Origin of the sequence: Paracoccus sediminis (assembly GCF_900188295.1) — a bacterium.
GTDB lineage: Bacteria > Pseudomonadota > Alphaproteobacteria > Rhodobacterales > Rhodobacteraceae > Paracoccus > Paracoccus sediminis.
On the sequence record NZ_FZNM01000004.1, the window covers coordinates 1 to 113296 of the forward strand.

A 113296-nucleotide genomic window follows, 5' to 3' on the forward strand; every position below is an offset into this window, starting at 1 on the left:
CCCCCTCCGCTCTCCGCGTCGGGGAAGGGTCACATGGGTCAAATCTCAATGGAAATTATGAGCCTGCCTGGGTCACTTCTGGGTGGAAATCAACAGTCACCTCTCCGGGTGCGTCGATCAGGCCAAGGATCGAGAACCCTGTAACGCTCTTTCCCGACCCGCTTTCGCCCACAAGACCCATGATCCGGCCGGGCTGCACGGCGAAGCTGACATCGTTGACCGCCGTGACATGGCCTGCCCTGGTCTCGAACCGCGTGGTCAGTCCCTTGACGTCGAGTGCTGCGGTCATCTGCTGTTCCTCGGGTCGATCACGGTCCTGACCTGATCGCCGACCAAGTTGATTGCCACGACCGTAATCATCAAAAAGACGCCGGGATAGATGGACAGCCATGAGCGACCGGCATGAATATACTTGAAGCCGTTGGAGATCAGCGATCCCAGCGACGGTTCGGTCAGCGGCAGGCCCACACCCAGAAAGGACAGCGTCGCCTCCAGCGAAATGGCGCTGGCAACCTGCACGGTGGCCACGACGATCAGCGGTGGCAGGACATTGGGCAGCAGATGCTTGAACAGGATCCGCCGGGTCGGCAGCGGGGTCGACCGGGCGGCCTCGATATAGTCCTTGCGGCGCTCGACGGACGCGGCGCCATGGGTCGTGCGGGCGAAGTAGGCGTATTGCGCCACCACCAAGGCCAGGATGATCTGCGGCACACCCTGCCCCAGAACGGCGGCCATCACCAATGCCAGCAGGATGGCGGGCATGGACAGCTGCAAATCCACGATCCGCATCAGCAACGCCTCGATCCGGCCGCCGAAATACGCGGCCGTCAGGCCGATGCTGATTCCCAGGGTCAGTGCCAGCACCCCGGCCGATATCCCGATCAGAAAACTGGTGCGCAGCCCGTAAAGGATCGCGGACAGCATGTCGCGGCCGGCATTGTCCGTGCCCAGCAGATGCACATAGCCGCCTGATCCCGTCTGGCCAGGTTGCAGAAAAGCATCCGCCCAATCCAGCTGCCCCAGATCATAGGGATCCTGCGGCACCAGCCAAGGTGCCCCGAAGGATGCAACGAGCAACGTCACGATCACTGCCAGCGCGCCGACCGCCACCCACGATCGGCGAAAGTCGGACCAGAAATTGCGCAATCGCATCACCCGCGTCTCGACCGGGGCTGCGGAAGGGACGGCCAGAACGTTTCCGAATGGGCCATCACGAGCTTCCCTTCAGACGGACGCGGGGATCAAGCCGCGCATAGATCAGGTCGACGACCAGGTTGATCATCACGAACAGCAGCACCACCATCACCAGATAGGACACCATCACCGGCCGGTCCAATTGCAGGATGCTGTCGATAATCAGCTTGCCTACGCCCGGCCAGTTGAAGACCGTCTCGGTGACCACGGCAAAGGCCAGGGTCGAGCCCAGCTCTAGCCCGAATACGGTAACCAATGGGATGGAGGTGTTGCGCATGATGTGACCGAACACGATCTGCCGGTCCGGCAGGCCCTGTGCGCGGGCAAAGCGGACGTAGTCCGTGCCCATCGCCTCGACCATACCCGCACGGGTCAGTCGGATCATCAGGCCCATCTTGAACAGCGACAAATTGATCGCCGGCATGATTACATGGGCCCAGCCATTCGCAGTCGCCAGAGAGGTCTTGAACCACAGGACCTGCCCGACCTCTCCGCGACCGCCCGATGGCAGCCAGCCCAGGTTGACGGCGAACCCCATGATCAGCAGCATGCCGATCCAGAATGTCGGGACGGAAAAGCCCAGAACTGACAATGCCATGATGAGCTTGGCGGGGATGCCGTTCGGACGGTAGCCCGCATACATGCCGGCAGGGACACCGATCACCGTGGCGATGCCCACTGAGACCAGCACCAGTTCCAGCGTCGCGGGCAGACGCGAGAAGACAAGCGACGTGACCGGGATGTTGTAGACCATGGACCGGCCCAGATCACCTTGGAACACGTTGCCGACGAAAATGAAATACTGTTGCCACAGGGGCTGGTCGAACCCGTATTGCCGGATCAGGTTCTCGCGGATTTCTTGGCTGGCGCCGGGGTCGATCATCACGTCGATCGGGTTGCCGATTGCGTAGACGCCGACGAAGACGATGACCGACATGACGAACACGACCATCATCGCCTGTATCAGTCGACCGACAAGATAGCCAAACATCACAATCCCCCGTTTCTTCCTGTCCGATGTCGCCCGGCAGCGGGGCGTCGGCGGCGCGCCCCTGAACGGGACGCGCCACGCGGTTGTCAGATCACTCTTTCGGGGTAATCGCGTAGGCGCGGGTTTCCTGGTCGACGCGGGGGGTGAAATCAATCATGCCGGCCTTCGACGCCCACACGCTCTGCAGGATGACAGTCGGGATCAGGGCGCGATCCTCCATCGCGATCTCGGACGCCTGCTCATAGAGTTCACGACGCGCGTCCGTATCCAGGGTCTGGCTGCCCTCGCTGAAGATGCGGTCGAATTCAGGGTTCGAATAACCCGAGCGGTTGAAGTTTCCAAAGCCCTTCTCGGCGTCCTGCGTATGGACCAGCGCGCCGTAGGTATAGGCCGCCTCACCGGTCAGCGTGCCCCAGGCGGACATGGTCATCGTGTATTCCTCGCGCTGCGCCGCAGGGAAAAACACCGTGCCGTTCAGAGCTTGTGCGTTCACCGTCAGGCCAAGGCGCGACCACATCTGGGCCAGTGCCTCGCAGACCACCGCGTCGCCGGGAACACGATTGTTCGTGCAGGTAAAGTCGATCTCGAACCCGTCGGGATAACCCGCCTCGGACAGCAGCGCCTTGGCCTGATCGATGTCATAAGCCGGTGCCGGGATATCCGACGAATAGCCGAAGAACCCTTCGGGCATCAGCTGGTTCGCGGGCGTGCCCAGCCCCTCCAGCACCACGTTGACCAGAACATCGCGGTTGATCGCCAGGTCCAGCGCCTTGCGGACCCGCACGTCCTGCAACGGGTTGCCGTCGATTTCCTCCCCGTTGATCTTGATCGGCTGGGGCTCCTCGTCCTTTACCGATGGTGCGATGTTCAGGATATAGATCGAATCCGACACGAACGTATCCAGGCTGCTGTCGGCCTGCATCGACAGGTAGTCCGTGGCGGGCACATAGTTAATCATGTCGACCTGTCCCGATTTCAGGGCCGCAACGCGGGCGGCATCATCGGGAATCTCGCGCCGCGTCACAGTCTGCCAGGCCGGGGCATCGCCCCAATAGTCGTCGTTGCGCTCGACCACCAGGTCGCCCTTGGGTTGCCAGCTGACGAACTTGTAGGGGCCGGTGCCGATGGCCTTCTCGCCGGAATTGAATTCCTCGTTCCCGGCTTCCATCCCGGTTTCCGACGGAACGACAAACAGGCGCGTGAAGTCGTTCGGCAGCGACGGCGCCATGCCATTGGTGGTGATGCGCAGCGTATAGTCGTCCACGATTTCGACCGACGCGACATATTTGGTGTAGAGCGTCATGGGCATCGGGCCCGTGACTGCGGGAATGCGCTCGATCGAGAACTTGACGTCCTCGGCGGTAAAGGGGGTGCCGTCATGGAATGTCACGCCCTCGCGCAGCTTGAACTCCCATGTGGTGTCGTCAATCGGCGTCCAGCTTACGGCGAGGCCCGGCCGCAGCTGCAGCGTCTCATCAGCATCGACCAGCGTATCAAAGATGTGACGCAGCGCCTCGGCCTGACTGCCCAGGGTGGACCAGTGTGGGTCGATTGAATCCGGTCCCGCGCGCAGACCGATCGTCAGGTCCTGCGCCATGACCGCCGGCGCGGCAGCTAGCAAGGCGATGAAAGCGATTCCCGAGCAAAGAGCATTTTTAGCCATTTCTGAACCTCACCTGTTATGATTGACTGTAACACTAGAGGGCGTTTTTTTTGCGCGTCAAGAAATTTCCGCAACGAAAGGCTTTCTGCCTCGCTGCCTGCGAGATACATGGCCATGAATATTGGTCTTATTGGTGCAAAAATTACCCTTGAGCGACCAACTGTTATCATTCAATGATACGGTATGAATTCAGTTCCCGCCCCTGACTTGGACGCCGCCCTGCTGCGGATCGCCCATGCCATCGACCCGGCCTCATCGGTCCCGGTCTCCGTGCAGCTGCGCGGGGCGCTGGAATATGGGATCGCCGCGGGGGACATCCCGTCCGGCAGCCGCCTGCCTTCGGTCCGAAAGCTTGCGGCGACATTGGGGCTGTCGCCCGTCACCGTCAGCAACGTCTTCGCGTCCCTGCAGGAACGCGGTCAGATCGAGGGACGGATCGGATCAGGCACCTTCGTCACCGATCGCGGCATCCCCTGCGCCGGGCGCTCGCGGCAGATGGCCGCGCTTGAACGTCAGATCGCTGCACTGGTGGCCGCCGGGCGGGAACTGGGGCTGACAGCGCAGGATATCGCCTTTCGCGTGACGATGGCAGCGTCCGCGCCGCCGCGATCCCTGCGCGTCGTGGTGTTGGGGACATTCAGCGACGCGACCGCGGCCTATGCCCGCGATCTCGCGCCGTATCTGTCGCCCGACGATATCGTCATAGCCTGGACCATCGACCAGCGGGACGACCTGCCTGCCCGCGTCGACTTGGTCGTCTCACCGCGGACCCTTGCGACACAGGCGGCCGAGTTGTTTCCAGGTATCCCGCAGGTCAGCATGATCCTGATCCCGAACGAAGCTACGCGCGTGGCCCTTGCCGGCATCCGCCCCGATGCGCGCGTGTTGCTGGTCTCGTATTTCGATGACTTCCTCAGCGTGCTCAAGGCCGGGGTCGCCCGGTTTGCACCGCATCTGGCTCGCGTGACGGCCGTCGCACGCGCGGCCGACGACCTGGACCGCCTGCTGGCGGACTGTGACGTGCTGATCCACGCGACGGGGGCGGACTATCTGGGATCCCGCCTTGGCGCTCAACAGACGGCCATCGAATATCGCCACACCCCCGACAGCCACGCCGTGCAGACTCAGCTCTTGCCGGCGCTGGACGCCCTCCGCACGGCCGGCGCCATCAAAGGAGAGACGCCATGAAAATTTCCGAAAGCTCTTGGCTCGACATCGAGGCCTATCTGCAAAAGGACGACCGCTGCATCCTGCCCCTGGGCAGCACCGAACAACACGCCCATCTGAGCCTGTCGGTGGACTCGATCCTGTCGGAAAAGATCGCCACCGATGCGGCCGCGCCCCTTGGCATCCCGGTCTTCCCGGCGGTTCCCTATGGGCTGACGCCCTACTTCATGGCCTTTCCCGGCACGGTTTCCCTGAAGCTGTCGACCTATGCGGCGCTGGTGCGCGACATCCTGGACAGCCTCTATGACACCGGGTTCCGGCGCGTGCTGATCGTCAACGGGCATGGCGGCAACAGTCCGGTCCAGCCGGTCTGCGCCGAATGGATGCAGACCCGTCCCGGCGCGCGGTGTCGGTTCCACGACTGGTGGCGGGCGCCGCGCACATGGGCCGCGGTGCAGGCCGTCGATCCGGTGGCGTCGCACGCATCCTGGATGGAGAACTTTCCCTGGACCCGGCTGCCGGGACGCCCAGTGCCGCCAGAGCAGAAACCCTATGTCGATTTCGACCGCTTGCGCGATCGGAACGCGCAGGGCGTGCGCGACCTGATCGGAGACGGCAATTACGGCGGTCACTACCAGAAGCCAGACGACCAGATGGACGGCATCTGGCAGATCGCCGTCGCGGAAACCCGCGCCCTGATCGAAGGCGATTGGGCATGACCGCAGGGGAACCTATCCTGATCTGGGGCGCAGGGGCCATCGGCGGCATTCTGGGCGCCTATGCCGCCCGCGCCGGCCACCCTGTGCAGATGGTCGACATCGAGGCCGACCATGTTGAGGCGATGCGCCGCGACGGTTTGCGTATCGAAGGACCCGTCGAGGAGTTCGTTCAGATCCTGCCGGCCGAAACCCCTGCCACGCTGACCGGCACCTATCGCCGTGTGATCCTGGCCGTGAAGGCGCATCATACGCGTCAGGCAATGCAGATGCTGATACCGCACCTTGCGCTGGACGGCTTTGTCGTGTCGGCACAGAACGGCCTTAACGAGCGCGCAATCGCGGACATGATCGGCGCGGACCGCACGGTCGGCTGCTTTGTCAACTTTGGCGCAGACTGGCTGGAGCCGGGCCGCATCCTTTACGGCAACCGAGCCGCGGTCGCCTTGGGCGAACTGGACAACCGCGTCAGCCCGCGGGTGCGCGAAATGCATGCCCTGTTCGCATTGGTCGAACCCGAGGCGGTCGTGACCGACAACATCTGGGGCTATTTGTGGGGCAAAATGGGCTACGGCTCGCTGCTGTTCGCGACCGCACTGACACCGGAATCGATGTCCGACGCGATGGACCCGGCCCCGTGGCGCCCGGTCTACGCGGCCTTGGGCCATGAAGTCATGCGCCTGGCCAAGGCCGAGGGGGTAACGCCCCTGGGCTTCAACGGCTTCGACCCGGATGCATTCCTCGACCGCGACACAGCCCGGATGGATGCCTCCATCGACGCCATGGTGGCACATAACCGCAAGACGGCGAAAACCCATTCCGGCATCTACCGCGACCTGGCCGTCCGCAAGCGCAAGACCGAGGTCGATGCGCAGGTCGGCGTCCTGATCGAGATCGGTCGCGGACACGGCATACCGACCCCCGCCCTGTCGGAGATGTGCGACCTGATCCACGGCATCGAGAACGGAACCCATACGCAATCGACCGCGCTTCTGGACCGGATGGTGGCGACATGCAGCTGACCCTGGCAGGACAGGTCTTTGCCGTCACAGGGGCGGCCCAGGGCATCGGCGCGGCGATCGTGCGGACGCTTGCGGGATCCGGCGCGACCGTGGCTGCCATGGACATCGATGATGCCGGACTGTATCCGCTCGCCGGTCTGCCTGGCGTCAGCTGTCACGCGGGTGATCTCGGGCGGCAGGAGGGCGCCCGCGCGCTTTGCGAAACGGTTCTGGATCGGCACGGTCGGGTCGACGGGCTGATCGCCGCCGCCGGCGGTGTCCGGGGCCAGGTCGGCCGGCCCCTGGATCACGTGGACGAAGCCGACTGGCGGGCCATCTTCGCGGCCAATGTCGACGCGGTGATGTGGTGCGCGCAGGCACTGACCCCCGGAATGAGGGCTGCGGGTTCCGGCCGGATCGTGACGATCTCGTCCGGCGCGGGGCTGAAGCCCAGCCTGACGGGCATTCAGGCCTATACCGCCGCAAAGCACGCCCTTGTCGGGCTGACGAAGCAACTCGCGCTGGAACTGGGACCGTCCGGCATCACCGTGAATTCGGTCGCGCCGGGATTCATTCTGTCCAACCCCTCGACCGAAAGGCAGTGGCAGGCCTTTGGCCCAGACCGGCAGAAGCGCATCATCGACAGTATCCACCTGCGCCGCTTGGGGCAGGCCGACGACATCGCCAACGCGGTCGTGTTCCTGTGCTCGCGGCAGGCGGACTGGATCACCGGGCAAATCCTGCAAGTGGACGGGGGGCACGGGTGATGGACCCGCACGAATGGCCCGAAGACGTCTGGCGCGGCAAGGTCGGCGCGGTGCGCGCGGGGCGCAGCCTGCTGCCCCAACGATGGCCGGGAGGCGCCCGCTGTGCCGTGGCGCTGTCCTTTGACAGCGACCACGAGACGAACGAATTGCGCGACGGCGGCAATTCCGTGGCCCGCCTCAGCTGGGGCGAGTTCGGTGCGCGGCGCGGCATTCCCCGCATTCGGCAGGTGCTGGACGGCCACGGTGCCAAGGCAACTTTCTTTGTCCCGGCGGTTGCGGCGCTGCTGCATCCGGATGAACAGCGCGCCCTTGCGCAGGATGGGCACGAGATCGGCCTGCACGGCTGGATCCACGAACTGAACACCACGCTGGACGCCGCGACCGAGCGCGATCTGATGATGCGCGCTGCCGACACGCTGGAACGTGTCAGCGGCCAGCGCCCCGTCGGCATGCGGACGCCGTCCTGGGATTACAGTCCCACGACCCTGTCGATCGCACGAGAGATGGGGCTGCTCTATGACAGCTCGCTGTTCTCGGACGACGACCCTTACGAGATCCTGCAGGATGGCCAAGCCACCGGTCTGGTCGAACTGCCGGTCGAATGGCTCCGCGACGATGCGGTTTACTTTATGATGAACCGGTTCGGGGCACAGCGGCCCTATACGCCGCCCGCGGATGTGCTGGACATCTTCCTGCGAGAGTTCGAGGGCGCCTATTCCGAAAGCGGGCTGTTCCTGCTGACCATGCACCCGCATGTCATCGGATATCGCAGCCGCATCTTCATCCTTGAACAGCTTCTGGAACGCATTGTCGCCAAGGGTGACTGCTGGATCGCCACCCATGCCGAAATCGCAGCCTACTGCGCGGAACAGGCCGGACTGAGAGAAGGAGCCTCCTAGTGATCACATTTTCACTCGCAGTGCATGGCGGGGCCGGCACGATCCTGCGCCACACCATGACCGACGATCTGGAGGCTCGCTATCACGCCGGTCTGCGCGGCGCGTTGCAGGCGGGGCACGATGTCCTGGCGCAGGCCGGCAGTGCGATGGACGCCGTCACGGCCGCCGTCTGCGTGCTGGAGGACGAACCGCTGTTCAACGCGGGCCGGGGCGCGGTCTTTACTTCGGACGGCCGGCAGGAGATGGACGCCGCAGTCATGGACGGCGCCACGCGCAAGGCAGGCGCCGTCGCGGGCGTCATGGGACCGCGCAATCCGATCCTGGCCGCGCGGGCGGTGATGGAGCGGACCGATCATGTGCTGCTGATCGGCCCCAACGCCTTGCAGGTTGCACGCGATGCCGGCCTGCCGTTCGAGGATGCCCCCTATTTCTTCACCCGGCAGCGTTGGGACGCCCTGCAGGCGACGTTGCAGATGCGCCGCGACGGCATCGACGATACCGACCCTGCCCGCCGCCACGGGACCGTGGGTGCCGTGGCACGCGATGCGCACGGCAACTTGGCCGCAGCCACCTCGACCGGCGGCATGACGGCCAAATCGCCCGGACGCGTCGGCGATACCCCTGTCATTGGCGCGGGCACCTATGCGGACAACGAAACCTGCGCGGTATCCGGCACCGGGCATGGCGAGATCTTCATTCGCTGGCATGCCGCGGCCGAGATTGCAGCCCGAATGCGCCATGCGGGGCAGACGCTGGCGGACGCGGCAGACCATGTGGTCATGGAAGACCTTGGATCGAATGACGGATCCGGAGGCGTCATCGCCGTCGACGCTCACGGGAACCTGTCCCTGCCCTTCAACTGCGAAGGAATGTATAGAGGCACCGTCACCCAGGAGTCCGACTTCAGGACGTATATCTACCGCTGAAAGTTGTATTCAATTCAGAAGATCCGCCACCTCGCGTGGCCATGGACTGCTTTGGGCGGGAAGCCGACTTGAGGCGTTGCGGCACAGCAGCCGCAGCATCCAAGCATTGCGGTCATTCGGACTCAACGCAGGAACCTGGTGCCAGACGCTTGGCAGGGGGCGAGGAGGGATTCGAGTTCCGCAAACACCATCACCCCGGACGTATAGATGCCGGTCGATCCGAAGCTGACTGCCAGCCCGCTGGCGTCGCAATCCAGCACCGAAACATGGCCGCCAGCTTGGACGCTGATGCCGTCGCCCAGTGGCCCGCCGCCTGTGAGAAGATGCGAGGGACAGGAAGGCACAGCAGCCTCAAGGCGATACTGCCAGAGAAAACTTTCTTTCTTCTCTCAGGCTTGAAAGGTTTGTCGACGTGATGCTGTCGGCCATCAAGAACTGTGGTGAAGGGCATCTGCTGACGTTGGCCACAGAAAAGGCGAAGCACTGCCCAACGGCCCGTTCGACGCGCGCTGCCTGGGCTTGCCCGAGAAGGCGGCCGTCCTCGACCAGGCGCTCCTTTCAGGCATCGTTTACTCTCCAACACCTGCCTGAACGGCCGAGGATCCGCGCCGGGATAGCCACAGCGAAAACCCCAGGAAGGCAATCGTGACGCCGTAGATTGCCAGCGCAATGGGACTTTGGAACAGCACCAGGAAATCGCCCCCTGAGATCGACAAGGCGCGGCGCAGATTGTTCTCCATGTCCATTCCCAGAAGGAGGCCCAGAACCACAGGGACCAGCGAAAAATCCAGCTTCCGCAAAACAAATCCCAGAACTCCGAATCCTACCATGACCATAAGGTCGAAGGCTGCATGGGTGATGGCGTAGACGCCCAGATAGCTTATCGCGACGATCAGCGGCATCAGGCCCCAGGCGGGCAACCCAAGCACGCGGGTAAAGATTCCGATCAAGGGCAGGTTCAGGATCAGCAGAACAAAATTGGCCAGATAAAGCGCGGCGACTAGGCCCCAAACCAGATCGGGGCTTCGCTCGAATAGCAGGGGTCCGGGCTGGATATTGAGAGAGATCAGCATCGCCAGCATGACCGCGGTTGTCCCCGACCCTGGCACCCCAAGCGTGAGCATCGGGATAAGCGCCCCACCGCTGGCGGCATTGTTGCCCGCCTCGGGCGCTGCGACGCCGCGGGGATCGCCGGTGCCGAAGGTGCCTTTGTCGCTCAGGCGCTTTTCGAAGCTGTAGGCCATGACCGCACCCAACGACGCGCCCGCCCCAGGCAGGATTCCTGCGACAAAACCGATCACCGAGCCACGAAGCGAGGCGCCGAGTCCTTCCTTCACGCGCGACAGGCGGGGAAATACCCTGCCCGGCGGCACCAGCTTGCCCTCCTGCACCTTCTGTTCGAGGAAAAACAAGATTTCGGAAATCGCGAACAGCCCGACCAGTGCAACTATGGGGTCGAAACCGTCATAAAGGTTGAAGCTGCCAAAGGTATAGCGTGCCACGCCTGTCGAAGGATCAAGGCCGACCGTTCCCAGCATCAATCCCAACAACGCCGCCAACAGCGTTTTCCGAGGATCGGTGCCGGAAATCCCGCCAATTGTTGCAAAGGCCATTACGTAAAGCGCAAAGTAATCCGCAGGACCGAAATAGATCGCCGCGTTGGCCAGCAGGGGCGCGAACAGGGTCAATCCCAGGGTGGCCAACGTCGCGCCGATGAATGATGCCACGCCCGAGATTGCCAGCGCATCCGCTGCCTGCCCTTTTCGCGCCATGGGATAGCCATCAAGGGTGGTCATGATGGCCGGTTCGTCACCGGGGATGTTAAGCAGGATGGATGAGATCCGACCGCCATACATGCAGCCGTAGTAAACGGCCGAAAGCAGGATCATCGAAGACGTGGGATTCAGTCCGAAGGCGAAGGTCAGGGGGATCAGGATGGCTACGCCGTTGACCGGCCCAAGGCCGGGCAGGGCGCCGATCAGCGTGCCCGCAAAACAGCCCGCAACGATCAGCGCAAGATTGATCGGAAGGGCGGCAACGGCAAAGCCGTCCCAGAGCGAGGCAAGAATATCCATGTCAGCCAAACCAAGTCCCGACCATCGGCAGGGGCAGGCCCATCAGCCGGTCGAACAAAAGATAAAGTCCCGGCGCGGCGATACCGGCCGTGAGGAATCCACGTGCCGGCGGCGCGCCCATAAGCAGCCCCAGTCCCAGGATCGCGGCAAACGTGGAGGGCACGAAGCCCAAAGGCTCCAGCAGCAGCGCATAACCCAAAAGCAGGCCAAGCGCCGCAGCCTGCCGCAGCAAGCCGGCCGGACCCGCCCAATCCGCACTGTGGCGCGGCCAGATCGTCAAGGCCAGCCCCAGAAGGACTGCCGGAATGCCGATCACGCGCGGAAAGATCGCAGGCCCCAGTGGATCGCCAAAACTCGCGGTATATCCTGTAGACAGCCAGAGATATCCGGCTGCCAGCAGGAAAAAGCAGATACCGGCCAGCCGGTCGGTCACTGAATGACCCCGATCTGGCGCGAGATCTCGGCCATCTGCTGTTCTTGTTCGGCTACATAGGCGGCAAACTCATCGCCGCCGCGCCAGACCGGCTCCAGTCCGCTGGCCTTGGCCGCTTCGTGCCATTCGGGGGAATCGTACAGCGTCTTCAGCTTGTCCACCCATTCCGCATAGTCTTCGTCGCTCACCTTGCCGCCGGTGTAAAAGCCGCGCCAGTTATAGCCGGTGACGTCATAGCCCTGCGACTTGGCCGTCGGCAGATCCGGAAAGGCGGAAATCGGTTCATCCGCCAACACTGCCAGAATGCGGATGTCGCCGGATTCGACAAATCCCTTGATCTCGCCCAGGTCGGTGGAAACGACACCCACCTGGCCGCCCATCATCTGTGTGACGGCGGGGCTGCCCCCGTCGAACTGAACCCAGCGGATCTTGTCAATGGCATCGACCCCCGCCGCCTGGGCCAGCAGCAACAGCCGGATATGATCCCAGCCACCCGCACCGGAGGATCCGGACGTGACAACCGACGTCGGGTCTTCCTTCAGCTTGGCCAGCAAGTCGTCCAATGACTGCATGTCGCTGTCCTTCGCGACGGCGATCACACCCACGTCGGCGCCCAGCATGGCCAGCCAGCGCATCTGGTCGATGCCGCCCGGATATTTGCCCTGCGCAATCTGCGTGATGCCGACGGTCGAGGTCGCCACCAGCACGTCGCCATCGTCGGCGCGCTTGCCGGCCACATTGGCATAGGCCACCGCACCGACGCCGCCCGGCATGTTCGTCACCTGAACATTGCCCTCGACCAGCCCTTCCTCCGCCAGCAGGCGACCGACTTCGCGGCAGGTAAAGTCCCATCCACCGCCGGGATCGGCGGGGGCGATGCATTCCGCTGCCAGCGCCGGAGTTCCAACCATGACTGCCAAAGTCACGCCTGCGGCACGCAAGCCATTCAGTGTCCAGATCATCCGTTCCTCCCTAGATGATGGTCGTTCTCATTCTCCGACGACGCCCCGCCGTCCCATGAAGCGCCGTGCGCTGTTAATCGCTTTCCGAACGTCCTGGCGCACCGCTGCGGAATGGGCAAGAACCGCGCAAGCCGCGCCGGTCTCGTCCTTGGCGCAGATGAGATCCAAGATTTCGCTGTGTTCGCGATGCGTGGTGGCCCGCCCTTCTTCCGAGGCGAACGACAGCCAGCGCGCGCGCACCGTACGAAGGGTCACATCCTGCATTGCCGCCGTCAGGCAGCGGTTGCGAGACAGCGCGGCACAGCGCACATGGAAATCCAGACCCAAGTCCAGCCATCGTTCGGGTGTGAATTCCTGATGTCCCAAGGTGATGCTGCGCCGGATCGCATCGGTTTCAGCGTCCGTGGCCAACCGCGCCGCCAGCCTGACAGCCGCCGGTTCGACAATGTCGCGGAAGGCGAAGACCTCCTCGATCTCCTCCATGTCGAAGGGGGCTACTGCGTAGCCGCGTCCCTCGCGGATCACCAATCCATCGCGGACAAGATGAAACAGGGCTTCCCGGATCGGGGTCCGGGACATCTTGAACTGTGCTTCCAGCGAACGTTCGCTGATCGGTTCGCCCGGAACAAGTTCCAGCGACAAAATCGAAAACCGCAGCCGGGACAGAAGATCTGTTCCTTCCTGTTGCTGCTGAGCAGTTGCGATGGCCGTCATTGACGCCTCCCTTGTCGGTGGTATACCAACCTGGCATCCAAAAGAGAAGCTGTTTGTTTCCAGAGGGGGGAGGACATCATGGGCACCTTGGTTCCGGGGATACCGGGTTTTCCCGACCGCGCCGTCATCACCGAAGTCGGCCCCCGCGACGGCTTGCAGTCCGAGCCCGTCTTTGTTTCCACGCCTGAAAAGATCGCGCTGATCCAGTCGCTCTTGGATGCGGGCTTGCGTCATTTCGAGGTCACTTCCTTTGTTTCGCCGCGGGCGGTTCCGCAAATGCGCGACGCGGCCGAAGTCTTGTCCGCCTTCCGCGACCGCAAGGACGCGCATTTGACGGCGCTGGTGCCGAACATGCGCGGGGCCGAGGCCGCAATCGAAGCAGGTGTTGACGCGATGGTGCTGTTCGCCTCTGCATCGGAAAGCCACAACCTGAAGAACGTGAACCGCAGCCGCGCCCAGTCGCTCAGGGGCTTTGCCGACATCGCCAAACTGGCCGAAGGCACGGGCGTCAAGCTGCAAGGCGCCATCGCAACTGCCTTCGGCTGTCCGTTCGAAGGCGAGGTCGATGTTCAGGCGGTGGTTGATCTGGCCTGCGCCTATGTCGACCTGGGAATGGACTATATTACCCTTGGCGATACCACCGGCATGGCGACGCCCGCGCTGGTGATCCAACGTGTGCAGGCATTGAGGCATCTGCGAGGCGAGGCCGCGCTGGCGCTGCATTTCCACAATACCCGCGGCGTCGGCCTGGCTTGCGTCTATGCGGGCCTCAGCCAAGGGGTCACGCATTACGAATCCAGTATCGGTGGCCTTGGCGGCTGCCCCTTCGTGCCGCGGGCTACGGGCAACGTCGCGACCGAGGATCTGGTCTATCTGATGGAGGAAAGCGGCGTCTCGACAGGCGCCAGCCTAGACTTGCTGATCGAGGCCGCCAAACTGGCGGAACGGGTTGTTGGCCGAGAATTGCCGGGCCAGGTGATGAAGGCCGGGCCGCGCCTGGCAGCCGCTTCCATGGACAGCGTAAGGACCGCCAATGGCTGAAACATCAGACGGTCCCTTGGCGGGGCTTCGCGTCATCGATCTGACCCGAGTGCTGTCGGGACCGTTCTGCACCATGATCCTTGGCGACCTGGGGGCGGATGTCGTCAAGATCGAGCCGCCGAAGGGTGATCCCGTGCGCGTCCAGGGCACGATGACCGAAGGGCATTCGGGATATTTTGCAGGATTCAACCGCAACAAGCGCTCGGTCGTTCTGGACCTGTATACCGACGATGGCAAAGCCGTGTTGCGCCGCTTGCTGGCCGATGCTGATGTGCTGGTCGAGAATTTCCGGCCTGGCACCTTGGACAAGCTTGGCCTGGGCGAGGCAGCATTGGAAGAACTGAACCCGCGCCTGATCGTCGCCAGCATCAATGGCTATGGCAGTGTCGGTCCCTATGTCGACCGTCCAGCCTTCGACTTCATCGCGCAGGCGATGAGCGGCTTTATGGGGGTCAATGGCGAACCGGACGGCCCACCGATGCGCGCCGCCGCCCCGGTGAGCGATCTGGTCGCCGGGGTCTATGCGGCACTGGGGATCCTTGCAGCCGTGCTGGGACGCGAGAAGACAGGCAAAGGCCAGACGGTCGAGGTCGCGATGGTCAACGGATTGATAAGCCTGATGGCCTATCTCTCGTCCGAATATTTTGCAACGGACACGGTTCCCGAAAGGACCGGCAACGACCATCCGCTCGTCTATCCCTATGGGTTGTTCCTGTGTTCGGACGGGCAGATCGCGGTGGCCAATTCGCACGATCAGATCCTGCGTCGCTTCCTGGATACATTGGACCTCGGCTGGATCATGTCGGATCCGCGGTATGACAGCAATCCCAAGCGCATGGCCGCTCGGGAGGAACTGCGCGAGACGATCAACGGCCGCATGGCCGGCCAGAGCCAGCAGCACTGGCTCGACGTCCTGAACGCAGCCGGCGTTCCTTGCGGCGTCGTCCAGGACCTGCATCAGGTCTTCACCGATCCTCAGGTCATGGCGCAGCAAATGGTCATCAAGGTGCCTTTCCAGGAAGGACCCTTCATCAGAACGGTTGGTTTCCCGATCAAGCTGGGAGGAACGCCGTGCACCGTTAATCGGCCTGTGCCGCGGCTTGGTGGCGGAACCCGCGAAGTGTTGAGGGAAATCGGATTGTCGGACAATGAGATTGCAGACTTGATCGGTCGAAATGTCGCCGCCGGTTGATCCGATCCCTATGCCGACCTCTCACACAGACCATTCTCATGATCTGAAAGCCTTGCGCAGGATGCGTCATCCGCATGGCGCGGCAATGTCGCCGGGCGTCTGCTTGGGCGGTTGAGATGGACGACTGACAAGCCGATGTCGCCTGAGGTTTCCTGGGCGTGCCAAATCTCAAAAGGACAGGAACGGGATCGGCAGAAACAGCTGGCACGCCGCCCGTGGAACCCTTTGGAGCGCAACCGCAAGCTTTTGACGCGAATCCCGATCTTTGTGCGGGAGCATGAAGGTGCGGGGAACGTCACTGTTTCTGCGACGGCGTAATTCCGTGCATCACCTGCCGCGGACCAAAAGGGCAGTTCGTGCGGGCTGATCCTCAACAAGTCCAAGGCGTTCCTTGGTGGCAGCGGGCGGGCCAAGGCCTTTATCGCGCTGGCCCATGTCAGGCTGTCAATCAGGTCGCACATGCGGCGCTGGATATCCTCGATCAACACAAAGTCTGGCCGGATTCTTGACTGGCGAATTGCCACGCGCTTACTTGCCGCACTGCGAAAGACAAGACAGGGGGACACAGATGGAACAAAGGTGGCTTGGTCCACACAGCGTCGGCGCCATCGGCTTTGGCGCGATGAGCTTTGGCGGAATGTTCGGCGCCACGGATGAGGCAACCTCTTTAAGGTGCCTTGACGCCGCGGTGGACGCGGGCGTCAGCCATATCGACACCGCCAACATCTACGGCATGGGCAGGTCGGAAGATATCATCGGCAACTGGGGACGCCACGATGTGCATCTTGCCACGAAGTGCGGCATCGTCAACGGAACGCCTCGGGCCGTGCGCAATGACGAAGCCTATATCCGCCAATGCCTGGAGGAGTCGCTTCGACGACTGCGTCGTGAGCATGTAGAGCTTTATTACATCCACCGCCGTCAACCTGAAATTCCCGTAGAAGATGTGGCGGGAACGATGGCAAAGCTTGTTCAGGAGGGAAAGATTGGCGGATATGGCCTCTCCGAAGTCGCGCCCTCGACCGTGCACCGGGCCCATGCCGAACATCCGCTGACCGCTGTGCAGAATGAATTCTCGCTCTGGACACGCTTGCCTCAGCTTGGCCTGATCCAGGCCTGCAAAGAGCTTGGAATTGCATTTGTGGCTTTTTCCCCGCTTGGGCGAGGGATGTTCGGGCGCACGCCCTTGGTGCGCGACTTTCGCGCTGGCATCGACTTCCGGGACACCAATCCGCGGTTCCTTGAGCCGAATTTTTCCGCCAATCTTGCTGCCATTGCCCCGTTCCGCGCCCTCTGTGCCGCGCGCGGGTGGACGGTGCCTGGTGCGGCGCTTGGCTGGGTTCTGGCCCAGGGGGACCATATCGTGCCCATTCCGGGCACGCGGACGGCAGAGCACCTATACGACTGGCGCGTTCCAGAACTCGGGGCGACCGACCTTGCGGAAATAGATGCCGTCCTTCCGCCCGGATTCGCGCACGGCGATCGATATGGGGACCACCAAATGGCATTCATCGAACGTTATTGCTGATCCCAGATCGTTCTTTTCATGGCGAATGAGGCTTTCGATGCCGTGCCGCCTTCTTCCCAGGCGAAGGCTGGCCCTGACACACGTCGTCCCTGCAAGGGCGGACGTGACGTGGGCCAACTACTCCCATACCAACCTCGGCAAGACGGGAAACCAAGCCTGCTCCACAAGCCGGGGATGGATTTCGTCGATCATCGGGGCGCGCAAGGATCGATGCTTCGATGCTATTCGGCACGTCCGGCGAACTGGCCCAGATTCCGGATCCATAGATCTTCAGAACGGAAACAGGACGGTGGCCCGAGGGCGACTGCGGAGGAGAAAGAATCTGGGCATTGGCCGTAGCAGGTGGCGACGCGCCTCCAATCCTTCAGCCGACCGAACACGATCTGCCGCCCAATTGCTGCTTCACAGGTTGCGCATGTCTGTCCGCTGGCGCTAGTTTCTTTCGATCCGAGGGAGGGACTTGAGACATGAAGCATTTTGTTGCCGCCGCTTTGCTTGGCTCGCTGTTTGCCGCGCCTGTTGCCGCGCAGGAAATCAAGATCGGCTATGCGCTGGCCGAGGACAGTCATTATGGCGCGGGGGCCAGGGCTTTCGAAGAGTCGCTGAAGGCCAGTCTGGGGGACCAATTCAGCTTTCGTCATTTTCCATCCTCGGGCCTCGGAGGCGAGCGCGAGGTTCTGGAAGGGCTGCAACTCGGGACGGTCGAGATGACCATTGCCTCGGACGGCACCCTGTGGAACTTCGTTCCCGAAGTCGGCGTTCTGGGCATCCCGTTCCTGCTCCGCGACAAGGAACATGCCCGCGCCGTTCTGGATGGCGAAATTGGCGACGAGATGCTTGCCAAGTTCGATGATGCGGGTCTGCACGCACTGGCATGGGGAGAGCAGGGTTTCCGCCATATCACCAGCAACCGTGGTCCCATTGAGACCCCAGCCGATCTTGCGGGCCTCAAGATCCGCACCATGGAAAACCCGGTTCACATCGAGGCGTTCCGTGCCCTTGGCGCAGCCCCCACGCCCATGGCATGGCCCGAGGTGATCGGCGCCCTGCAGCAAGGGGCGATCGACGGTCAGGAAAACCCGCTTTCCGTAATCGTCTCGGCCAAGCTGAACGAGGTGCAGAAGAACCTGACGCTGGACGGGCATGTCTATTCCTCGACGATCATCCTCGTCTCGCCGTCGCTCTGGGGTACGCTTGACGATGAGCAGAAGGCCGCCTTCGAAAAAGCCGCCGACGACGCCGTCGTCGCCATGCGTGCCTATGTGGACGAGGTGGATGCATCGGGTGTGGCCCAGTTGCAGCAAGCCGGCATGACGGTGAACGAGTTGACGCCCGAACAGAAAGCCGCCTTCCGCGATGCCTTGGCCGAACCTTACAAGTCCTATGAAGCGCAGTTCGGCAAGGATCTGATGGACCGGATTCAGGCGGTCGAGTAATCCGGTGCGCCGTCTTGAAAACGCCTTCGTGACGCTGAACGGCATCGTGCTGGTGCTTGGGCTGATGGTAATGTCGGTCATTCTCGGGTGGAATGTCCTTGGCCGCTATCTCACGGGCAATTCGCTGACCTGGGCAGACGAGGTGGCGCGCTATTCGATGATCTGGCTGACCTTTCTCGGCAGCGGGCTGGCGCTGCGCGAGGGCGCGCATGCCGCCATCACCAATGCACAGGACGCGATGCCGGGTCCGTTGCAGCACGCGTTGCGCGTCCTGATCCTGCTGGCGCTGCTGGGCTTCTTTGCGTTCATGGTATGGGTCGGCATCGACTATATGAACCGGATGGCCGTCCAGCGGTCGGCCGCCTTGCGTGTTCCGATGAAATGGGTCTACGCGGCAATGCCGGCGGGCTTTGCCCTGATGATCGTTCATCTGGCATTGATGGCGCCGCGCTATCTGCGGGCGGGCCTGCAACATTCGGAAGAGACCGCCCTTGGCTGAGATCATGATCGCCGCCTTCCTGATCCTGATGATTATGGGGGTTCCCGTCGCATTCAGCCTCGCCATGGCGGCCTTTGCGGCGGTGGCGATTGATGGACGCTATCCGATGGTTGTGGTGGTGAAGGAAATGTTCACCGGCCTTGACAGCTTTCCGCTTCTGGCGGTGCCGTTTTTCATCCTTGCGGCCGAAATCATGTCCACGGGCGCCATATCGCGCATGTTGCTGCGGTTCGCGTCGCAATTTGTAGGCCATCTGCGGGGTGGGCTGGGCTATGCAAACGTGCTGACGGGAACCCTTTTTGCCGGAATCTCGGGTTCGGCCCTAGCGTCGGCCGCGGGGCCGGGGGCGATGATGGCCCGGATGATGGAGCGGAGCGGCTATTCCAAGGCCTATGCCGGCGCGCTGACGATCTCGGTTTCGGTCGTGGACCCGATCATACCGCCGTCGATTACGATGATTATCTATGCGCTACAGGATCGTAACGTATCGGTGGGCTCACTGTTCATGGCGGGCGTGCTGCCGGGCTTGCTGATCTCGGGCCTCGTCGCCGGGGTGAACTGGTGGATCAGTCGCAAGCGCGACTATCGCAGCCAAGAGGCCCGGCCGTCGGCATCGGAAATGCTGCGCAACACGATCGCCGCATTGCCGGCGCTGCTGCTGATCGTCGCGATCGTCGGGGGCATCCGCGGCGGTATCTGCACTCCGACCGAGGCGTCGGTGGTGGCAGTCTTTTATGCCATCATCGCCAGCGCGGTTATCTATCGCGGCTTTACCCTTACCGATCTGTGGGGGGCTTTCCTGCGTTCGGCGATCATGTCGGTCGCCGTGCTGATGATCTTGGCCTCGGCCCGCGCCTTTGCGTGGGTGCTGATTATCGAGGGGGTTCCGCAAGCCATGGCCGATGCCGTGATTGCGATGGACCTGTCGCCTGTCGCCTTTCTTCTGATGGTCAATGTTCTGCTGCTGTTCTTTGGCATGTTCATGGATCCGCTGCCGGGTGTCATGATCCTGGTTCCGATCCTGGCACCCATTGCCCATGGCCTCGGCATCGCGCCGGATCAATTCGCCATTATCGTCATCGTCAACTTGACGTTCGGCCTCATGACCCCGCCGGTGGGCGGGCTGATATTTGTCGTCGCTTCGGCCACCAAGCAAAAGCCGTCGGCGCTGGTGCGAGAGTTGCCGCCCTTTTTCCTTGCGGCGATTGCGTCGCTGCTGATCCTGACCTTTGTGCCCGCTTTGTCGACCTGGCTGCCCATGGTCAGCGGCTTTGGCCGCTGAGATGTGACAAGGAGACAGGATTTTCCTCTGCCGGCATCCGCTTGGCGCCATACTGTTTCCGGCTTGACGTCACCGTCCCAAGCTTTGGCGTTCCACATCATGCGCAACGAACTGGCCGCGGCCGAGGAACCCCGGTCGGAATGGCGCCTGTTCCGGCTGGGGATTTCTTGCGCGAGCCGAAGGCGTTCGAACTGCACCCGCCGCTGGACGCGCATGTCGCGCCGACCGCGACGACGTTTCAGGCAACTTTCCCTGAGGCTCAGTCGAACAGCCGCTCTGGCTGTTCGTGCCACGGCAGGGCCGCAACGTCGGTCAGTTTCAGCAGGGTCACGGCGGGCACCTCGCGCTTGTGGATCTGGCGCTTGAAAACATCCGGCGCAAGATAGGGCTGCGACCGAAAATCCGTCCCGCCCTGTGTCCGGGCATACGCGATCCATTCCAGGGAATTGGCGGCGCGATAAATCCTTCTTGGCATCCAACCATATATTTTTCATGGAGAAACAATTGAAAATTTTCATATTTTCTTGTTCTTTTTTACTGTGTTCCCTGAAAAAGAATTATTGCCAAATCCTTTACCGAGGTTTCTAATTCCTGAACACACGACCGAGGGGACCATGCTCATGTCACACAGCCCTGCCTACAAGCAGTTGCTGACCTTGATCGGCGCGCGAAGCCAGCAATGGCTGCGATTCCAGATTGAACAGTTCCCGACCGAAGCCCGGCTGGATCACGATCATCTGGACAATCTGGCCGAAATTGCAGTTGCTGCATATATTTGTACCGGACTGCGCGGAACCGCCGCGCCGGTTGAAAGCTTTCTTCGCGGACATTTTACACCGGATTTCGTCGGCATATTCCTGTCGTCACTTGGGCGGGGCAGGGCGCGGACCAGTCGGGGCACCGCCATGTTCAGAATTCTGACGCCGGAAGACCGGGCAGGCATCGAATTGTGGCAGCCCTTGTCCCTGGCGGATCGCCTGGCATTGTCCGACCGCCTGGACGCGCCCCTTCTGGCCGAGGCGCAGGCTTTTCTGAAAGCACCTGTTCCCGAAGAACAGCTGACCGAGGGGGTAATCGACACATATGCGCGGGTTCTGGCCCTGTGTTATCGGTTCGGTGCGGAACGGCCGCGTTTTGCCGATTCCCGCACCTATGGCGATGCCTATGCCAACTGCCTGCGCTTTGCGGATTGGGCACAACGCAAGGGCCGGCTGACGCCCTTGGCGCAATTGTGCTTCTGTCTTCGCCTGATCGACCCGGATCATGACGTGTCGCCGATGCTGGCCGATATCGTGGCCAGCCAGCGGCCCGACGGATCGTTTCCCGTCCAGGTGGGCTTTGGAACCGGCGATCAGGATCGAGAGGCACTGGCCCCCACTCTGGCTGCCTTGGTGGCTGTGCACATGGCCGTGTACCGCCAGTGGCGCCGTCCCCAGCCCACCTTGCCCCTGGCGGCCTAGAACAGCCCGTCGATCTGTCCTCTGTCGTTCAATCCAATGGTTCGGGCTGCCGGATGGCGGGGCAAGCCGGGCATGGTCATCACCTGTCCGCAGATCGCCACCACAAAGCCCGCACCGGCGTTCAGACGGACCTCTCGCACCGGGATGACGTGGCCTTCGGGCGCGCCGCGCAGGGCGGGATCGGTTGAAAAGGAATATTGCGTCTTGGCGATACAGATCGGCAAATGGCCATGGCCCTCCTCCTCCCACTGATCCAGCTGGGCGCGAACACCGGGCAGGGCCTCGACATGCGCGGCCCGATGGATGCGGGTGCAGATCGTTTCGATCTTTTGCCAAAGCGGCATGGAATTAGGATAAAGCGTGTGGAAATCCCTGTCGCCCTGCTGCACCAGATCGACCACCTTGTGCGCCAGATCCTCGGCCCCGGCGCCGCCTTGCGCCCAATGACGGCACAGGATCGCCTCGGTTCCATGACGATGACAGTAATCCTTCAGCGCCGCGATCTCGGCCGGGGTGTCGCCGTCGAAGTGATTTGCGGCAACCACCAGAGGCAGGCCGAAGCCCCGCAAGTTCTCGATATGGCGGCCCAGGTTCGCGCAGCCCCGCGTGACCGCTGCGACATTTTCCGTGCCAAGGTCGTTTCTGGCCACGCCGCCGTTCATCTTGAGGGCGCGGATGGTGGCAACCAGAACCACGGCGGCAGGCGACAGGCCCGCCAGACGGCATTTGATATCCAGGAACTTCTCGGCCCCCAGGTCGGCGCCGAAACCGGCCTCGGTCACGACGTATTCGGACAGGCGCAACGCCGTGTCGGTGGCGATCACGCTGTTGCAGCCATGGGCGATGTTGGCAAAGGGACCGCCATGGACCAGGGCGGGATTGTTTTCCAGGGTCTGCACCAGGTTCGGCTGCAAGGCGTCGCGCAACAGAACGGTCATCGCGCCATCGGCTTGCAGGTCGCGCGCCGTGACGGGGCGGCGGTCGCGGGTATAGGCCACGACGATCCGGCCCAGACGTGCGTGCAGGTCGTCCAGGTCGCGGGCGAGACAGAGGATCGCCATCACCTCGGACGCGACGGTGATGTCGAAGCCGGTCTGCCGCGCAAAGCCGTTGGACACACCGCCCAGCCCCACCACGATATCGCGCAAGGCGCGGTCGTTCATGTCCATCACACGGCGCCAGGTGATCCGGCGGGTGTCGATGTCCAGGTCGTTGCCCCAATAGAGGTGGTTGTCGATCATCGCGGCCAGCAGGTTGTGGGCCGCCGTGATGGCATGGAAATCGCCGGTGAAGTGGAGGTTCATCTCCTCCATCGGGACGATCTGGGCATGGCCACCGCCGGCCGCGCCGCCCTTCATCCCGAAGTTCGGGCCGAGACTGGCTTCGCGGATGCAGATCGTGGCGCGCTTGCCGATGCGGTTCAGCGCGTCGCCCAGGCCGACGGTGGTGGTCGTCTTTCCTTCGCCCGCGGGGGTGGGGTTGATGGCCGTCACCAGGACCAGATGACCGCGCGGACGGTCGGCCAGCCGGGCGATGGTATCGTGCGCGATCTTGGCCTTGTCGTGGCCGTATCGCAGGATGTCGTCTTCCGCCAGGCCCAGCCGCGCGGCAATGCGGGCGATGGGCAGCTTGTGGGCGGCGCGGGCGATCTGAAGGTCGGTCGTCATGCCGACCGGGATGACGCGGCAGGCGGGGGCTGTCAACATCGCCCGAACAGGGGCCGGACCAAAGGGTCAGTCGTTGCGCGCCAGTTCGGCGCGGATTGCGACACGCAGGTCGGGCAACAGATCCGTCTCGAACCACGGATGGCGGCGCAGCCACCCCGTGTTGCGCCATGACGGATGGGGCAGGGGAAAGACCGACGGCGCGTGATCCCGCCAGGCCGCGACGGCGCCCGTGACATCGCGCAGGCCCAGATGCCACCGGATCGCATGGCCGCCGACCAGCAGCGTCAGCCGGGGCCGCAGCCGATCCATCACCTGCGTCCGCCATGTCTTTGCGCACAACGGCGGCGGCGGCAGGTCTGACCCTCGCGCGTCATACCCCGGAAAGCAGAATGCCATCGGCACGATGGCAATGCGGTCCTGATCGTAGAACAGGTTTTCCGTAACCCCCATCCAGTCGCGCAGCCGGTCCCCGGACCGATCGGTGAACGGCCGCCCGCTGAGATGCACCCGCATTCCCGGTGCCTGACCCACGATCAGGATGCGCGCGGCGGACCGGAACCACACCACGGGCCGGGGATCGTGGGCGGTGGCGGTGGCAGCAAATCGGGACGCGCACAGCCGACAGGCGGCGATGGAATTTTCCAGATGGGACATAAGGAACAGATAGTGAAAATCCACGCCATTTGAAGGGTGACAAACGCCTGTTCGAGAGGCATCAAGAAAGGCGAAAACTGGACACGCCACTCGCCTTATCCTAGTGTCGGGATCGCCGCGCGGTGGGGCGAGGGCTGCGTGGCGGCAGGGATGGCGGATGCTGGAATTCGACAACGTCTCGAAGTCGTTCTGGACGGGAACGCGCCGCAAGGTGATCTTGGACGGGGCGTCCTTTCGGGTCGAGCTTGGCAACTCGCTGGGCATCCTTGCGCCGAACGGCACCGGCAAGACGACGCTGGTCAACATGATGTGCGGGTTGGAAAAACCTGACGAGGGGACGATCCGCCGCACCTGCCGCATTTCCTTTCCGCTAGGCTTCATGGGCGGCGTGGTCGGCAAGCATTCGGGAAACGAAAACGCGCGCTATATTGCGCGGATTTACGGGCTGGATCCCGATTATGTGTCGGCCTTCACGCGCTGGCTGACGGATATCGACGAATATTTCGACATGCCGGTCGGCACCTATTCGGCCGGGATGCGCCAGCGCTTCACCTTTTCACTGTTGCTGGCGCTGGAATTCGACATCTATCTGATCGACGAGGGGATGCCGCAGACCACCGACGTCGAATTCAACCGCAAGGCGGGCGCGGTGCTGTACGACCGTCTGAAGACTGCGACCGTGGTGATCGTGTCCCACCAGCCCGCCACCATTGAAAAATTCTGCCGATCCGCCGCCATCCTGCGGGACGGGCGGCTGTACTCCTTCGAATCCCTTGCCGAGGCGAAACAGTATTATGACTATACCGCCTAAGGTCCGCCGCTATCATGCCTCGGCCTCCGAATCCGTGCGCCCAGATGCCCCGCCCCCGGCGGGCCAGGCCATGTCGGACATTCGGATCTCGGTCCGCAGGAAGAACGCGGGCACTGATGCCACGCCGCAGGACAGCGAACGCGACCGCCTGATGCGCACCGATCCCATCGACGACGGGCTGCTGTCCCACGTCGGACCCCCCGGCGCGCTGGCCACGGGGTCCGATGACGATCTGGATGCGCAGCTTGACCGGGTGCGCAAGGAAAACCTGTCCGAACGCCAGCTGCGGATCGCGCGCCGCATCGCCAGCCTGCACCGGATCGAGGTGGCAACCGACGAGGAAGCCGTTCTTCGCCTGCGCCAGCGCGGCATCGATCCGTCGCATCGCGTGGCGCTGGGGCAGATCCTGTCCAGCGAAGGCAGTCGCGCCCAGGCCCGGTCGGCCGTCAACACGCCCGCGGTCCCCATGCGCAAGCCGCCGTCCCCGCCCGCCAGGCCGGGAAACGACGCCGGTCCCAAGCGGCCCGATCTGCCCTCGCGCGAGGCGCTGACCGAGGAAAAGCGCGCCGCCGAGATTTTCCGCATCCAGCGCGACATCGCCCGGCGTCGGCGTCGGCGGATGGCCATGCTGGCGCTGCGGCTGCTGGCGCTGGTGATCCTGCCGACGGTTCTGGCGGGCTGGTATTATTTCCGCGTCGCCACGCCGCTGTATGCGACCGTCTCGCAATTTCGGATCCAGTCGGCCGAAGGTCAGGGCGGCGCGGGGGCCGAGGGCCTTGGCGGGCTGCTGTCGGGGTCGCAACTTGCCACCAACACCGATTCGGTCGCGGTGCAGAGCTATCTGACCTCTCGGGATGCCATGCTGCGGCTGGATGCCGACAAGGGGTTCAAGGCGGCGTTCCAGAATCCCGGCATCGATCCGGTCAAGCGCCTGGCCCCCGATGCCACCAACGAGGCTGCGTTCGAACTGTACATGGATTCGGTCAAGATCGGCTACGACCCGACCGAGGGGATGATCGACATGGAGGTGATCGCCCCCGATCCGCAGCAAAGCCATGATTTTTCGGTCGCGCTGATCGACTATGCCGAAGAACAGGTGGACCAGATGACCTCGCGTCTGCGCGACGACCAGATGGAAGGGGCCATTGCCATCTATCAGGACGCCGAATCCAAGGTGCTGGCCGCCCAGCGCCGCGTCCAGGAATTGCAGCAGACGCTGGGGGTTCTTGACCCGGTCGCCGAAGGCACGGTGGTGATGAACCAGATCGCCGCGCTGGAAACGCAACTGGCGACCAAGCGGCTGGAGCTGGGCCAGGTGCTGTCCAACAGCCGGCCGTTGCAAAGCCGCGTCGGCGCACTGCGCGGCGACATCGCCCGGCTCGAGGAGATGATCGGCCAGACCCGTCTGCAACTGACCCAAGGCGGCGGCGACCGCAATTCGCTGGCGCTGATTTCCGGCGAACTGCGGATCGCGGAAAGCGACCTTCTGACCCGGCAGGAACTGCTGGCCACCGCCGCAGCCCAGATGGAAGGCGCGCGGATCGAGGCCAACAAGCAGGTCCGGTATCTGTCCCTGTCCGTCGCCCCCGTGCCCCCGGACGAGGCAACCTATCCCAGGGCGTTCCAGAATACGCTGGTGGCCTTTCTGATCTTTTCGGGTATCTATCTGATGCTGTCGCTGACAGCCTCGATCCTTCGCGAACAGGTATCCACATGAACCCTGCCAAGCACATCCACATCCGTGATCTTTCCTGCGGCAACGACCTGCCCCTGGTGGTGATCGCGGGTCCCTGCCAGCTGGAAACGCTGGATCATGCGCTGATGGTGGGCGAACGAATGGCCGATGCCTGCGCGCGCGCCGGGGCCGGGTTCGTCTTCAAGGCCAGCTATGACAAGGCCAACCGCACCTCGCTGCAAGGGCGCCGGGGCATCGGGATCGAGGAGGGGCTGGATATCCTGGCAACCGTCCGCGACCGCCTTGGGTGTCCGGTGCTGACCGATGTGCACGACGCGGAACAGGCGGTCCGTGCGGCCCAGACCGTGGACGTGATCCAGATACCGGCCTTTCTGTCGCGCCAGACGGATCTGCTGCTGGCGGCGGGCAGGACGGGCGCCGTGGTCAATGTCAAGAAAGGTCAGTTCCTGGCGCCATGGGACATGGAAAACGTGGCCGACAAGGTTGCCTCGACGGGCAACGGCAACATCCTGTTGACGGAACGGGGGGTCAGTTTCGGCTATAACACCCTGGTGGCCGATATGCGTTCGCTGCCGATCATGGCGCGCACGGGCTATCCGGTCATCATGGACGCGACCCATTCGGTGCAGCAGCCCGGCGGGCAGGGCGGATCGTCGGGCGGACAACGCGAATTCGCGCCGGTGATGGCGCGGGCCGCCGTGGCCACCGGGGTGGCCGGCGTGTTCATCGAAACGCACGAGGATCCCGACAACGCTCCGTCGGATGGACCGAACATGATCCCGCTGGACCGGATGCCTGCCCTGGTCGCGTCGCTGATGTCCTTTGACCGCCTGGCCAAGGCCGATCCGGTAATGGGCTAGCCCGCGCGGCCCGCGGCATCGGCGGATGCCCAGGCCCACTGGAAATTATACCCCCCCAGCCAGCCCGTGACGTCGACGCATTCGCCGATGAAGTACAGCCCTGGCACCTTGCGTGCCTGCATCGTGCGCGCATCCAGATCGCGCGTGTCGACGCCGCCCACCGTCACCTCGGCCGTGCGATAGCCTTCGGTTCCCACAAGACGGACCTGCCAGCGGTTCACCCGCGCGCCGACCGCCTCCAGCCGGGCATTGGACTGATCTGCCAGCCGGGCCTGTGTCAACCCGGCCTGATCGCAGATCGCCGCAGCCAAACGATCCGGCAGAATCCGGCCGAGGGCCGAGGCAAGGGTCGCGCCTCCTGCGCCGGACCGCGTGGCCTTCAGATCCCCCGCCACGTCCCTGTCGGGCGCCAGGTCGATCAGCAGGGTTTCCCCCGGCCGCCAGAAGCTGGAGATTTGCAGGATCACCGGCCCGCTGAGGCCGCGATGGGTGAAAAGCAGCGCGTCGCGAAAGCGTGCGCCGCCGTGGCGGATCTCGGCCTCCACGGAAACCCCGGCCAAGGGGCGGCACAGGACCAGCTCCTGTTCCGCAAAAGTCAGGGGAACCAGACCGGCACGGGGTTCCACCAGCCGCAGTCCGAATTGTTCGGCGATGTCATAGGCAATTCCGGTCGCACCCATTTTCGGGATCGACTTTCCCCCGGTCGCGACGATCAGCCGCGCGGCGCGGATCGGGCCGGAAGACGTGTCGGCGACAAACCCCGTCCCATCATGGCGGATGCCGTTCAGCGTCGTTTGCATCCTCAGATCGGCACCCTTCATCCGATCCAGCAGCATCCGCGTGATCTGCGTGGCCTTGCCGTCGCAGAACAGTTGCCCCTGTGTCTTCTCGTGCCAGGCGATCCCGGCACGGTCCACCAGCCCCACGAAGTCCTCCGGGGTGCAACGGGCCAAGGCACTGGCCGCAAAGCGCGGATTCCCCGACAGAAACCGATCCGGCGCCGTGGCAAGATTGGTGAAATTGCACCGGCCACCGCCAGATATGCGGATTTTTTCCCCCGGATCGCGCGCATGATCCAGCACCGCCACGCGCCGTCCCTGCCGCAGGGCGGAACCCGCGCAAAACAATCCCGCCGCCCCGGCGCCTACGATCAAGACATCCAGCTGTTCCATCGGGGCGGCATAATGCGTCGCCTTCCGAGGCACAAGTTTTGCGATTTTTCGGCTTGCGCGCCCCTGCGGCCTTGGCTATTCACCCCCACACAGTTGGGGCGTGGCCAAGTGGTAAGGCATCGGTTTTTGGTACCGTGTACCGTAGGTTCGAATCCTACCGCCCCAGCCAACATATCCAGACTCTTGAAAGCGTTGTCTGAAGGTACCGCGAGGCAGTCATAAAGGCTCATGTCCTCCATGACTGTCGCGTTACATTATACCAAAAACGCCGGTTTTTTTTGACGCGCTATATCTGCCCTGAGAGACCGGTTCCGGGCCTCCCGACGCAGGGGCCAGTGCTCAGCCCCTCCCGCATAACCCTCGAATACAACGGAAAAATCCGGCCGCAGCCGGATCGGGAGAACGCTTTCGCAAGGGCAAGTGGCGGAGAGGGTGGGATTCGAACCCACGGAACCCGTGAAGGCTCAACGGTTTTCGAGACCGCCGCATTCGACCACTCTGCCACCTCTCCGCGCGTCGTGGTGAGGCGGGGATTTAGATTGGCAGGGGTTGAAGCGCAAGGGGTTTTGTCGAAAAAAGCGAAGGGATCAGGAAAGGATGCCGGATGCTGCGGTTGCTGACGCTTTGCCTGCTGGTGGCCCTGTCCGGGCCGGGTCACGCGCAACCGCGCCTGCCGGTTCAGACCGACCAGCAGATCACCGACAGGGTCTGGACGATCATGCAGTTGAACCGGCTTGTCCCGATCCTGCAGGACGAGGCCATGGCCGAGGGGCGGGAGTTGGCCGCCACGATGTTCCCGCGCGGCGGCACGGGGCTGTGGCTGGATCGGGTGCGCGCCTTGCACCATCCTGACCGCATCAAGGGATTGTTCCTGCGCGGCGCGTCGGATGCCCTGAGCGCCGCGGGTCCGGCCGATGTTCAGGCGGGTCTGGCGTTTTACCTGACCGGTCTTGGACAGCGGATCCTGATGCTGGAAGGAAAGGCCCGCGCGGCGATGCTGGATGAGAGGGTCGAGGCGACCGCCCGTGCCTCTTATGCCAGGGCGGTCCGGCTGTCCCATCCGCGCGCGGCCCGGATCGCCCGTCTGATCGACACCGCCGACCTGATCGGTCCGAACGTGGCGGGCGGTCTGAATGCCTCGATCGCGTTCTCGAAGGGATTCGAGGCCGGGGGCGGTTTTCCGATGCCGATGTCGGAAACCCAGATCATCCGGGATGCCTGGGCGCAGGAACCCGAATTGCGGGCCGATACCGAGGCGTGGATCGGCGCCTATCTGTACCTTGCCTATGCCTCGCTGACGGATGCGCAGTTGGACCTGTACATCCGGTTCGCGGCATCCGATGGCGGGCGGGCCTTGTCGCAAGTGATGTTCGCGGGCTTCGACGCGGCATTCGGGCAAACAGCCTATGACCTGGGACTGGCGGCAGCGGCCGAATTGCGGGGACGGGAACTGTGACGGACGCCGTGATCGTGGTGGGAGTCCTGGCCGATCCCCGGATGATGGCCGCCTTGGGCCTGACCGGAACGCCCGTGGCCTTGCGCGGCAGGCTGACGGGTGGCGCGCGGGCCGGGATCGATCGCGACGGCTGGCCCCGTCTGGCAGGGGGGCCGGGAACGGTGGCGGCAATGCGGGTGGCGCCCAACGCCGGTCTTGCGCGCTATGCCGCCGTCATGGGGCTGGTGGCGCACGACCGTCCCGACGGGCCGGTGCTTGGGGTCGGGGACGGTTGTGCCGATGGCGAGCCTCAGGCCGATCTGGCGGCGGCGATCGCGCGCCGGATCCTGATGGCGCCCCATGACCGCCCTGCGGATCGGGTTGCCCGGCGATTGCCGATGATCGGCGTCTGGGCCGCCAGCGAACTGCGGGGCGCGCCGGGACCGGCATCGGGGGGCGATCTGGTGTCCCGGCGTGGACCGGCGGATGTCCAGATCCTGCGGCGCGACGAAACCTTTGCGGGATATTTTTCGGTCGAGGTCTGCGAGTTGCGCCACCGCACCCACGCGGGCGGCATGACCCCGCCCGTTCGGCGCGAAGGGTTCGTATCGGGCGATGCGGTCGTGGTGCTGCCCTGGGATCCGGTCCGCGACCGCGTTCTGCTGATCGAACAGTTCCGGCTGGCGCCGCTGTTGCGCCGCGACCCGCAGCCCTGGCTGCTGGAAACCGTGGCGGGCCGTGTCGATGCCGGGGAAACGGTCGAGGATGCCGCCCGCCGAGAAGCGCGCGAGGAAGCGGACCTGGCCGTCACCCGCCTGTTTCCCGCGATCCACAACTATCCCAGCCCCGGCGCGTTTGCCGAATACCTGTATACCTATGTGGGCATCGCCGATCTGCCTGACGGGATCGAGGGCGTGCATGGCCTGGAAAGCGAATCCGAGGATATCCGCGGTCATCTGCTGGCCCGCGCCGACCTGACCGGGATGGCCATGGCGGGCCAGTTGACGAACGGCCCGCTGGCCATGATCGCGTTGTGGCTGGAACTGCGGCACAGGGCGATCCGGGTGGAACTGGGGCTTGGCTGACCGGGCGCGGGCTTGTGCCCCGGCGGGCGTCCTGTGTAGGTAGCGGGGAACTTGATCCAGACCGAAAGGTTGCCCCAGATGCGCATCTGTTCCGACTTGGCCGACATGATCGGCAACACGCCCTTGATCCGCCTGCGCCAGGCCAGCGAGGCGACGGGATGCACCATCCTGGGCAAGGCCGAATTCATGAACCCCGGCCAGTCGGTCAAGGACCGCGCGGCGCTGTATATCATTCGCGACGCGGTGGCGCGCGGCGAACTGCGCCCCGGCGGCACGATCGTCGAAGGCACGGCGGGCAATACCGGCATCGGGCTGGCCCTGGTGGGGGCGTCCATGGGGTTCCGTTCGGTGATCGTGATTCCGGAAACCCAAAGCCAGGAAAAGAAGGACATGCTGCGGTTGGCCGGCGCCCATCTGGTCGAGGTTCCGGCCGCCCCCTACAAGAATCCCAACAACTATGTCCGCTATTCGGGCCGCCTAGCCGAGGCTTTGGCGCGCATGGAACCCAACGGCGCCATCTGGGCCAACCAGTTCGACAACACCGCCAATCGGCGCGCCCATCTGGAAACCACCGGCCCCGAGATCTGGGACCAGACGGGCGGCATGGTGGACGGGTTCGTCTGCGCGGTGGGATCGGGTGGCACCTTGGCGGGGGTCGCGATGGCTCTGCAACCCAAGGGCGTGAAGATCGGGCTGGCGGATCCCGAAGGTGCCGCGCTGCATTCGTTCTATACCACCGGCGAATTCGACAGCCCTGGCAGTTCGATCACCGAAGGCATCGGGCAGGGCCGCATCACCGCGAATCTGGAAGGATTTTCGCCCGATTTCAGCTGGCGCATCCCGGACGATGAAGCATTGCCCGTGGTCTTCGGCTTGCTGGAACACGAAGGGCTGTGCCTGGGGGGGTCGTCCGGCATCAACGTCGCGGGCGCCATCCGCATGGCCCGCGAAATGGGTCCGGGCCATACCATCGTCACGATCCTGTGCGATTATGGCAACCGCTATCAGACCAAGCTGTTCAACCCGGACTTCCTGCGCGCCAAGGGCCTGCCCGTGCCCGGCTGGCTGACCCATGCAGCGCCGGACATTCCCGAAGTCTTTGAAGGCTGATTCATGATCCGCGCGTTCCTGGCTGTCGTTCTGACAGTGCTTTCCCTTGCCCTGTCGCCTGTCCTTGCGCAGGATATGGCGTCGCCTGACTATGGCCGGTGGGAACAGGCCGCCACCCAGGCCGAACAGCTGGCAGGCAGCGGGGAAACCGCCACGGCCCAGCTGGAGGCGATCCGGGCCGACATCGTGGAATGGCGCCGCCAATTCGATGCGGCGCAGGGCGTCAACGGCGACCGCATCGCCACGCTGGAATCGCAGATCGCGGCCCTTGGGCCTGCCCCGGCCGAAGGCGAAACCGAAGCCGAGGATATCGCCGCCCGCCGCGCCGACCTGCAACGGCAATTGTCCGAATCCCTGGCCCCCCGTCTGACCGCCGTCGAGGCGTTCAGCCGCGCGGACGCGATCATCCGCCAGATCGACACGGCCCTGGGCGCGCGGGCGGCCAGCCAGATGGCGCAGCAGTCGCCGTCGCCCCTGCTGCCGGGAAACTGGATACTGGCGCTGTCCGAAACCCGGCAGCTGGTGGACGGCATCCTGTCCAATACCCGACAGCGCATCTCTGAACGCGCCACCTGGCCCGAATTGCGCCCCCGACTGCCCTATGTGCTGGGCTATCTGGCTGCGGCGATCCTGCTGCTGACGCTGGGCCGGCGTTGGGTGGAAAACCTGCCGAGCCGGATTTCCGCGCGCACCAGCGACTATTCCCGCGCCGCCGTGACCTTCGTGGTGTCGCTGTTGCAGATCGCCTTGCCGATGGCGGGCATCTTTCTGCTTGTCAACGCCCTGACCGCGACCGAGATCTTCGGCCCCTGGACACGACCCTTTCTCGAGGCGCTGCCCGGCGCGGGGGTGATCCTGTTCGGGGGCGCCTGGCTGGCGCGGCAACTGTTTCCGCGCCAGTCCATCGCCTATGACACGCTGAACATGCGTCCCGAGGACCGGCAGAATGCCCGCTGGCTGACCGATGCCCTGGCCGCCGTCTTCGCGGTCCACTATGTCGCGTCCCAGGCCTTTCTGCCGCTGTCGGGCCTGGTCGAGGGCAGCAGCCGGTTGCGGCGCATTCCGCTGGATTTCGCCGAAGGCGCGGCCTCGGTTTACAACCTGGTCCTGATCGCGCTTGCCGCGGCCCTGCTGTTCAAGCTGGGCAACATCCTGCGCCGCCTGAAACCCGCCGACCGCGGCAGCACCGCCTATCGCCATCGGGTGCTGGCCTTTGCAGGAATGCTGACCCGGATCGTCAGCATCCTGGCCGTCGCGCTGACGGCGGCCGGTTTCGTCAATCTGGGCAATCTGGCGACATGGCCCTGGTTGCAGACGCTGGGGATGCTGGGCCTGCTGGTGCTGTTGCAGGACTTCATCGCCGATGTGTTCAACCTGCTGAAACGCGGTCAGGAAGGCGCGCGCGAAGGGCTGGCGCCATTGTTGATCGGCTTTGCGCTGATCGTGCTGTCCGTGCCGGTCTTTCTGCTGATCTGGGGCGTTTCGGTCAATGAACTGGCCGAATACTGGGTCAGCTTCCGCCAAGGCGTGACCTTGGGCGGGGTGCGCCTGTCGCCGGGCGCGGTCTTGATGTTCATCGTGGTCTTTGCCATCGGCTATTCGATCACGCGCGGCATTCAGGGGGCGATGCGCACCTCGGTGCTGCCCAAGACCAGGCTGGACGCGGGCGGGCAGAACGCGGTCGTGTCGGGCATCGGCTATGTCGGGATCGTGCTGGCGGCGATGCTGGCGATCTCCTCGGCCGGGATCGACTTGTCGTCCTTTGCCATTGTCGCGGGCGCGCTGTCGGTGGGCATCGGTTTCGGCTTGCAGAACATCGTGTCGAACTTTGTGTCGGGGATCATCCTGCTGATCGAACGTCCGGTCAGCGTCGGCGACTGGATCAGCGCGGGCGGCCAGCAAGGCATCGTCAAGCGCATCTCGGTCCGGTCCACCCAGGTCGAGACATTCGATAAACAGCAGGTGATCGTTCCGAACACCGACCTGATAAGCCAGCCGGTGACGAACTGGACCCGGCAAAGCAAGACGGGGCGCATCATCATTCCGATCGGGGTCAGCTATGGCGCCGATACCCGCAAGGTGGCCCGCATCCTGACGGAGATCATCGAGGACCAGCCCCTTGTCACCATCGATCCCGCGCCTGCGGTGCTGTTCCGGGGCATCACGGTCGATGCGCTGAACTTTGAAATCCGGGCCGTCATCTCGGATGTCGGATCGGGGCTGTCCGTCACGTCGGAAGTCTACCACCAGATCGTCGAACGGTTCATTCGGGAAGGGATCGGGATGCCCTTCACCACCCGCGACATCTGGAAGGACGGCAAGGATCTGCCCCCCGCCGACATCCAGGGCGGCGATCCCGTCCCGCCGCCCCCGGTGCAGAACCCGCAGCGCGAACTGCCGGACGACGGCGACCGATGACGCCTAGCGGCTGGTCGTGTCCGTATCGGCCAGCCCTTCGCGCGACAGCAGGATCGCCACGGGGCGCAGCCAGGGGATATGCCAGCAGACGATCATCACCGCCACCATGATCGGCACGGCCAGGAACGCCCCGGCAATGCCCCAGATCGCGCCCCAGAAGGCCAGCGACAGGATGATGCCGAAGCTGGACAGTTGCAGCGTCTGGCCGGTCAGCATCGGATCCAGGATGTTGCCGACCACGAAATGAACGGCCAGGCACGCTATGCCCACGACGATGGTGACGGTCGGGTCGCCGGTCAGCACAAAGGCCAGGGCCACCGTGATCCCCCAGGCGATGACGGATCCGATGTTGGGGATGAAGTTCAGCACGAACGTCAGCCATGCCACGGCCCCCGCCAGTTCCAGGCGCCCCAGGGCGAAGATCAGCCACACCGCCATGGCCGTCAGGGCGCTGACAAAGGTTTTGACGACCAGATAGCGGTTAACCCGCCGCATGATCGACGCCATGATCTGCCGGATCCGCGCCGCCTGCGCCGGATCTCCGGTCAGCCGTTCCACCTTGACCGGCAGCCAGGTGCGTTCGGCGAACATGAAGCCCACGAACAGGATTATCAGCAGGCTGCCCGACAGCAGCCCCGATGCCTGGCCCACCAGCGATCGCAGCCAGCCGGTGATGTTGAATTCGGTCAGTGCGGCCAGCAGCCGGGTCTGCGCCTCGGGGCCGAACCGTTCGATCAGCGCGGTCAGGGCGATCTGGACGCTTTCGGTATAGGCGATGGCCCGGCCCACGACTTCGTTGATCTGGGACATCACCGTCGTGGACAGCCAGATCAGCCCCAGCGTTATCCCGATCAGCGCCAGCGTGGTGGCCAGCCAGTTCGGCACCCGCAACCGCATGGAAATGGCATTGATCGCGTCCGAGGTCAGCGAAAACAGGATGATGGCGATGGCCAGGCAGATCAGCACGAACCGTGCCTGGAACAGCAGGAACAGGATCAACGCGAAGGCGATGACGCCCAGGAACCCGGTCTGGAGCCTTTGGCGCAGCACGTCGTCGCTGGATGGGGTCAAGCTATCCCTCGTGTGGAAAAAGGCCCGGACCGAGAGGGTCCGGGCCTGGATGGTCAGCTTTCGGCCGCATCGTCGGGTTCGCCGCCTTCGGCGATCCGCGCGACCGAGACGACTTCTTCCCCGCTCGCGGTGTTGAAGACCCGCACGCCCCCCGCGCTGCGCGACCGGAAGCTGATGCCGTCCACGGGTACGCGGATCGACTGGCCGGTAGAGGTCGCCAGCATGATCTGGTCGTCCATCTCGACCGGGAAGCTGGCCACGAGATCGCCGCCGCGCATCGCCCGGTCCATCGCCATCACGCCCTGGCCGCCGCGTCCGCGGACCGGATAATCATGACTGGAACTGATCTTGCCCGCGCCCTTGGTGGTGATGGTCAGGATCAGATCCTCGGCCGCCGACATTTCGGCATAGCGATCCTGGGTGACGCTGCCTTCGGCCACGGCTTCCTCGTCCTCGTCGGCCTCGGCCCCGTCATCCAGGGCGCCGGCCACCGCGCGGCGCATCTTCAGATAGGCGGCGCGTTCGGCCGGATCGGCCTCGAAATGGCGAATGACGGCCATGCTGACCACGCTATCGCCATCGGCCAGACGGATGCCCCGGACGCCGGTCGAATCGCGGCCCTTGAAGACGCGCACGGCGGTCGTGGGGAACCGGATCGCGCGGCCCTGCGCCGTGACCAGCATCACGTCGTCGTCCACCGTCGCCATGCGCACGCCGATCAGGCTGACGCCATCGGGCAGCTTCATGGCGATCTTGCCGTTGGTCCGCACGCTGGTAAAGTCGGACAAGGCGTTGCGCCGCACATCCCCGTCCGATGTCGCGAAGACCGCCTGATAGTTCTCCCATTCCGCCTCGGGCGCATCGACGGGCATCAGGGCGGCGATGGACACGCCCGGCTCGATCGGCAGGATGTTGACGATGGCCTTGCCCTTGGCCGTGCGCCCGCCCAGCGGCAGGCGCCAGGTCTTCAGGCGGTAAACCATGCCGTCGGTGGTAAAGAACAGCAGTTCGGTGTGGGTGTTGGCGACGAACAGCGTGGTGACGACATCGTCTTCCTTGGTGGCCATCCCCGACAGGCCCTTGCCGCCGCGCCGCTGGCTGCGGAATTCGGCCAGGGCCGTACGCTTGATGTATCCGCCCGAGGTGATGGTGACGACCATGTCCTCGCGCTCGATCAGATCCTCGTCCTCCATGTCGCCGGACCATTCGGTGATCTCGGTCCGGCGGGGGACGGCGAACAGGTCGCGCACTTCGCGCAGTTCGTCACTGATGATGGCCATGATGCGTTCGCGCGACCCCAGGATCGCCAGGTAATCGCGGATCGCGTCGGCCAGCTGCTGCAATTCGCTGGTGACTTCCTGCACCCCCAACTGGGTCAGGCGTTGCAGCCGCAGATCCAGGATGGCGCGGGCCTGGGTTTCCGACAGGTTGTAGGTGCCGTCGTCGTTCACCGGATGCATCGGGTCGTCGATCAGGCGCAGGTATTCAAGAATATCATGCGCGGGCCAGCGGCGTTCCATCAGGCGCTCGCGCGCCTCGGCGGCGTCGGCGGACGATCGGATCGTCGCCACGACCTCATCGACATTGCTGACGGCCACGGCCAGACCGCACAGGACATGGCTGCGCTCGCGGGCGCGGCGCAGTTCGTATGCGGTGCGCCGGGCGACGACATCTTCGCGGAAGCTGATGAAATAGGTCAGAAAGTCGCGCAGCGTCAATTGCTCGGGCCGGCCGCCGTTCAGCGCCAGCATGTTGCAGCCGAAACTGGTTTGCAGCGACGTGAAGCGGAACAACTGGTTCAGCACCACGTCGGGCGTCGCGTCGCGTTTCAGTTCCACCACCACGCGCACGCCCTGGCGGTCGGATTCGTCCTGGACGGAGGCGATGCCTTCCACCCGCTTTTCCTTGGCCAGTTCGGCGATGCGTTCGATCAGGCTGGCCTTGTTGACCTGATAGGGGATTTCGTCAACGACGATGGCGAAACGGTCCTTGCGCGGTTCCTCGATATGGGTCTTGGCGCGGATCAGGACGCTGCCGCGCCCTTCCAGATAGGCCTTCCGCGCGCCGGATCGGCCCAGGATCAGCGCCCCGGTCGGAAAGTCGGGACCGGGGATGATTTCCAGCAGCCGTTCGGTCGGCAGGTCCGGGTTGTCGATCAGTTCCAGCGTGGCGTCGATCACCTCGCCCAGGTTGTGGGGGGGGATGTTGGTGGCCATGCCGACGGCGATGCCGCCCGCGCCGTTGACCAGCATGTTGGGAAAGCGCGCGGGCAGGACGGTCGGTTCGCGGTCCTTGCCGTCATAATTGTCCTGGAAATCGACCGTGTCCTTGTCGATATCCATCAGCAGGAAATTGGCCGGCTTGTCCATGCGCACCTCGGTATATCGCATGGCGGCGGGGGGATCGCCGTCCATCGACCCAAAGTTGCCCTGGCCGTCCAGAAGCGGCAGAGACATGGAAAAATCCTGCGCCATGCGGACCAGGGCGTCATAAATCGCCGCATCGCCGTGGGGGTGATACTTGCCCATCACGTCGCCCACCGGGCGCGCCGACTTGCGATAGGCCTTGTCCGGCGTGTTGCCGGATTCGTCCATCGCGTAGAGGATGCGGCGATGCACCGGCTTCAGCCCGTCGCGCAGATCCGGGATTGCCCGGCTGACGATCACCGACATGGCATAGTCCAGATAGGACGTCCGCATCTCGGCGCTGATGTCGATGACGGGGCCGTCGTGGTGCATCACCTGACGGGCATGGGCGCCGTTCTCATCGCCCGCCTCGGGGGTTTCGGGCAGGTCGTCGTCAGGGGTGTCGGCCACGGAATTTCCTCAACATCTTGTCGAGTTTTATATAGGCGACATGGTCCCAGGGGGCAATGTTCGACTGGCCCCTCAGGCGGCCCCTGACCCCCGCGACGGGCGTTTTGCAGCGATTCCCCAGACGACTGCCAGTCCCGCCGACAGCACCGCGTTCCAGGCCGCCATCGACAGGCCCAGAAAGCGCCAGGCGACCTCGTCGCAGCGGACCACGGGGGCGGATTGCAGCCGCTCCATCAAATCGGCGGGGGCCATGCTGGCCAGGTTTCCGACCGTGCCCGAACATTGCGTCGGCCCGGCCCACAGCGACAGTTCGACCCCGGTGTGATAGATCGCAAGGCCCATCGCGATCCCCGCCGCCATCATGCCCAGCACCGCCAGGACACGCACCCGGCCGGTCAGCCAGATCAGCGCGGCCACGACAACCGCCGCGACATGGGGCCAGCGTTGCAGAATGCACAATTCGCACGGGGCATAGCCCGCCGCCTGAAAACCCAACGCGGCGATCAGCAGCGCCGCCGATCCGGTCCCGGCCAGCAGGGAAAGTTGTCGTCCGTTCATGATGCCCCCAGATGTTCGTCCGGCCCGTGGATCGTCCCGCCCGTCATCCGCGTCAAGCGCCTTGCGATCTGGTCGCGCCCCTGTGATCGTCGCGTCTGAGCGTTCGGCCGGGGAACCGGCGGGATGTGCCGGTGTTTCGGTCATGACGGCCCATGGCGCAGCCGGGGCGAAGGAGGATCACAGGTCATGCAATGGCGGGGACGGCGCGGCAGCAGCAACATCGAGGATCGGCGCGGCATGGGCGCGGCCGGGGCAGGGGGCGTGGGCGTGGTCGGGATGCTGGCGATCCTTGCCGTGGGCTATTTCTTCGGGATCGACATAACGCCGATCGTCCAGGGTCTTGACCAGGGCCAGGGCCAGGTTCAGCAAGGCCGTCCCCTGACCGAGGATGACCGGCAATGGGGCGAATTCGTCTCGGTCGTGGTGGCCGATACCGAAGAAGTCTGGGGACCGACCCTGCCGCAACAGGCCGGAATGAATTATGCCGAACCCACGCTGGTCCTGTTCACCGGCGCGGTGCAATCGGCCTGCGGCGGCGCTTCGGCCGCCATGGGTCCGTTCTATTGCCCCGGCGACCGGAAGATTTATCTGGATACCGACTTTTTCGACATGATGGCGAGCCGCATGGGGGCGGGCGGCGACTTTGCTTATGCCTATGTGATCGCGCACGAGGTCGGGCATCATGTCCAGAACCTGACCGGAACGCTGGGCAAGGTGAACAGTCTGCGCGGCCAGGTCAGCGAAAGCGATTCCAACCGGATTTCCGTCCTGACCGAACTTCAGGCCGATTGCTATGCCGGCATCTGGGCGCGCCAAGCGCAAGATCGTTTTGGCACGTTAGAGGAGGGGGACTTGCAGGAAGCCATGGGTGCGGCCCAGGCCGTGGGCGACGACGTAATCCAATCCAACGCGGGCCGGACACCTGTTCCAGACAGTTTTACGCATGGAACCGCCGCGCAACGTCAGGAATGGTTGATGCGCGGCTTTGATTCGGGCGACATGGCCCGGTGTGACACGTTCGCCGAGGCAGGGTTATAGGCCCTGGGCAGGAGGAATGATATGCTGACGACGATTTTTTCGATCCTGATGATCGGTCTTGGCACGGCGGCGCTGACCCGGCCACCGCAGCCGGTTCCGGCGCGCAGTCGCCGTTGATCGTCTATCGCGATGCGCGGGGCGCGCGGTCTTCATTCAGGCGCGCCCAGTCGGGCCAAAGCTCCAGTCTCTCAAGGCCCGCGATGACAAAGCCCACCGCGATGATGGCCACGATCATCTTGACTGTTCTGGCACGTGGCGGATTTCGCGCCCATTTCGATGCCCGAAGCAGCCAGATCAGATTGTTCACGGCAACCGGCTCCTGCTAGGGAATGAGGCGATCGGGCCGAATGCCGGATCGCATGACACGTCTGACGCCGAGAGAGCCCATTGCCCCATCATCAGGATTCCCGCACCCTTCCCTACAGCGCCCGGCAGATGTTCGATCTTGTGGCGGATGTCGAGAGCTATCCACAGTTCCTGCCCTGGAACAGCGCCGCACGGATCCGCTCGCGCGAGGAACGGCCCGACGGGGCCGAGGAGATCGCCGCCGACCTCGTCATCAGCTTCAAGGTGTTCCGCGAACGGTTCGGCAGCAGGGTCGTGCTGTGGCCGCAGGCCCAGCCCCTGCGGATCGACACCGAATACCTGGATGGCCCGTTCAAGCACATGCGCAGCGGCTGGACCTTTGCCGACCGTCCCCAGGGCGGATGCCACGTCGAATTCTTCGTGGATTTCGAATTCAAGAACCTGATCCTGCAAAAGCTGATTGGCGTGGTGTTCCACGAGGCCATGCTGCGGATCGTGCGGGCGTTCGAAGCGCGGGCCAAGGTGCTGTATGGGGCTGGATAGACGAAAACCGGTCGTCCGGCGGGACGCCGATTTCCAAATTCGTGGCATGGCGATTGGGCCATCGGTTTCGATGGCCCCGCGTCCGCTGTCAGCTCAGCGCGGCCTTCAAGGCTTCGGCCCGGTCGGTCTTTTCCCAGCTGAACGCCGTCCCCCGGTTCAACTGATAGGGCTGCCGTCCGAAATGGCCATAGCTGGCGGTCGGGCGATAGATCGGATGCAGCAGGTCCAGGTCGCGGATGATCGCGAAGGGGCGCAGGTCGAACACCTCTCGGACGGCGGCCACGATCTTGTCGTGGGGCACGGTTTCTGTCCCGAAGGTGTTGAGCGAGATCGACGTGGGCTGCGCCTCACCGATGGCATAGCTTACCTGGATCTCGCAACGGCTGGACAGGCCCGCCGCCACGATGTTCTTGGCGACCCAGCGGCCCGCATAGGCCGCCGAACGATCCACCTTGGAGGGATCCTTGCCGGAAAAGGCGCCCCCGCCGTGCCGGGCCATGCCGCCATAGCTGTCCACGATGATCTTGCGCCCGGTCAGGCCGCAATCGCCGACAGGGCCGCCGATGACGAACTTGCCGGTCGGATTGATGAAATATTTGGTCGCGTCCGACAACCATTCGGCGGGCAGGACCGGCTTGATGATCTCCTCGATCACCGCCTCGCGCAGGTCGGACAGGCTGATTTCCGGGTTGTGCTGCGTGGACAGGACCACCGCATCGATGCCTTCGGGCCGCCCGTCCGCGCCATAGCGCAGCGTCACCTGCGATTTCGCATCCGGGCGCAGCCATTTCAGCGTGCCGTCGCGGCGGATCGCGGCCTGCCGTTCGACCAGCCGATGCGCATAGGTGATCGGCGCGGGCATCAGAACGTCGGTTTCGTCCGACGCATAGCCAAACATCAGGCCCTGGTCGCCCGCGCCCTGGTCTTCCAGGGTTTCGCGGTCAACGCCCTGGTTGATCTCGGGCGATTGCTTGCCGATGATGTTGATGACCGAACAGGTCGCGCCGTCAAAGCCCACATTGGACGACGTGTAGCCGATGTCGTTGATGACGCCGCGCACGATGCTTTCCAGATCGACCCATGCGCTTGTCGTGATCTCGCCCGAGATGATGGCGACGCCGGTTTTCACCATCGTCTCGCACGCCACGCGGGCGCGCGGATCCTCGGCCAGGATGGCGTCGAGGATGGCATCGGAAATCTGGTCGGCGATCTTGTCGGGATGGCCCTCGGACACGGATTCCGAGGTGAACAGCGAATATTCCATGGATCAATACCGATAATGATCTGATTTGAAGGGGCCTTGGGGCGCCACGCCGATATAGTCGGCCTGTTCGGGCGACAATTGGGTCAGCTTGGCCCCCACCTTGTCCAGATGCAGCCGCGCGACTTTCTCATCAAGCGCCTTGGGCAGGATATAGACGCCGGGCGCATAGTCGCCGCCTTTGGTCCACAATTCGATCTGGGCCAGCACCTGATTGGTGAAGCTGGCCGACATCACAAAGGACGGATGGCCCGTGGCATTGCCCAGGTTCAGCAGGCGTCCCTGGGACAGCAGGATGATTCGATTGCCCGATGGCATCTCGATCAGGTCCACCTGGTCCTTGACGTTCGTCCATTTGTGGTTCTTGAGCGCCGCAACCTGGATTTCGTTGTCGAAATGGCCGATGTTCCCGACGATGGCCATGTCCTTCATCGCACGCATATGCTCGATGCGGATGATGTCGCGGTTGCCGGTGGTGGTGATGAAGATGTCGGCGCTGTCGGCCACATCTTCCAGCAATACGACCTCGAACCCGTCCATGGCGGCTTGCAGGGCGCAGATCGGATCGACCTCGGTGACTTTCACGCGCGCGCCGGCGCCGCGCAGCGACGCGGCCGATCCCTTGCCCACGTCGCCGTATCCGCAGACGACGGCGACCTTGCCCGCCATCATCGTGTCGGTGGCGCGGCGGATGCCGTCGACCAGCGATTCCTTGCAGCCATACTTGTTGTCAAACTTGGATTTCGTCACGCTGTCGTTGACGTTGATCGCGGGAAAGGGCAGGAGGCCGCGCTTGTGCAGGTCATACAGGCGGTGGACGCCGGTGGTGGTTTCCTCGGACACGCCCTTGATCGCGTCCCGCTGACGGGCGAACCAGCCCGGCGTCCCGGCGATCCTCTTGCGGATCTGGGCGAACAGGGCTTCCTCCTCCTCGCTGGTGGGCACGTCGATCAGGCCGGTCTCGCCCGCCTCGACCCGCGCGCCCAGCAGGACATACATGGTGGCGTCGCCGCCGTCGTCCAGGATCATGTTGGCCGTGCCGTCGGCAAAGCCGAAGATCCGGTCCGTATAAGCCCAGTATTCCTCCAGCGACTCGCCCTTGATGGCAAAGACCGGAACGCCCGCGGCGGCGATGGCGGCGGCGGCGTGGTCCTGGGTCGAATAGATGTTGCACGACGCCCAGCGAACCTCGGCCCCCAGGGCCACAAGGGTTTCGATCAGCACGGCGGTCTGCACCGTCATGTGCAGGCTGCCCGCGATCCGCGCGCCCGTCAGCGGCTTTTGCGCGCCGTATTCCGCGCGCAAGGCCATCAGGCCGGGCATTTCCGTTTCGGCGATGTCCAGTTCCTTGCGGCCGAAATCGGCCAGCGCGATGTCGCGGATGATATGATCGGTCACGGCGGTTCGTCTTTCGTCGGTCATGATGCGAACCCGATAGCCCATGCGTGTTTGGATCGAAAGCGAAAAGTCCGGTGGAAACCGGCTGTCGCAACGGGGCCATGCGGCTGCGGCGGAACCCCAGATCCGCCGCAGCCCGGAAGGCGACAGTGCGCTGTCGGCCTTCCGTCCTGCATGACAAGCCGTCGCTGCCGGATGGGTGCCGGCCCTTCCGTCAAACGACAGGTTGTCAGAACGATCTGAAAATTCGATTAATTCGGCACAGGGAAAAAATCCGGCCCGTCACGGTTTCTGAACGATGACCGTGCAGGCGGCAACCGTGAACGGCGTCCTTATCGATCCCCGCAATGTATCGGACGCTTTGCGGCGGCCCGCGCGATGCGCTTGACGAAATCCGTCATCGCGATCTCGGCCGCCTCCAGGGGCGGGCGGGACGGCAGCAATTCCTCCATCCGGCCATCCACGACCATTCGCGCCAGGCCATAGGCAAAGGTCCGCGACGACAGCACGATCATCGGAACATCCTCGTTTTCGCGCAGGCGGCCCGCATCGCGGGCGCGTTCCAGCATCCGCGTCATCAGATCGACCATGGAGTCCAGATAGCGCCGCAGCTGGGGTACTTGCATCGCGTTCAGCGACGGGTGAGAGGTAATCAGGTGGAACTGGACCCGATGGTCCGCCGCCCAGTGGACATAAGCGTTGCCAAGCGCCAGGAACTGGGCGACCGCGTCGTCGGGATTGATCTTGACGATGGCCTTGGTGCAGGAATCCATCAGACGCACCAAGGCCTGTTCGGCCACGGCGATCAACAGGCTCTTGTCGTCGGGAAAGATGCGGGCAAGGTCGGCCACCGGCACGCCGATGCGTTGCGCGACGGTTTCCAGATCCGGTTCGCGCCGGCCCAGATCGACGATCATCTCGATCGTCGCCACAACGGCCTGACCGTGAATTCCTAGCCCCCTCATCACATCGTCATGCTTGCTCATGTCGAAATCCATGCCTGCCGGGTTCATGGTCGGACAAGCGAGGCGACGGAGCGCCAACCGCTTCCACCATGGACCGAACCGATCCCCGGTCTTCCACTTCCCTCATGGACGAAAGCACACAAGGCCGGTGGCCGCGAGAGCGGCGGCATCATCGGACAACCTTGGACCATGCGCATCCGCCGACGCTTTCGGCTAGTTTCCCGATACAACCCTAACACGCCGGCCGGTCGCTGCGAACCCCGCCAAATCGACATGTTGACCCAATGTCAGCCGGAATCACCCCTCGGCTCGGGCCTGGCGCTTGCGTTCATGGGGATCCAGGTAACGCTTGCGCAGGCGGATGTTCTTGGGCGTCACCTCGACCAGTTCGTCGTCGTTGACATAGGCGATGGCTTCTTCCAGCGACATGCGGACCGGGGGCGTCAGGCGCACGGCCTCGTCGGTGCCGGACGCGCGCACGTTGGTCAGCTTCTTGCCCTTCAGCGGGTTCACTTCCAGATCGTTGTCGCGCGAGTGTTCGCCGATAATCATGCCGGTATAAAGCTGTTCCTGCGCGCCGATGAACATCTTGCCCCGGTCTTCCAGGTTCCATAGGGCATAGGCCACCGACACCCCGTCCTCCATGGAAATCAGGACACCCTGGCGGCGGCCCTGGATCGCGCCCTTGTAGGGCGCCCAGCCGTGGAAGATGCGGTTCAGCACGCCGTTGCCGCGCGTGTCGGTCATGAATTCGCCATGGTATCCGATCAGTCCGCGCGACGGCACATGGGCCACGATCCGGGTCTTGCCGACGCCCGCCGGGCGCATGTCGACCATGTCGCCCTTGCGTTCGCCGGTCAGCTTCTCGATCACCACGCCGGTATAGTCGTCGTCCACATCGATGATGACTTCCTCGATGGGTTCAAGACGCTGGCCGTCCTCGTCCCGGAAGATCACGCGGGGACGGCTGATGGACAGTTCGAACCCCTCGCGGCGCATGTTCTCGATCAGGACGCCCATCTGCAATTCGCCGCGCCCGGACACGACAAAGGCGTCGCCGCCCGGCGTATCCTCGACCTTGATGGCCACGTTCACCTCGGCCTCGCGCATCAGGCGTTCGCGGATCACGCGGGACTGGACCTTCTTGCCGTCCTGGCCGGCCAGAGGGCTGTCGTTGATACCAAAGGTCACGCTGATGGTGGGCGGGTCGATCGGCTGGGCGGGCAGGGCCGTGTCCACCTCCGACGCGGCGATGGTGTCGGCGACGGTCGCCTTGGACATGCCGGCCAGGGTCACGATGTCGCCGGCTTGCGCCTCGTCGATGGTGGTCTGGGTCAGGCCGCGGAAGGCCAGGATCTTGCTGATGCGGAACTGTTCGATCCGTTCGCCGTCGCGCGACAGCGCCTTCACGGTGTCGCCCGCCTTGGCGCGCCCGGCCTCGACCCGGCCGGTCAGCAGGCGGCCCAGGAACGGATCGGCAGACAGCGTGGTGGCCAGCATCTGGAACGGTTCACCGGCACGGGCGATCTGCTTGGGCGGCTGCACATGCGACAGGATCAGGTCGAACAGGGCCGACATGTCCTTGCGCGGGCCGTCCAGCGTCGCGTCGGCCCAGCCGCCGATGCCGCTTGCATAGACATGGGGAAAATCCAGCTGTTCGTCGCTGGCGCCCAGATTGGCGAACAGGTCGAACACATCGTTCAGCGCGTTGTCGGGTTCGGCGGCGGGCTTGTCCACCTTGTTCAGCACCACGATGGGACGCAGGCCTAGGGCAAGCGCCTTCGAGGTCACGAATTTCGTCTGCGGCATCGGGCCTTCGGCGGCATCGACCAGCAGGCAGACGCCATCGACCATGGACAGGATGCGTTCCACCTCGCCGCCGAAATCGGCGTGGCCGGGCGTATCCACAATGTTGATGCGGGTGCCCTTCCATTCGACGCTGGTCGCCTTGGCCAGGATGGTGATGCCGCGCTCGCGTTCGATGTCGTTGCTGTCCATGGCGCGTTCGGCGACCGCCTGGTTTTCACGGAACGCCCCGGACTGGCGCAACAACTGGTCAACCAGCGTCGTCTTGCCGTGGTCAACGTGAGCGATGATGGCGATGTTGCGGATATCCATGAACGACCCTTTTCAATTCGCGGTCGCCCTATCGAAAAGTCGCCCGAAAGGCCAGATGAAATCGCGGATGACTGAGGGGCTGGCAAGCAAGGAAAAACCCGCCACGACGGGGCGGCGGGTTTCCGGGGTCTGTCGTCAGGCTTGCGAACGGCGCCTCAGCGGTCGCGGATGCCCCGATGCAGACCGGCCCACACGCGCCCTTCGTCCCGATCACGGCCCCCGCGAATGGCGGCAAGGAAGGCGACCGCACCGGCGATCAGCGTCGACGCGGCCAGGAAGAACGCCGACCAGACGGCGGCCCGGCGCGCCGTTTCCGCAGCGTCCACCGCAGCCTGACGCGCCTGTTCCAGCTGCTGCTCGGCCTCCTGTTGCAGGCGCTCTGCCTCGGTCCTTGCGTTGGTCACGGCTTCCTCGGCCTGGGCGCGGACATCGGCCAGGCGTTGTTCGGCTTCGTCGCGCAGGGTCTGCACCTCGGTCACGGCCTGATCGACGCGGGCTTCGACTTCGGGCTGGGTCAACTGGGTTCGGGCGGCCACGGCGCGGACCAGATAGTCGCGGTCCTCTTGCGCCAATTCGCCGGTCCGCATGACCGACCCGACGATGCTTGCGATCTCGTCGCGGATCGCCTCGTCCGAATAGTTGGCGGGCGCCGTGTCGTCGGCACGCAGCAGACGGTTCGAGATATAGTCCAGCGGGTTCTGGACCAACCCATCGGGCAGCATGTCCTGCATGGTATCGCCACCGGCGGCTTCGCCCGCGCCCTGAACGACACCGCCCGCAGCCTGTCCGACGCCGCTGATCGCGCCGCCGGCTACCTGGCCCGCGCCGCTGACCACGCCACCGGCCAGTTGTCCCGCGCCTTGCAGCGCGCCCCCGACCGCCGATCCGCCCGCCTCGACCACAGTACCCGCGGCCGATCCGACGGCGCGGACGCCCCCGGACACAAGGCCAAGGGTCAGCAGCGCCCCGACCAGCGTGCCGATGGCCCACACGGTCAATCCATGCGCGCCGTCGCGCGCCTTGGTTTCATCGGCGCCGATCCCCTGGACGGGGGTGCGCATCCGCCCGGCGATATAACCGCCCAGGGCATAGGAACCCAGCGTGGACAGAAAGGCGAAGAAGCCCACCAGAATCATGGCAAAGGTGCCAAGCCCTTCGCCGGGCTCGGCGGATACCGATCCCAGTCCGATCGCCGCCGTGAAGCCCGTGAAGACGACCATCGCGGCCGCGGCCACCGCCGCGCCGGACAGGATCGCCGGCCAGTCCATGATGCTGCGGGGCGGTTGCGCGTCAGGTGAAACGTTCATTGGATCTATCCTTGCAGGGGCCATTGCTCAGCGAAGGCCAAGGAAGGACAGGATGAACAGGACGACGACGACCAGTCCGACGATATAGATGATCGAGTTCATGGGGGCTATCTCCGCTGATGAAGGCGCGTCGCGCGCGCATTTTTCCAAATCGCTTCACCATGATAACGCGACCGTGTAAACGCCGGTTCCCCGGTCGCGGGCCAATCGTCAGCCGGACCCCCCCGGCAGCCAGCCCAGCCCCTGGGCTGTCAGTCCCAGGGGGTTGTATTCCGCGCTGACCCAGCCGCGATAACCCGATTGGTCAAGGGCAGCGAAAAACGCCGGATAGTCGATCATCCCGCCCGCCGGTTCGTGGCGGCCCGGCACCCCGGCGATCTGGACATGGCGGGTGATCCCGGCATGGCGGCGCCACGCGGCCATGGCATCGCCGGTGATGAGGTGGGCGTGATAGGCGTCGAACTGCAAACCGATGTTCGGCACGCCGATCTGCGCGATCAGGTCGGCGGCAAGATCGAAGTCGTCCAGGAAATAGCCGGGCTGGTCGGCGGGGTTCAGCGGCTCGATCGTCAGGCTGACATGAGGCGCGCGGGCGGCGGCCCAAGACAGGTTCGCGACAAAGGTCGCCCGCGCCTCGGACCCCTGGGCATAGCCCGCCATGACGTGAATGTGCCGGGTCCGCAACGCGCCCGCAAAGCGAAGGGCGCGGTCGAAATCGCTGCGGAACCGTTCCTCGAGGCCCGGCTCGGCGGCGAATCCGCGCGGCCCGCCCGCCCAGTTCGGCGGCGGCGTGTTCATCAGCACGAAATCCAGCCCGGCCGCGACGGCGGCGCGAGACAGGTCGCGGGCAGGGATGTCATAGGGAAACAGGATCTCGACGCCCTGAAACCCCGCATCCGCCGCGGCGGCGAATCGGTCCAGCATGGGCATTTCGGTGAACAGCATCGTCAGGTTGGCGGCAAAACGGGGCATCAAGGCTCCAACGGGAAAAAAACGCCGCCGGATCGGATGCCGCTGCGGCCTTCCTCGTCGCTGGCGGCGGCGGCAAGCCGGTAAAAGGTCTTTCGGTCGATCAGCGCCTCCAGCCCCGCGCGGACATGGACATAGGGGCGCGGTTCATCCGCCGTGCCGCGCAGGATGATGGGATTTTCCGATCCCGCCGTCACCCGGTCACCGACATTCGTGGCAAAGGAAATGCTGTCCGGCCGGATGTCGGCGTCGACGGCGACAAAAGGTGCATCGACCACGCGGATGCCCACCTTTTCAACCGGCGTGACCAGAAAGAACGCGTCCCCTTCGCGCTTCAGGATGGTGGAAAACAGACGCACCATCGCGGGCCTGCCGATGGGCGTCCCGTTATAGAACCATGTGCCGTCCGCGCGAATTTCCATGTCAAGATCGCCGCAAAAGGGCGGGTTCCACAGATGCACCGGCGGCAGTCCGCCCCTGGCATCCGTTCCCGCCTTGCTTGCGGCGGCGGCAAGGCCTTCGGCGCTCACGCCTTTGTCACCGCGATCTGCCATTCCCTGCTGTCGCCTTTCGCATATCCTCTTATGGTTCGATGTAAAGCAGCACGGGGGCGTTGTCATGGCTTCGGATGATATTCTGGTGGGGCAGGTCGAACAGCTTGGGCGTGTCCTTGCCGATGCCCGCGCCAGCATCGCCCGCCGCTTTGTGGGCCAGCATCAGGTGGTCGAACAGGTGCTGGCGGCGATCCTGTCGGGCGGGCACGCGCTGCTGGTGGGCCAGCCGGGCCTGGGCAAGACGATGCTGGTGGATACCTTGTCCGCCGTCCTGGGCCTGGACAGCCAGCGGATCCAGTTCACCCCCGACCTGATGCCCGCCGACATCCTGGGGTCCGAGGTTCTGGACGTGCTGCCCGACGGATCGCGCGCGTTCCGGTTCATCGAAGGCCCGGTCTTCACCCAGCTTCTGATGGCGGACGAGATCAACCGCGCGTCCCCCCGCACACAGTCGGCCCTGTTGCAGGCCATGCAGGAACACGAGGTCACGATCAGCGGCCAGCATCGCCCGTTGGGCCGTCCGTTCCATGTTCTTGCCACGCAGAACCCGATCGAGCAGGAAGGCACCTATCCCTTGCCCGAGGCGCAGCTGGACCGTTTCCTGTTGCAGATCGACGTGGGTTATCCGACCCGCGACACCGAACGCGACATCCTGCTGGCCACCACGGGGGTCGAGGATGTGCGCGCCCATGCGGCCTTCGACGCGGGCGGTCTGATCGCCGCGCAGCGCCTGATCCGCCAGATGCCGGTGGGAGAGGCGGTGGTGGAAACGATCCTGGATGTGGTCCGCGCCTGCCGTCCGGGCACGCCGGAACAGGCAGGCTTCGTGGGCGATGCCCTGGTCTGGGGGCCTGGACCGCGCGCCGCCCAGGCGCTGATGCTGGTGACGCGGGCGCGCGCCGTGTTGCACGGCCGTTTCGCCCCCACGCTGGAGGATGTGGAGGCGATGGCGGCCCCTGTCCTGCGGCACCGGATGGCCCTGTCCTTTGCGGCCCGCGCGCGGGGCGACACGGTGGACGGCGTGGTCGCGCGCCTTCTGGACGACCGTTTCCGCGCCAGCAAGGCGGCATGAGGTTGTCTTGACCCAAAGCCCCGCCGATCTTCGTGCACAGGCGCAATCGGCCAGCGCGCATCTGCCCGCGCTGATCCTGTCGGCCGAACGGCTGGCGGCGATGGTGGCGCCGGGCGCCCATGGCCTGCGCCGCGCCGGTCCGGGAGAGGATTTCTGGCAATACCGTCCCGCCAGCCAGGGTGACAGCGCGCGGTTGATAGACTGGCGCCGGTCGGCCCGGTCGGACGCCGAATTCGTGCGCGATCGCGAATCGCAGACGGCGCAAGCGGTGGGCCTGTGGATCTCGGCCGGGCAGGGGATGGGCTATGCGGGCGCATCGGACCGCCCCAGCAAGCGCGACCGGGCGCATCTGCTGGCCCTGGCGTTGGCGATGGTGCTGCTGCGGGGGGGCGAAAAAGTGGGCCTGCTGGGCCAGCCCGCGCGGGCGGGCCGGGTGCAGGCCGACCGGCTGGCCGAACGGATCGCGGCGATCACGGCCCGCGACGGCGATGGCGACGCCCCCGCGCCCGATCAGCTGCGTCCCAACCAGCGGCTGGTGATCCTGTCGGATTTCCTGGACGATCCGGCCTGGGTCGATGCGCTGCTGGCGCGGGCGGCGGGCATGGGCGTGACCGGCGTGCTGATGCAGGTGCTGGACCCCGACGAGGAAACCTTTCCCTATGCCGGTGCCGTGCTGTTCCGGTCCCTGTCGGGTGTCATCCGCCATGACAGCCGCGACGCGGGGGGCCTGCGCGACGCCTATCTGGCGCGGCTGGCCGACCGGCGCGACTGGCTGCGCCGCCGGGCGACGGGGGCGGGCTGGCATTTCGGGCATCACACCACCGATCATCCGCCCGCTGTCGCGTTAAGCTGGCTTTATCAGGTGCTTGCCGGCTGATGCTGATGCTTGGTCCCATAGGCTTCGCGGCGCCCTGGGTGCTGACGGCGCTGATCGCGCTGCCTGTCCTGTGGATTCTGCTGCGCGCCCTGCCGCCCGCGCCACGCCAGGTGGCCTTTCCAGGCGTTGCGCTGTTGCGGGGCTTGCTGGACAAGGTTCCGGTCGCCCGGCGCACGCCCTGGTGGCTGCTGCTGCTGCGGCTGGCCGCTGTCGCCGCGCTGATCCTGGCTTTTGCCGGTCCGAGCTGGAAACCCGTCGTGCCTGTCGGACAAGGTGGTCCGCTGCTGGTGGTGCTGGACGCGGGCTGGGCCGCCGCCCCGGACTGGCCCGCCCGCCTGACGCGGGCGGAAGCCGCGCTGGGCAACGCCGCCGCCCAGGGGCGCCCCGCCGCGCTGCTGCTGGCTGACGGTCGCGCTGCGCCGGGCGCGCTGCCCTTTGCCCCCGCCGATACGCTGCTGGCGGGGTTGCGGGCCGCGCAGCCGATGCCCTGGGCCACGGGCCTGCCCGCCAATCCCCAGGCCGCGCTGGCGAATGTCCCGGAAGGGGCGCTGGAAACCCTGTGGATCAGCGACGGGCTGGACCATCCCAACCGCGGCGCCTGGCTGGAGGCGCTGACGCGGCGCGGCGCGGTTACGGTGGTGCCCCCCGCGCGCGCCGTCCGGTCGCTGTCGCTGCACGCGGGCGACACGCCTTCCCTGACGCTGGCGGCGACCGACGAGACCGCGCCCGCCATCCTGGCCATCGGTCCCGATCCCCAGGGCGTGGAACGCGAACTGGCCCGCCTGACCGCTGGCGATGCCGCCGTCGCCGACGGCACCTGGACGCGCCCCGCCGCCATCGACCTGCCGCCCGAACTGCGCAACCGCATCACCCGCTTCCAGGTCGAGGGCGAGGCCCACGCCGGGGCTGTCGTTCTGACCGATGACCGGGTGAAGCGCCGCAAGGTCGGACTTGTCGGAGACGCCGACCGCCAGGCCGAGGGGCAGGAGCTTTTGTCCCAGCTGCATTACCTGCGCCGCGCGCTGAACCCGACCGCCGACGTGGTCGAAGGCGGGCTTGGCGACGTGCTGGACACCGCGCCGGACGTGATCGTGCTGGCCGATCAGGTCGATCTGGCGGAATCGGCGGAACTGGCCGGATGGGTGGAGGAAGGCGGGCTGCTGATCCGCTTTGCCGGGCCGCGCATGGCCGCGTTCGAGGATTTGCAGAACGAACCGCTGATCCCCGTGCCGCTGCGGCAGGGGGGCCGCGACATCGGCGGCGCGCTGTCCTGGGGCGATCCCCGCACCATTCTGCCCTTTGCGGCAGAGGGTGTCTTTGCCGGTCTGATCCCGCCCGAGGACGTGACGATCCGCGCGCAACTGATGGCCCAGCCTGCGCCCGATCTGGCCGACAGGACGCTGGCCGCGCTGTCGGACAACACGCCGCTGGTCACGCGTTCGCGGCAAGGCCAGGGACAGATCGTCCTGTTCCACGTCACTGCCAATGCCGAATGGTCGAACCTGCCGATTTCGGGGCTGTTCGTGGACATGCTGAACCGGCTGGTCCAGACCGCCCGCGTCGCGCCTGCCGACGAGGTGTCCGAGGACCGGGATCAGCCCTTCTGGACCCCGGAAACCGTATTGGACGGTTTCGGCCGCGCACAGCCCGCCGAAGGGATGGCGCCCGTTCCCGCCGCCGATCTTGCGCGCGGCACCGGGCCGAACCGTCCGGCGGGCATCTATGCCGCGGGCGAGCGGCGGACGGCATTGAACGCCGGCGGCCCGATGGTCCGGGCCGATTGGCCCGGCGCGACCGTCGAGGCGGTGGGCACCACCGGGGGCCGCGACCTGACGGGCATCCTGCTGGCGCTTGCCGCGCTGATCCTGGCGGCGGATGCGCTGGGATCCGCGCTGCTGGCGCGGGGAGGGCGGGTCGCGGCGGCGGTTCTGCTGGCCCTGCTGATCCAGCCCGCGCCGCCCTTGATGGCCCAGGATCCGAATCCCGAACTGGCCCGCGCCGCGAACGAGGTCGCCCTGGCCTATGTCGTGACCGGCGACGAACGGGTGGACGACGCGTCGCGCGAAGGTCTGCGAGGCCTGTCCGTCGTGCTGCGGCAGCGCACCTCGGTCGAGCCGGGGGAACCCGTCGCCATCGACCTGGACCGTGACGACCTGTCGGTGCTGACCTTTCTGTACTGGCCCATCACCGACACCCAGGCGGCCCCGTCACCCCAGGCTTATGTGCGGCTGAACCATTTCATGCGGTCGGGGGGCATGATCCTGTTCGACACGCGCGACGGCGATGTGGCGGGCGTCGGCGGGCCGGACATGTCGCAGGCCTTGCAAGCCCTGGCCGCGCCGCTGGAGATCCCGCCCCTGTCGCCTATTCCCGCCGATCATGTCCTGACTCGCAGCTTTTATCTGCTGTCCGACTTTCCGGGCCGCTGGCAGGGCAACCCCGTCTGGCTGGAGGCCCCGCCCGCAGGCGCCGAAACGGCCGAGGGGATGCCCTTTCGCCAGCTGAACGACGGCGTCAGCCCGGTAGTGATCGGCGGCAATTCCTGGGCCGAGGCCTGGGCCGTGGACGACAACGGCTATGCCGCCTATCCCATCGGCCGGGGATGGGAAGGTGAGCAGCAGCGCGAGATGGCCTTTCGATTTGGCGTGAACCTGGTCATGTATGTCCTGACGGGCAACTATAAATCCGATCAGGTGCATGTCCCCGCCCTGCTGGACCGGATGCGGACCGAGGAGACGCTTGGCCCATGATCTCGACCGCGACCCAGCTTCGCTTCGATCCCCTGCTGCCCTGGTGGGTCATCGCCGGGTTGGCCGTGCTGGCGCTGCTGGTGGCGGGGTTCGCGCTGTGGCGCGGGCTGCGGGGCTGGGCATGGCGCGGCCTTGCCGGTCTGGCCACCGCCCTGGCCCTGGCCGGTCCCGCGTTGGAGATCGGCAGCCGCACGGGCCTGTCGGACATCGTGATCCTGATCGACGACCGTTCCGCCAGCCAAGACCTGCCGGAACGCACCGCCCAGGCGGATGCCGCCGTCGATGCCATGTCCCGCCGGATCGCCGCGTTGCCGAATACGGAACTGCGCCGCGTGACGGTAGGCGATAACGATGACGGCACGCTTTTGGCGACCGAACTGGCCCGCGCCATCGCCGCCGAACCCGACACCCGGCTGGCAGGCGTCATTGCCGTCACCGACGGGCGCCTGCACGATCCGGCCATGCTGCCCGCGGACGTGCCCGCGCCTGTCCATGTTCTCTTGACGGGCCGGCCCCAGGATTGGGACCGCCGCCTGGTGATCGAGGAAGCCCCGGCCTTCGGCCTGATCGACCAACAGGTGATGATCCGCCTGCGCATCGAGGATCAGGGCGCCGTGCCGCCTGCCGCGCAGGCCGGGCCGGTCAACCTGCGCCTGTCCATCGACGGAGAGAACGAGCAGGTGATGGCCGTGCCCGTGGACCAGACGATCACCCTGCCGCTGACGCTGGATCACGCAGGCCAGAATGTCGTGCAGATCAGCTTCGACGCGCCCGAAGGCGGCGAGTTGACCGACCGCAACAACAGCGCCGCGATCAGCATCAACGGCGTGCGCGACCGGCTGCGCGTCCTGCTGGTGTCGGGCGAACCCCATGCGGGCGAACGGACCTGGCGCAATCTGCTGAAATCGGACGCGGCGGTCGACCTGATCCATTTCACCATTCTGCGCCCGCCCGACAAATCCGACGGCGTGCCGGTCAACGAACTGTCGCTGATCGCCTTTCCGACCCAGGAACTGTTCATGGAGCGGATCGAGGATTTCGACCTTATCATCTTCGACCGCTATAGCGTGCGGGGGATCCTGCCGCCCGATTATTACGCCAACATCGCCCGCTACGTCGAAAACGGCGGGGCGGTCCTGGTTTCCGCAGGGCCGGAGATGGCCGGAGTGGAAAGCCTGTATCTGTCGCCGCTGGGACAGATCCTGCCCGCCCGCCCGACCGGACAGGTGCTCGAAGCACCTTTCCGTCCGCGCCTGACGGAGGACGGGCGCCGCCATCCTGTCACCGCCGGCTTGCCGGGGGCCGAGGGTCGGGACGGAAATCCGGCCTGGGGCCGCTGGCTGCGCATGGCGACGGTGACGCCGGATGCGGATGCCCAGGTGGCGATGACCGGCATCGAGGACCAGCCCCTGCTGATCCTGGACCGGGTGGGCCAGGGACGGGTCGCGCTGCTCACCTCGGACCAGGTGTGGCTGTGGGGGCGCGGCTTCGAGGGCGGCGGTCCGCAACTGGAGTTGCTGCGCCGCATCGCCCATTGGTCCATGAAGGAACCCGAACTGGAGGAGGAGGCGCTGCTGGCCGACGTCTCGGGCGATCTGGCCGTCCGGTTCACCCGCCGCACCATGGCCGACGGCGCCGGGCCGCTGGTGGTGATGCGCCCTGACGGCGGGACCGAGGAGGTTGCCCTGACCCCTGCCGGGCCGGGCCGGTTCGTCGCCGACTGGACGGCGCCGGAGCCGGGTCTCTATCGGCTGCAAGACGGCGACCTGCGCCGGGTTCTGGCGCTTGGCCCCGCCGCGCCGCGCGAATTCGAACAGACCGTCGCCAGCCCTGCCGCCCTGGTGCCGCTGGCGGACGCGACGGGCGGCGGGATCGTCAACCTGTCGGACGGGGTGCCCGACCTGCGCACCGTGGCGCCGGGCCGCTCGGCGCATGGCAGCGCCGCCCTGGGCGACTGGATCGCGGTGATGCCCCGCGATGCGGCGTCCGTTACCGGGCTGGAACGCAGGCCTTTGCTGCCGGGCTGGGCCTGGCTGGCCTTGGTCGCGGGCCTGATCCTGACGGGCTGGCTGCGCGAAGGCCGCCCCGGCAAGGCCGCGCCCATGGCGCCCGGTGTCGCTGGCTGACCGCTTGCCAACCGTCATGCACGTTGCTAACCCGGAAAAAACGTCCCGAAGGAACGCTTATGGCTGATGAAACGCGCGCCCCCGCCCCATATGCCGTGGCTGACCTGTCGCTGATAAAGCGCATCATCCCGCACCGCTATCCCTTTCTGTTCATCGACAGGGTGCGCGACATCGTCCCCCACGAAGGCGGGGTCGGCGTCAAGATGGTCACCTGCAACGAACCGCATTTCCAGGGCCATTTCCCCGACGAGCCCGTGATGCCCGGCGTCACCATCGTCGAGGCGATGGCCCAGACCGCTGCCGTGATCGTCGGGATCAGCATGAACATCATCGACAAACCGCTGGCGACCTATTTCATGGGCATCGACAAGTGCAAGTTCCGCCGCATGGTCGTGCCCGGCGACGTGCTGGAACTGCATTGCAAAGCCTTGCGCGGCGGCGGCAGGATCTGGAAGTTCGAGGGCCGTGCCCTGGTCGACGGACAGCTTTGCGCCTCGGCCGAATTCACGGCAATGATGGCGCTCAAGGCCGATGGCTGACGCCCGCATACACCCCAGCGCGGTGATCGAGGACGGCGCCCAAATCGGCGCGGACGTCCGCATCGGACCGTTCTGCGTGGTCGGCCCCAGGGTCCGGCTGGCCGACGGGGTGGAGTTGAAATCCCACGTCGCCGTTGCCGGGGATACCAGCATCGGCGCCGGCACGGTCGTCTTTCCCTTTGCCTCGATCGGAGAGGTGCCGCAGGATCTGAAGTTCCGGGGCGAGGATGTGAGGCTGGATATCGGCGCGCGCAACCGCATCCGGGAATACGTCACTATGAACCCCGGCACGCAGGGGGGCGGTGGTGTGACCCGCGTGGGCGATGACGGGCTGTTCATGGCGGGCTGCCATGTGGGCCACGACTGCCAGCTTGGCGACCGGGTGATCCTGGTCAACAATGCCTCGCTGGCCGGGCATTGCCATCTGGACGACGACGTGATCGTCGGGGGCCTGTCCGGCGTGCATCAGTGGGTGCGCATCGGGCGCGGCGCGATGATCGGCGCGGTGACGATGGTGACGGCCGACGTGATTCCCTATGGGCTGGTCCAGGGGCCGCGCGGACATCTGGACGGGTTGAACCTGGTCGGGCTGAAGCGCCGGGGCGCCAGCCGCGCCGATATCCACGAATTGCGCGCCATGCTGGACAGCCTGGGCGCGGGCAGTTTCCGCGACACCGCCCGCCATCTGGCCGAAGGCGAGGCGGGGCCGATGGCCCGCGACGTGCTGAGCTTCATCCTGGGGCCGTCCGACCGCAGCTTCCTGACCCCGAAACCCGCATGAGCCGAACCGCCGTCATCGCAGGGCAAGGTGCCCTGGCCCCCGCCGTCATCGCCGCCTTGGATGCGCCGCTGGTCTATTCCCTTGACGGCTTCGCGCCCGAGGGGGTGGATGCGCAGCCTTTCCGGCTGGAACGGCTGGTGCCCTTTCTGGACAGCCTGCTGGATCAGGACGTGTCGCGCGTGGTCTTTGCAGGCGCAATCCGCCGCCCGCGCCTGGACCCGGACCTGTTCGACGCCCGCACGGCGCAACTGGTGCCGCGCATCATGATGGCGATGCAGTCGGGCGACGACGGTGCGCTGCGCGCGGTGCTGGACGTGTTTCAGGAACACGGGCTGGCCATCGCCTCGGTCGCCGAGGTGGCATCCGACCTGATCCCCGGCGAAGGCGTGCTGGCAGGCGAACCCTCGGCCGCCGACCGGCGCGACGCAGAGCGCGCGGCGCTGATCCTGGCCGCCATGGGTCCGCTGGATATCGGGCAGGGGGCCGTCGTCGCCCAAGGGCAATGCCTTGCCATCGAAACCCTGCCCGGTACGGCGGCAATGCTGGATTTCGCGGCCTGTCATGCCGCGCTTCGGCCCAACCCGAACGGCGCCAAGGGGGTTTTCGTCAAGGCGCCCAAGCCCGGCCAGGACATGCGCATCGATCTTCCGACGCTTGGCCCCGACACCGTGACCCAGGCCGCCGCTGCCGGGCTGGCGGGCATCGCCTGGCAGGCGGGCGGGGTGATCCTGCTGGATCGGGACCATGCGATCCGCAGCGCGGAATCGGCGGGGCTGTTCCTGTGGGCCATGCCGCCATCGTGACGTGACCTTCCCAGCCGGGTGAAACACATGAAGTTCTTCCTGATCGCGGGCGAACCTTCGGGCGACCAGTTGGGGGCCGCGCTGATGGCGGGCCTGCGCAGGCTTGCGCCCGACGCCGAACTTGTGGGCATTGGCGGGGATGCGATGGCCGCGCAAGGTCTGGACAGCCTGTTTCCCATGGGGGAACTGAGCCTGATGGGCATTTGGGAGGTTCTGCCCAAATACCGCCACCTGCAACGCCGCATTGCCCAGACGGCAGACAGGATCGCCGCCGAACGCCCCGATGCCCTTATCACCATCGACAGCCCGGATTTCTGCCTGCGCGTGGCCCGCGCGGCACGGGACAGGCGGCCCGACCTGCGCACGGTCCACTATGTCGCGCCGTCCGTCTGGGCATGGCGGGCGGGGCGGGCGCTGAAGATGGCGCAGGTCATCGATCACGTGCTGGCGATCCTGCCGTTCGAACCGCCCCTGATGCGAACGGCGGGAATGACCTGCGATTTCGTGGGCCATCCCGCCGCCGCCGCCGCCGTGGCCGGTCCCGACGACGCCGCGCTGTTCCGGGCCGGTCACGGAATTGCGCCCGAAGCGCCGCTGGTCCTGTGCCTGCCCGGCTCGCGCCGGGGCGAGGTCGATCGCCTGCTGCCCCGTTTCGGCGAGACGCTGAGGGATCTTCGCCGCCACGTTCCCGAAGTTCAGGTTGTCTTGCCGACCGTGCAGGGGGTGGCCGACCTGGCCCGGCACCTGACGGCCGAGTGGTCGTCGCGCCCCCTGGTGATCGAGGATCCGGCACAGAAATGCGCGGCCTTTGCGGCGGCCGATCTGGCCTTGGCGGCTTCGGGAACGGTCAGCCTGGATCTGGCGGCGAACCGGGTGCCGATGGTGATCGGCTATGACATGGCGCCGATCAGCCGGATGCTGATCGGAATGCTGCTGAAGACCGACACCGTGACGCTGGTCAATTTGGTCAGCGACACCCGCACTGTCCCCGAATTCCTGGGCCGCGACTGCCGGCCCGCGCCGATGGCGCAGGCCTTGTTGCGATTGCTGGACGATCCCGCCGCGCGGGCCGCCCAGTTGGACGCGATGGACCTGACCATGGACCGGCTGGGCAAGGGGGGCGAGGCGCCGGGCCTGCGCGCGGCCCGGTCCGTTTTGCGGGCCGTTACAGGACCGCGGTGACGATCACCTCGACCTTGTAATCCGGGGTGGCCAGCTTCGCCTCGCCCGTGGCGCGCGCCGGGGTGTGGCCCTGGGGCGCCCACTGATCCCAGACGGCGTTCATTTCGGCGAAATCGGCCATGTCGGCCAGCCAGATCTGGGCCGACACGATTCGGGTCTTGTCGGTGCCCGCGGCGGCCAGCAGGCGGTCCACCTGTTCCAGCACCACGCGGGTCTGGTCGGCTACGGACGCGCCGGGTTCACCCACCTGTCCCGCCAGCCACACGATTCCGTTGGCGACGACCGCCTGGCTCATGCGCGGGCCGGTTTCGATCCGCTTGATATCGCTCATGTTCATGCTCCTTGAATGAGACGCCAGAAAAAGATCGCGGTCATGCCGAAGCCGATCACGGCGATCAGCAGCCGCAGGACATGGCGTGGGATCCGCCGCGCGACGGGCGGTCCGGCATAGCCCCCCGCGATCGTACCCAGGGCCATGATCGCCGCCGGTCCCCAGGCCACGGTGCCCCCCGCGGCGAAGACGGCGAAGGCGATGACCGACAGCGCAAAGCTCAGCCAGCATTTCAGGCCGTTCATCTCGTGCAGGTCGGTCATGCCCCACATCGCAAAGACCGCCAGCAGCACGATGCCCAACCCGCCGTTGAAATAGCCGCCGTAGACCGCCACCGGCAGCAGGATGCCCAGGCCAAAGGGCATGACCACCGATCGCCAGCGCGACGCCACGCGCCGTACGTCGTCGGCACGATAGAACACCAGGGTAGCGACCAGCAGCAGGAACGGCACAAGCGCGGAAAACGCCTTGTTCGAACTGACCAGCAAAAGGCCGCTGCCCACCGCCCCGCCGATCATCGTCCAGACCGTCAGACGGGCCAGGGGCGCGTCGTGGATGCGGCGGATGTCGTCGCGAAACCCGATGGCCGACGACAGGTAACCCGGCAACGCGGCAACCGTGCTGGTCGCGTTGGCCGCGACCGGGGGAATGCCGATGAAGACAAGCGCCGGAAAGGTGATGAAGGTGCCGCCGCCGGCGACCGCGTTCAGCATCCCCCCCAGCAGCCCGGCGATGAACAGCAGGGCAATATCCAGCATCGGCAGCCTTTGAACGGGTCAGGGGGCCTGACGGTGGGGCGGCGTGAACGGCCGCGGGAATCGGGTCGGTCGCGACGCTAGCCGCCGCGCAAGGGGCATTCAAGGCCGGACCCCATGGCGCCGCATGCCTGCGGTTGCATCACGACTGCCGATTTTACGGGCGGTGGCATCCGGCGCATGGAAGCGACCTTTGGGGGCGAAGAAATGTCGCAAACGGTGTTGCGCTTGTGCCGACGCGGCGCTTAACGTGCGAATGCGCTGAACAACCAGAACCAGAACAGGGAGAGCGCCTTTTGCTGGACAACCACCCGGGCGATGCTTTCGTCTCATTCGAACATGTTCAAAAAAGCTATGACGGTCAGACTCTTGTCGTCAAGGATTTGAACCTGTCCATCGGCAAGGGCGAATTCCTGACGATGCTTGGACCGTCCGGTTCGGGCAAGACCACCTGCCTGATGATGCTGGCCGGGTTCGAGACCGCGACTCATGGCGAAATCCGGCTGGGCGGACGGCCCATCAACCAGGTTCCGCCCCACAAGCGCGGCATCGGGATGGTGTTTCAGAACTATGCGCTGTTTCCCCACATGACCGTGGGCGAAAACCTGTCCTTTCCGCTGGAAGTCCGGGGCATGGCCAAGTCCGAGCGTGAAAGCCGTGTGGCCCGCGCGCTGGACATGGTGCAGATGGGCAAGTTCATCAACCGCCGTCCTGCCCAACTGTCGGGCGGCCAGCAGCAGCGCATCGCCCTGTCGCGCGCCCTTGTCTTCGACCCCGAACTGGTGCTGATGGACGAACCCCTGGGCGCGTTGGACAAACAACTGCGCGAACACATGCAGTTCGAGATCAAGCACCTGCATGAACGCCTTGGAATCACGGTGGTTTATGTCACCCATGACCAGGGCGAGGCCCTGACGATGTCCGACCGCGTGGCCGTTTTCAACGACGGCCGGATCCAGCAGCTTGCCGCGCCCGCCGATCTGTACGAACGCCCCGAAAACAGCTTCGTGGCCCAGTTCATCGGCGAAAACAACAAGTTGCCCGGCACGATCGAGGAACTGTCGGGGGATCATTCGCTTGTGCGGCTTGCGACGGGGGAACTGATCGATGCGACCCCTGTCAACGTCACGCAAAAGGGCCAGCAGACGCTGGTGTCGATCCGCCCCGAGCGGGTCGAGTTCAAGCCCGAGATGATGCCGCCGAACGCGCACATGATCGACGCCTCGGTCATCGACGTCGTCTACATGGGCGACATCCTGCGCGCGCGGCTGAAGGTGGCGGGCAGCGACGATTTCGTGATGAAGATGCGCAACACCATCGGCCAGACAAGGCTGGCGCCCGGCCAGCAGATCAAGATCGGCTGGCATCCCGCCGATGCCCGCGCGCTGGACCCGGTCTGACGGACCCGCGCCGCGTCCGCGTCTGCGGGCCACCAATGACGGCAAATGTCGCATATCCTTGCAGTTGGAGTGATAGATGAAGAAGACGCTCGCCCTTTCCACCGCGCTTGGCCTGATCGCCCTTCCCGCGCTGGCCGACGTGAACCTGTTGTCCTGGGGTGGGGCCTATGGCAACAGCCACCTGGAAGCCTATGCCAAGCCCTTCGAGGCCGAGACGGGCATCAAGGTGACGATGGCCGACGCCGACAACCCGGCCACGCCCATCAAGGCCATGGTCGAGGCCGGAAACGTCACCACCGACGTGGCATCCGTTGAATATGCCGACGCGGTGCGCCTGTGCGACGAGGGCCTGCTGGAAACCATCGACCCGGCGATCCTGGTCGCGGCCGAGAATGGCACGCCCGCGGCGGACGATTTCATCGAAGGCGCGGTCACGGAATGCTTCGTGGCGACCGACGTGTATTCGATGGTCCTGGCCTATGACGACAGCAAGTTCCCCGACGCCAAGCCCGCCAGCCCCGCCGATTTCTTCGATCTGGAAAAATTTCCCGGCAAGCGCACCATGCGCAAGGGCGCCAAGTTCAATCTGGAACTGGCGCTGATGGCCGACGGCGTTCCCGCCGCCGAGGTCTATGCGATCCTGTCCACCCCGGAGGGCGTGGACCGCGCCTTCGCCAAGCTGGAGACCATCAAGGACGAGGTGATCTGGTGGGAAGCCGGCGCCCAGCCCCCGCAACTGCTGGCGGATGGGGAAGTCACCATGGCCTATGCCTTCAACGGCCGCATCTTCAACGCCGCCCAGGGCGAGGGGAAACCCTTCAAGATCATTTGGGACGGACAGATCTACGAGATGGAAGGCTGGGTCATCCCGAAGGGCGCCGAGAATCTGGAGGAAGCCAAGCAGTTCGTCGCCTGGACGACCTCGCCCGCCCCGCAGGCCCGCGCGGCCGAATTCATCAGCTATGGCCCGCCGCGTCGTTCCGCCGCCGCCCTTGTCGGCAACGTCGAGGGAACGGACGTGCCGATGGGTCCGAACCTGCCCACGACCCAGGCCAACATGACCAACGCGCTGGGATCGGACCTGGATTTCTGGGTGGATCGCGATGCCGAGCTGAACGAACGTTTCAACAGCTGGCTTGCCGGCTGACGCCGTCGGGGCGGGCCAAAAACCGCCCTTTCGCCCAGAAGGGCCAAGAACACGGGGCCATGCAGCCCATCAAACCAACGGGAGTACTACAACGTGAAAACCACTCTGGTCCTATCCACCGCGCTTGCGGGCATGGCCTTTGCCGCCACCGCGCAAGAGGTCAATGTCGTGTCCTGGGGCGGCGCCTATGAGGTCAGCCAGGTCGAGGCCTACAACAAGCCCTTCACCGCTGAAACCGGCATCACCGTAAACATGATTGCCGCCGACAACCCCTCGACCCCGCTCAAGGCGCAGATCGAGGCGAACAACGTCACCGGCGACGTGTTCGACGTCGAGGTCAGCGACGCGATCCGCCTGTGCGACGAAGGCGCCCTGGTCGAGATCGATCCGGCCATGCTGCCTGCCGCCCCGGACGGCACCCCCGCAGTCGAGGATTTCATCGACGGCGCCTTGCAGGATTGCGCGGTCGCCAACATCTTCTGGGGCACGGTCATCGCCTTCGACACCACCAAGTTCTCGGGCGACAAGCCTGCCTCGGCTGCGGACTTCTTTGATACCGAGAAGTTCCCCGGCAAGCGCGGGCTGCCGAAAAGCCCCAAGCGGACCATGTATCTGGCGTTGATCGCCGACGGCGTTCCCGCCGGCGAAGTCTATGACGTGCTGGCCACCCCCGAGGGCGTGGACCGGGCCTTCGCCAAGCTGGACACGATCAAGAACGACGTGATCTGGTGGGAAGCGGGCGCCCAGCCGGTGCAGCTTCTGGCCGACGGAGAGGTCGTGATGGCCACCGGCTATAACGGGCGCTTCTTCGACGCCATGGTGGGCGAGGGCAAGCCGTTCGAGATCATCTGGGATGGCCAGTACATGGACATGGACATGTTCGTGATCCCGAAGGGCGCGCCGAATCCCGAAGCCGCGATGGAATACCTGAAATTCGCCACCGACACGCAGCGGCTTGCGGATCAGGCGAAATACATCGCCTACGGCCCGTCGCGCAAATCCTCGGCCGCATTGGTGGGGATGTATCAGGACGGCAAGACCGAAATGGCGCCGCATATGCCGACCAATCCGCAATACCTGGAAACGGCCGTGATGGACGACCCGGAATTCTGGGCCGACCACGACGCCGAGATGACCGAGCGTTTCAACAGCTGGCTGGCCAGTTCCTGATCCTGACGACCGCCGCCGTTCCGCCTTGCCGGGACGGCGGCCTTGAAAACCTTTGGGGATTTCATGGCGAACGCACTTGATCCGCACGCCGCCGTTGTGGCGACCGCCACCGGCCTGACCGATGGGGGGCTGCGGACCGCCGATGGCAAACCCCTGGCCCGCGCCCTGGCCCGATCCCAGTCGCTGGCCCGCCGCCGCGCCTTTTTGCTGGTGCTGCCGCTGTTGGCCTTCATTCTGATAACCTTCGTGGTGCCGATCGGGCAGATGCTGCAACGATCATTCTATAACGACGGCTTTTCCGCCCACATGCCCGCGCTGTCGCAATGGTTCGCCGACAACCCGCGCGGAACCGAACCCGACGACGCCGCCTGGACGGCCCTTGCCACCGACCTCCAGGCGTCGGCCGAAGCGCGGACCATCGGCATCGTCGGCACCCGCATCAACTATGACGTGCCGGGCACGCGGTCCCTGTTCACCTCGACCGGCCGGCAGGTGCGCCGGGGGCTGGAGCCGCCCTATCAGGCCGCCCTGCTGGACATCGACGAGGAATGGGGCGATCCCAGGCTGTGGTCGGCGATGCGCGATGCCTCGACGCCCTTGACAAGCAACTTCTATCTGGCCGCCGTGGACCGCACGCGCGCCGACGACGGCAGCGTCGTCCAGGTCGAGGAGCGCCAGCAAGTCTATGTGATGCTGTTCATGCGCACCTTCTGGCTGTCGCTGGTCATCACCTTTGTCACCTTCGTCTTGGGCTTTCCCATCGCACACCTTCTGGCGACCCTGCCGATGCGGAAATCCAACATGCTGATGATCCTGGTGCTGCTGCCGTTCTGGACCTCGCTGCTGGTTCGAACCACAAGCTGGATGGTGCTGTTGCAGCAGCAGGGGGTTATCAACGACATCCTGGTCTGGATGGGCGTCATCGGCGGCAGCCAGCGGTTGCAGATGATCTATAACCAGACGGGCACGATCATCGCCATGACCCATATCCTGCTGCCCTTCATGATCCTGCCGCTGTATTCGGTGATGCGCACGATCAACCCGTCCTATGTCCGCGCCGCGCGGTCCCTGGGCGCCACAAGCTGGACCGCGTTCCGCCGGGTGTATTTCCCGCAGACGCTGCCGGGGCTGGGGGCGGGGGCGCTTCTGGTCTTCATCCTGGCGGTCGGATACTATATCACGCCCGCCCTGGTCGGCGGATCGTCGGGCCAGCTGATTTCCAACATGATCGCGATGCACATGACCGACACGCTGAACTGGTCGATGGCGGCGGCACTGGCCGCGCTGCTGCTGGGCGCGGTCCTGCTGCTGTATTGGGTGTATGACCGGATGGTCGGCATCGACAACCTGAAGCTGGGGTGATCCGTGGCTGTTCCGACCTATGCAACCCCGCTGGAGCGTGTCTGGCACTATGCCTATCTGGTGATCTGCGGGCTGATCTTCTTTTTCCTGATCGCGCCCATCGTCGTCATCATCCCGCTGTCCTTCAACGCCGAGCCTTACTTCACCTTTACGGACCGGATGCTGTCCTTCGACCCCGAAGGATACAGCACGCGGTGGTATGAAAGCCTGTTGACGTTCGGAATGCAGAACCCCGACACCACGGGCTGGGCCTTCTGGTCGGATGCCTGGGCCAACGCCAACTGGATCAAGGCCGCCAAGAACTCGATCATCATCGGGGTCTGTTCGACCCTGCTGGCCACCGTGCTGGGCACCTTGGCCGCGCTTGGCCTGTCGCGCCCCGAGATGCCGTTCCGCCGGGCGATCATGGCGATCCTGATTTCGCCCATGATCGTGCCGCTTATCATCACGGCGACGGGCATGTTCTTCTTCTATTCGAATCCCTGCGAACTGCTGGGCCTTTTCGGCCTGCCCACGAATTGCGGGCGTCTGGCGGGAACCTATGCCGGCGTGATCCTGGCCCATGCGACGCTGGGCATACCGTTCGTCATCATCACCGTCACGGCGACACTGGTGGGGTTCGACCAGTCGCTGAACCGGGCCGCGGCATCGCTGGGGGCCAATCCGCGCACCACCTTTTTCCGGGTGACCATGCCGCTGATCCTGCCGGGCGTGATTTCGGGCGCGCTGTTCGCCTTTGTGACCAGCTTCGACGAGGTGGTGGCGGTGCTGTTCATCGCCGGGCCGGACCAGCAGACGATCCCGCGCCAGATGTGGAACGGCATCCGCGAACAGATCAGCCCGGCCATCCTGGCGGTGGCGACGCTGCTGGTGATCTTTTCCATCGGGCTTCTGACCACGGTGGAACTGCTGCGCCGCCGGTCGGAACGCATCCGGGGCGTGACGCCGCGCTGAGGTCAGGGCAGGATCGCCAGCCACATCCAGATCGACACAACCGATACGGCGGTGCCGCCCAGCACCGTCGTCGCCGCAACGCGTTTGGCGGCGCCATAGAGATTCGCGAACAGATAGGCGTTCACCCCCGGTGCCATCGCCGCCGTCATCACCGCCGACCGCAGGCCCGCGTCGTCCAGTCCCGTCAGGCGGCCAAGCCCATAGGCCAGACCGGGATGGACCAGCAGCGAACAGGCGCAGCACAGCGCGATGGCGCCCGCATCGCCTTCGGGACGATACCGGTAAAGAACGCCGCCCAGGCCGAACAGCGCGGCGGGCAGGGCGGAACCGGCGATCATGTCCACGGCGGCCCAGAAGCCTTCGGGCATGACCAGGCCCGCCTGGATCAGCACGTTCATCGATACGCCGGTCAGGATCCCGATCACAAGGGGCGTTCGCAGCACCCCCGTCACGGCGCGCAGGGCGACGCGCCCCACGGACAGCCCGCTGCCTCGGGCGCGCGTGAACTCCATCACCGTGATGCCGAAGGTATAGAGCAGCGGCGAATGGATCGCGATGATCGCCCAGTTGCCCGCCAGCGAATCCGGGCCATAGGCGCGTTCCATGATCGGGATGCCCAGCAGCAGGCTGTTGGAAAACAGGCAGGTGAAGCCGATCGCCACGCAATCCATCGGCGGACGGTTGAACAGGAAGCGCGCCCCGGCCCAGCCGATCAGATAGCTGGAAAAGGCGCCGATATAGAAGGGCAGCAACAGGCCGAGGCGGAATTCCGTCCCCAGATCCAGCCGGGCCATGGACGCGAACAGCAGCGTCGGCGCGGCGAAGTTCTGGGCAAAGACCATAAGCCCGTCCACCGCGCTTTCGCGGAAAATGCCGCGCCAGGCGACCAGATAGCCGAAGCCCACGATCAGGAAGACCGGAACGATGATGTTGAACAGCGCGGTCACAGCACCGCCGGGTGGTCGGGCGTGTCCGAGGTCGTCTCGATCACCATGCCGTCGAAGGCGGGCTGCACATGATCGGGCGTCGTCGCCGCGACCGTGGCATGGTCCATGTCGATGTGCATGTTCGTCAGGACTGCGCGCGGCGTTCCCGCATGGGCGATCCAGTCCAGCGCCTGCGCCAGATGGGCATGGCTGGGATGGGGCGCCGGGCGCAGGGCGTCGCAGACAAAGACCTCGGCCCCGTGGATCAGCGGCCAGGCGGGATGGGGGATGTCGGACACATCGGGCAGATACACCAGACCGCCGATGCGCAGGCCCAGGGCGGTGATCTCTCCGTGCTGGACGCGAAAGGGGATCAGCGTGACGGGGCCGCCCGGCCCGGTGACGATGATCGGCCCGTCGATGCGGCGCAGGTCGCAGATCGGCGGATAGAAGCTGCCGGGCGGCGTTTCGAAGATATAGCCGAAGCGGCCCAGCAACGCTTCCGAGGTCGGCATGTCGGCCCAGGCGGGGATGCGCCGGCCGGCGTTGTAGGCCACCTGCCGCAGGTCGTCGATGCCGTGGACATGATCGGCATGGGGATGGGTATAGACCACCGCGTCCAGCGTGGCGACATTGGCGTCAAGCAGCTGCGGCACCAGATCGGGACCGGTATCGACCAGCACCTGCGTCGTGCCATCGGCGCCGGGGCGTTCCACCAGCAGGGAACAGCGGCGGCGGCGGTTTTTCGGATTGGCGGGGTCGCAATCGCCCCATCGGTTCCCCAGGCGCGGCACGCCGCCCGACGATCCGCAACCCAGGATCGTCGCGCGGATCATGCGACAGGTTCTTTTGCGGCCTTGGGAAACAGCCGGTCGAAGTTGGCCGAGGTTTGCGCCGCGAACTGCGGATAATCCATGCCGAACACCCCGGCCACCAGGGCGGCGGTCTTGGCGACATAGGCCGGCTCGTTCCGACGGCCGCGATGTGGGGGCGGGGCAAGATAGGGGCTGTCGGTCTCGACCAGAATGCGGTCCACGGGGGCGGCGGCAAAGATCGCGCGCAGATCGTCCGACCGCGGGAACGCCGCGATGCCCGACATCGACAGATAGAAGCCCAGGTCAAGCGCCGTTCGCGCCAGGGCCGCGCCCGAGGTGAAGCAGTGCATCACGCAGGTGAACGCGCCCGCGCGGTGTTCTTCGGCCAGGATGCGGGCCATGTCCGCGTCGGCGTCGCGGGAATGGACGATCAGGGGCAATCCGGTCCGGCGCGCGGCCTCGATATGGATGCGCAGGCTTTCGGCCTGCCGGGCGGAACTATCGGCGGTGTAATGATAGTCCAGCCCGGTTTCGCCGATGCCCACGAATTTCGGATGCCCTGACAGGGCGACAAGCTGGTCGACTGTCGCCAGCGGCTCCTCGGCCGCGCTCATCGGGTGGGTTCCGGCGGCATAGAAAACCCCGTCAAAGCGTTCGGCAAGCGCGCGGACCTGGGGTTCCTGCCGCAACCGGGTGCAGATCGTGACCATCCGCGTCACGCCTGCCGCGCGGGCGCGGGCGACCAGGGCGTCGTGTTCGCCTTCGAAATCCGGGAAATCCAGATGGCAATGGCTATCGACGATCGGCACGGGGACCGCGTGGGACATGGATCAACCTTTGGCTGGCGGGGCGGATCGCGCGGGCGACAGATGCGCCAGCTCCAGCAGCATATCCATCACCAGGGCGGCGGGGTCAAGATTGACCGCCCGGCCTGTGCGGGCGCGCCCCGACAGCCGCGGCTGCGCATCGGCCCAGGCGCGGGCGGCCGCGTCATCGGGCGAAATCCGGGCCAGCAGCGCCCCTTCGCCCCGCGCGGCCTGGGGCAGGGGCGGACCCATCAGCCCCGCGCGGGCGGTGCGGGCTAGAAAGCGGTCCAGCACCGTCATCGTCAGGTCGAAGGGGTCGCCATCAGCCCCCGGCCGGCCGGCCGCGCCGTCGGCAAAACCGGCGGCAAGCGGGCGGTCCAGCCGGGGCAGGGAAGCCATCAGATCCACAAGCTGCTGATAGCGATCCAGCCCGCCTTGCCCGGCCAGTCGCAAGGCCTCGCCCACGGAACCGTCGGACAACGCCGCCAGGGCCTCGGCGTCCTCGTTGATGCCCAGATGCGCCAAGACGTCGCCCATCCGCGCGGGATTCAGCGGCGACAGGCGCAGCGTGCGGCAGCGCGACCGGATGGTCGGCAGCAGGCCCGCAGGCTGGTGCGCGACAATCAGGATCAGGGCGTCGGCGGGCGGTTCCTCCAGAATCTTCAGCAGGGCATTGGCGGCGGCGATGTTCATGTCGTCGGCGGCGTCGATGATGGCGACGCGGCGCCCGCCCTCGGACGCCGACAGGTGAAAGAACGACAAGAGCTTGCGGATCTCGTCCACGGTGATCTGCGCGGACAGGCGCCCGGCCTTGTCGTCCCAGGGGCGGCGGACCAAGTGCAGGCGGGGTTCGGACAGGACTTTGACGCGCCGCGCTTCGGGGGTGTCGGTGGCGCCAAAGGGACCGGTCGCGCCCGACAGCATCCAGCGGGCGATGGCCCAGGCCAGCGTGGCCTTGCCCACCCCGCGCGGCCCGGTCAGCAGCCAGGCATGATGCAGCCGCCCGCCCTGCGCAGCACCGGTGAATTCGTCGATGGCGCTGTCCTGCCCGATCACGCGGTCCGTGTGGCGCGGATGGGGCGCGCCCGGAACGCGGTCGGGTTCGGGAATGTCGTCCAGTTCGGTCTTCACAGCGCGGCCCGGATGCGGGCGGCCACATCGCCTTCGCCGCCTCTGCCGTCGATCAGGGTTATTCGTTCAGGGTTTTCATCGGCTAATGCTCTGAATCCAGATTGCAATAGCTTCTGAAACTGTGCCCCCAAAGACTCGAAGCGATCTTCAAGTTCTACTTTTGCCATTTCCGCATAGCGTGCGGATTCAGCAGCATGTCCTGCGGCAGAGGCAGCAAATTCTGCGGCTTCCGCGACGCTTTCTGCTGCTGCGGCAGCGGCTGCGGCCGCAGACGCTGCCGCAGCAAATGCGCTAGAGGCGCGCTGAAGAAGCCGCTTCGCTGCGTCGGACAAGGGGACATCAATGACAAATGTTCGTGTCGGTTCGATCCCGATCATCAAGTTGTGCAGTTGGTCCACGATTTCTCGTAGATCGCCCCGCGCGGCCCCCTGATAGACGCGGGTCGAATCCGCGAAACGGTCGGTGATGACGGTCTTGCCCGCATCCAGCGCAGGACGGATGGTGCGTTCCAGGTGATCGCGGCGGGCGGCGGTGAACAGCAAGCATTCGGTTTCCGCCGACCAGCGTTCGCCCGCGCCCTCGACCAGCAGGCGGCGGATCTCCTCGGCCCCCGGACTGCCGCCCGGTTCGCGGGTCAGGACGACCTCGCGCCCCTCGGCGCGCAGGGCGTCGGCCAGCAGGCGGGCCTGCGTGGACTTGCCGCAGCCGTCGATCCCTTCAAAGCTGATGAACATCTAAAGGCCTGCGGCCTCGACCGCTTTGCTGCCCAGGCGCAGCACGGCGCCCTTCATGCGTCCGGCAAAGCCCGTCTCGGGAACGTCCTCTGCGGCCAGCAGGGGGATGACAGCCTCTTGCGCGCCGGGAACAGTGACGACAAGACGTCCGATCTGGTCGCCCCTGGCGATGGGGGCGGGGATCGGAGCATCATAGACCGCCTCGACCCTGACCTGATCTTGGGAACCGGCGGGGATCAGCACGTTCACCCCGTCCCTGGTGGTCAGGCCCACGCGCGATTTCGTGCCCAGCCAGACCGGAGCCTCGAGCACCGTGTCGCCTGGGGGGACCAGGGTTTCCATGCTGAACTGCCGGAAAGCCCAGTTGACGATGCGCTCCGATTCCTCGGCCCGCGCCATCTCGGACTGCAAGCCGCTCACGACAAAGATCACGCGCCGCCCGTTCTGCACGGCCGATCCGACTAGGCCATAGCCCGCCTCTTGCGTGTGGCCGGTCTTCAGCCCGTCGGCGCCGATCCCCAGCCCCAGGATCGGATTGCGGTTGAATCGGTTGGACGGCACCCGGTCCATATAGCGGAATTCGGTCAACGCAAAGTCGCCGTAATACTGCGGGAAATCCTGGATCAGGCGCATGGCCAGAATTCCCAGATCCTCGGCCGACATGACGTGGCCTTCGGCGGGCCACCCGGTCGAGTTCTTGAAGACCGATTGCTTCAGCCCCAGCCTCTTCGCGCGTTCGGTCATCTGCCGGGCAAAGGCCTCCTCGGTCCCGGCCAGCCCTTCCGCCAGCACGACACAGGCGTCGTTGCCCGACAGAACGATCACGCCCTTGATGAGCTGTTCCACGGTCGGCGTGTCGCGCGGTTCCACGAACATCTTGGACCCGCCCATCTGCCACGCCTTTGTGGACACGGGCAGCGTGTCGGTCAGTTTCAGGCGGCCGTTCTCCAAGGCCTCGAACACCATGTACAGGGTCATCAGCTTGGACATCGACGCGGGCGGAATCGGCGCATTGGCATTCTTCGCCATTAGCACCGTCGAGGTGTTGACGTCATAAACCCAGGCCGAGTTCGCCGTCGTCTCGAACGCCTGCACCGGGGCGGCCAGCGAAAGAAGGGCAAGAAGCCGCAGCAAAAAGGTGCGCATGGGGAATCCTTTGCCTGTTTGGGGCCGATGGTTACAGCAAGGCCCCACCTGTCGCAACGCGGGCGACACAGCTTCCGCGAGAATTGATGGTCAATCGCCCACAGCCTCGCGCCAGTGGCGGCGGCACAGCGAGACATAGGTTTCGTTGCCGCCCACCTGGACCTGCGCGCCTTCGGTGATCGCGTGGCCATCCGTGTCCCTGCGGATCACCATGGTCGCCTTGCGCCCGCAATGGCAGATGGTGCGCACCTCGCGCAGGTCGTCGGCCAAGGCCAGCAGGGCGGCCGATCCCGGAAACAGCGCGCCCCGGAAATCGACGCGCAGGCCATAGCACATCACCGGGATCCGCAGGTCGTCGGCCACGCGGGCCAGTTGCCAGACCTGCGCCGGGGTCAGGAATTGCGCCTCGTCCACGAAGACGCAGGCGCAGTCGTCGCCGCGATCCCGGATCAGCGCGAACATGTCGGTGTCCGCGTCAAAGGTCAGCGCGTCGTCGCCGATGCCGATGCGGCTGGCGATGCGGCCATGGCCCGCGCGGCTGTCAAGCGCCGCCGTCAGCAGCAGCGTCCCCATTCCCCGTTCGCGATAGTTATAGGATGCTTGCAACAACAGCGTGCTCTTGCCCGCATTCATCGTGGAATAATGGAAATACAGCTTGGCCATGCCGCCAGATAGCGCCGGGATCGGGCAGCATCAAGGGTCGCAAAAAAAGCCGCAAGGACAATCCCTGCGGCGTCTTCTTCATCCAAATATCCTCGGGGGTCCGGGGGCGAAGCGCCCCGGCCTTTACCCCCCGGCGTTACGCCTGCCGGCTTTTCGGCTGACGCGACGGGCGCCGCGCCGGGCGCTTGTTGGCGCCTGCCCCCATCGGCTTGCCCATTCCCTGACCGCGCCCGCCCTGCGGCCGGACCGAGGGGATCGGGCCAACCGGAACGTCCCCGCCGATGACCGGGATCGCGGCCTTCATGGCCTTTTCAATGGCGCGCAGTTCGCCGACCTCGGCCGGGGCGCACAAGGCCACGGCGCGGCCGTCGCGGCCCGCGCGCGCGGTGCGGCCAATCCGGTGGACATAGTTTTCCGGCACGTTCGGCAGGTCATAGTTATAGACATGCGCGACCTCGGGGATGTCCAGGCCGCGGGCGGCCACGTCGGTCGCCACCAGCACCTGAGTCTGCCCCTTGCGGAACGCATCCAAAGCCCGTTCCCGCTGGCCCTGCGACTTGTTGCCATGGATCGCGGCGACCGCGAAACCCCATTTTTCCAGCAGCTTGGACAGCTTTTCGCAGCCGTGCTTGGTGCGGCCAAAGACCATCGCCAGCTCGCCCGCGTGCTTGGACAGGTATTCCGCCAGCAGCGTTGCCTTGTCGCCCTGGGTGACGAAATGGACGCCCTGGTCGATCTGCTTGGCGGCCTGACCCGGAGGGTTCACGGCCACGCGCACCGGATCGGTCAGATAGGTGTCGGCCAGTTCCTCCATCAGTTTCGGCATGGTGGCCGAAAACAGCAGCGTCTGGCGATCCTTGGGCAGCATCCGCGCGATCTTGCGCAGGGTATGGATAAAGCCGATGTCCAGCATCTGGTCGGCCTCGTCCAGCACCAGATAGGTGGTGGCCTCCAGGCTGATGGCCCGCCGCTCGATCAGGTCCATCAGCCGGCCCGGCGTGGCAATCAGCACGTCGACGCCGCGCGACAGCCGTTCGGTCTGCACGTTGATGGATGCGCCGCCGACGACGCGGAACGACCGGATGGGCGTGCCTTCGGCATAGGCGTCGATGTTGGTGGCGATCTGGGTCGCCAGTTCGCGGGTCGGCGCCAGGATCAGCGCCCGGCAGGTCCGGGGATCGGGCTTCTTGCCGAAATTGATGAGCCGGGTCAGCATCGGCAGGCCGAAGGCCGCCGTCTTGCCGGTGCCGGTCTGCGCCAGGCCCAGCACGTCGCGGCCTTTGACGACCGCCGGGATCGCCTCGGCCTGGATCGGCGTCGGTTTGGTCAGGCCCATCGCCGCGACATTGGCGTTGATGCGGTGGTCGATGCCCATGTCGGCAAAGGGGCCGGTCGGCAGCGGATCGCGGGCGGGCGCCCGGCGGCCTTCGTTCGTGTCGAAATTGGGCAGGTTGCGGGGGCGGGGCTTCTGGCCGCGCGCGGGGCGGCGGGTGGTGGTCTGTTCCATAAAAACTTTCGTGCCGCGCGTCCCCCGTATCGGACGCAAGGCAATGGCCGCGGCGATGCGCGGCGATCAGCAGGGATGCGGGCGTGATACGAGGATGCCCGCAAGCCTCCCCGCGTGAATGGGAAACTGGAATGAAGTGCCGGGCCTTGGGCGGAACACGCGGCTGCTCACGCGGCAGCAGGCATCGACTGGCACCACATGAGGCATCGTGACGTGCAAGTCAAGCGCGATCGTCCCCAAAAGCGTCGTTAACGACGATTAAGATTTGACTTGGCAGGATGTTTCTGACGCTGCGACAATGGAACAGGGCCATCCCTGCCCTCAGTCACCAGTTCCTTTTTGATGGAAAATCGTCATGGCAACCGTCAAGGCCAGTCATCAGGTCGATAGCCTTTCGCTCGATCTCAATTTCTATGTGCGGAATTTCTATGAGGAATTCCCTTACGACAACGTCTATTTCCGGTTTGGCGAAAAGGCATACCAGGATGTGTATCTGATTAACGGATACGATGGCTATGACGATCTTGTTCTGGGCATCGGCGGCAGCGGGCTTGGCTTCGACGCATGGGGCGACGTGGTGGGGGGAACCGTGACCGGGATCGTCGAGACGTTCTATGACGGACCGGAAATCATCTCGATCCAGAATTTCTCGATCCCGGCGGCACGGCTTTACAATGCGGCGCTGACCTATGGCAATTCCGATGACCGCGCGGTGTTTTCCGCCATCATGTCCGGCGACGACACAGTCGGTCTCAGCGCCTTCAATGATCGCTTCGAAGGCTTTTCGGGCCATGACAGGATGTGGGGCAACGGTGGCAGCGACACCCTGATCGGGGGCGCCGGAAATGACATCCTGAGCGGCGGATCGGGCCATGATCGCCTGGTGGGCGGGGACGGGGCTGACCGCCTTGCCGGAACGACCGGCAGCGACATCCTGGACGGCAGAAACGGAACCGACCTCCTGGACGGCGGAACGGGTCGGGATCGGTTGTTCGGCGGCACCGATGCATCGCGGGATGTCTTCGTTTTCCGCAGAGCCGCCGAAACGGCGGTGGGGCCGCAGCGCGACGGCGTGATGCAGTTCCGGGCGGGTCAGGACGACATCGACCTGTCCTTGATCGACGCCCATGCCGGGCGCGGCGGCAATCAGGTCTTTGCCTTCGCCGGGACCACGGCGGCGGCGTATTCGGTGTGGTATGTCAGACACGCGGAGGGGGTCGTGGTCCGGGGCGATGTGAACGGAAACAAGACCGCCGATTTCGAGATCTGGGTGGATGACGCCGTCCGCCTGGGCGCCGCCGACTTCATCCTCTAGCGCGATCCGCGCTGTCCAGCCAGATCGTCACCGGCCCGTCATTGACCAGCCGCACCGCCATGTCGGCGCCAAAGCGGCCGGTTTCGACGGCGATGCCCTGCGCTGACAGGCTGGCGGCAAAATGCTCATACAGCCGCCGCCCCTCCTCAGGCGCTGCGGCCGACGAAAATCCGGGGCGGTTGCCGGTGCGGGTATCGGCGGCCAGCGTGAACTGGCTGACGACCAGGGCGCCGCCGGCCGTGTCCAGCAGGGATTGGTTCATCCGGCCCTGAGCGTCGCGGAAGATGCGCAGCTTGGCCACACGGACGGCCAGCTTGTCCGCAGCGGCGGCGTCGTCGCCCGCCATCGCGCAGACCAGCACCAGAAGCCCCGGCCCGGTGCTGCCGGTCACGCGGCCGTCCACCTCGACCGACGCTTCGGTGACCCGTTGGACAAGCGCGCGCATCAGCCCAGCATGATCCCGGTGATGACCAGCAAAAGTCCGATCATCGACGCCCCGAGGGCGGCCATGTTCACCGCCATCACCCCGCGCATCCGGTCGCGCAAGGCTGCATCGTCCAGACTCGCCTTGCGCGCGCGGAAAACCGCCGCAATGCACCAGATCAGAGCCGCCACCCCCGCCAGCGTCAGTGCGGCCCCGCTCCAGATCAGCCCCTCGAAAACCGTCATCGGATCATCCCCGCCACCGTGTCAGCCTCATATCCCCATGCGCCCTAGCGGCGATTGCGCCCTGCGGCAAGACCGCCTAACAGGTGCCGGCAAGGACCGACAGATCAAGCGGAAGGACGAATCCCATGATGGACGATCAGGCCTACAGCGTTGCAGCCGACGAATTGCGCCAGTTCATCGAACAATACGAGCAGCTGGAAGCTGAAAAGAAGGACATCGCCGAACGCCAGAAAGAGGTCATGTCCGAGGCCAAAGCCCGCGGCTACGACACCAAAGTGATGAAGAAGATCGTCGCCCTGCGCAAACGCGACCGCGACGACATCGCCGAGGAGGAGGCGATCCTGGAAATGTACAAGGCCGCGCTGGGCATGGGTTGACGCCGGGTCATTGTCCGATCTGGCTCATACTCCTTTGACTTTCGCCGCCTGTTTTCCTAAAAGCCGCCCCTTCGGCTTCGGATTTCCGGGGCGGCGGACCAAGGGGAGTTGTCTGTCGCAAGGATCGCGGTGCCTTCACACGGGTGTTTCGCACCCCCATTCCGGCGACGTTCATGACAGACAAAACAATAGCCGCGCCCCTGGCCGCGGCCCTGGCGGCCAAGGGCTATGCCAGCCTGACTTCAGTGCAGCAAGCGGTTCTGGAAAGCGACGCCGAAGGGCGCGACATGCTGGTTTCGGCGCAGACCGGATCGGGCAAGACCGTGGCCTTCGGACTTGCCATCGCGCCGCAGCTGCTGGATGGCGACACGCTGCCCGATGCGTCCGCGCCCCTGGGCCTTGCCATCGCGCCGACGCGTGAGCTGGCGCTTCAGGTCGCGGCCGAACTGGGCTGGCTTTACGCGCATGCGGGCGCCCGCATCGCCACCTGCGTCGGCGGCATGGATTACCGCAACGAACGCCGCGCCCTGGACCGCGGCGCCCATATCGTCGTCGGGACGCCGGGCCGCCTGCGCGACCACATCGAACGCGGATCGCTGGATTTGTCGGGCCTGCGCGTGGCGGTCCTGGACGAAGCGGACGAGATGCTGGATCTGGGTTTCCGCGACGATCTGGAATTCATCCTGCAAGCCGCCCCCGCCGAACGCCGCACGCTGATGTTCTCGGCCACCGTGCCGCCCGCTATCGAACATTTGGCGGGCACGTTCCAGCGTGACGCCAGGCGGATCGTGGCGCAGGGCGAATCGCGCCAGCACGGCGACATCGAATACCGCGCCTTCAACGTCGCGGCCCGCGACCGCGAACCCGCGATCTTCAACATCCTGCGCCTGCACGAGGCGCAGACCGCGATCATCTTCTGCAAGACGCGGGCGAATGTCGGCTATCTGCTGGCGCGCATGGCCAATCGCGGCTTCAAGGCCGTCGCCTTGTCGGGCGAACTGAGCCAGCAGGAACGCACCCATGCGCTGCAAGCCCTGCGCGATGGCCGCGCGCAGGTCTGCGTGGCGACCGACGTGGCCGCGCGCGGCATCGACCTGCCGGGGCTGGAACTGGTGATCCACGCCGACCTGCCCACCAATCCCGATACCCTTCTGCATCGGTCGGGCCGGACGGGCCGGGCCGGGGCCAAGGGAATTTCGGCCCTGATCGTGCTGCCGTCCGAGGTGCGCAAGGCGCAGATGCTGCTGAAGCGCGCGCGCGTGGACGCGGAATGGGGTCCGGCCCCGTCCGCCGATGACGTTCGCGCCCGGGACGACACCCGGATGCTGGAACATCCCGCCCTGCAATCGGCGTCGGACGACGACGCCGCGCTGGCGGCCAGCCTGCTGGACCGCTTTGGCGCCGAGCGTCTGGCGCAAGCCTTCGTCAGCCTGTGGCGCGCCGAACGGCCCGCGCCCGAGGAACTGACCGTCGTGCAGGACCGCGCCCCGGCGGCCGCCCGCGAACGCCCGCCCTTTGGCGAGGCCGTGTGGTTCCGACTGTCCGTAGGCCACACCGGCCGGGCCGAGGCCCGCTGGCTTTTGCCCAAGATCTGCGAGGGCGGCGGCATCACCCGCGACGCCATCGGCGCCATCCGCGTCCGCCAGGACGAAACCTTTGTCCAGATCGCCGCAGCCCAAGCGGGCCGGTTCGGCCAGCGGATGGAACTGGAACCCGACCTGACCATGCAGCGGATAGAGGGCGAACCCGACCTGGACCGGGCGCCGCCGTCCGGTGAACGCCGCCCCCCGCGCGACAGGGCCGACGGGGATCGCAAGACGCCCGCGCCACGCGCCGAAACGCAGGACCAGGCCCCTGCCAAGGTCAAGAAGCCCCGCTGGACGGCCGAGGAGCGTGCCGCCAAGCAGGCCAGGCCCGAACGCGATGGCGCACGGCCCGACAAGCCCGGCGGTTTTCGCGCCAAGCCCGGAAAACCGGCCGGCGCCAAGGACCGCGGCAAGTTCGCGGCCCCTGCAAGGGGCGGCAAGCCCCGCAAGGGCGACCGTTGATCGGAACGCGCCACGCAATCGTCGGATGCGTGGCGCCTTTGTCCGGTTGTTTCGCGAATGGCCCTGATCGTTAACAATTATTGTTGACCTTGGGTCAAATCAGCCTCACGCTGGCTCGTGTGTTTTGGTTAACAGGAGTGTGTGTGATGATTAAAAGGACCGACCCCGAGGGCGGGGAACCGTCGGCTGCCCGCAATCCTCAACCGGCTCATGTTCTTCAGAAAAAGGATTTCGTCGACCGGGTCGTCGCGGCCAGCGGCGCGAAAAAGGCGGATGCCCGTCCCATCATCGAGGCGACGCTGGCCCAGTTGGGCAAGGCCCTTTCGGCGGGCGAGACGCTTGCGGTGCCGCCGCTCGGCCGTGCCAGGATCAATCTGGAACACGATCAGCGCGGAGGAGAGATCATCACCCTGAGATTGCGCCGCAGGCCCGCCAGCATCCGCCAGTCGTCCCAGCCTTTCGTCGGCGACTAGACGCCGCGATTCGCCCTTGCGATCATCCGTCGCGCCTGTTAGACGCTGCCCCCACGGGTGATTAGCTCAGCGGTAGAGCGCTTCGTTCACATCGAAGATGTCAGCGGTTCAAATCCGTTATCACCCACCATATCCACAGCGGGCTGGTCGAAAACGGACGCGATTTCCGGTGCCTGCGCCCGATGCCAACCGGAACCGCCATGGTCCACGCTTTGCCGCCAGCACCGGTCGCCCCCGCGGTCCGGGATGCCGCCACCCTTTCGGTCGCGCCCATGATGGACTGGACGGACCGGCATTGCCGGATCTTCCATCGGCTGATGTCGCGGCGCGCGCTGCTGTACACGGAAATGGTCACGGCCCCCGCGATCGTCCATGGCGACCGGCGCAGGCTGCTGGACTTTGATCCCGCCGAACAGCCCGTGGCCCTGCAACTGGGCGGATCCGACCCGGCCGAACTCGAGGCGGCGACCCGGATTGCATCCGGATGGGGTTACGCCGAGATCAACCTGAACGTCGGCTGTCCCAGCGACCGGGTGCAGTCGGGCTGCTTCGGAGCGGTGCTGATGAAGACGCCCCGCCTGGTTGCGGAATGCGTTGGGCGGATGATTGCCGCCAGCCCGGTCGAGGTCACGGTGAAGTGCCGGATCGGCGTCGATGACCAGATACCCGAAGACGTGCTGCCGGCCTTTCTGGAAACCCTGCGCGGGGCTGGCGTGCGGCGTGTCGCGATCCATGCGCGCAAGGCCTGGCTGCAAGGGCTGAGCCCGCGCGAAAACCGCGACATTCCGCCGCTGGATTACCCGCTGGTCCACCGGATGAAGCAGGCGTTTCCCGACCTTCACCTGTCGGTCAACGGCGGCATTCCCAGCCTGGATGCCGTGCGCGGCCATTTGCGGGTCCTAGATGGGGCGATGGTCGGGCGCGCGGCCTATCATCAGCCCTGGAACATCCTGGGCGGGGCCGACCGGCTGTGGGGCGATGCGCCCCCGTTCGACCGCCCCGATCAGGTGGCCCAGGCGATGCGTCCCGCCATCGTCGCGCATCTGGCAGCGGGGGGGCGTCTGCACCAGATCACGCGGCACATGCTGGGCCTGTTTCACGGAATGCCGGGCGCGCGGGACTGGAAGCGCACCTTGTCCGAGGGCGCCCCGAAAGGCGGGATCGAGGTTTACGACGCGGCCCTGCACCAGGTCACACGGATCGCCGCCTAGGGCATCGTCGTCACGTCAGTATCCTGGGACGAGGCCCGCGGGGCCAAAGACGCGACCCCCTTATTCGGCGGCCTTCTCTGCCAGCTTTGCCTGATTCCACAGCCGGTCCATTTCGGCCAGATCGCTGTCCTCGGGTCGGCGTCCCTGCGCGGCCAGCGACGCCTCGACGACGCCGAACCTTCGGGTGAACTTCGCATTCGCGCGGCGCAACGCCCCTTCGGGGTCAATCTTCAGATGCCGGGCCAGGTTCGCCATCACGAACAGCAGGTCGCCGAACTCCTCCTCCAGCGCATCCGCATCCAGGCTGTCGCGCGCCTCGACCAGCTCGGCCGTTTCCTCAGCGATCTTGTCCAGAACCTCGGCCGCGCTGGGCCAGTCGAAACCCACGCGGGCGGCCCGGTTTTGCAGCTTGATCGCGCGGGTCAGCGCGGGCAGGCCCATCGCCACCCCGTCCAGCGTGCCGTCTTCGGCCTTGTGCGCGCGTTCGGTGGCCTTGATCGCCTCCCAATCCTTGACCTGCTGTTCGGCCGACTTGTCGCGGGACTCGTTGCCGAACACATGGGGATGGCGAAACACCAGCTTGTCGGAAATCGCCGCCGCGCAGTCGGCGAAGTCGAACATATCCCTTTCGTCGGCCATCTGCGCATGAAACACCACTTGCAACAGCAGGTCGCCCAATTCGCCGGGCAGTTCGTCCCAGGCCCGCCGGCCGATGGCGTCGGCGACCTCGTGCGCTTCCTCGATGGTATAGGGCGCGATCGAGGCGAAATCCTGTTCGATGTCCCACGGGCAACCCGATGCGGGGTCGCGCAGTTGAGCCATGATGTCGATCAGGCGGGTGATCTCGGCCCCGGCGTCGCGGCGGTCTGGGTCGGTCATTGCAATGTCCCCCTCGGGCTCTGTCGTCATCGGCCATTGCCACAGTCAAGAAAGTTAGTCCACCATGCCCGTCCTGAACCGCATTGCCGAATTTTCGGACGACATGACCGCATGGCGCCGCCACCTGCACCGGCATCCCGAACTGGGCTTCGACTGCTATCAGACTGCCGCCTTCGTGGCCGACCGGCTGCGCGCCTTCGGCGTGGATGAAATCCATGACGCCATCGGCCAATCAGGGCTTGTGGCGATCATCGAAGGGCAGGGGCCGGGTCCGACCATCGGGCTGCGCGCGGACATGGATGCGCTGCCGATGAACGAGGCGACGGGCCTGGACCACGCATCCACGGTGCCGGGCCGGATGCATGCCTGCGGGCATGACGGACATACCGCCATGCTGCTGGGTGCCGCGCGCTATCTGGCCGAAACGCGCAACTTTGCAGGCCGCGTCGCGCTGATCTTCCAGCCGGCCGAGGAGAACGGCGGCGGCGGCGAGGCGATGGTGCGCGACGGGTTGATGGACCGTTTCGCCATCGAGCGGGTCTTTGCCATGCACAACAGTCCCGGCCTGCCCGTGGGCCGGATGAACACCGCGCCCGGCCCGATCATGGCTGCGGTCGATACATTCGAGATCCACGTCCAGGGCCGGGGGGGACATGCGGCCATGCCGCACCTGACCGCCGATCCCGTCGTCGCCGCCGTGGCGGTGGTCAACGCCATCCAGACGATCTCCAGCCGCAATCATTACGCCCTGGAGGATCTGGCCCTGTCCGTCACCCAGATCCATGCCGGCAGCGCCGACAACATCGTGCCCGACACCGCCTATGCCTGCGGCACGGTGCGGACCTTCGAACCCCATGTCCGCGACATGGTGCGCCGCCGGATGACGCAGATCTGCGAGGGTCAAGGCGCGGCCTATGACGTGGCGATCCGGCTGGATTACACCGAAGGCTATCCCGCCACGGTGAACGATCCCGGCCAAACCGCCTTCGCCGTCACGGTCGCATCCGAGATCGTGGGACGGGCCAACGTCCAGGGCGACGCCGGGCGGGAAATGGGGGCCGAGGATTTCAGCTATATGCTGAACGCCCGGCCCGGCTGCTATCTGTTCATCGGCCAGGGCGACACGGCCAGCGTCCATCACCCGGCCTATGATTTCAACGACGAGATCGCGCCGATCGGGGCCAGTTTCCTGGCCCGGCTGGTCGAACGCGCGCAGCCCGTGGGGCGCTGACGTTCACGATGCTGTTCGCGCGGCCGCCGCTGCCCGGCCTTTCTTGCCAAGAAGGGACAGCGGCGATAGGTTGCGCGCCAATTCGGGCGGGGTCCGCCGCCGTGACAGCCGAAAAAGGATAATCCATGTTCGTAACCCCCGCCTATGCGCAGGCCGCAGGCAGCGCCGGTGCCGGTGCCGCCTTTGCGCAGTTCATTCCGCTGATCCTGATCTTCGCGATCATGTATTTCCTGATGATCCGCCCGCAGCAAAAGCGGGTGAAACAGCACAAGGAAATGGTCTCGGCGCTGAAGAAGGGCGATCAGGTCATCACCCAGGGCGGCATCATCGGCAAGGTGTCCAGCGTCCGCGACGACGAACTGGAGGTCGAGATCGCGACCGGTGTTCGTGTGCGCGTCGTGCGCAGCACCGTGTCCCAGGTCATCAGCCGGACCGAGCCGGTCGCGGCGAACGGCTGACCGCGCGCCAATCCTCATAACGAACAAGGGCTTCGGCAAAGATGCTGCAAATCGACCGCTGGAAACGCATCCTGATTATCGGGCTGTGCATCATCGGCATCGGCTTTGCCGTGCCCAACCTGTTCTATGGCACCGTGGAATCCCATAACGATGCCGTGGCCGAGATCGAGCGCACCGGGGTCGAAACCCCCGAACTGGCCGCCGCCCGCGACGGCTGGCCGTCCTGGCTGCCGTCGTCCGTCGTGGCGCTTGGCCTGGACCTGCGCGGCGGCGCCCACCTGCTGGGAGAGGTGCGCGTGGCCGAGGTTCACAAGGCCCGCATGGATGCGCTGTGGCCTGAACTGCGCCGCGCGCTTGCCGACGAACGCGCGACGCTGGGCGCGATCCGCCGGACGCCCTCGCCCGAGGGGACGCTGCGGATCGAGATCGAAAACGCCGCAAACATCGCCCGCGCGGTCGAGATCGTGCGCGGCTTTTCGACGCCTGTGACCTCGCTGACCGGGGCGGGACAGCAAAGCCTGGCGATCCAGCAGGCCGGCAATGCCATCACCGTCCAGCTGTCGGATGCCGAAAAGGCCGTGACCGACGACCGGACCGTCCAGCAAAGCGTGGAAATCATCCGCCGCCGCGTCGATGAGGTCGGCACCCGCGAACCGACCATCGTGCGCCAGGGCGCTGATCGTATCCTGATCCAGGTGCCCGGTATCGGTTCCGCCGAGGAATTGAAGGCCCTGATCGGCACCACCGCCAAGCTGACGTTCAATTCCGTCGTGGCGACCGGCACCGCGCCGCAGGCCCGGCCCGGTGTGGGGCAGCTGGTGCTGCCGTCCGCCGATCAGGACGGTGTGTTTTATACCTTGGACGAAAACCCGGTCGTCACTGGCGAGGAACTGACCAACGCGATGCCGGGGACCGATCCGAACGGCCAGCCCGCCGTCGATTTCACCTTCAATCCGTCCGGCGCGCGCAAGTTCGGCGCCTATACCAGCGCCAACATCGGCCAGCCCTTCGCCATCGTTCTGGACGATCAGGTGATTTCGGCTCCGGTGATCCGATCGGCGATTCCCGGCGGAACGGGCCAGATTTCTGGGTCCATGGATTTCGACGGCGCGAACCGGCTGGCCGTGCTGCTGCGGGCGGGCGCGCTGCCCGCGCAACTGGATTTTCTGGAAGAACGCACCATCGGCCCCGAATTGGGCCAGGACAGCATCGACGCAGGCCGTGTGTCGTCGGTCATCGCAACGGCCGCCGTGGTGGCCTACATGATCGCCAGCTATGGGCTGTTCGGGGCCTTCGCCTCGATATCCGTGATCCTGAACGTGATCCTGATCCTGTCGGTCATGTCGGTGATGGGCGCCACGCTGACCCTGCCGGGCATCGCCGGGATCGTGCTGACCGTGGGCACGGCGGTCGATGCCAACGTCATCATCTATGAACGCATCCGCGAGGAATTGCGCGCGGGCAAACGTGTCGCCAAGGCCATCAGCGACGGCTTCAACGAGGCGATGAGCGCTATCATCGACGCCAATGTCACGTCCTTCATCGCGGCGGCGGTGATGTTCTTTCTGGGGTCCGGCCCGGTCAAGGGCTTTGCGGTGACGCTGACCATCGGGCTTGTCACCTCGGTCTTCACGGCGCTGTTCCTGACGCGGCTGATGATCGTGTTGTGGCTGGAATGGCGCAAGCCCAAAGAACTGATCCTGTAAGGGGACCGACACCATGGCATTCCGTCTGAAACTTGTCCCCGACCACACCCGCATCGACTTTTTCCGCTGGCAATGGCTGACCTTTGGCACATCCATGGCGGCGATGCTGGCCTCGGTCATCCTGATCTTCACCGTGGGGCTGAACTTCGGCATCGACTTCAAGGGCGGCACGACGATCCGCACCGAAAGCCCCACCGCCTTCGAGGTCGGCGATTACCGGAACGCGCTGAGCGACCTGGGTTTCAGCGACCTGGCCATCACCGAGGTGTTCGATCCCAGTTTCGGCGCCGACCGCAATGTCGCGATGATCCGCATCGGCACCACCGACGAAACCGGATCCGTCACGCCCGAGGAGTTGAACCGGATCGAGGCCGCGCTGCAACAGGTGGACCCGGAGATCACCTTTGCCGCCGTGGAATCGGTCGGGCCAAAGGTTTCGGCGGAACTGATCCAGACGGCGTTCTATGCCGTGGGCGCGGCCTGCCTGGGGATCATGGCTTATATCTGGCTGCGCTTCGAATGGCAGTTCTCCATCGGCGCGGTGGTGTCGCTGATCCACGACGTGCTGCTGACGGTCGGGCTGTTTTCGCTGTTCCAGTTGAAATTCGACCTGACCACCATCGCGGCGCTGCTGACCACGCTGGGCTTTTCGTGCAACGACACGGTGGTGGTCTTCGACCGGCTGCGCGAAAACCTGATGAAGTACAAGACGCGGCCCTTGATCGACCTGATGAACCTGACCACCAACGAAACCCTGTCGCGCACCATCATGACCGCCGTGACCACCGCGATCGCGCTGACGGCAATGCTGATCTTTGGCGGCGACGTGATCCGCGATTTCGTGATTGCGATGCTGTTCGGGGTGATCGTCGGCTGCTATTCCACGATCTATGTCGCCAAGAACATCGTGCTGTGGCTGGGCGTCAAACGCGACTGGTCGAAAAAGGATCCCAAGCTGGCCGCATCGCCTTTTGAAAACGCGGAACGTCCCTGATGACGATGAAACCCACCGATTTCGGGGGGGCGGCGGCCGTGGACGGCTATGGTCCCGGTTTCTTCCGGGTCGGCGGAACGGTCTTCCAGGGACCGGTGGTCGTGACCGCGGCGGGCGCGGCGGCCTGGGGCGGGCTGGATGATCGTGCGGCGCTGATGGCCTTGGCGGGGCAGGTGGACGTGCTGTTCCTGGGCCTGGGCGCCAGCATCGCCCATGCCCCCGCCGATCTGGTGGCCGCCCTGCGCGACGCTGGCGTCGCGGTCGAGGCGATGGCATCGCCCACCGCCGCGCGGACCTATAACGTCACGCTGTCCGAAGGCCGCCGCGTCGCCTGCGCCCTTTTGCCGCTGTGACGCTGCTGTCCGTCCAGGGCCTTGCCGTGGCGCGGGGCGGACTGCGGACGGTCGAAGGGGTATCCTTCACGCTTGATCCGGGGCAGGCGCTGATCCTGCGCGGCCCGAACGGCATCGGCAAGACCACGCTGCTGCGCGCGATCGCGGGGCTTCAGCGGCCCGTCGCGGGCCGGATCGACATGGCCGACGACGCGGTGGCCTATGCCGCCCATGCCGACGGGGTGAAAGGGGCGCTGACCGTGGCCGAGAACCTGTCCTTCTGGGCCCGGGTCTTTGGCGGTGGCGGCATGGACACCGCCCTGTCCGCCATGGATCTGGTCCCGCTGGCCGACCGTCCGGCTGCCGCCCTGTCGGCGGGGCAGAAGCGGCGGCTGGGGCTGGCGCGGCTGCTGGTCGCGCGGCGTCCGCTGTGGGTTCTGGACGAACCCACCGTGTCGCTGGACACCGCATCGGTCCTGCGCTTTGCCGCCATGGTGCGCGGACATCTGGCGGGCGGCGGCGCGGCGCTGATCGCCACCCATATCGACCTCGGCCTTGACGCGCAGGTGCTGGACCTGACCGCCTTTCGCGCGAAAGCCGACCGCGCCGCCCGCCCGGCGGGTTTCAACGAGGCCTTTGCATGATCGCCCTGTTGAAGCGCGACCTGCGGCTGGCCGTCCGCGCGGGGGGCGGCTTCGGCTTGGGGGTCGCGTTCTTCCTGATCCTGTGCGCGCTTGTCCCGTTCGGCGTCGGTCCCGACAGCGGCGCCCTGCGACCCATCGCGCCGGGCATCCTGTGGCTGGGCGCGCTGCTGGCCTGCCTGCTGTCGCTGGACCGCATCTTTGCCCTGGACCACGAGGATGGCAGCCTGGACCTGCTGGCGACATCCCCCCTGCCGCTGGAAGGGGCGGTGGCGGTCAAGGCCCTGGCGCACTGGATCACCACCGGCCTGCCGCTGATCGTCGCGGCGCCGCTGTTCGGCATCCTGCTGCACCTGCCGGGCGCGGCGATCCCGGCGCTGATCGTATCGCTGCTGCTGGGCACGCCTGCATTGTCGATGCTGGGCGCGTTCGGCGCGGCCGTCACCGTCGGTCTGCGGCGCGGCGGGCTGCTGTTGTCGCTGCTGGTGCTGCCGCTGTACATCCCGACCCTGATCTTCGGGACCGAGATGATCCGGCGCGGGCAGGAGGGCGGGTCCATCGCCACGCCCCTGCTGTTCCTGGCGGGCATCACGGCGGGCACGCTGGCGCTGATCCCTTTTGCCGCAGCCGCCGCCCTGCGGATCAATCTTCGCTGAGCCGGGCTTGAGCCGGGTCCAAGCCGACGCTAGGAACGCATCATGTCGATCTGGGAATACGCCAACCCCGTCAAGTTCATGCGCACGTCGGGCGCAATCCTGCCCTGGGTCGTGGCGGGGGCCGCGATCTGCACGGTCACGGGGCTGGTCTGGGGGTTCCTGACGTCCGACGATTACCGGCAGGGATCGACGGTCAAGATCGTGTTCCTGCACGTCCCAGCCGCGATGATGGCGATCAACATCTGGGTGATGATGCTGGTGGCCAGCCTGATCTGGCTGGTCCGCCGCCATCATGTCAGCGCGCTTGCCGCCAAGGCCGCCGCCCCCATCGGCGCGGTAATGACCGTGATCGGCCTGATAACCGGCGCCGTCTGGGGCCAGCCGATGTGGGGAACATGGTGGGAATGGGATCCGCGCCTGACCAGTTTCCTGATTCTGCTGCTGTTCTATATCGGCTATATCGCGCTGTGGTCGGCCATCGAGGATCCCGACAGCGCCGCCGACCTGACCGCCGTGCTGTGCCTCGTGGGGTCGGTCTTTGCGCTGCTGTCGCGCTATGCGGTGCTGTTCTGGAACCAGGGGCTGCACCAGGGCGCCAGCCTGTCGGTTCAGTCCGGCGAACGGATGAGCGCGGTCTATCGCTATCCCCTGTATCTGACGATGCTGGGGTTCGGGCTGCTGTTTCTGGCGCTGCTGCTGGTCCGCACCCGAACCGAGATTCGCAAGCGCCGCCTGGCCGCCTTGCAGGCAAGAGAAATGCGGGCATGATCGATCTGGGCAAATACGCGGGCGCCGTGCTGGGGGCATACGGCGTTTCGTTGGCGCTGCTGGCGGGGCTGATCTGGCAAACGCTGGCAGCCAACAGATGCGCGCGCCGGAATTTGGAAAGGCAGGAAAAGAATGGCTAGGATTTCACCGCTTGTCGTGCTGCCGCCCCTGGCATTTGCCGCCGTGGCGGGGATGTTCCTGTGGGGGATGGGGCGCGACGATCCGGGCGCGCTGCCCTCGGCGATGGTGGGGCGGCAGGCCCCGGCCGTGCCGCAGACGACCCTGCCGGGCAAGACGCAACTGACCGACGAGATGCTGAGGCAGCCGGGGGTCAAGCTCGTCAACTTTTGGGCAAGCTGGTGCCCGCCGTGCCGTGCGGAACATCCGACGCTGACCGAACTGTCCAAACGGATACCGGTCTATGGCATCGATCTGCGCGACATCGAAGCGAATGCCCTGGCGTTCCTGGAACAGGACGGCGATCCCTTTGCGGCGGTGGGAACCGATCCCAAGGGACGGACCGCAATCGACTGGGGCGTCACGGCCCCGCCCGAGACCTTTATCGTCGATGGCGACGGCACGATCCTGTATCGCTTTGCCGGTCCCCTGGTGCGCGAGGATTACACCAACCGCTTTCTGCCCGAACTGGACAAGGCGATGGCCGCCCAGAAGTGACGTCCCCGCCCGGATGGCCGGGCGGAGACGCAGCGCCGGTTACGGCCCGTCGTTGAGATAAGGCGTCGGCGCGGTCTTGGCCTTGCGGGTGCGCTTCTTTGGGGCAGCGGCCATTGCCTCGGCCGGCGCGACGGTCTGTTCCAGTTCGGGCGACTGGTCCCCTGCATCCGGTTTTCCGCCCCCCGACTGCGACCGCAGTTCCTCCTCGGCGCGCGACCAATGCTCGGCCTCGCGTCCTTCGGGGCGGCCTTCGCTTTCCCAGATCTCGTGGGCGCGCTGCTTGATGCGTTCCTGATCGTTCATGCTTTCCTCCTCTGACGACAATCTCGGATTCCGTCACCGGGTCAACGCGATGACGGTCTGCCATGGCACCGTCACCGTGCCGCCCGCAACGCTGTCCTGCGCCACCGTATCCGCCGAAGTGTCGATGCGCAGTCTCCATTCGCCCTCGGGCAGGGCAAATTCCGCGTCTTCGCCCGCGTTCACGACAATCAGGACATTCCGACCGCCGGGCAAGACCTGATGCAGCCCGAAACAGCGCAGTTCCGTATCCTGCCAGTCGCCATCCTGCATCGCGCCGCCGCGCGGATGAAGCCAGGCAAAGACGGGCTGGCGGTCCGCAGCATCCTCCGGGTCAGCGCCGAAACGCGATTGCGGCAGCGACACGTCCTGACGAAAGGCGCTGATCGCCTGGACGGCGGCCAGAACGTCATCGCGCGCCGTGTCCCAATCCAGCCAGCTGATCGCGTTGTCCTGACAATAGGCGTTGTTGTTGCCGTCCTGACTGTTGCCGAATTCGTCGCCTGCAAGGATCATCGGCACGCCCTGGCTCAGCAGGACGGTTGCCAGCATGGCGCGGACGCGGCGGACGCGGGCGGCCACGATGCCCGGATCGTCGCTGGCGCCCTCGGCCCCCAGGTTGTCGGACAGGTTGTGGTCGTGGCCGTCGCGGTTGTCCTCTCCGTTCGCGTCGTTGTGCTTGTCGTTGAAGCTGACCGTATCCCACAAGGTGAAGCCGTCGTGGGCCGCGACAAAGTTCACGGAACTGGTCGCGGGACGATGACTGTGGTTGAATTGCACCGGCGATCCCGACAGGCGTTCCGACAGGGCGGGCGCCAGCCCCGGATCGCGACGCCAGAAGGCGCGCGTGTCGTCGCGGAACTTGTCGTTCCATTCGCGGAACGGCCAGCGATAGCCGCCGACCTGATAACCGCCCTCGCCGATGTCCCAGGGTTCCGCGATCAGTTTGACGCCCGACAGCACCGGATCTTGCCGGATGGCGTTGAAGAACGATCCGTCCCGTTCGAACCCCTGCGTCTCGCGCCCCAGGGTCGAGGCAAGGTCGAAGCGGAACCCGTCCACATGCATCGCCTCGACCCAATACCGCAGGCTGTCCATCACCATGCGCAGCACCATCGGATGGGCGACGTTCAGCGTGTTGCCGGTGCCGGTGGTGTCGAAGCTGTGGCGCGGATTGTCGGGCGACAGCAGGTAATAGGACGCGTTGTCGATGCCTCGGAACGACATGGTCTGCCCAAGCTCGTTTCCCTCGGCGGTATGGTTGAACACCACATCCAGGATCACCTCGATCCCCGCCTTGTGCAGTTTGCGGATCGCCTCCTTGACCTCGCGGATCTGGCCGGATTTCAGGTAGGGGGCATGGGGGGCGAAAAAGGACAGGGTGGAATAGCCCCAATAGTTCGACAGGTTCTTTTCCACCAGATAGCGGTCGTTGGCAAAGGCGTGGATCGGCAGCAGTTCGATGGCGGTGATGCCGATCTTGTGCAGATGTTCGATCACTGCGTCGCTGCCAAGACCTCTGAATGTGCCGCGATCGGCGTCGGGCACGCCGGGATGCAGCTGCGTCAGCCCCTTCACATGGGCTTCATAGACAAGGCTGTTCTGCCACGGGGTGCGGATCGCACGGTCGGTGTCCCAATCGAACTTGGCATCGACCACCACAGACTTGGGCATGAACTGCGCGCTGTCGCGTGTGTCGAAGGTCAGGTCGTCCTGCCCGACCTCATAGCCATGCAGCGCGTCGTCCCAGCGGATCTGGCCGCGCAGTTCGCGGGCATAGGGGTCCAGCAGCAGCTTGTTGGGATTGAATCGATGGCCCTGTTCGGGCGCATAGGGTCCGTGAACGCGATAGCCATAGACCTGGCCCGGTTCGATGCCGGGCAGGTATCCGAACCAGATTCCCCCCTCCATGTCGGGCAGGTCGATGCGGTGCAGTTCCCGTTGGCCGGTGTCGTCGAACAGGCACAGTTCGACCCGCGTGGCATGATCGGAATACAGCGCGAAATTGGTGCCTTCGCCCAGAAACTCTGCCCCCAGGATGTCGGGGCGGTTGACGGACAGGTCAAAGGAGCAGGTGTCTTTCAGATCGCGCATGGATTTTCCTTGATCGGGCGACATTGGGGTGCCTTGTGCCGGTCCTGTGGGGTCGCGGGTCGATCACCGGGCGATCCCCGCATGGGAATGCAGGTCCGCATGACGCCAGCCTGTCCCCGCAACAGACAGGGCGTCGGATTGTTCCGACATGTCACCGAAAATTATCCGGCCCCGACACCGGGCAGGGCGTGATGCGCACATGGCTGCCATCCGCAAAGGATCTGTCAAGAAAATCCGCAACGGGTGCAGAGGGCGTTTCGGAAAATTCCGCCATCATCCAACGGTCGTCCAGCCTGCGGATCAGCCGGATCCGACCGCGGCCGATCTGTACCGAGGCGTCGGCGTCGCGCAGGAAATCGCCCTGCGTCGTTCGCATCGCCAAAAGCCGCCGCGTCCAGGACAGCTTGTCGCCGCCATCGGAACGGGACGACAGGTCATCCCAATCGACGGCCAGGCGATTGTCGGGATCGGTCAGGGCCAGCAAACCCCCTTCGTCGCCCCGATAGATGTCGGGAAACCCCGGCATCAGCATCTGAAACGCCAGTTGTGCGCGGATCAGGGCCTCGCCCCGGTGCAGCAGGGCTTGCAGCGTCGGGTCGGGACCGTCCGCCCACTGGGCCAACAGGTCGCGGGCGAACTGCTTGGCCGCGGATTCCACGGCATCATCCGGGTTCGTCCAGAAACTGGTCAGCTTGGCTTCGCGTATGGCCTTTTCGATGTGCCGTTCCAGCCTGTCCGATGGCGGATCGGCGGGATCGTCCCAGACCGCCAGGGCCGACTGGACGATATACCACCGCCACCGGGGTTCGACATCCCGTGCCGATGGCAGTCGGCCCGCCGCCAGGCACAGCGCCATGAAGGCGTCCGGGCGATGGCTGACCGCAACCAGCCGCATTCGGGAATCGCCCGAACGCTTGGTATCGTGGGTCGAAACCAGCGTCATGTCAGAGGGTCTGCGGCGGGTCAGGAAGGCATTGGCCTGATCGGCCGTGACGGTCGGCTCGTCGGGTTCCGCGCCCACCTCGTTCGCGGCCAGATAGCGGGTCCAGCGAAAGCCCGCCGTATCCTCTTGCGCCTTGGCCAGCAAGGCGCCCGACACCTGTTGGAAACGGGTGACAAAGGTCCGGGCCGCATCGGTCCGCGGATCCAGCATCAGATCGACCAACAGGTCCAGGACCGCGCGGCTTCGCAACCCCTGCGCGGCCTCGTCGGCCATGGCGCGCAACAGGTCGCGATCCTCGGGGCGGGCGGAATCGGTGACATAGCTGCGATAGCGCGGGGTCGCCACCAGCAGGGCGGTGATTGCCTCGCGCAGGGATTCCGGGCCGGGTTCGGCGGCGGTCGATCCCTGCGTCGCGGCGGTTGCCATGTCGCGTAACTGGCGGCGTTCCGCGGCCAGTTCGTTGTCCAGCACGTCCAGCTTGGCCTGGCGCAGTTCGTCGCGGAAATCGGTGGCGATGCCGGTGGCGTCGCGCCACATCGCGTCCAGCGTCTCGATCCCCTGGGGGTCGGTGAACAGCCGGGACAGCAGGCGCGCGGCCTCGTATCCGGTGGTGCCGACCGTGGCCCATTCGGGGGCAAGGGTTTCGTTGCCCACCAGGATCTTTTCCACCCAGACCGGGGTGCCCGGCAGTTCGTCGCGCAGCCATCGCAGATAGGTTTCGGGATCGGCCAGACCGTCGATATGGTCCACCCGCAGCCCCTGCACCAGCCCGGACCGGACCAGATCGAAGATCAGGCAATGGGTATCCTCGAAAATCGCCCGGTCCTCGACACGCATCCCGATCAGGCTGGTGACGTTGAAGAACCGTCGGTGCGTGATGCCATCGCGTTCCAGGTCGGAATGGACCAGACGCCAGTGCTGGGCATCGTGCAGGGCGCGCAGGTCGTCGGTGGCCGGGCTGTCCTGGGCCAGCGGCACCGCCATATCGCCGAACCGCCACTGGCCGTCCGACGCATGAAAGGCGCCGTCGGACAGCAATTTTTCGAACGGTTCGGGCAAAAAGGGCAGGACCAGGGGGCCGGCGTCCCAGTCGATGTCGAAATGGCGCGCATAAGGGCTGGCGCGGCCCCGTTTCAGCACGTCCATCAGCCAGGGATTTTCCAGCGTGAAGGCCGTGTGGTTCGGCACGATGTCCAGAATGATCCCCAGCCCCGCGTCCCGCGCGGCCCGCGCCATGGCGCGGAACCCCGCATCGCCGCCCAGCACCGGGTCGATCCGGGTGGGATCCAGGATGTCATAGCCGTGCGTGGATCCCGTTCCCGCCAGAAAGATCGGCGACAGATACAGATGCGACACGCCCAGCCCGGCAAGATAGGGCAGGTGGTTCGTGACCGTGGCAAAGTCCACGCCGTCGCGCATCTGGATTCGATAGGTCGCGCTGGGAATATCCTGGGTCATCTGGACCTTGCGGTAACGGAAATGGCAAAAGGATCAAGGCCGACGCGGTCGACACGGAATGCCGCATCCTGCGGCGCTTTCAGGTCCGGCGCAACCTGCCCCAGGCTCAGCCACAGGTTCAAGGCGCCGCCGTGGAACGGCCATTCCGCCGACAGCGATGCGGCCCCGTGGCGGACGACGCTGGCCGGGGCGCGGCGCCCGGATTTCAGCAGGGGCACCACATGCTGCGCGCGGAACATCAGCGCCCGGCGCGTGAGATCCCGCCAGGTTCGGGTGGCCTGATCGTCCTGCCAGACAAGTTTCGACCGGGCAAAGGTTTCCGGCGACAAAGGGTCCGGCACACGGGATCCCATGCTGGCGATCCCCGCAAACTCCCTGGCGCGGCCATGGCGCACCGCCTCGCCCAGGTCGCCCTGAAAATCGACGAAGAACAGGAATGGCGATGTGGCGCCGCGTTCCTCGCCCATGAAGATCATCGGAACAAAGGGCGCGGTCAGCAGCAGGGCAAAGGCCACACGCACCCCGTCGGGATCGGCCAGGGACAGCAGCCGTTCGCCCTGGGCGCGGTTTCCCACCTGATCGTGGGTCTGGGTCGCGTTGACGAAGGCGGTCGGGGGCAGATGCGCACAGGACCGGCCGCGCGGCGTGTCGCGGGCGGGACGGGCCTGGCCTTCCTCGACATGGCCGTTTTGCAGGGCCAGGCACAGATCGCCAAAGGGATCATCGGCGAAGCTGGCATAATACCCGTCGGATTCCCCCGTCAGCAGGCAATGGACCGCATGATGGAAGTCGTCGTTCCAGGCAGAATCAAAGCCCTGTTCGCGCAGGTCGGGGTCATTGCGCTCATCCTCGACGATCAGGTGGATCGCGCGGGATGGATCGGCTTGGTGGATCCGGTTGGCGAACAGGCGCAGAAAATCATCCGCCCCCGGTCCGGTGATCTGGTGGACCGCATCCAGCCGCAGCCCGTCCAGCCGGTATTCCGTCAGCCAGTATTCCGCGCACTGGATCCAGAATTCCCGAACCTCGGGCTGCGCGAAATCGATGGCAGCGCCCCAGGGGGTGTGGCGGGATTCGTCGAAGAATCGCGGGGCGGCGTGATGGATCCAGGCTCCGTCCGGGCCAAAATGATTCATCACCAGATCCAGAATCACCATCAGGCCCAGCGAATGCGCCCGGTCCACAAACCGGCGCAGGTCGTCGGGCCGGCCATACGCGGGATGCAGCGCAAACGGCAGCACACCGTCATAACCCCATCCCCGGTCGCCCGGCCATTGGCCGACGGGCATCAACTCGACCGCGGTGACGCCCAGATCGGCCAGCCCCGCCAGCTTTTCGGCCGCCGCCGCCAGGGTGCCGTCGGGGGTGAATGTGCCGACGTGCAGTTCATAGATCGCAGCCTCGGCCCAGTCCCGGCCCGCCCACCGGGTCTGCCACGGGAAATCCGACGGCCCCGGAACGACCGAATGCGCATGGACATCACCGTTCTGCAACCGGCTGGCGGGATCGGGCATATCCCGGCCATCGACGCGGAACAGGTAACGATCGCCGGGCCGGGCCGTGATCGTGGCCGACCAGAATCCGTCGTCCTGCCGCATCATCGGACGGGTCTGATCGCCGTGGACCAAGGCGACATCGCGCGCGTCCGGCGCCCACAGGCGCGCGGTCCAGGCCCCGTCCGCCCATTCCCCGCCCCAGCGATGCGCCGCCCCGTCCCTGTCCCTCACGTCATCGGCCTTTTGCCGGGGACGGGGATCGCGGCATTCCCCGGCATCGGCGGCGTCTGCGCGTCCTGTCTGGGGTCATCGGGCATCTGGTCTCGTTTCCTGGATGTGGGGTGGCAGCGGCTGGACGGGCCACATCGTCAGAACCGCGCCGCGGCCATCGGGTTTCCAACTTTCTGTTTATCAATCGCAAAGGCCGGGGGTCGTGGGCGGAACAACAGCCGCCACGGCGTCGTTGAGATCCGCAGGACCAGACAAGGGCACCATCATGCGAAATTCCGACATTCTGATCGCGGCGGGCGGGTTTCTGTTGCTGGCAGGACTGGCCGCGAAGGCGGCAAGGCCTTCCGCCGACGCCGATCACCGCTATGTCCGTCCGGCCGGTCCCGCCGAAATGTCCGCCCCACCCCGTCATTGGGACCGTGTGGACGAAACGTCGGACGAATCCTTTCCGGCAAGCGATCCCCCCGGCGGGTATTGACCCCATGGCCAACCCGGACAGCGACCCCCGTCTGATCGCCTATGGAAAGCTGATCGAGGCCTTGCCTGACCTTTTGTCGGGCGATGCGCGGCAGGCCGTCTGCAACTGGCTGGAAGAACGCCAGGTGCTGCATGACGGGCAAGAGGATCCGGGCGCCGTGATGGTCGAGGGTCTGGAAACCGAACTGGCCATCGCCCAGACATTCCGCCGGATAGCAGAGCGCCTGGGCTGCTGACACCGCCGGATGCGATCACCGCGCCGAACCGAACGGGGCAGCCTGCGGATGCCGACGGTGATCGGCGAGTCGGGGCAGGCCTCGGGTTCTTGTTATTGCAGATGGCGGCTTTTCTGCCCGATTTCGTCATCCAGCAGCCCCATCAGCCAAAACCGGAACCGGGGCGGAATACCGCTTTCGACGGATTGGGCGACGGCGCGCAGCAATGCCGCCTCGACCAGGCGTTCAGCCGAAGCGGGATCGGGCATAATCATCCGCGACCGTTCCAGCATTTCGACCACCACCAGCTTGGGATCGTCGTCATGCCGGGCAGCCCGTGTCCGGTGCTGCCGGTGCAGGTCGTCCAGCAAGGGGGCGGCATGGCGGGGCTTTGGATACGCCCGGTGCCCATCGAAACGCGCGGGAATATCGCCTGCGCCGCGCGCCGTCACGAACACGAAGGGCACATCGGAATGCATCAGCCGGTCGGCCACGCACAGCGCATCCTCGTCATGGACGCTAAGATCCAGGATCGCGGCATGGACGGAATCGACCTGACGCATGGCTTCGTCGACGGTGGAAAAGGGGCCGACCACAATCTCGCCACAGGCACAGATCTCGCGGGCCAACCTTTGCCCCACACGAAAATCGTCCTGAACAACCAGGACGCGCAGCGGTTTCGAGATCATCCGATCCTCCTGCCAGAAGACATCCTTGAAACAGGATCGCAGCTGGATAGTTCAACTTGCCGTAAAGTCAACCTTAAACAAGACCGGTCAAAAGGCCAATGTTAATCTTTCTTAATAAATCGCAGGTTGAAGCGGTCAGGCACAGCCATAGCCGCGGCATTCCGGAATGACAAGCGGGTTGTTCCGGCTTTGTTTCGGTGGCTGTTCCCGATAGGATGATCCCGGCGGCTGCGCAGGAAACCCGCATGGCGGAACACGACGATCACGGCGATCAGACCCAGGCCATGAGCCTGCGCAAGATCATCCATGTCGATATGGATGCCTTTTATGCTTCGGTGGAACAGCGCGACAATCCCGATCTTCGGGGCAGGCCGGTGGCGGTGGGCGGATCCGCCGCGCGCGGCGTGGTCGCCGCCGCCAGTTACGAGGCGCGGGTCTTTGGCGTACGGTCGGCCATGCCCTCGGTCACGGCGAAACGGCGCTGTCCCGACTTGGTCTTCGTCAGGCCCCGGTTCGAGGTTTATCGCGCCGTCTCCGCCCAGATCCACGATGTCTTTGCCGAACATACCGACCTGATCGAACCGCTTTCGCTGGACGAAGCCTATCTGGACGTGACCCGGAACAAGCAGGGCATCCCCATCGCCACGACCATCGCCCTGATGATCCGCGACCGGATCCGGCAGGTGACGGGGCTGAATGCCTCGGCGGGAATTTCGTACAACAAGTTCCTGGCAAAGCTGGCCAGCGACCTGAACAAGCCGAATGGCCAGGCCGTCATCACCCCTGCGCGCGGTCCGCGTTTCGTGGCGGAGCTGCCGGTCAGGAAGTTTCACGGGATCGGCCCGGCGACTGCCGACAGGATGGAACGTCTCGGCATCGTCACCGGCGCCGATCTGCGCGCCCGGTCGCCCGAATTCCTGCGCGATCACTTTGGCAAGGCCGGGGCGTGGTATTACCGCATCGCGCGCGGCATCGACCACCGTCCGGTCGAACCGAACCGGATCCGCAAGTCGGTCGGGGCCGAGGATACCTTCGACGCCGACATCCACGATTTCGACCGCGCCCGGCACGAGATCGCCCCCCTGGCCCAAAAGGTCTGGCGGCATTGCGAAGGCAGGCACCTGACCGGCCGCACCGTCACGCTCAAGGTGAAATACGCCGATTTCCGGCAGATCACGCGCAGCAGGACGCTGACCGGGCCGGTCCATGGCGCGCGGGATCTGGAAGCCATCGCGACCGGCCTGTTGCAGCCGCTGTTTCCGGTGGACAAGGGCGTGCGATTGCTGGGCGTCACGCTGTCATCGCTGGAATCCGACGACCCGATGGCGGAACACCAACTGTCGCTGGGCCTGCCGGGACCGGGCGATTAACAGCGGGTTAATGTCACGGCTGGATCGGTCCTTGCCAGTCATGCACAGGCTGGCATTATGGATCGAACTGTCTGTTTCGGGGACCAGCCATGAAATCCTGCATCGCCACCGTGTCCCTGCCGGGCAAGTTCGCCGAAAAACTGGCTGCGGCCCAAGCCGCGAAATTCGACGCGATCGAGATCTTTGAACAGGATTTCGTGGCCTCGGACTTTGCCCCCCGCGACGTGGGCCGGATGGTGCGCGACCACGGGCTGGACATCGCGCTGTTCCAGCCCTTTCGCGATTTCGAGGGGCTGCCCGAACCCTTGCGCAGCCGCGCCTTTGCCCGCGCCGAACGCAAGTTCGACCTGATGGCGGAACTGGGCACCGATCTGGTGCTGTTCTGTTCGTCCGTCCATCCGGCGGCCATGGGCGGCATCGGCCGCGCCGCCGACGATCTGGCGGAATTGGGCGATATTGCGGCGCAGCGCGGCATCCGCGTGGGATACGAGGCGCTGTGCTGGGGCCGCCACGTCAACGACCACCGCGACGCCTGGGAAATCGTGCGCCGGGCGGACCATCCCAACATCGGCCTGATCCTGGACAGCTTCCACACCCTGGCCCGCCGCATCGACCCCAACACGATCCGCCGCATTCCGGGCGACAAGATCTTTTTCGTCCAACTGGCCGACGCCCCCGCGATCGACATGGACCTGTTGTACTGGTCGCGCCATTTCCGCAACATGCCGGGCGAGGGCGATCTGGACGTCGCCGGCTTCATGCGCGCGGTGATGGCGGCGGGATACACCGGGCCGGTCAGCCTGGAAATCTTCAACGACCAGTTCCGCCGCGGAATGCCCCGGCTGGTGGCGCAGGACGGGCACCGGTCGTTGGTGCACCTGATGGACGCCGTGCGCCGGGCCGAACCGCAACTGCCCGTGGGCCTTCCCGCCTTTCCCGGCCCCGTTGCGGTCGAAGGGGTCGAATTCGTCGAATTCGCCACCAGCCCCGAGGATGCGGACCGTCTGGAAGGGTTCCTCTCCTCGGCCGGGTTCGTGCAGGCCGGGCGTCACCGCAGCAAGCAGGTGCGCCTGTGGCGGCAGGGGGGGGCGAACCTGCTGGTCAACACCGAACCCTCGGGCTATGCCCATGCCGCCTGGCTGAACCACGGCACCGGCGTGTCCGAGGTCGGCCTGACCGTCGCCGATCCGCAGGGCGCGGTGATGCGGGCGACCTTCCTGGACGCCCCAGGCCATGCCGAACTGCACGGTCCCGGCGAACTGGCGATCCCCGGCATCCGCGGCGTCGGGGGCAGCGCGCTGCGGTTCCTGCAAGGGCGCGGCGCCAGCCTTTGGGACGTGGATTTTGACGTGGACCAGCCCGCCCAGCCCGGCGCGGGCCTGACCGGCGTGGACCACATCGCGCAGACCATGGCCTATGACGAGATGCTCAGCTGGTCGCTGTTCTACACCTCGATCTTTGCGGCCGAGAAATCGCCGATGGTTGATGTGGCCGATCCCGACGGGCTGGTGCGCAGCCAGGCGATCCGCGCGGGCGCGTTGCGCGTCACGCTGAACGGCGCGGAATCGCGGCGCACGCTGGCGGGCCGGTTCATCGAGGACACGTTCGGATCGTCCGTGCAACATCTGGCGTTCCGCACCGACGACATCTTCGCCACGGCGGCGGCCATGCGGGATCGCGGCTTTCCGGTGCTGCGGATCGGCGCGAATTACTATGACGACGTGGAAGCACGCTTTGGCCTGGATCCGGCCTTGCGCCGCCGGATGCAGGCCCTGAACATCATGTATGACGAGGAACCGGGCGGCCAGTTCTTCCAGTTCTACAGCCAGGCGCAGCCGGGCGGGCTGTTCCTGGAGGTCGTGCAGCGCAACGGCAACTATGGGGGATACGGCGCCCCGAACGCGCCGTTCCGCATCGCCGCGCAGAAACGCACCGAACGCCCGGCGGGGATGCCCGCACGCTAAGGGGAACACCATGCGCGAAATGACCCTGCGCCAGGTCGAGGTGATCCGCGCCGTGATGATGGCGGGCACCATCCAGGGCGCGGCCAAGCTGTTGAACGTCAGCGCGCCAGGCATTTCGCGGCTGGTAAAATACACCGAAAGCTCTTTGGGGATCCGGCTGTTCGAACGCAAGGGCGGCCTGTTTGTGCCGTCATCCGAGGCCGAGGCGATCTTCGAGATGATCCACCAGGTCTATCGCCAGATGGAGAACCTGAACGGCGCGGTGGGCGCGCTGAGGAAAGGAGAGGACGTGCGCCTGTCCTTCGCCTCCGCCCCGTCCATCGCCCAGTTCATCGCCGCCCGCGCGATCCGGGGCGTGCGCCAGCGGTTCCCCGATCTGTTCATCGACCTCAACATCCTCAAGATCGAGGAAACGACCGACTATCTGCTGCTGGACCGGGGCGAATTCGTCATCATGTCATCCGCCGTGGACAACCCCGCCCTGTCCTGCGAGCCGCTGGCGCGCGGGCGGCTGGTCGCCATCGTGCCGGACGGGCATCGGCTGGCGGGCAAGCGCACGATTTCCGTCCACGATCTTGCGGCCGAGGATTTCGTGGGCGTCCACCCCGACGACCCTTATGGCGCGGCCCTGGCCCAGCCGTTCCGCGATGCCGGGGTCACACCTCGATACACGATGCGGGGGCGGTTCGCGCAAACGGTGGTCAGCCTAGTGCGGCATGGGCTGGGCGTGGCGGTGATCGACGAATTTTCCGTGGCCGAGGTGTATTTGCCCGGCGTGACGCGCCGCCCGCTGACCGAAAGCGCGGGCGTCACCGCCTGGGTGCTGACCCGCAAGGGGCGGCAGCTCTCCAGCTTTGCCGAATTCGCCATCGACCGGTTCCGCCGCGAACTGGCCCAGGCCGTCGCGCGCGACGATTGGAACAACGCCCCTAATAGCTGATCGCGGCGGTCCGGCGCAGGTCGTCGGCGGTGGGTCTGCCAAAGCCGAAGAAATCCAGATAGGCCGGGATCTGTTCGAACAGCATGTCGGTGCCCACCTGATAGCGGCAGCCGCGTTCGGCCGCGGCCGCCAGAAAGGGCGTCATCTCGGACTTCATCACCACCTCGCCCACGAAGGCCGCGGGGTCGATGCGGGACACGTCCATCGGCAGCGGATCGCCCGCGTTCATCCCCAGGGGGGATGCGTTGACGACCAGATCGAACCCAGCCGGATCCTTGCTGCCCGTCTGGACCCGCAGCGCCGGATAGGCCCCGGTCAGCCGTTCCGCCAAGGCCTGCGCCGCCGCCGGGTTGGGATCATACAGCGCCAGCCGCGCCACCCCGGCCTTGGCCAGCGAGGCCGCGATAGCCGATCCGACCCCGCCCGCGCCGACCACCAGGGCGCCGATGCCGTCCAGCCGCTGACCCTTGGCCAGGACGCCCAGCACGAACCCTTCGCCGTCGAACATGTCGGCTTCCAACGCCCCGTCGTCGGCCAGCCGCAGGGCGTTGGCCGCGCCCGCGATCCGGGCCGTGACTGAAACCCGGTCGGCCAAGCCGATGGTGGCACCCTTGTGGGGCATGGTAATCAGCGCGCCGTGGATGTTCGACAGCCGGAAGACCAGCGGCAGGAACGCCGCGAAATCCTCGGCCTTGCAGCCCATCGGGACCACCACGGCATCGATCCCGTTGGCCTGAAACCAGGGGTTATAGATCATCGGCGCCTTGAAGGTGGTGGTGGGATAGCCGATGTGCGCGATCAGCCGCGTCGTGCCGCGTATCATTGGAACCTCAGTGGTGCAGGATTTCGCCCAGAAAGTTCCGGGCGCGTTCGTGTCGGGGCGCCCGGAAGAATTCCTCGGGGGTGTTTTCTTCCAGGATTTCGCCATCGGCCATGAAGATCACCCGGTCGGCGACCTGGCGTGCAAAGCCCATCTCGTGCGTGACGCAGATCATCGTCATGCCGTCGCGGGCAAGGCCGACCATGGTGTCCAGCACCTCCTTGACCATTTCGGGGTCAAGGGCGGATGTCGGTTCGTCGAACAGCATGGCGATGGGTTCCATGCACAGTGCGCGGGCGATCGCCACGCGCTGCTGCTGGCCGCCGGACAGTTGCGCGGGATATTTTTCGGCCTGGTTGCCGATGCGCACGCGTTCCAGGTACTTGCGGGCCGTCACCTCGGCATCGGCCTTGGAAACTCCGCGCACCCGCATGGGGGCCAGGGTGCAGTTTTCCAGAACCGTCATGTGCGGGAACAGGTTGAATTGCTGGAACACCATGCCGACCTCTCGGCGCACGGTATCGACGGCCTTCTGTCCGTCGTCCAGCTTGGTCCCGTCCACCACGATGGTCCCGGACCTGATGGTTTCCAGATGGTTGATGCAGCGAATCAGCGTGGATTTGCCCGATCCCGACGGGCCGCACAGCACGATCTTTTCGCCACGCCGCACGTTCAGGTTCACGTTTTTCAGGGCATGAAAGGCGCCATACCACTTTTCGACGTTTTCCATGCGGATCAGATAGTCTTCGGCCATGATCTCCTCCTCCGGGATCAAAGGGTGATACGCACGCCGGTGGCGGCGGACTGCTTGACGGCATCGATGACGCGCAGGGTTTCCAGCCCCTCGCGGCCCGAGACCAGCGGGGCTTCCGCCCCCTGGATGACACGGGCGAACTGGCCGACTTGACGAGCCAGCGGGTCGTCGCCGGGGACATCGACCTTGCGGATGTCAAAGGGCGAATGCCAGCCGCGTTCGCCCCGCGCGGTGCGGATCGTCAGCGACGGCAGGGCCAGCGATCCATGAGTGCCGCCGATCAGATAGCAGTCCTGGTCGGTTTGCGGATAGGCCGGGTTCTCACCTGATGTCATCTCCCAACTCCAGGAAGCGACGGTGGCGTCGCAGACGCTGGCGGTGGCCAGCAACCCGCTGGCGAATTCCAGAAGGATCACCGACATGTCCTCGACCGCGTTGCCGCGCACGGCATTCGATTCGCGGGCTGTGACGGCGGTCACGTCGCCCAGCAGATAGCGCAGGTTGTCCACGTCGTGGATCAGGTTCAGATAGACCGGCCCTGCGCCCTTTTCGCGCCGCCAGGCCACGTCGAAGTAATCGTCCGGCTTGAACAGCCAGAACATCGCGTTCGCGACGATGGGCGTGCCGATGGCGCCGTCGTCGATGATCCGCTTGGCCTGCTGCATCAGCAGGTTGTGACGGCGATGGTGGCCCGTCAGCAACGCCACGCCCGCCACATCCGCGGCGGCGACCAGCCGTTCGGCATCCGCCACATTGTCGCACAGCGGCTTTTCGATCAGCGCGGGAATGCCCGCCGCGATGCAGTCCAGCCCGTTCCGCATGTGCAGCGGATTCGGGGTGGCCACGATCACGCCGTCCGGGCGGCCTGCGGCCAGGGCGTCGTCCAGCGACCGCATCCAAGGCGCGCCCAGTTCCGCTGCCACCGCCTGCCCGACGGGCGAGGGGTCGATGACGCAGGCCAGGTCCGCATCCGGCGACGCGGCCACATGCATCGCATGGCGCTTGCCGATCAGGCCCGCGCCCATGACGGCGATCCGGGTCACGCCGATGCCCCGGAGGTCAGCGTGACGACACGGCGCAGGCCGAATTGATATCCTTGGGTTCCGCATCCGGCGATCACGCCGTCCGACCGCAGGCTGACATAGGAATGGTGGCGGAATGGCTCGCGCTTGTGGACGTTCGAGATGTGGATCTCGATCACCGGGCCTTCAAAGGTGTTCAGCGCGTCCAGGATCGCGACCGAGGTATGCGTATAGGCGGCGGGATTGATGACGATGCCCAGTCCATCCTCGCGCGCTTCGTGAATCCAGTCGATGATCTGGCCTTCGTGGTTCGATTGCAGAAAGCGGATCTGCGTGCCCAGTTCGGCCGCCAGCGCCGCGCAGTCCCGTTCGACATCGGCCAGCGTTTCGTGGCCATAAATGTGCGGCTGACGCTTTCCCAGCAGGTTCAGGTTCGGGCCGTTGAGGATATAGACATGTTTCGGCATGGGTTGCGGCTTTCGGCAAGGGGGTGCCCGGCGGCGGAACCGCCGGGCAGGGGCGTCACTGGGCGATCGTGAAGGGCACGCCTTCCATTTCCGCGGGCATCTGCGGCGGATCCATGTTCATCCACGTGTTGTAGATGCCCTTGTATTCGTCGGTCGCCATGAATTCGGCCAGGAAGGCGTTCACGGACTGGTTCCAGTCGGCCTCGCCCAGACGCGTGCCGACGCCGTTGTACAGCGCGGTCAGCGGCATCTTGTTTTCGTATTTGCCGGGCGCGCCTTCCTCGATCCGGGTGATGTAGAACTGGTTGCCGCCCACGGCATCGACCTGGCCCGACATCAGCGCCTGGATGGTCGCCGCGTCGTCGTCGAACCGCATGATGTTGGTGCCTTCGGGCGCGATGGCCGTCAGCGCCGTGTCTTGGGCCGCCGAACGAGGCACGCCGATGCGGTACTGCGACAGCGTTTCCGGCGTGGACAGATCGGCATCCTTCGGTCCCACCAGCGACAGCTGGTTCGCGGCATAGGGAACCGAGAACTGGATCGACTGCGCACGTTCCGGGTTCATCGCCATGGTCGCGAACAGCACGTCCACCTTGTCGGTGGCCAGCGCCGGGATGCGGTTGGCGACGGCCAGCGGCACGAATTCGGCCTCGACCCCCAGGTATTCGGCGAATGCGCGGCCCATGGCGGCGTCATAGCCATCGGCCTCGCCCGCCGAATTGATGCAGCCCCAAGGGCAGTTGTCGCCCTGGATGCCGACGCGGATGCTGCCGGATGCCTTGGCCTCCTCGACCGTGCGGGCGTCGGCTTGGGTGCCCGAGAGCGCGGCCAGGGCCAGGGCCGTGGCCGCGGCAAGGTGGCGGGCTTTTGCGACATGTTTCAGAATCATGGATTTCCTCCCAGGAATGGCAGGGGGTTGCGGTCCCCTGCCGTTGTTAAAGCCTATTGTTGCGCGACCGTGAAGCTGACACCGTCGATGCTGTCGGGCAATTGCGGAACCGGCACCTGAAGCCATTCGGCATAGGCCGCCTTGAAGTCCTCGCTGGCGGTGAAGCTTTCCAGGAATTCGTTCGCCGCCGCGTTCCAGTCGCTTTCGCCCAGGCGCGAGGCGATGCCCTGATACAGCGCGCCGATGGGAAACTTGTTTTCGTATTCGCCGGGGCGCGCGGCTTCCAGCCGCTGGATATAGAACTGGTTCGATCCCACCGCGACGACCTGGCCCGACAGCAGCGCCTGGATGTTCGAGGCGTCGTCGTCGAACCGCTGGATGCCGGTATCGGCGGGCGCCTCGGCCGTCAGGATCGTGTCCATCGGGGTGGACCGTGGCACGCCCACCGCCTTGCCCGACAGGGATGCCAGATCCGGCAGCGCCTCGGATTTCGGGGCGGTCACGAACAGGGTGTTTTCGGCATAGGGCTGGCTGAACTGCACCGATTCGGCGCGTTCGGCGGTGATGCCCAGCGACGCGATCAGCACGTCCACCTTGTCGGTGGTCAGCGCCGGGATGCGGTTGGCCACGGCCATCGGCACGAATTCGACCTCCAGCCCCAGATGGGCGGCAAAGGCGCGGGCGATGGCCGCGTCGAAGCCTTGCGCCTCGCCGGTGCTGCCCAGGCAGCCCCAGGGGCAGTTGTCGGCCTGGATGCCGACGATCAGGGTGCCCGAGGCCTTGGCCTCCTCCAGGCTGCGGGCGTCGGCTGCGGCCGACAGGGCCAGGGTGGCGGCAATGGCGGTCAGGGTCGTTTTCGCAAGCATCATGGTTCCTCCGAACGATGCGGGATGGTCAGTTAGCGGCGGTCGCGGGCCATGCGGCGTTCCATGCGGCTGCCCCACAGCGACAGCGGCCAGCACAGCAGGAAATACAAGCCACCGACGATGCCGAAGACGATCAGCGGCTTGAAGGTCTGGTTCGACACGATCTGGCCCGCGCGGGTCAGTTCGATGAAACCCACGATGGCCGCCAGCGAGGTGCCCTTCAGCAGCTGCACCAGAAAGCCGATGGTGGCGGGCAGCGACAGCCGGAAGGCCTGGGGCAGGATGATGTCGCGCATCAGGCTGCGATACTTGATGCCCAGGGCGTGCGCGGCCTCGGCCTGGCCCAGGGGCACGGCCTGGATGGCGCCGCGCCAGATCTCGCCCAGATAGGCGGAGGCGTGGGCGGTCAGCGCGATGGCCACGGCGCCCCAGGCGGGAACGGTGACGCCGAACAGCGGCAGGCCGAAATAGACGACAAATAACTGCATCAGCAGCGGCGTGCCCTGGAAGATCGCGATCCAGCCGACCGCGATGTTGCGCAGCCACCGCCTGCGGGCCACGCGGACCAGGGCCACGACCAGGCCGAAGACGATTCCGCCCACGAAGCCGATGGCGGTCAGCAGCAGCGTCCAGCCCAGGCCGCGCAGCAGAAACAGCAGTTCGGGGGTTCCGATGGTCGACATTCCCGGCCCTCCTCAGCGCGTGGGATAGGTAAAGACGGTGCGCGTGATGACCGCGAACAGGCTCATGATGAACCAGGACAGGGCCAGATACATGGCCGTGATGGTGAAATAGACCTCGAAGCTGCGAAAGGTGTCGCCGTCGATGCGCTGCGCCACGCTGGTCAGTTCATAGGCGGAAATCGAGGTGGCGATGGATGTCGTCAGCGTCAGCAGGATGAACTGGCTGGACAGCGACGGGAACACGGCGCGCAGCGCGGGTTTCAGGATGATCCGGCGGAAAATCTCTCCGGGGCGCAGGCCCAGGGCCAGCCCGGCCTCGGTCTGGCCCTTGGGGATGCTTTCGACGCCGCCGCGGATGATCTCGATCGCATAGGCGCCGCCGTTGACGCCCAGGGCGATGATCGCTGTGACCGTGGGATTCAGCCGGACGCCCGCCAGGGGCAGGGCGAAGAAGATGAAGAAGATCTGCACCAGAAAGGGCGTGTTGCGGATCAGTTCCACGAAAGCGATCACCAGGGCCGATCCGATGCGGTTGCCGGACCGGCGGACCGCCACCCCCAGCACCCCGATCATCAGCGCCAGAACCATTCCCGACAGGGCCAGGAACAGCGTGCCGCCCAGTCCCATCAGCAATTCGGGCCACCGCGCCCAGACGACGCCAAAGTCCAGATTCATGATTTCCCTCCCCAGGGCAGGGCGCGTTTCAAGCCATCCCTTTCCAGGAAATTGACCGGGGAATGCCGTTGGGTCAAATACCAATCCCGGTATTTTCCTAACACGATGTTAATTTATTCGCCATCGCCCCAAAGGCGGCGATCCAGACTGGCGGGACGGGGGGTTTTGGGGAATCATGGACGCGCCATCGTTTCCGCAAAGGCCCCATCATGACCACTCCCTGCATAATCTGCGTGGCGATCACCGGATCGCTGCCGACCAAGGACAACAACCCGGCGGTGCCGATCACGATTTCCGAACAGATCGAATCCACCCACGAGGCGTTCGAGGCGGGCGCGACCATCGCCCACTGCCATGTCCGCGACGACGACGGCAGGCCGACCAGCGACCCCGACCGCTTCGCCCGCCTGAAGGAGGGGCTGGAGACGCATTGCCCCGGCCTGATCGTGCAGCTGTCCACCGGCGGGCGGTCGGGGGCGGGCACCGCGCGGGGGGGCATGCTGGCCCTGTCGCCCGACATGGCGTCGCTGTCGGTCGGCTCGAACAACTTCCCGACCCGCGTGTACGAAAACCCCCCGGAACTGGTGGACTGGCTGGCCTCGGAAATGCTGGCCCATGACGTGAAGCCGGAAATCGAGGCCTTCGATCTGTCTCATATCCTCAAGGCGCACGAGATGTGGAAGGCGGGCCAGATCAAGGACCGGCCCTATGTGCAGTTCGTGATGGGCGTCAAGAACGCCATGCCTGCCGACCGCGAGGTGTTCGATTACTACATCCACACGGTCAAGCGCCTGTTCGGCGAGGATGCGCCCTGGTGCGCGGCGGGGATCGGACCCCAGCAGATCGTGCTGAACGAATGGGCCATCGGCGCCGGCGGCCATGCCCGCACGGGACTGGAGGACAACGTGCGCCTGGATCGCGACCGGCTGGCGCCGTCCAACGCCGCCCTGGTGCGCCGCGCGGCCGAGATCGCTGGGCGGCACGGCCGTCCCGTCGCGACCTGGCAGGAAGCGCGCCGGATCCTGGGGCTGCGGATGCCGGCGGCGGCGTGAATGCCCAGGGATAACGGTCAGGTCTCGGGCGATCCGATCCGCCGGATCTGATCGACCAGCGCGGTCGCGGCCGTCAGGGCGCGGCCGGTGGCCTGCGCCATCTGCGGCAGGACCATCCATTCCAGCGCCCAGGCCGCGCCGGATCGTTCCTGTTCGTGGATCAGCGCCTGATGGATCAAGCCAAGCTGCCCCGCGTTGAACCGCGCCAGCGTGACCAGCAGTTCGGCCAGAACGGGGTTCTGCTTGTGCGCCATGGCCGACGACGCGCCGCCGCCCGACAGTTCGATTTCTCCGATGCCCTGCTGGGCCATCAGGGCGATGTCCTGGCCCATCTTGCCCAAGGTGCCGCTGACCAGCGACAAAAGCCCTGCGAATTCCGCCACCCCGTCGCGCATCGCGTGCCAGGCGCGGGGCGGGTTTTCCAATCGAAGCGCCCCCGCCATGTCGGCCGCCACCGCATCCGCCCGATCCCCCAGATCCGCGCGGTCGCCCGACGCGCCGCCCAGTTGCAGCCGCGCGATGCGGGGACGAGCCTGGGCGATGCGTGCCCGGTGATCGGACAGCGGCAGAAGCCATGGCGCGATCCGGTCGGCCGCGGTGATTTCGGTCGCGGCCTGCATCCGCGTGCGTCCCATCAGCGGGCGGGCGCCGAAGCGTGTATCCAGCCCCTGCAAGGCGTCGGCCAGCGTCCCCAGCCGCGCGTCGATCAGCGCCAGGGTGTCGCGCATCGCCATGGCCGTTGCGGTGTCGATCACGTCCTGGGATGTCGCGCCGGTGTGAACCGTTCCAGCCGCGTCGCCCGCCGCGGCCTTCATCTGCCGGACCAGCCGCGGCACGACCACGCCGTCCCGTCCGGTTCCTGCCCGCAGGTCGCCCATGTCAAAGGCCACGGCTTCGATGGCCTGCGCCGCGGCCTCGGCATGGGGCGCCCCGGCCCCGCCAAGCGCGCGGCTGAAGGCGGCCTCGAACGCGCGCATTCCCGCAAGCTGCGCATCCGGCGACCACAGCGCGGCCATGTCGGGATCGGCGAACAGCCCGCCCAGCCAGGGGTGGTCGAACACATCGGTCATGGCTTCCCTTTTCCTGCGAAGGCGGCGCAAGGGAAAGTCCCGCGCCGCCATGATCCCGCGCGGCGGTCAGATGTCCAGAAACACTGTCTCGCCGTCGCCCTGCAACCGGATGTCAAAGCGGTATGCGCCGTCCCCGGTCTTTTTCGCGATCAGCGTGTCCGCGCGCGGGCGCTGTTCGATGCGGGCCAGCAGGGGGTCGCCCGTGTTGTCCTCGTCTTCGAAATAGATGCGGGTTTGCAGGCCGGTGTTGATGCCCCGCGCCACGATCCACAGCGAGATATGCGGCGCGAAGGCCCGGCCGTGGCGCGACGGCACGCGGCCCGGCTTGACGGTGCGCAGGGTGAATTCCCCTGTCACCGCATCGGCGGCAAAGCGGCAATGCCCGCTGACCGCCGGATCGGCGCCGTCCTGGCCGGGAAACCTGCCCGCGCTGTCTGCCTGCCAGCTTTCGATCAGCGCGTCGCGCAAGGCCCAGCCGGTGCCGTCATAGACCGACCCCACGATCTGGATGACCTCGCCCATGGCGCCGTCGGCGATGGGGGATACCCCGATCTCCTGATCGTAATATCCGGCGTTCCCGGCATAGGTCGGCATCAAACCGATATGGACATAAGGCCCGGCGGTCTGCGACGCGCTTTCGGTCAAGCTGTTCAGCGGCTGCACCATCTCACATCCCCTCGGGCTTGTTCTCGAACATGGACTGGCGGCGGCCGCGCAGCACGATGTCGAATTTGTAGGCCAGGTAATCCAGCGGCCGCGAATGGGCCATGTCCAGCGGCGCCACCAGCCGGTCAAGCTGCGAGCGGTCGCGAATGGTCGCCGCGATGGGGCACAGCGGGATTAGCGGATCGCCCTGGAAATACATCTGGGTAATCAGGCGCTGGCCGAAGCTGTGGCCGAACACGGACACGTGGATGTGCATGGGCCGCCAGTCGTTGCCCCGGTTGGGCCAGGGATAGGCGCCGGGCCGGATCGTCAGGAACTGATAGCGGCCCTCATCGTCCGTCAGCGTCCGCCCGCAGCCGCCGAAATTCGGATCCAGCGGGGCCAGATAGCTGTCCTTCTTGTGGCGGTAACGCCCGCCCGCGTTGGCCTGCCAGATCTCGACCAGGGTGTTCGGGACGGGCCGGGCGTTTTCGTCCAGGACACGCCCGTGCATCAGGATGCGTTCGCCCACGGCGGGGGCGGCGCCCTTGGTCCAGTTCAGGATCAGGTTGTTGTCCAGTGCGCCGAACGTCGAATGTCCGAAGGTCGGGCCGGTTTCCTCGGACGGGCCGGATTCCAGCGACAAGAGCGGCAGGTTCGGCGACCGCGCCACGGATGTCTTGTAGTCGGGATAATACGCAAGCGGGTGCGCCTCGCGGTTGCGGGGAATCAGCGGGCCAAGATCGGTCATTCGGATGCCGCCTCCATCTCGGCATAGGTCTGCTTTGCCAGCTTGATGGCGTGGTTCGCGCGCGGCACGCCGGCATAGATGGCGACGTGCTGGAACGCCTCCATCACGTCGCGTTTTGACGCCCCGGTGCGGGCGGTGGCGCGGATGTGCATGGGAATTTCCTCGAAATTGCCGGTCGCGGCCAGCAGGGCCAGGGTCAGCATCGACCGTTCCCGCCGGGTGATCGCGTCCGACGACCAGACGGTGCCCCAGGCGGATTCAGTGATGAGATCCTGGAACGGGCGGTCGAGGTCGGTCTTGGCTGCCTCGGCGCGGTCCACATGGGCGTCGCCCAGAACCGCGCGGCGGGTCTGCATTCCTTGGGCGTGACGGTCGGTCATCGGGCGGTCCTTTCCAGGAAATCGGTCAGCAGTTTCGCGACGGCCTCGGGCTGTTCGACGCAGGGGATATGGCCTGCGTCCGCGATCAGGTGGAACGGCGCGCCGCACAGGTCGGCGGTGGCGCGGACCAGATCGGGGGGTGTCGATCCGTCCTGATCCCCCGCCATCGCCATCACGGGCAGGCGCAGCGCGCGGGTGCTGTTGGTCAGGTCGGCGCCCGCGATGGCCGCGCAGCATCCGGTATAGCCCGCGACCGTCGTGCGGGTCAGCATGTTGCGCCACAGGGCGAATTCCGGGCTCGTGGCGCGAAAAGCGGGCGTGAACCAGCGTTCCAGGATCGGATCCGCCAGCGCATTCACCCCGTCCCGGTTGACCCGGTCGATCCGATCCTGCCACATCTCGGCCGTGCCGATCTGTGCCGCCGTGTCCATCAGTACCAGGGCGCGGACCAGATCGGGCCGTTTCGCCGCAAGGCCCTGGCCGATCAGCCCGCCGATGGACAGGCCGACGAAGGTGATGTCCGACAGGGCAAGGCCCTCGCACACGGCCTTGGCATCGGCGACCAACCGGTCGATGGAATAAGGGGCGGGCGTGGCGTCGGACAGGCCATGGCCGCGCTTGTCGAACCGTACGATCCTCAGCCCCATGGGCAACAGTGGCAAGATTGCGTCCCAGACCCGCAGGTCGGTGCCCAGCGAATTGGCGAACATCACCACGCGGCCGTCGCGCGGGCCTTTGTCGAGGACGTGGATGGTGATGTCGGATGCGGAAATCGTTTTCATGATCGTCCCCCTCGGCTTGATTATGCCATGACATGTTCGGCGATGAAAATTATAATGACGCAAACGGATCATAACCCTGTGGTTATCCATGCTGCACAATCATCTGCGCCTGCGCCACCTGCGCTGCTTTCTGGAAACCGCGCGCCTTGGCAGCCTGACGGCGGCGGGCGACGCGCTGCACGTCAGCCAGCCCGCCGCCTCCAAGACCCTCCGCGAGCTTGAGGAGATCCTGGGGGTCCGCCTGTTTGATCGTTCCGGGCGCAAGCTGGTCCTGACGCCTGCGGGCCGCGTCTATCAGACCCATGCGGGGGCGGCCCTGGCCGATCTGGAACGGGCGCAGAACCTGGTCCTGTCGCCGCCGCCGGAACGCCCGCGCCTGTCTGTGGGCGTGCTGCCCACGGCGGCGACCGGGCTGGTGCCGCGCGCCGCGCTGGCGTTCCGGGAAACCCGGCCCGATGTGCTGCTGGACGTGATGACCGGCCCGAACTGGCTGCTGCTGTCGCTGCTGCGCGAAGGGCAGCTGGATCTGGTCGTGGGCCGGATGCCGCCCGCAGGCCATACCGAGGGGCTGGGATTCCGCCGCCTGTATTGGGAACGGGTCGTTCCGGTGGTGCGCGCGGGCCACCCGCTGTTGGGCCGAGATTGGGATTACGGCGATCTGGCCCGTCATCCGCTGATGCTGCCGCCCGCCGGGGCGCTGATCGCGGGGTCGGTGCGGACCTGGCTGCATTCGGTCGGGCTGACCGATCCCCAGCCCGCCTATGAAAACGTCTCGCTGGCCTTCGGGCGCGAAGTCGTGATCCGCTCGGATACCGTATGGTTCATATCCGAAGGCGTGGTTCGCCCCGAAATCGAGGCGGGCGCCCTTGTGATCCTGCCGATCCGCAACGAACTGCTGGGCGGCCCGGTGGGGATATCCCTGCGCGACGGGGACGAGCCGCGTCCCGAAGCCCAGGCCCTGATCGCCGCGCTGGAGGCTGCCGCCGCCTGATCCGCCCCAATCGTGGGACGGCCGCCGGCCTTGATAAATGTCATCGCGGCCCGTCGCTGGGAACGGACCGGCGCCTGCGCGGTTGATGGGCGTGCCTTGCCGCC

Annotated in this window: 110 protein-coding genes, 3 tRNA genes and 2 pseudogenes; 60 read left to right on the forward strand and 55 right to left on the reverse strand. The window is 65.6% G+C overall.

The window, feature by feature from the left end; translation table 11 throughout:
• Positions 1-55 precede the first annotated feature (55 nt).
• The 4 genes from CHB77_RS07690 to CHB77_RS07705 all read right to left on the reverse strand — a co-directional run bounded on the left by CHB77_RS07690 (position 56) and on the right by CHB77_RS07705 (position 3782).
• Entirely contained in the window at positions 56-289 is a 234-nt protein-coding gene (locus CHB77_RS07690) for an ATP-binding cassette domain-containing protein (RefSeq protein WP_423212889.1), read from the reverse strand.
• Complete coding sequence (locus CHB77_RS07695) at positions 286-1152, reverse strand: ABC transporter permease (protein ID WP_089387633.1); 867 nt, start codon at positions 1150-1152, stop codon at positions 286-288. Before CHB77_RS07695 ends, CHB77_RS07690 begins: the two co-directional genes overlap by 4 nt.
• Positions 1153-1210: 58 nt before the next feature.
• Positions 1211-2185, reverse strand: coding sequence for an ABC transporter permease (locus tag CHB77_RS07700; protein ID WP_089387634.1), 975 nt, complete (start codon positions 2183-2185; stop codon positions 1211-1213).
• A gap of 91 nt (positions 2186-2276) precedes the next feature.
• Positions 2277-3782, reverse strand: a complete 1506-nt coding sequence (locus CHB77_RS07705) for an ABC transporter substrate-binding protein (protein WP_242626592.1) — start codon at positions 3780-3782, stop codon at positions 2277-2279.
• Positions 3783-4055: 273 nt separating this feature from the next.
• Here CHB77_RS07705 and CHB77_RS07710 point away from each other — a divergent pair, with 273 nt between their 5' ends.
• The 6 genes from CHB77_RS07710 to CHB77_RS07735 are packed head-to-tail and all read left to right on the forward strand — an operon-like array spanning position 4056 to position 9324.
• The gene (locus tag CHB77_RS07710; RefSeq protein ID WP_207303024.1) at positions 4056-5036 is read left to right on the forward strand and encodes a GntR family transcriptional regulator; all 981 of its coding nucleotides are present in this window, start codon (positions 4056-4058) and stop codon (positions 5034-5036) included.
• Entirely contained in the window at positions 5033-5734 is a 702-nt protein-coding gene (locus CHB77_RS07715; protein ID WP_089387637.1) for a creatininase family protein, read from the forward strand. Before CHB77_RS07710 ends, CHB77_RS07715 begins: the two co-directional genes overlap by 4 nt.
• Entirely contained in the window at positions 5731-6753 is a 1023-nt protein-coding gene (locus CHB77_RS07720; protein ID WP_089387638.1) for a ketopantoate reductase family protein, read from the forward strand. Before CHB77_RS07715 ends, CHB77_RS07720 begins: the two co-directional genes overlap by 4 nt.
• Positions 6744-7499: an SDR family NAD(P)-dependent oxidoreductase gene (locus CHB77_RS07725; RefSeq protein WP_089387639.1), complete on the forward strand. Its 756-nt coding sequence runs from the start codon at positions 6744-6746 to the stop codon at positions 7497-7499. The genes CHB77_RS07720 and CHB77_RS07725 overlap by 10 nt, the downstream gene beginning before the upstream one ends.
• Positions 7499-8398, forward strand: coding sequence for a polysaccharide deacetylase family protein (locus CHB77_RS07730; protein ID WP_089387640.1), 900 nt, complete (start codon positions 7499-7501; stop codon positions 8396-8398). Before CHB77_RS07725 ends, CHB77_RS07730 begins: the two co-directional genes overlap by 1 nt.
• Complete coding sequence (locus tag CHB77_RS07735) at positions 8398-9324, forward strand: isoaspartyl peptidase/L-asparaginase family protein (RefSeq protein ID WP_242626591.1); 927 nt, start codon at positions 8398-8400, stop codon at positions 9322-9324. The genes CHB77_RS07730 and CHB77_RS07735 overlap by 1 nt, the downstream gene beginning before the upstream one ends.
• Before the next feature lie 569 nt (positions 9325-9893).
• Here CHB77_RS07735 and CHB77_RS07740 read toward each other — a convergent pair.
• From CHB77_RS07740 to CHB77_RS07755, 4 genes are read right to left on the reverse strand one after another with little or no spacing between them, the layout of a single operon-like run.
• Positions 9894-11399 (reverse strand): tripartite tricarboxylate transporter permease, encoded by a 1506-nt coding sequence (locus CHB77_RS07740; protein WP_089387641.1) that lies wholly within the window; start codon positions 11397-11399, stop codon positions 9894-9896.
• Between the two features lies 1 nt (position 11400).
• Positions 11401-11832, reverse strand: a complete 432-nt coding sequence (locus CHB77_RS07745) for a tripartite tricarboxylate transporter TctB family protein (RefSeq protein ID WP_089387642.1) — start codon at positions 11830-11832, stop codon at positions 11401-11403.
• Positions 11829-12794 (reverse strand): Bug family tripartite tricarboxylate transporter substrate binding protein, encoded by a 966-nt coding sequence (locus CHB77_RS07750; RefSeq protein ID WP_089387643.1) that lies wholly within the window; start codon positions 12792-12794, stop codon positions 11829-11831. Before CHB77_RS07750 ends, CHB77_RS07745 begins: the two co-directional genes overlap by 4 nt.
• Before the next feature lie 27 nt (positions 12795-12821).
• Entirely contained in the window at positions 12822-13742 is a 921-nt protein-coding gene (locus CHB77_RS07755; protein ID WP_242626590.1) for a GntR family transcriptional regulator, read from the reverse strand.
• On the opposite strand from CHB77_RS07755, the gene CHB77_RS07760 reads away from it, so the two are divergent.
• From CHB77_RS07760 to CHB77_RS18880, 7 genes and pseudogenes are all read left to right on the forward strand, one after another.
• Positions 13635-14549 carry a hydroxymethylglutaryl-CoA lyase gene (locus tag CHB77_RS07760; protein ID WP_242626595.1) on the forward strand — a complete coding sequence of 305 codons (915 nt, stop codon included), beginning with the start codon at positions 13635-13637 and terminating at the stop codon, positions 14547-14549. The two genes, CHB77_RS07755 and CHB77_RS07760, sit on opposite strands and share 108 nt — an antisense overlap.
• Before the next feature lie 16 nt (positions 14550-14565).
• Positions 14566-15741 (forward strand): CaiB/BaiF CoA transferase family protein, encoded by a 1176-nt coding sequence (locus CHB77_RS07765; RefSeq protein WP_242626589.1) that lies wholly within the window; start codon positions 14566-14568, stop codon positions 15739-15741.
• A 568-nt stretch (positions 15742-16309) separates the two neighbouring features.
• Positions 16310-17269: an aldo/keto reductase gene (locus CHB77_RS07770; protein WP_089387647.1), complete on the forward strand. Its 960-nt coding sequence runs from the start codon at positions 16310-16312 to the stop codon at positions 17267-17269.
• A gap of 467 nt (positions 17270-17736) precedes the next feature.
• Positions 17737-18705 carry a TRAP transporter substrate-binding protein gene (locus CHB77_RS07775; protein ID WP_089387648.1) on the forward strand — a complete coding sequence of 323 codons (969 nt, stop codon included), beginning with the start codon at positions 17737-17739 and terminating at the stop codon, positions 18703-18705.
• A 4-nt stretch (positions 18706-18709) separates the two neighbouring features.
• Positions 18710-19204, forward strand: coding sequence for a TRAP transporter small permease (locus CHB77_RS07780; RefSeq protein WP_089387649.1), 495 nt, complete (start codon positions 18710-18712; stop codon positions 19202-19204).
• The gene (locus CHB77_RS07785; protein ID WP_089387650.1) at positions 19197-20486 is read left to right on the forward strand and encodes a TRAP transporter large permease; all 1290 of its coding nucleotides are present in this window, start codon (positions 19197-19199) and stop codon (positions 20484-20486) included. Before CHB77_RS07780 ends, CHB77_RS07785 begins: the two co-directional genes overlap by 8 nt.
• 90 nt (positions 20487-20576) lie before the next feature.
• Positions 20577-20737: pseudogene (locus tag CHB77_RS18880) on the forward strand (protein NO VEIN domain-containing protein); the annotation flags it as partial.
• A gap of 8 nt (positions 20738-20745) precedes the next feature.
• Here CHB77_RS18880 and CHB77_RS07795 read toward each other — a convergent pair.
• Positions 20746-20961 (reverse strand): hypothetical protein, encoded by a 216-nt coding sequence (locus tag CHB77_RS07795; protein ID WP_089387651.1) that lies wholly within the window; start codon positions 20959-20961, stop codon positions 20746-20748.
• Positions 20962-21109: 148 nt separating this feature from the next.
• A complete protein-coding gene (locus CHB77_RS18020) occupies positions 21110-21316 on the reverse strand; it encodes a hypothetical protein (RefSeq protein WP_131023335.1) in 207 nt (68 codons plus the stop codon).
• A gap of 75 nt (positions 21317-21391) precedes the next feature.
• On the opposite strand from CHB77_RS18020, the gene CHB77_RS07800 reads away from it, so the two are divergent.
• The gene (locus CHB77_RS07800) at positions 21392-21946 is read left to right on the forward strand and encodes a hypothetical protein (RefSeq protein WP_131023334.1); all 555 of its coding nucleotides are present in this window, start codon (positions 21392-21394) and stop codon (positions 21944-21946) included.
• Here CHB77_RS07800 and CHB77_RS07805 read toward each other — a convergent pair.
• On the reverse strand, positions 21943-23613 hold the full coding sequence (locus CHB77_RS07805; RefSeq protein WP_089387831.1) for a formate--tetrahydrofolate ligase: 1671 nt from the start codon (positions 23611-23613) through the stop codon (positions 21943-21945). The genes CHB77_RS07800 and CHB77_RS07805 overlap by 4 nt on opposite strands.
• 66 nt (positions 23614-23679) lie before the next feature.
• The gene (locus tag CHB77_RS07810) at positions 23680-24267 is read right to left on the reverse strand and encodes a uracil-DNA glycosylase family protein (RefSeq protein ID WP_089387832.1); all 588 of its coding nucleotides are present in this window, start codon (positions 24265-24267) and stop codon (positions 23680-23682) included.
• Between the two features lie 157 nt (positions 24268-24424).
• Here CHB77_RS07810 and CHB77_RS07815 point away from each other — a divergent pair, with 157 nt between their 5' ends.
• The 3 genes from CHB77_RS07815 (at position 24425) to kdsA (ending at position 27634) form a co-directional block, all read left to right on the forward strand.
• Positions 24425-25078 carry an ABC transporter ATP-binding protein gene (locus tag CHB77_RS07815; RefSeq protein ID WP_089387653.1) on the forward strand — a complete coding sequence of 218 codons (654 nt, stop codon included), beginning with the start codon at positions 24425-24427 and terminating at the stop codon, positions 25076-25078.
• A 70-nt stretch (positions 25079-25148) separates the two neighbouring features.
• Entirely contained in the window at positions 25149-26795 is a 1647-nt protein-coding gene (locus tag CHB77_RS07820) for a KpsE/RkpR family capsule polysaccharide export protein (protein ID WP_242626588.1), read from the forward strand.
• Positions 26792-27634, forward strand: coding sequence for a 3-deoxy-8-phosphooctulonate synthase (gene kdsA / locus CHB77_RS07825; protein WP_089387655.1), 843 nt, complete (start codon positions 26792-26794; stop codon positions 27632-27634). The genes CHB77_RS07820 and kdsA overlap by 4 nt, the downstream gene beginning before the upstream one ends.
• Here the strand turns inward: kdsA and CHB77_RS07830 are convergent.
• Positions 27631-28806, reverse strand: coding sequence for a BaiN/RdsA family NAD(P)/FAD-dependent oxidoreductase (locus tag CHB77_RS07830; RefSeq protein ID WP_089387656.1), 1176 nt, complete (start codon positions 28804-28806; stop codon positions 27631-27633). The genes kdsA and CHB77_RS07830 overlap by 4 nt on opposite strands.
• A 94-nt stretch (positions 28807-28900) precedes the next feature.
• Here CHB77_RS07830 and CHB77_RS07835 point away from each other — a divergent pair.
• Positions 28901-28975, forward strand: a tRNA-Gln gene (locus CHB77_RS07835).
• Positions 28976-29227: 252 nt separating this feature from the next.
• Here CHB77_RS07835 and CHB77_RS07840 read toward each other — a convergent pair.
• Positions 29228-29317: transfer RNA gene (locus tag CHB77_RS07840), tRNA-Ser, on the reverse strand.
• A 93-nt stretch (positions 29318-29410) separates the two neighbouring features.
• On the opposite strand from CHB77_RS07840, the gene CHB77_RS07845 reads away from it, so the two are divergent.
• From CHB77_RS07845 to CHB77_RS07860, 4 genes are all read left to right on the forward strand, one after another.
• Positions 29411-30262 carry a hypothetical protein gene (locus CHB77_RS07845; RefSeq protein WP_089387657.1) on the forward strand — a complete coding sequence of 284 codons (852 nt, stop codon included), beginning with the start codon at positions 29411-29413 and terminating at the stop codon, positions 30260-30262.
• The gene (locus CHB77_RS07850; RefSeq protein ID WP_242626587.1) at positions 30259-31326 is read left to right on the forward strand and encodes an NUDIX domain-containing protein; all 1068 of its coding nucleotides are present in this window, start codon (positions 30259-30261) and stop codon (positions 31324-31326) included. Before CHB77_RS07845 ends, CHB77_RS07850 begins: the two co-directional genes overlap by 4 nt.
• Before the next feature lie 78 nt (positions 31327-31404).
• Positions 31405-32436, forward strand: a complete 1032-nt coding sequence (locus tag CHB77_RS07855; protein WP_089387658.1) for a cysteine synthase A — start codon at positions 31405-31407, stop codon at positions 32434-32436.
• A 3-nt stretch (positions 32437-32439) separates the two neighbouring features.
• Positions 32440-34854, forward strand: a complete 2415-nt coding sequence (locus tag CHB77_RS07860; protein WP_089387659.1) for a DUF3772 domain-containing protein — start codon at positions 32440-32442, stop codon at positions 34852-34854.
• Between the two features lie 3 nt (positions 34855-34857).
• On the opposite strand, the gene CHB77_RS07865 is transcribed toward CHB77_RS07860, so the two are convergent.
• The 3 genes from CHB77_RS07865 to CHB77_RS07875 form a co-directional block, all read right to left on the reverse strand.
• Positions 34858-35925: an AI-2E family transporter gene (locus tag CHB77_RS07865; protein WP_242626586.1), complete on the reverse strand. Its 1068-nt coding sequence runs from the start codon at positions 35923-35925 to the stop codon at positions 34858-34860.
• 53 nt (positions 35926-35978) lie between these two features.
• Complete coding sequence (gene gyrA / locus CHB77_RS07870; RefSeq protein WP_089387835.1) at positions 35979-38663, reverse strand: DNA gyrase subunit A; 2685 nt, start codon at positions 38661-38663, stop codon at positions 35979-35981.
• A 150-nt stretch (positions 38664-38813) separates the two neighbouring features.
• The gene (locus CHB77_RS07875; protein ID WP_089387660.1) at positions 38814-39299 is read right to left on the reverse strand and encodes a disulfide bond formation protein B; all 486 of its coding nucleotides are present in this window, start codon (positions 39297-39299) and stop codon (positions 38814-38816) included.
• 186 nt (positions 39300-39485) lie between these two features.
• On the opposite strand from CHB77_RS07875, the gene ypfJ reads away from it, so the two are divergent.
• Both ypfJ and CHB77_RS07890 read left to right on the forward strand, forming a co-directional pair.
• Positions 39486-40337 (forward strand): KPN_02809 family neutral zinc metallopeptidase, encoded by an 852-nt coding sequence (ypfJ, locus tag CHB77_RS07880; protein ID WP_089387661.1) that lies wholly within the window; start codon positions 39486-39488, stop codon positions 40335-40337.
• A gap of 387 nt (positions 40338-40724) precedes the next feature.
• Positions 40725-41186 carry a type II toxin-antitoxin system RatA family toxin gene (locus tag CHB77_RS07890; protein ID WP_089387663.1) on the forward strand — a complete coding sequence of 154 codons (462 nt, stop codon included), beginning with the start codon at positions 40725-40727 and terminating at the stop codon, positions 41184-41186.
• A gap of 88 nt (positions 41187-41274) precedes the next feature.
• On the opposite strand, the gene metK is transcribed toward CHB77_RS07890, so the two are convergent.
• The 7 genes from metK to CHB77_RS07925 all read right to left on the reverse strand — a co-directional run bounded on the left by metK (position 41275) and on the right by CHB77_RS07925 (position 49758).
• Positions 41275-42450: a methionine adenosyltransferase gene (metK, locus tag CHB77_RS07895; protein WP_089387664.1), complete on the reverse strand. Its 1176-nt coding sequence runs from the start codon at positions 42448-42450 to the stop codon at positions 41275-41277.
• A gap of 3 nt (positions 42451-42453) precedes the next feature.
• Complete coding sequence (gene ahcY, locus CHB77_RS07900) at positions 42454-43869, reverse strand: adenosylhomocysteinase (protein ID WP_423212888.1); 1416 nt, start codon at positions 43867-43869, stop codon at positions 42454-42456.
• Positions 43870-44177: 308 nt separating this feature from the next.
• Positions 44178-44831, reverse strand: a complete 654-nt coding sequence (locus CHB77_RS07905) for a TetR/AcrR family transcriptional regulator (RefSeq protein ID WP_165456232.1) — start codon at positions 44829-44831, stop codon at positions 44178-44180.
• A 276-nt stretch (positions 44832-45107) separates the two neighbouring features.
• On the reverse strand, positions 45108-46928 hold the full coding sequence (typA, locus tag CHB77_RS07910) for a translational GTPase TypA (protein WP_089387666.1): 1821 nt from the start codon (positions 46926-46928) through the stop codon (positions 45108-45110).
• A 155-nt stretch (positions 46929-47083) separates the two neighbouring features.
• Positions 47084-48235 carry a hypothetical protein gene (locus tag CHB77_RS07915; RefSeq protein ID WP_131023333.1) on the reverse strand — a complete coding sequence of 384 codons (1152 nt, stop codon included), beginning with the start codon at positions 48233-48235 and terminating at the stop codon, positions 47084-47086.
• Between the two features lie 210 nt (positions 48236-48445).
• A complete protein-coding gene (locus CHB77_RS07920; RefSeq protein WP_089387667.1) occupies positions 48446-49207 on the reverse strand; it encodes a hydroxypyruvate isomerase family protein in 762 nt (253 codons plus the stop codon).
• Positions 49207-49758, reverse strand: coding sequence for a DUF1285 domain-containing protein (locus tag CHB77_RS07925; RefSeq protein WP_089387668.1), 552 nt, complete (start codon positions 49756-49758; stop codon positions 49207-49209). Before CHB77_RS07925 ends, CHB77_RS07920 begins: the two co-directional genes overlap by 1 nt.
• Positions 49759-49822: 64 nt before the next feature.
• Between CHB77_RS07925 and CHB77_RS07930 the strand changes: the two genes are divergently transcribed.
• Genes CHB77_RS07930 through lpxB form a run of 8 tightly spaced genes read left to right on the forward strand, consistent with a single transcriptional unit; the run spans position 49823 to position 59888 of the window.
• Positions 49823-50830 (forward strand): AAA family ATPase, encoded by a 1008-nt coding sequence (locus tag CHB77_RS07930; protein ID WP_089387669.1) that lies wholly within the window; start codon positions 49823-49825, stop codon positions 50828-50830.
• 7 nt (positions 50831-50837) lie between these two features.
• Positions 50838-51707 carry a DUF58 domain-containing protein gene (locus tag CHB77_RS07935; protein ID WP_242626585.1) on the forward strand — a complete coding sequence of 290 codons (870 nt, stop codon included), beginning with the start codon at positions 50838-50840 and terminating at the stop codon, positions 51705-51707.
• Positions 51707-54457, forward strand: coding sequence for a DUF4159 domain-containing protein (locus CHB77_RS07940; protein ID WP_089387670.1), 2751 nt, complete (start codon positions 51707-51709; stop codon positions 54455-54457). The genes CHB77_RS07935 and CHB77_RS07940 overlap by 1 nt, the downstream gene beginning before the upstream one ends.
• Complete coding sequence (locus CHB77_RS07945) at positions 54454-56583, forward strand: hypothetical protein (protein ID WP_089387671.1); 2130 nt, start codon at positions 54454-54456, stop codon at positions 56581-56583. Before CHB77_RS07940 ends, CHB77_RS07945 begins: the two co-directional genes overlap by 4 nt.
• A 59-nt stretch (positions 56584-56642) precedes the next feature.
• Positions 56643-57122 carry a 3-hydroxyacyl-ACP dehydratase FabZ gene (gene fabZ, locus CHB77_RS07950; RefSeq protein WP_089387672.1) on the forward strand — a complete coding sequence of 160 codons (480 nt, stop codon included), beginning with the start codon at positions 56643-56645 and terminating at the stop codon, positions 57120-57122.
• Positions 57115-57903, forward strand: coding sequence for an acyl-ACP--UDP-N-acetylglucosamine O-acyltransferase (gene lpxA / locus CHB77_RS07955; protein WP_089387673.1), 789 nt, complete (start codon positions 57115-57117; stop codon positions 57901-57903). The genes fabZ and lpxA overlap by 8 nt, the downstream gene beginning before the upstream one ends.
• Positions 57900-58706, forward strand: coding sequence for an LpxI family protein (locus CHB77_RS07960; protein ID WP_089387674.1), 807 nt, complete (start codon positions 57900-57902; stop codon positions 58704-58706). Before lpxA ends, CHB77_RS07960 begins: the two co-directional genes overlap by 4 nt.
• A gap of 27 nt (positions 58707-58733) precedes the next feature.
• Positions 58734-59888 carry a lipid-A-disaccharide synthase gene (gene lpxB, locus CHB77_RS07965; protein WP_089387675.1) on the forward strand — a complete coding sequence of 385 codons (1155 nt, stop codon included), beginning with the start codon at positions 58734-58736 and terminating at the stop codon, positions 59886-59888.
• On the opposite strand, the gene CHB77_RS07970 is transcribed toward lpxB, so the two are convergent.
• Positions 59872-60219 (reverse strand): RidA family protein, encoded by a 348-nt coding sequence (locus CHB77_RS07970; protein WP_089387676.1) that lies wholly within the window; start codon positions 60217-60219, stop codon positions 59872-59874. The genes lpxB and CHB77_RS07970 overlap by 17 nt on opposite strands.
• Before the next feature lie 2 nt (positions 60220-60221).
• A complete protein-coding gene (locus CHB77_RS07975; RefSeq protein ID WP_089387677.1) occupies positions 60222-60977 on the reverse strand; it encodes a sulfite exporter TauE/SafE family protein in 756 nt (251 codons plus the stop codon).
• Between the two features lie 293 nt (positions 60978-61270).
• On the opposite strand from CHB77_RS07975, the gene CHB77_RS07980 reads away from it, so the two are divergent.
• From CHB77_RS07980 to CHB77_RS08000, 5 genes are all read left to right on the forward strand, one after another.
• On the forward strand, positions 61271-62374 hold the full coding sequence (locus CHB77_RS07980; RefSeq protein ID WP_423212887.1) for an ABC transporter ATP-binding protein: 1104 nt from the start codon (positions 61271-61273) through the stop codon (positions 62372-62374).
• A 76-nt stretch (positions 62375-62450) separates the two neighbouring features.
• Entirely contained in the window at positions 62451-63521 is a 1071-nt protein-coding gene (locus CHB77_RS07985; protein ID WP_089387678.1) for an ABC transporter substrate-binding protein, read from the forward strand.
• A 93-nt stretch (positions 63522-63614) separates the two neighbouring features.
• Positions 63615-64691 (forward strand): ABC transporter substrate-binding protein, encoded by a 1077-nt coding sequence (locus CHB77_RS07990; RefSeq protein ID WP_089387679.1) that lies wholly within the window; start codon positions 63615-63617, stop codon positions 64689-64691.
• A 63-nt stretch (positions 64692-64754) separates the two neighbouring features.
• Positions 64755-66053, forward strand: coding sequence for an ABC transporter permease (locus CHB77_RS07995; protein ID WP_089387840.1), 1299 nt, complete (start codon positions 64755-64757; stop codon positions 66051-66053).
• A gap of 3 nt (positions 66054-66056) precedes the next feature.
• Complete coding sequence (locus tag CHB77_RS08000; protein ID WP_089387680.1) at positions 66057-67007, forward strand: ABC transporter permease; 951 nt, start codon at positions 66057-66059, stop codon at positions 67005-67007.
• 2 nt (positions 67008-67009) lie between these two features.
• Here CHB77_RS08000 and CHB77_RS08005 read toward each other — a convergent pair whose 3' ends face one another.
• From CHB77_RS08005 to CHB77_RS08040, 8 genes and pseudogenes are all read right to left on the reverse strand, one after another.
• Positions 67010-67954 (reverse strand): AEC family transporter, encoded by a 945-nt coding sequence (locus CHB77_RS08005; RefSeq protein WP_089387681.1) that lies wholly within the window; start codon positions 67952-67954, stop codon positions 67010-67012.
• Entirely contained in the window at positions 67951-68769 is an 819-nt protein-coding gene (locus tag CHB77_RS08010; RefSeq protein WP_089387682.1) for an MBL fold metallo-hydrolase, read from the reverse strand. Before CHB77_RS08010 ends, CHB77_RS08005 begins: the two co-directional genes overlap by 4 nt.
• Positions 68766-69575 carry a TatD family hydrolase gene (locus CHB77_RS08015; protein WP_089387683.1) on the reverse strand — a complete coding sequence of 270 codons (810 nt, stop codon included), beginning with the start codon at positions 69573-69575 and terminating at the stop codon, positions 68766-68768. The genes CHB77_RS08010 and CHB77_RS08015 overlap by 4 nt, the downstream gene beginning before the upstream one ends.
• A 3-nt stretch (positions 69576-69578) precedes the next feature.
• Entirely contained in the window at positions 69579-70685 is a 1107-nt protein-coding gene (locus tag CHB77_RS08020; protein WP_242626584.1) for a DNA polymerase III subunit delta', read from the reverse strand.
• Positions 70686-70978: 293 nt separating this feature from the next.
• A pseudogene (gene tmk / locus CHB77_RS08025) lies at positions 70979-71419 on the reverse strand (dTMP kinase); the annotation flags it as partial.
• Positions 71420-72565 carry a D-alanyl-D-alanine carboxypeptidase family protein gene (locus CHB77_RS08030; RefSeq protein WP_089387684.1) on the reverse strand — a complete coding sequence of 382 codons (1146 nt, stop codon included), beginning with the start codon at positions 72563-72565 and terminating at the stop codon, positions 71420-71422.
• A gap of 90 nt (positions 72566-72655) precedes the next feature.
• Positions 72656-73228 carry a thymidine kinase gene (locus CHB77_RS08035; RefSeq protein WP_089387685.1) on the reverse strand — a complete coding sequence of 191 codons (573 nt, stop codon included), beginning with the start codon at positions 73226-73228 and terminating at the stop codon, positions 72656-72658.
• A 136-nt stretch (positions 73229-73364) separates the two neighbouring features.
• The gene (locus CHB77_RS08040) at positions 73365-74735 is read right to left on the reverse strand and encodes a DEAD/DEAH box helicase (RefSeq protein WP_089387686.1); all 1371 of its coding nucleotides are present in this window, start codon (positions 74733-74735) and stop codon (positions 73365-73367) included.
• A gap of 355 nt (positions 74736-75090) precedes the next feature.
• On the opposite strand from CHB77_RS08040, the gene CHB77_RS08045 reads away from it, so the two are divergent.
• Positions 75091-76050: a calcium-binding protein gene (locus tag CHB77_RS08045; RefSeq protein ID WP_089387687.1), complete on the forward strand. Its 960-nt coding sequence runs from the start codon at positions 75091-75093 to the stop codon at positions 76048-76050.
• Here the strand turns inward: CHB77_RS08045 and dtd are convergent.
• Both dtd and CHB77_RS08055 read right to left on the reverse strand, forming a co-directional pair.
• A complete protein-coding gene (gene dtd / locus CHB77_RS08050) occupies positions 76040-76495 on the reverse strand; it encodes a D-aminoacyl-tRNA deacylase (RefSeq protein WP_089387688.1) in 456 nt (151 codons plus the stop codon). The two genes, CHB77_RS08045 and dtd, sit on opposite strands and share 11 nt — an antisense overlap.
• Positions 76495-76719, reverse strand: a complete 225-nt coding sequence (locus CHB77_RS08055) for a hypothetical protein (protein WP_089387689.1) — start codon at positions 76717-76719, stop codon at positions 76495-76497. Before CHB77_RS08055 ends, dtd begins: the two co-directional genes overlap by 1 nt.
• Positions 76720-76844: 125 nt before the next feature.
• Here CHB77_RS08055 and CHB77_RS08060 point away from each other — a divergent pair, with 125 nt between their 5' ends.
• The 5 genes from CHB77_RS08060 to dusA all read left to right on the forward strand — a co-directional run bounded on the left by CHB77_RS08060 (position 76845) and on the right by dusA (position 80828).
• Positions 76845-77096 (forward strand): DUF2312 domain-containing protein, encoded by a 252-nt coding sequence (locus tag CHB77_RS08060; RefSeq protein ID WP_089387690.1) that lies wholly within the window; start codon positions 76845-76847, stop codon positions 77094-77096.
• 173 nt (positions 77097-77269) lie between these two features.
• Complete coding sequence (locus tag CHB77_RS08065) at positions 77270-79144, forward strand: DEAD/DEAH box helicase (RefSeq protein ID WP_089387842.1); 1875 nt, start codon at positions 77270-77272, stop codon at positions 79142-79144.
• Between the two features lie 146 nt (positions 79145-79290).
• Entirely contained in the window at positions 79291-79617 is a 327-nt protein-coding gene (locus CHB77_RS08070; RefSeq protein ID WP_089387691.1) for an HU family DNA-binding protein, read from the forward strand.
• 55 nt (positions 79618-79672) lie between these two features.
• Positions 79673-79747 (forward strand) — tRNA-Val (locus tag CHB77_RS08075).
• A gap of 70 nt (positions 79748-79817) precedes the next feature.
• The gene (gene dusA / locus CHB77_RS08080; protein ID WP_089387843.1) at positions 79818-80828 is read left to right on the forward strand and encodes a tRNA dihydrouridine(20/20a) synthase DusA; all 1011 of its coding nucleotides are present in this window, start codon (positions 79818-79820) and stop codon (positions 80826-80828) included.
• A 60-nt stretch (positions 80829-80888) separates the two neighbouring features.
• On the opposite strand, the gene mazG is transcribed toward dusA, so the two are convergent.
• Positions 80889-81707 (reverse strand): nucleoside triphosphate pyrophosphohydrolase, encoded by an 819-nt coding sequence (gene mazG / locus CHB77_RS08085; protein ID WP_089387692.1) that lies wholly within the window; start codon positions 81705-81707, stop codon positions 80889-80891.
• Positions 81708-81771: 64 nt separating this feature from the next.
• On the opposite strand from mazG, the gene CHB77_RS08090 reads away from it, so the two are divergent.
• The 10 genes from CHB77_RS08090 (at position 81772) to CHB77_RS08135 (ending at position 89168) form a co-directional block, all read left to right on the forward strand.
• A complete protein-coding gene (locus tag CHB77_RS08090; RefSeq protein ID WP_089387693.1) occupies positions 81772-82938 on the forward strand; it encodes a M20 aminoacylase family protein in 1167 nt (388 codons plus the stop codon).
• Positions 82939-83063: 125 nt separating this feature from the next.
• Entirely contained in the window at positions 83064-83396 is a 333-nt protein-coding gene (gene yajC / locus CHB77_RS08095; RefSeq protein WP_089387694.1) for a preprotein translocase subunit YajC, read from the forward strand.
• A gap of 41 nt (positions 83397-83437) precedes the next feature.
• Positions 83438-85102 carry a protein translocase subunit SecD gene (secD, locus tag CHB77_RS08100; RefSeq protein WP_089387695.1) on the forward strand — a complete coding sequence of 555 codons (1665 nt, stop codon included), beginning with the start codon at positions 83438-83440 and terminating at the stop codon, positions 85100-85102.
• A gap of 13 nt (positions 85103-85115) precedes the next feature.
• Positions 85116-86096 carry a protein translocase subunit SecF gene (gene secF, locus CHB77_RS08105; protein ID WP_089387696.1) on the forward strand — a complete coding sequence of 327 codons (981 nt, stop codon included), beginning with the start codon at positions 85116-85118 and terminating at the stop codon, positions 86094-86096.
• On the forward strand, positions 86096-86449 hold the full coding sequence (locus tag CHB77_RS08110) for an Mth938-like domain-containing protein (protein WP_089387697.1): 354 nt from the start codon (positions 86096-86098) through the stop codon (positions 86447-86449). The genes secF and CHB77_RS08110 overlap by 1 nt, the downstream gene beginning before the upstream one ends.
• A complete protein-coding gene (gene ccmA / locus CHB77_RS08115; protein ID WP_089387698.1) occupies positions 86446-87072 on the forward strand; it encodes a heme ABC exporter ATP-binding protein CcmA in 627 nt (208 codons plus the stop codon). The genes CHB77_RS08110 and ccmA overlap by 4 nt, the downstream gene beginning before the upstream one ends.
• A complete protein-coding gene (gene ccmB, locus CHB77_RS08120; RefSeq protein WP_089387699.1) occupies positions 87069-87725 on the forward strand; it encodes a heme exporter protein CcmB in 657 nt (218 codons plus the stop codon). Before ccmA ends, ccmB begins: the two co-directional genes overlap by 4 nt.
• A gap of 42 nt (positions 87726-87767) precedes the next feature.
• Positions 87768-88493: a heme ABC transporter permease gene (locus CHB77_RS08125; protein WP_089387700.1), complete on the forward strand. Its 726-nt coding sequence runs from the start codon at positions 87768-87770 to the stop codon at positions 88491-88493.
• Complete coding sequence (gene ccmD, locus CHB77_RS08130; RefSeq protein WP_089387701.1) at positions 88490-88633, forward strand: heme exporter protein CcmD; 144 nt, start codon at positions 88490-88492, stop codon at positions 88631-88633. Before CHB77_RS08125 ends, ccmD begins: the two co-directional genes overlap by 4 nt.
• Positions 88626-89168 carry a DsbE family thiol:disulfide interchange protein gene (locus CHB77_RS08135; protein WP_089387702.1) on the forward strand — a complete coding sequence of 181 codons (543 nt, stop codon included), beginning with the start codon at positions 88626-88628 and terminating at the stop codon, positions 89166-89168. The genes ccmD and CHB77_RS08135 overlap by 8 nt, the downstream gene beginning before the upstream one ends.
• Positions 89169-89207: 39 nt before the next feature.
• Here the strand turns inward: CHB77_RS08135 and CHB77_RS08140 are convergent, their stop codons facing one another.
• The 4 genes from CHB77_RS08140 to treZ all read right to left on the reverse strand — a co-directional run bounded on the left by CHB77_RS08140 (position 89208) and on the right by treZ (position 95690).
• Positions 89208-89471 (reverse strand): DUF2934 domain-containing protein, encoded by a 264-nt coding sequence (locus CHB77_RS08140; RefSeq protein ID WP_089387703.1) that lies wholly within the window; start codon positions 89469-89471, stop codon positions 89208-89210.
• Positions 89472-89504: 33 nt separating this feature from the next.
• The gene (glgX, locus tag CHB77_RS08145; protein ID WP_089387844.1) at positions 89505-91562 is read right to left on the reverse strand and encodes a glycogen debranching protein GlgX; all 2058 of its coding nucleotides are present in this window, start codon (positions 91560-91562) and stop codon (positions 89505-89507) included.
• Positions 91563-91713: 151 nt separating this feature from the next.
• Entirely contained in the window at positions 91714-93963 is a 2250-nt protein-coding gene (gene treY, locus CHB77_RS08150; protein WP_089387704.1) for a malto-oligosyltrehalose synthase, read from the reverse strand.
• Positions 93960-95690 carry a malto-oligosyltrehalose trehalohydrolase gene (treZ, locus tag CHB77_RS08155; protein WP_089387705.1) on the reverse strand — a complete coding sequence of 577 codons (1731 nt, stop codon included), beginning with the start codon at positions 95688-95690 and terminating at the stop codon, positions 93960-93962. Before treZ ends, treY begins: the two co-directional genes overlap by 4 nt.
• 265 nt (positions 95691-95955) lie before the next feature.
• Between treZ and CHB77_RS08160 the strand changes: the two genes are divergently transcribed.
• Together CHB77_RS08160 and CHB77_RS08165 are read left to right on the forward strand one after the other, a co-directional pair.
• Positions 95956-96168, forward strand: a complete 213-nt coding sequence (locus CHB77_RS08160; RefSeq protein ID WP_242626583.1) for a hypothetical protein — start codon at positions 95956-95958, stop codon at positions 96166-96168.
• Between the two features lie 4 nt (positions 96169-96172).
• Positions 96173-96403: a hypothetical protein gene (locus tag CHB77_RS08165; protein ID WP_089387706.1), complete on the forward strand. Its 231-nt coding sequence runs from the start codon at positions 96173-96175 to the stop codon at positions 96401-96403.
• Between the two features lie 92 nt (positions 96404-96495).
• Here the strand turns inward: CHB77_RS08165 and CHB77_RS08170 are convergent, their stop codons facing one another.
• Positions 96496-97071 carry a response regulator gene (locus CHB77_RS08170; protein ID WP_089387707.1) on the reverse strand — a complete coding sequence of 192 codons (576 nt, stop codon included), beginning with the start codon at positions 97069-97071 and terminating at the stop codon, positions 96496-96498.
• Between the two features lie 245 nt (positions 97072-97316).
• Here CHB77_RS08170 and dinB point away from each other — a divergent pair, with 245 nt between their 5' ends.
• The 3 genes from dinB (at position 97317) to CHB77_RS08185 (ending at position 101345) form a co-directional block, all read left to right on the forward strand.
• Positions 97317-98441: a DNA polymerase IV gene (gene dinB, locus CHB77_RS08175; protein WP_242626582.1), complete on the forward strand. Its 1125-nt coding sequence runs from the start codon at positions 97317-97319 to the stop codon at positions 98439-98441.
• 89 nt (positions 98442-98530) lie between these two features.
• Positions 98531-100405, forward strand: a complete 1875-nt coding sequence (locus CHB77_RS08180; protein ID WP_089387708.1) for a bifunctional sugar phosphate isomerase/epimerase/4-hydroxyphenylpyruvate dioxygenase family protein — start codon at positions 98531-98533, stop codon at positions 100403-100405.
• Positions 100406-100415: 10 nt separating this feature from the next.
• A complete protein-coding gene (locus CHB77_RS08185; RefSeq protein WP_089387709.1) occupies positions 100416-101345 on the forward strand; it encodes a LysR family transcriptional regulator in 930 nt (309 codons plus the stop codon).
• On the opposite strand, the gene CHB77_RS08190 is transcribed toward CHB77_RS08185, so the two are convergent.
• From CHB77_RS08190 to CHB77_RS08225, 8 genes are read right to left on the reverse strand one after another with little or no spacing between them, the layout of a single operon-like run.
• Positions 101335-102168, reverse strand: coding sequence for a shikimate dehydrogenase family protein (locus tag CHB77_RS08190; protein WP_089387710.1), 834 nt, complete (start codon positions 102166-102168; stop codon positions 101335-101337). The genes CHB77_RS08185 and CHB77_RS08190 overlap by 11 nt on opposite strands.
• Before the next feature lie 7 nt (positions 102169-102175).
• Positions 102176-102919, reverse strand: coding sequence for an amino acid ABC transporter ATP-binding protein (locus CHB77_RS08195; RefSeq protein ID WP_176430322.1), 744 nt, complete (start codon positions 102917-102919; stop codon positions 102176-102178).
• A 17-nt stretch (positions 102920-102936) separates the two neighbouring features.
• Positions 102937-103962, reverse strand: a complete 1026-nt coding sequence (locus CHB77_RS08200; RefSeq protein ID WP_242626581.1) for a Gfo/Idh/MocA family protein — start codon at positions 103960-103962, stop codon at positions 102937-102939.
• Positions 103959-104408 (reverse strand): type II 3-dehydroquinate dehydratase, encoded by a 450-nt coding sequence (gene aroQ, locus CHB77_RS08205; RefSeq protein WP_089387712.1) that lies wholly within the window; start codon positions 104406-104408, stop codon positions 103959-103961. The genes CHB77_RS08200 and aroQ overlap by 4 nt, the downstream gene beginning before the upstream one ends.
• 55 nt (positions 104409-104463) lie before the next feature.
• Positions 104464-105297 (reverse strand): transporter substrate-binding domain-containing protein, encoded by an 834-nt coding sequence (locus tag CHB77_RS08210; protein WP_089387713.1) that lies wholly within the window; start codon positions 105295-105297, stop codon positions 104464-104466.
• Positions 105298-105350: 53 nt separating this feature from the next.
• Positions 105351-106166, reverse strand: a complete 816-nt coding sequence (locus CHB77_RS08215) for a transporter substrate-binding domain-containing protein (RefSeq protein WP_089387714.1) — start codon at positions 106164-106166, stop codon at positions 105351-105353.
• 29 nt (positions 106167-106195) lie between these two features.
• Entirely contained in the window at positions 106196-106846 is a 651-nt protein-coding gene (locus CHB77_RS08220) for an amino acid ABC transporter permease (RefSeq protein ID WP_089387715.1), read from the reverse strand.
• A 12-nt stretch (positions 106847-106858) separates the two neighbouring features.
• Positions 106859-107521 (reverse strand): amino acid ABC transporter permease, encoded by a 663-nt coding sequence (locus CHB77_RS08225; protein WP_089387716.1) that lies wholly within the window; start codon positions 107519-107521, stop codon positions 106859-106861.
• Positions 107522-107730: 209 nt separating this feature from the next.
• Here CHB77_RS08225 and CHB77_RS08230 point away from each other — a divergent pair, with 209 nt between their 5' ends.
• Positions 107731-108573, forward strand: a complete 843-nt coding sequence (locus CHB77_RS08230; protein WP_089387717.1) for a 3-oxoadipate:acetyl-CoA acetyltransferase — start codon at positions 107731-107733, stop codon at positions 108571-108573.
• A 17-nt stretch (positions 108574-108590) separates the two neighbouring features.
• Here the strand turns inward: CHB77_RS08230 and CHB77_RS08235 are convergent, their stop codons facing one another.
• The 5 genes from CHB77_RS08235 to pcaD all read right to left on the reverse strand — a co-directional run bounded on the left by CHB77_RS08235 (position 108591) and on the right by pcaD (position 112201).
• Complete coding sequence (locus tag CHB77_RS08235) at positions 108591-109643, reverse strand: 3-carboxy-cis,cis-muconate cycloisomerase (protein ID WP_089387718.1); 1053 nt, start codon at positions 109641-109643, stop codon at positions 108591-108593.
• 66 nt (positions 109644-109709) lie between these two features.
• The gene (gene pcaG, locus CHB77_RS08240; RefSeq protein WP_089387719.1) at positions 109710-110309 is read right to left on the reverse strand and encodes a protocatechuate 3,4-dioxygenase subunit alpha; all 600 of its coding nucleotides are present in this window, start codon (positions 110307-110309) and stop codon (positions 109710-109712) included.
• 1 nt (position 110310) lies between these two features.
• Positions 110311-111039 carry a protocatechuate 3,4-dioxygenase subunit beta gene (gene pcaH, locus CHB77_RS08245; RefSeq protein WP_089387720.1) on the reverse strand — a complete coding sequence of 243 codons (729 nt, stop codon included), beginning with the start codon at positions 111037-111039 and terminating at the stop codon, positions 110311-110313.
• Positions 111036-111419: a 4-carboxymuconolactone decarboxylase gene (gene pcaC / locus CHB77_RS08250; RefSeq protein WP_089387721.1), complete on the reverse strand. Its 384-nt coding sequence runs from the start codon at positions 111417-111419 to the stop codon at positions 111036-111038. Before pcaC ends, pcaH begins: the two co-directional genes overlap by 4 nt.
• Complete coding sequence (pcaD, locus tag CHB77_RS08255) at positions 111416-112201, reverse strand: 3-oxoadipate enol-lactonase (protein ID WP_089387722.1); 786 nt, start codon at positions 112199-112201, stop codon at positions 111416-111418. Before pcaD ends, pcaC begins: the two co-directional genes overlap by 4 nt.
• An 88-nt stretch (positions 112202-112289) precedes the next feature.
• Here pcaD and CHB77_RS08260 point away from each other — a divergent pair, with 88 nt between their 5' ends.
• Positions 112290-113192 carry a LysR substrate-binding domain-containing protein gene (locus CHB77_RS08260; protein WP_089387723.1) on the forward strand — a complete coding sequence of 301 codons (903 nt, stop codon included), beginning with the start codon at positions 112290-112292 and terminating at the stop codon, positions 113190-113192.
• Positions 113193-113296 lie beyond the last annotated feature (104 nt).

Bases quoted from the DNA above. Each gene is read 5' to 3' on its own strand.
- treY (WP_089387704.1), bottom strand. From the start codon at position 93,963: ATGACCCAGGATATTCCCAGCGCGACCTATCGAATCCAGATGCGCGAC.
- CHB77_RS07755 (WP_242626590.1), bottom strand. From the start codon at position 13,742: ATGACGCAAGCCCGCATCCAAGAGCGACTGGATCAGCGCGATCTTTTC.
- metK (WP_089387664.1), bottom strand. From the start codon at position 42,450: ATGGAATATTCGCTGTTCACCTCGGAATCCGTGTCCGAGGGCCATCCC.
- CHB77_RS08180 (WP_089387708.1), top strand. From the start codon at position 98,531: ATGAAATCCTGCATCGCCACCGTGTCCCTGCCGGGCAAGTTCGCCGAA.
- pcaH (WP_089387720.1), bottom strand. From the start codon at position 111,039: ATGACCGATCTTGGCCCGCTGATTCCCCGCAACCGCGAGGCGCACCCG.
- CHB77_RS08220 (WP_089387715.1), bottom strand. From the start codon at position 106,846: ATGTCGACCATCGGAACCCCCGAACTGCTGTTTCTGCTGCGCGGCCTG.
- ypfJ (WP_089387661.1), top strand. From the start codon at position 39,486: ATGCAATGGCGGGGACGGCGCGGCAGCAGCAACATCGAGGATCGGCGC.
- CHB77_RS08040 (WP_089387686.1), bottom strand. From the start codon at position 74,735: ATGGAACAGACCACCACCCGCCGCCCCGCGCGCGGCCAGAAGCCCCGC.
- aroQ (WP_089387712.1), bottom strand. From the start codon at position 104,408: ATGCCGAAACATGTCTATATCCTCAACGGCCCGAACCTGAACCTGCTG.
- gyrA (WP_089387835.1), bottom strand. From the start codon at position 38,663: ATGCACCACGACGGCCCCGTCATCGACATCAGCGCCGAGATGCGGACG.
- ccmB (WP_089387699.1), top strand. From the start codon at position 87,069: ATGATCGCCCTGTTGAAGCGCGACCTGCGGCTGGCCGTCCGCGCGGGG.
- yajC (WP_089387694.1), top strand. From the start codon at position 83,064: ATGTTCGTAACCCCCGCCTATGCGCAGGCCGCAGGCAGCGCCGGTGCC.
- CHB77_RS07855 (WP_089387658.1), top strand. From the start codon at position 31,405: ATGCGCATCTGTTCCGACTTGGCCGACATGATCGGCAACACGCCCTTG.
- lpxB (WP_089387675.1), top strand. From the start codon at position 58,734: ATGAAGTTCTTCCTGATCGCGGGCGAACCTTCGGGCGACCAGTTGGGG.
- CHB77_RS07860 (WP_089387659.1), top strand. From the start codon at position 32,440: ATGATCCGCGCGTTCCTGGCTGTCGTTCTGACAGTGCTTTCCCTTGCC.
- secD (WP_089387695.1), top strand. From the start codon at position 83,438: ATGCTGCAAATCGACCGCTGGAAACGCATCCTGATTATCGGGCTGTGC.
- CHB77_RS08035 (WP_089387685.1), bottom strand. From the start codon at position 73,228: ATGGCCAAGCTGTATTTCCATTATTCCACGATGAATGCGGGCAAGAGC.
- CHB77_RS07940 (WP_089387670.1), top strand. From the start codon at position 51,707: ATGCTGATGCTTGGTCCCATAGGCTTCGCGGCGCCCTGGGTGCTGACG.
- CHB77_RS08225 (WP_089387716.1), bottom strand. From the start codon at position 107,521: ATGAATCTGGACTTTGGCGTCGTCTGGGCGCGGTGGCCCGAATTGCTG.
- CHB77_RS08195 (WP_176430322.1), bottom strand. From the start codon at position 102,919: ATGGCCGAAGACTATCTGATCCGCATGGAAAACGTCGAAAAGTGGTAT.
- CHB77_RS07830 (WP_089387656.1), bottom strand. From the start codon at position 28,806: ATGGAACAGCTGGATGTCTTGATCGTAGGCGCCGGGGCGGCGGGATTG.
- CHB77_RS08230 (WP_089387717.1), top strand. From the start codon at position 107,731: ATGACCACTCCCTGCATAATCTGCGTGGCGATCACCGGATCGCTGCCG.
- CHB77_RS07705 (WP_242626592.1), bottom strand. From the start codon at position 3,782: ATGGCGCAGGACCTGACGATCGGTCTGCGCGCGGGACCGGATTCAATC.
- CHB77_RS07875 (WP_089387660.1), bottom strand. From the start codon at position 39,299: ATGAACGGACGACAACTTTCCCTGCTGGCCGGGACCGGATCGGCGGCG.
- CHB77_RS07815 (WP_089387653.1), top strand. From the start codon at position 24,425: ATGCTGGAATTCGACAACGTCTCGAAGTCGTTCTGGACGGGAACGCGC.
- pcaC (WP_089387721.1), bottom strand. From the start codon at position 111,419: ATGACCGACCGTCACGCCCAAGGAATGCAGACCCGCCGCGCGGTTCTG.
- CHB77_RS07925 (WP_089387668.1), bottom strand. From the start codon at position 49,758: ATGGCAGATCGCGGTGACAAAGGCGTGAGCGCCGAAGGCCTTGCCGCC.
- CHB77_RS07930 (WP_089387669.1), top strand. From the start codon at position 49,823: ATGGCTTCGGATGATATTCTGGTGGGGCAGGTCGAACAGCTTGGGCGT.
- CHB77_RS07795 (WP_089387651.1), bottom strand. From the start codon at position 20,961: ATGCCAAGAAGGATTTATCGCGCCGCCAATTCCCTGGAATGGATCGCG.
- CHB77_RS07905 (WP_165456232.1), bottom strand. From the start codon at position 44,831: ATGAGCAAGCATGACGATGTGATGAGGGGGCTAGGAATTCACGGTCAG.
- CHB77_RS08070 (WP_089387691.1), top strand. From the start codon at position 79,291: ATGATTAAAAGGACCGACCCCGAGGGCGGGGAACCGTCGGCTGCCCGC.
- CHB77_RS07715 (WP_089387637.1), top strand. From the start codon at position 5,033: ATGAAAATTTCCGAAAGCTCTTGGCTCGACATCGAGGCCTATCTGCAA.
- CHB77_RS08030 (WP_089387684.1), bottom strand. From the start codon at position 72,565: ATGCGCACCTTTTTGCTGCGGCTTCTTGCCCTTCTTTCGCTGGCCGCC.
- CHB77_RS08185 (WP_089387709.1), top strand. From the start codon at position 100,416: ATGCGCGAAATGACCCTGCGCCAGGTCGAGGTGATCCGCGCCGTGATG.
- CHB77_RS08190 (WP_089387710.1), bottom strand. From the start codon at position 102,168: ATGATACGCGGCACGACGCGGCTGATCGCGCACATCGGCTATCCCACC.
- CHB77_RS08170 (WP_089387707.1), bottom strand. From the start codon at position 97,071: ATGATCTCGAAACCGCTGCGCGTCCTGGTTGTTCAGGACGATTTTCGT.
- CHB77_RS07820 (WP_242626588.1), top strand. From the start codon at position 25,149: ATGTCGGACATTCGGATCTCGGTCCGCAGGAAGAACGCGGGCACTGAT.
- mazG (WP_089387692.1), bottom strand. From the start codon at position 81,707: ATGACCGACCCAGACCGCCGCGACGCCGGGGCCGAGATCACCCGCCTG.
- ahcY (WP_423212888.1), bottom strand. From the start codon at position 43,869: ATGACCGACGAAAGACGAACCGCCGTGACCGATCATATCATCCGCGAC.
- CHB77_RS08065 (WP_089387842.1), top strand. From the start codon at position 77,270: ATGACAGACAAAACAATAGCCGCGCCCCTGGCCGCGGCCCTGGCGGCC.
- pcaG (WP_089387719.1), bottom strand. From the start codon at position 110,309: ATGGTGCAGCCGCTGAACAGCTTGACCGAAAGCGCGTCGCAGACCGCC.
- fabZ (WP_089387672.1), top strand. From the start codon at position 56,643: ATGGCTGATGAAACGCGCGCCCCCGCCCCATATGCCGTGGCTGACCTG.
- CHB77_RS08015 (WP_089387683.1), bottom strand. From the start codon at position 69,575: ATGTCCCACGCGGTCCCCGTGCCGATCGTCGATAGCCATTGCCATCTG.
- CHB77_RS07800 (WP_131023334.1), top strand. From the start codon at position 21,392: ATGTTCAGAATTCTGACGCCGGAAGACCGGGCAGGCATCGAATTGTGG.
- CHB77_RS08140 (WP_089387703.1), bottom strand. From the start codon at position 89,471: ATGAACGATCAGGAACGCATCAAGCAGCGCGCCCACGAGATCTGGGAA.
- CHB77_RS08210 (WP_089387713.1), bottom strand. From the start codon at position 105,297: ATGATTCTGAAACATGTCGCAAAAGCCCGCCACCTTGCCGCGGCCACG.
- CHB77_RS07985 (WP_089387678.1), top strand. From the start codon at position 62,451: ATGAAGAAGACGCTCGCCCTTTCCACCGCGCTTGGCCTGATCGCCCTT.
- CHB77_RS08060 (WP_089387690.1), top strand. From the start codon at position 76,845: ATGATGGACGATCAGGCCTACAGCGTTGCAGCCGACGAATTGCGCCAG.
- CHB77_RS08055 (WP_089387689.1), bottom strand. From the start codon at position 76,719: ATGACGGTTTTCGAGGGGCTGATCTGGAGCGGGGCCGCACTGACGCTG.
- dinB (WP_242626582.1), top strand. From the start codon at position 97,317: ATGGCGGAACACGACGATCACGGCGATCAGACCCAGGCCATGAGCCTG.
- CHB77_RS07700 (WP_089387634.1), bottom strand. From the start codon at position 2,185: ATGTTTGGCTATCTTGTCGGTCGACTGATACAGGCGATGATGGTCGTG.
- CHB77_RS08125 (WP_089387700.1), top strand. From the start codon at position 87,768: ATGTCGATCTGGGAATACGCCAACCCCGTCAAGTTCATGCGCACGTCG.
- CHB77_RS08045 (WP_089387687.1), top strand. From the start codon at position 75,091: ATGGCAACCGTCAAGGCCAGTCATCAGGTCGATAGCCTTTCGCTCGAT.
- CHB77_RS07750 (WP_089387643.1), bottom strand. From the start codon at position 12,794: ATGATCTGGACACTGAATGGCTTGCGTGCCGCAGGCGTGACTTTGGCA.
- ccmD (WP_089387701.1), top strand. From the start codon at position 88,490: ATGATCGATCTGGGCAAATACGCGGGCGCCGTGCTGGGGGCATACGGC.
- CHB77_RS07720 (WP_089387638.1), top strand. From the start codon at position 5,731: ATGACCGCAGGGGAACCTATCCTGATCTGGGGCGCAGGGGCCATCGGC.
- CHB77_RS07975 (WP_089387677.1), bottom strand. From the start codon at position 60,977: ATGCTGGATATTGCCCTGCTGTTCATCGCCGGGCTGCTGGGGGGGATG.
- CHB77_RS08260 (WP_089387723.1), top strand. From the start codon at position 112,290: ATGCTGCACAATCATCTGCGCCTGCGCCACCTGCGCTGCTTTCTGGAA.
- pcaD (WP_089387722.1), bottom strand. From the start codon at position 112,201: ATGAAAACGATTTCCGCATCCGACATCACCATCCACGTCCTCGACAAA.
- CHB77_RS07740 (WP_089387641.1), bottom strand. From the start codon at position 11,399: ATGGATATTCTTGCCTCGCTCTGGGACGGCTTTGCCGTTGCCGCCCTT.
- lpxA (WP_089387673.1), top strand. From the start codon at position 57,115: ATGGCTGACGCCCGCATACACCCCAGCGCGGTGATCGAGGACGGCGCC.
- secF (WP_089387696.1), top strand. From the start codon at position 85,116: ATGGCATTCCGTCTGAAACTTGTCCCCGACCACACCCGCATCGACTTT.
- CHB77_RS08160 (WP_242626583.1), top strand. From the start codon at position 95,956: ATGCGAAATTCCGACATTCTGATCGCGGCGGGCGGGTTTCTGTTGCTG.
- CHB77_RS07920 (WP_089387667.1), bottom strand. From the start codon at position 49,207: ATGCCCCGTTTTGCCGCCAACCTGACGATGCTGTTCACCGAAATGCCC.
- CHB77_RS07810 (WP_089387832.1), bottom strand. From the start codon at position 24,267: ATGTCCCATCTGGAAAATTCCATCGCCGCCTGTCGGCTGTGCGCGTCC.
- CHB77_RS18020 (WP_131023335.1), bottom strand. From the start codon at position 21,316: ATGTCCGCGAAGAAAGCTTTCAACCGGCGCGGCGGTTCCGCGCAGTCC.
- CHB77_RS07690 (WP_423212889.1), bottom strand. From the start codon at position 289: ATGACCGCAGCACTCGACGTCAAGGGACTGACCACGCGGTTCGAGACC.
- CHB77_RS08110 (WP_089387697.1), top strand. From the start codon at position 86,096: ATGACGATGAAACCCACCGATTTCGGGGGGGCGGCGGCCGTGGACGGC.
- dusA (WP_089387843.1), top strand. From the start codon at position 79,818: ATGGTCCACGCTTTGCCGCCAGCACCGGTCGCCCCCGCGGTCCGGGAT.
- CHB77_RS08090 (WP_089387693.1), top strand. From the start codon at position 81,772: ATGCCCGTCCTGAACCGCATTGCCGAATTTTCGGACGACATGACCGCA.
- CHB77_RS07995 (WP_089387840.1), top strand. From the start codon at position 64,755: ATGGCGAACGCACTTGATCCGCACGCCGCCGTTGTGGCGACCGCCACC.
- CHB77_RS07845 (WP_089387657.1), top strand. From the start codon at position 29,411: ATGCTGCGGTTGCTGACGCTTTGCCTGCTGGTGGCCCTGTCCGGGCCG.
- CHB77_RS07960 (WP_089387674.1), top strand. From the start codon at position 57,900: ATGAGCCGAACCGCCGTCATCGCAGGGCAAGGTGCCCTGGCCCCCGCC.
- CHB77_RS07970 (WP_089387676.1), bottom strand. From the start codon at position 60,219: ATGAGCGATATCAAGCGGATCGAAACCGGCCCGCGCATGAGCCAGGCG.
- CHB77_RS08165 (WP_089387706.1), top strand. From the start codon at position 96,173: ATGGCCAACCCGGACAGCGACCCCCGTCTGATCGCCTATGGAAAGCTG.
- CHB77_RS08135 (WP_089387702.1), top strand. From the start codon at position 88,626: ATGGCTAGGATTTCACCGCTTGTCGTGCTGCCGCCCCTGGCATTTGCC.
- CHB77_RS08010 (WP_089387682.1), bottom strand. From the start codon at position 68,769: ATGATCCGCGCGACGATCCTGGGTTGCGGATCGTCGGGCGGCGTGCCG.
- CHB77_RS07945 (WP_089387671.1), top strand. From the start codon at position 54,454: ATGATCTCGACCGCGACCCAGCTTCGCTTCGATCCCCTGCTGCCCTGG.
- typA (WP_089387666.1), bottom strand. From the start codon at position 46,928: ATGGATATCCGCAACATCGCCATCATCGCTCACGTTGACCACGGCAAG.
- dtd (WP_089387688.1), bottom strand. From the start codon at position 76,495: ATGCGCGCGCTTGTCCAACGGGTCACCGAAGCGTCGGTCGAGGTGGAC.
- CHB77_RS07915 (WP_131023333.1), bottom strand. From the start codon at position 48,235: ATGAACGTTTCACCTGACGCGCAACCGCCCCGCAGCATCATGGACTGG.
- CHB77_RS07805 (WP_089387831.1), bottom strand. From the start codon at position 23,613: ATGACGACCGACCTTCAGATCGCCCGCGCCGCCCACAAGCTGCCCATC.
- CHB77_RS07730 (WP_089387640.1), top strand. From the start codon at position 7,499: ATGGACCCGCACGAATGGCCCGAAGACGTCTGGCGCGGCAAGGTCGGC.
- CHB77_RS08235 (WP_089387718.1), bottom strand. From the start codon at position 109,643: ATGACCGATGTGTTCGACCACCCCTGGCTGGGCGGGCTGTTCGCCGAT.
- CHB77_RS07725 (WP_089387639.1), top strand. From the start codon at position 6,744: ATGCAGCTGACCCTGGCAGGACAGGTCTTTGCCGTCACAGGGGCGGCC.
- CHB77_RS08215 (WP_089387714.1), bottom strand. From the start codon at position 106,166: ATGATGCTTGCGAAAACGACCCTGACCGCCATTGCCGCCACCCTGGCC.
- glgX (WP_089387844.1), bottom strand. From the start codon at position 91,562: ATGCGCGATCTGAAAGACACCTGCTCCTTTGACCTGTCCGTCAACCGC.
- CHB77_RS07695 (WP_089387633.1), bottom strand. From the start codon at position 1,152: ATGCGATTGCGCAATTTCTGGTCCGACTTTCGCCGATCGTGGGTGGCG.
- kdsA (WP_089387655.1), top strand. From the start codon at position 26,792: ATGAACCCTGCCAAGCACATCCACATCCGTGATCTTTCCTGCGGCAAC.
- CHB77_RS07770 (WP_089387647.1), top strand. From the start codon at position 16,310: ATGGAACAAAGGTGGCTTGGTCCACACAGCGTCGGCGCCATCGGCTTT.
- CHB77_RS07775 (WP_089387648.1), top strand. From the start codon at position 17,737: ATGAAGCATTTTGTTGCCGCCGCTTTGCTTGGCTCGCTGTTTGCCGCG.